The sequence below is a fragment of the Blastococcus sp. SYSU D00868 genome (genome assembly GCF_054050575.1).
The window spans coordinates 1-111662 of the sequence record NZ_JBJGZO010000004.1 but is presented as its reverse complement, the minus strand read 5'-3'; the positions used below and the strand labels follow the sequence as shown (position 1 = coordinate 111662).

112 protein-coding genes, 3 tRNA genes and 1 pseudogene are annotated in these 111662 nt (G+C 75.0%); 56 read left to right on the top strand and 60 right to left on the bottom strand.

What is annotated here, in order from left to right:
- The first annotated feature begins 76 nt into the window (after positions 1-76).
- Positions 77-991, top strand: a complete 915-nt coding sequence (locus ACI79F_RS05215; RefSeq protein WP_456543921.1) for a DUF559 domain-containing protein — start codon at positions 77-79, stop codon at positions 989-991.
- Positions 992-1110: 119 nt separating this feature from the next.
- On the opposite strand, the gene clpX is transcribed toward ACI79F_RS05215, so the two are convergent.
- The 6 genes from clpX to ACI79F_RS05185 form a co-directional block, all read right to left on the bottom strand.
- Positions 1111-2379, bottom strand: a complete 1269-nt coding sequence (gene clpX, locus ACI79F_RS05210; RefSeq protein ID WP_456543922.1) for an ATP-dependent Clp protease ATP-binding subunit ClpX — start codon at positions 2377-2379, stop codon at positions 1111-1113.
- Positions 2380-2688: 309 nt separating this feature from the next.
- Complete coding sequence (locus tag ACI79F_RS05205) at positions 2689-3321, bottom strand: ATP-dependent Clp protease proteolytic subunit (RefSeq protein ID WP_456543923.1); 633 nt, start codon at positions 3319-3321, stop codon at positions 2689-2691.
- A gap of 19 nt (positions 3322-3340) precedes the next feature.
- On the bottom strand, positions 3341-3976 hold the full coding sequence (locus ACI79F_RS05200) for an ATP-dependent Clp protease proteolytic subunit (RefSeq protein ID WP_456543924.1): 636 nt from the start codon (positions 3974-3976) through the stop codon (positions 3341-3343).
- Between the two features lie 287 nt (positions 3977-4263).
- Positions 4264-5754 carry a trigger factor gene (gene tig, locus ACI79F_RS05195; protein WP_456543925.1) on the bottom strand — a complete coding sequence of 497 codons (1491 nt, stop codon included), beginning with the start codon at positions 5752-5754 and terminating at the stop codon, positions 4264-4266.
- A 107-nt stretch (positions 5755-5861) separates the two neighbouring features.
- Positions 5862-5935: transfer RNA gene (locus ACI79F_RS05190), tRNA-Pro, on the bottom strand.
- A gap of 75 nt (positions 5936-6010) precedes the next feature.
- A complete protein-coding gene (locus ACI79F_RS05185; RefSeq protein WP_456543926.1) occupies positions 6011-6727 on the bottom strand; it encodes an aspartate/glutamate racemase family protein in 717 nt (238 codons plus the stop codon).
- A gap of 86 nt (positions 6728-6813) precedes the next feature.
- Here ACI79F_RS05185 and ACI79F_RS05180 point away from each other — a divergent pair.
- A tRNA-Gly gene (locus ACI79F_RS05180) sits at positions 6814-6887 on the top strand.
- 1782 nt (positions 6888-8669) lie between these two features.
- Here the strand turns inward: ACI79F_RS05180 and ACI79F_RS05175 are convergent.
- From ACI79F_RS05175 to ACI79F_RS05160, 4 genes are all read right to left on the bottom strand, one after another.
- Entirely contained in the window at positions 8670-9101 is a 432-nt protein-coding gene (locus ACI79F_RS05175; protein ID WP_456543927.1) for a hypothetical protein, read from the bottom strand.
- Positions 9102-10651: 1550 nt separating this feature from the next.
- Entirely contained in the window at positions 10652-11584 is a 933-nt protein-coding gene (locus ACI79F_RS05170; protein WP_456543928.1) for a TIR domain-containing protein, read from the bottom strand.
- Between the two features lie 226 nt (positions 11585-11810).
- Positions 11811-12731, bottom strand: a complete 921-nt coding sequence (locus ACI79F_RS05165) for a DUF4231 domain-containing protein (RefSeq protein ID WP_456543929.1) — start codon at positions 12729-12731, stop codon at positions 11811-11813.
- Positions 12724-13113 carry a TIR domain-containing protein gene (locus tag ACI79F_RS05160; protein ID WP_456543930.1) on the bottom strand — a complete coding sequence of 130 codons (390 nt, stop codon included), beginning with the start codon at positions 13111-13113 and terminating at the stop codon, positions 12724-12726. The genes ACI79F_RS05165 and ACI79F_RS05160 overlap by 8 nt, the downstream gene beginning before the upstream one ends.
- A 486-nt stretch (positions 13114-13599) precedes the next feature.
- Here ACI79F_RS05160 and ACI79F_RS05155 point away from each other — a divergent pair, with 486 nt between their 5' ends.
- Both ACI79F_RS05155 and ACI79F_RS05150 read left to right on the top strand, forming a co-directional pair.
- The gene (locus ACI79F_RS05155; RefSeq protein WP_456543931.1) at positions 13600-13767 is read left to right on the top strand and encodes an excisionase family DNA-binding protein; all 168 of its coding nucleotides are present in this window, start codon (positions 13600-13602) and stop codon (positions 13765-13767) included.
- A 39-nt stretch (positions 13768-13806) separates the two neighbouring features.
- Positions 13807-14934: a site-specific integrase gene (locus ACI79F_RS05150; protein ID WP_456543932.1), complete on the top strand. Its 1128-nt coding sequence runs from the start codon at positions 13807-13809 to the stop codon at positions 14932-14934.
- 343 nt (positions 14935-15277) lie between these two features.
- Here the strand turns inward: ACI79F_RS05150 and ACI79F_RS05145 are convergent, their stop codons facing one another.
- From ACI79F_RS05145 to ACI79F_RS05135, 3 genes are all read right to left on the bottom strand, one after another.
- Positions 15278-15913, bottom strand: coding sequence for a DUF732 domain-containing protein (locus ACI79F_RS05145; protein WP_456543933.1), 636 nt, complete (start codon positions 15911-15913; stop codon positions 15278-15280).
- Positions 15914-16242: 329 nt separating this feature from the next.
- Positions 16243-16812 carry a dihydrofolate reductase family protein gene (locus ACI79F_RS05140; RefSeq protein ID WP_456543934.1) on the bottom strand — a complete coding sequence of 190 codons (570 nt, stop codon included), beginning with the start codon at positions 16810-16812 and terminating at the stop codon, positions 16243-16245.
- A gap of 64 nt (positions 16813-16876) precedes the next feature.
- Positions 16877-17656 carry a hypothetical protein gene (locus ACI79F_RS05135; RefSeq protein ID WP_456543935.1) on the bottom strand — a complete coding sequence of 260 codons (780 nt, stop codon included), beginning with the start codon at positions 17654-17656 and terminating at the stop codon, positions 16877-16879.
- Between the two features lie 405 nt (positions 17657-18061).
- Between ACI79F_RS05135 and ACI79F_RS05130 the strand changes: the two are divergent.
- Positions 18062-19516 (top strand): annotated as a pseudogene (locus tag ACI79F_RS05130) (sensor histidine kinase); the annotation flags it as partial.
- Between the two features lie 42 nt (positions 19517-19558).
- On the opposite strand, the gene ACI79F_RS05125 reads toward ACI79F_RS05130, so the two are convergent.
- Entirely contained in the window at positions 19559-19930 is a 372-nt protein-coding gene (locus ACI79F_RS05125; protein WP_456578887.1) for a response regulator, read from the bottom strand.
- Between the two features lie 195 nt (positions 19931-20125).
- Between ACI79F_RS05125 and ACI79F_RS05120 the strand changes: the two genes are divergently transcribed.
- From ACI79F_RS05120 to ACI79F_RS05110, 3 genes are all read left to right on the top strand, one after another.
- Positions 20126-20803: a response regulator gene (locus tag ACI79F_RS05120; protein WP_456543936.1), complete on the top strand. Its 678-nt coding sequence runs from the start codon at positions 20126-20128 to the stop codon at positions 20801-20803.
- A gap of 131 nt (positions 20804-20934) precedes the next feature.
- Positions 20935-22572 (top strand): putative bifunctional diguanylate cyclase/phosphodiesterase, encoded by a 1638-nt coding sequence (locus ACI79F_RS05115; RefSeq protein WP_456543937.1) that lies wholly within the window; start codon positions 20935-20937, stop codon positions 22570-22572.
- A 96-nt stretch (positions 22573-22668) separates the two neighbouring features.
- Positions 22669-23550 (top strand): alpha/beta hydrolase, encoded by an 882-nt coding sequence (locus ACI79F_RS05110; RefSeq protein WP_456543938.1) that lies wholly within the window; start codon positions 22669-22671, stop codon positions 23548-23550.
- A 25-nt stretch (positions 23551-23575) separates the two neighbouring features.
- On the opposite strand, the gene ACI79F_RS05105 is transcribed toward ACI79F_RS05110, so the two are convergent.
- Both ACI79F_RS05105 and ACI79F_RS05100 read right to left on the bottom strand, forming a co-directional pair.
- Positions 23576-24874, bottom strand: a complete 1299-nt coding sequence (locus tag ACI79F_RS05105) for an ankyrin repeat domain-containing protein (protein WP_456543939.1) — start codon at positions 24872-24874, stop codon at positions 23576-23578.
- Positions 24871-25848, bottom strand: coding sequence for an SMP-30/gluconolactonase/LRE family protein (locus ACI79F_RS05100; protein WP_456543940.1), 978 nt, complete (start codon positions 25846-25848; stop codon positions 24871-24873). Before ACI79F_RS05100 ends, ACI79F_RS05105 begins: the two co-directional genes overlap by 4 nt.
- A gap of 136 nt (positions 25849-25984) precedes the next feature.
- On the opposite strand from ACI79F_RS05100, the gene ACI79F_RS05095 reads away from it, so the two are divergent.
- The 3 genes from ACI79F_RS05095 (at position 25985) to ACI79F_RS05085 (ending at position 28780) form a co-directional block, all read left to right on the top strand.
- Complete coding sequence (locus ACI79F_RS05095) at positions 25985-27208, top strand: sensor histidine kinase (RefSeq protein WP_456543941.1); 1224 nt, start codon at positions 25985-25987, stop codon at positions 27206-27208.
- A complete protein-coding gene (locus ACI79F_RS05090; RefSeq protein ID WP_456543942.1) occupies positions 27195-27836 on the top strand; it encodes a response regulator in 642 nt (213 codons plus the stop codon). The genes ACI79F_RS05095 and ACI79F_RS05090 overlap by 14 nt, the downstream gene beginning before the upstream one ends.
- Before the next feature lie 125 nt (positions 27837-27961).
- Positions 27962-28780: an alpha/beta fold hydrolase gene (locus ACI79F_RS05085; RefSeq protein WP_456543943.1), complete on the top strand. Its 819-nt coding sequence runs from the start codon at positions 27962-27964 to the stop codon at positions 28778-28780.
- Between the two features lie 67 nt (positions 28781-28847).
- Here ACI79F_RS05085 and ACI79F_RS05080 read toward each other — a convergent pair whose 3' ends face one another.
- The 8 genes from ACI79F_RS05080 to ACI79F_RS05045 all read right to left on the bottom strand — a co-directional run bounded on the left by ACI79F_RS05080 (position 28848) and on the right by ACI79F_RS05045 (position 34300).
- Positions 28848-29639, bottom strand: coding sequence for an ABC transporter ATP-binding protein (locus ACI79F_RS05080; RefSeq protein WP_456543944.1), 792 nt, complete (start codon positions 29637-29639; stop codon positions 28848-28850).
- Positions 29632-30270: a DUF1989 domain-containing protein gene (locus tag ACI79F_RS05075; protein WP_456543945.1), complete on the bottom strand. Its 639-nt coding sequence runs from the start codon at positions 30268-30270 to the stop codon at positions 29632-29634. The genes ACI79F_RS05080 and ACI79F_RS05075 overlap by 8 nt, the downstream gene beginning before the upstream one ends.
- Before the next feature lie 61 nt (positions 30271-30331).
- The gene (locus ACI79F_RS05070; RefSeq protein WP_456543946.1) at positions 30332-31087 is read right to left on the bottom strand and encodes an ABC transporter permease; all 756 of its coding nucleotides are present in this window, start codon (positions 31085-31087) and stop codon (positions 30332-30334) included.
- Position 31088: 1 nt separating this feature from the next.
- Entirely contained in the window at positions 31089-32069 is a 981-nt protein-coding gene (locus ACI79F_RS05065) for an ABC transporter substrate-binding protein (RefSeq protein ID WP_456543947.1), read from the bottom strand.
- A 240-nt stretch (positions 32070-32309) separates the two neighbouring features.
- Complete coding sequence (locus ACI79F_RS05060) at positions 32310-32720, bottom strand: VOC family protein (protein ID WP_456543948.1); 411 nt, start codon at positions 32718-32720, stop codon at positions 32310-32312.
- Complete coding sequence (locus tag ACI79F_RS05055; protein WP_456543949.1) at positions 32717-33295, bottom strand: dihydrofolate reductase family protein; 579 nt, start codon at positions 33293-33295, stop codon at positions 32717-32719. Before ACI79F_RS05055 ends, ACI79F_RS05060 begins: the two co-directional genes overlap by 4 nt.
- 52 nt (positions 33296-33347) lie before the next feature.
- Complete coding sequence (locus tag ACI79F_RS05050; protein ID WP_456543950.1) at positions 33348-33827, bottom strand: SRPBCC family protein; 480 nt, start codon at positions 33825-33827, stop codon at positions 33348-33350.
- Between the two features lie 53 nt (positions 33828-33880).
- Positions 33881-34300 (bottom strand): MmcQ/YjbR family DNA-binding protein, encoded by a 420-nt coding sequence (locus ACI79F_RS05045; RefSeq protein ID WP_456543951.1) that lies wholly within the window; start codon positions 34298-34300, stop codon positions 33881-33883.
- 134 nt (positions 34301-34434) lie between these two features.
- On the opposite strand from ACI79F_RS05045, the gene ACI79F_RS05040 reads away from it, so the two are divergent.
- The 3 genes from ACI79F_RS05040 (at position 34435) to ACI79F_RS05030 (ending at position 36811) form a co-directional block, all read left to right on the top strand.
- Positions 34435-34800, top strand: a complete 366-nt coding sequence (locus ACI79F_RS05040) for a YciI family protein (RefSeq protein ID WP_456543952.1) — start codon at positions 34435-34437, stop codon at positions 34798-34800.
- Positions 34797-36014, top strand: a complete 1218-nt coding sequence (locus ACI79F_RS05035) for an RNA polymerase sigma factor (RefSeq protein ID WP_456543953.1) — start codon at positions 34797-34799, stop codon at positions 36012-36014. The genes ACI79F_RS05040 and ACI79F_RS05035 overlap by 4 nt, the downstream gene beginning before the upstream one ends.
- 62 nt (positions 36015-36076) lie before the next feature.
- On the top strand, positions 36077-36811 hold the full coding sequence (locus tag ACI79F_RS05030) for an SDR family NAD(P)-dependent oxidoreductase (RefSeq protein ID WP_456543954.1): 735 nt from the start codon (positions 36077-36079) through the stop codon (positions 36809-36811).
- Positions 36812-36825: 14 nt separating this feature from the next.
- On the opposite strand, the gene ACI79F_RS05025 is transcribed toward ACI79F_RS05030, so the two are convergent.
- The 3 genes from ACI79F_RS05025 to ACI79F_RS05015 are packed head-to-tail and all read right to left on the bottom strand — an operon-like array spanning position 36826 to position 39664.
- Positions 36826-37479 carry a response regulator transcription factor gene (locus tag ACI79F_RS05025; RefSeq protein WP_456578883.1) on the bottom strand — a complete coding sequence of 218 codons (654 nt, stop codon included), beginning with the start codon at positions 37477-37479 and terminating at the stop codon, positions 36826-36828.
- Entirely contained in the window at positions 37476-39320 is a 1845-nt protein-coding gene (locus tag ACI79F_RS05020) for a histidine kinase (protein ID WP_456578882.1), read from the bottom strand. Before ACI79F_RS05020 ends, ACI79F_RS05025 begins: the two co-directional genes overlap by 4 nt.
- Positions 39317-39664, bottom strand: coding sequence for a response regulator (locus ACI79F_RS05015; RefSeq protein ID WP_456543955.1), 348 nt, complete (start codon positions 39662-39664; stop codon positions 39317-39319). Before ACI79F_RS05015 ends, ACI79F_RS05020 begins: the two co-directional genes overlap by 4 nt.
- A gap of 84 nt (positions 39665-39748) precedes the next feature.
- Here ACI79F_RS05015 and ACI79F_RS05010 point away from each other — a divergent pair, with 84 nt between their 5' ends.
- Complete coding sequence (locus ACI79F_RS05010) at positions 39749-40018, top strand: hypothetical protein (RefSeq protein WP_456543956.1); 270 nt, start codon at positions 39749-39751, stop codon at positions 40016-40018.
- A gap of 32 nt (positions 40019-40050) precedes the next feature.
- Positions 40051-40734, top strand: a complete 684-nt coding sequence (locus ACI79F_RS05005) for an NRDE family protein (protein WP_456543957.1) — start codon at positions 40051-40053, stop codon at positions 40732-40734.
- A 2-nt stretch (positions 40735-40736) separates the two neighbouring features.
- Here ACI79F_RS05005 and ACI79F_RS05000 read toward each other — a convergent pair whose 3' ends face one another.
- Positions 40737-41312 carry a dihydrofolate reductase family protein gene (locus ACI79F_RS05000; protein WP_456543958.1) on the bottom strand — a complete coding sequence of 192 codons (576 nt, stop codon included), beginning with the start codon at positions 41310-41312 and terminating at the stop codon, positions 40737-40739.
- A gap of 229 nt (positions 41313-41541) precedes the next feature.
- Here ACI79F_RS05000 and ACI79F_RS04995 point away from each other — a divergent pair, with 229 nt between their 5' ends.
- From ACI79F_RS04995 to ACI79F_RS04985, 3 genes are all read left to right on the top strand, one after another.
- Positions 41542-41841 carry a DUF4190 domain-containing protein gene (locus tag ACI79F_RS04995; protein ID WP_456543959.1) on the top strand — a complete coding sequence of 100 codons (300 nt, stop codon included), beginning with the start codon at positions 41542-41544 and terminating at the stop codon, positions 41839-41841.
- A 10-nt stretch (positions 41842-41851) separates the two neighbouring features.
- Positions 41852-42652: a CPBP family intramembrane glutamic endopeptidase gene (locus ACI79F_RS04990; protein ID WP_456543960.1), complete on the top strand. Its 801-nt coding sequence runs from the start codon at positions 41852-41854 to the stop codon at positions 42650-42652.
- 128 nt (positions 42653-42780) lie between these two features.
- On the top strand, positions 42781-43077 hold the full coding sequence (locus tag ACI79F_RS04985; protein ID WP_456543961.1) for a hypothetical protein: 297 nt from the start codon (positions 42781-42783) through the stop codon (positions 43075-43077).
- Between the two features lie 15 nt (positions 43078-43092).
- On the opposite strand, the gene ACI79F_RS04980 is transcribed toward ACI79F_RS04985, so the two are convergent.
- From ACI79F_RS04980 to ACI79F_RS04970, 3 genes are read right to left on the bottom strand one after another with little or no spacing between them, the layout of a single operon-like run.
- Positions 43093-43599, bottom strand: coding sequence for a nuclear transport factor 2 family protein (locus ACI79F_RS04980; protein ID WP_456543962.1), 507 nt, complete (start codon positions 43597-43599; stop codon positions 43093-43095).
- Complete coding sequence (locus ACI79F_RS04975; RefSeq protein WP_456543963.1) at positions 43596-44468, bottom strand: VOC family protein; 873 nt, start codon at positions 44466-44468, stop codon at positions 43596-43598. Before ACI79F_RS04975 ends, ACI79F_RS04980 begins: the two co-directional genes overlap by 4 nt.
- The gene (locus tag ACI79F_RS04970; protein WP_456543964.1) at positions 44465-44965 is read right to left on the bottom strand and encodes a nuclear transport factor 2 family protein; all 501 of its coding nucleotides are present in this window, start codon (positions 44963-44965) and stop codon (positions 44465-44467) included. The genes ACI79F_RS04975 and ACI79F_RS04970 overlap by 4 nt, the downstream gene beginning before the upstream one ends.
- A gap of 97 nt (positions 44966-45062) precedes the next feature.
- Here ACI79F_RS04970 and ACI79F_RS04965 point away from each other — a divergent pair, with 97 nt between their 5' ends.
- The 6 genes from ACI79F_RS04965 (at position 45063) to ACI79F_RS04940 (ending at position 52356) form a co-directional block, all read left to right on the top strand.
- On the top strand, positions 45063-46106 hold the full coding sequence (locus ACI79F_RS04965) for an ABC transporter substrate-binding protein (protein WP_456543965.1): 1044 nt from the start codon (positions 45063-45065) through the stop codon (positions 46104-46106).
- Complete coding sequence (locus ACI79F_RS04960) at positions 46103-46888, top strand: alpha/beta fold hydrolase (RefSeq protein WP_456543966.1); 786 nt, start codon at positions 46103-46105, stop codon at positions 46886-46888. The genes ACI79F_RS04965 and ACI79F_RS04960 overlap by 4 nt, the downstream gene beginning before the upstream one ends.
- A gap of 78 nt (positions 46889-46966) precedes the next feature.
- Positions 46967-48139 (top strand): sensor histidine kinase, encoded by a 1173-nt coding sequence (locus tag ACI79F_RS04955; protein WP_456543967.1) that lies wholly within the window; start codon positions 46967-46969, stop codon positions 48137-48139.
- Positions 48136-48789, top strand: a complete 654-nt coding sequence (locus tag ACI79F_RS04950; protein ID WP_456543968.1) for a response regulator — start codon at positions 48136-48138, stop codon at positions 48787-48789. The genes ACI79F_RS04955 and ACI79F_RS04950 overlap by 4 nt, the downstream gene beginning before the upstream one ends.
- Positions 48790-49048: 259 nt before the next feature.
- Positions 49049-51172: an MMPL family transporter gene (locus tag ACI79F_RS04945; RefSeq protein WP_456543969.1), complete on the top strand. Its 2124-nt coding sequence runs from the start codon at positions 49049-49051 to the stop codon at positions 51170-51172.
- A gap of 107 nt (positions 51173-51279) precedes the next feature.
- Entirely contained in the window at positions 51280-52356 is a 1077-nt protein-coding gene (locus ACI79F_RS04940; RefSeq protein ID WP_456543970.1) for a DUF2332 domain-containing protein, read from the top strand.
- On the opposite strand, the gene ACI79F_RS04935 is transcribed toward ACI79F_RS04940, so the two are convergent.
- Entirely contained in the window at positions 52353-52841 is a 489-nt protein-coding gene (locus tag ACI79F_RS04935) for a MarR family winged helix-turn-helix transcriptional regulator (protein ID WP_456543971.1), read from the bottom strand. The genes ACI79F_RS04940 and ACI79F_RS04935 overlap by 4 nt on opposite strands.
- 28 nt (positions 52842-52869) lie before the next feature.
- Between ACI79F_RS04935 and ACI79F_RS04930 the strand changes: the two genes are divergently transcribed.
- Positions 52870-53274, top strand: a complete 405-nt coding sequence (locus ACI79F_RS04930; protein WP_456543972.1) for a nuclear transport factor 2 family protein — start codon at positions 52870-52872, stop codon at positions 53272-53274.
- A gap of 36 nt (positions 53275-53310) precedes the next feature.
- On the opposite strand, the gene ACI79F_RS04925 is transcribed toward ACI79F_RS04930, so the two are convergent.
- A complete protein-coding gene (locus tag ACI79F_RS04925) occupies positions 53311-54309 on the bottom strand; it encodes a sigma-70 family RNA polymerase sigma factor (RefSeq protein ID WP_456543973.1) in 999 nt (332 codons plus the stop codon).
- Between the two features lie 86 nt (positions 54310-54395).
- Positions 54396-56030, bottom strand: coding sequence for a hypothetical protein (locus tag ACI79F_RS04920; RefSeq protein ID WP_456543974.1), 1635 nt, complete (start codon positions 56028-56030; stop codon positions 54396-54398).
- A 267-nt stretch (positions 56031-56297) separates the two neighbouring features.
- On the opposite strand from ACI79F_RS04920, the gene ACI79F_RS04915 reads away from it, so the two are divergent.
- Together ACI79F_RS04915 and ACI79F_RS04910 are read left to right on the top strand one after the other, a co-directional pair.
- Positions 56298-57692, top strand: a complete 1395-nt coding sequence (locus tag ACI79F_RS04915; RefSeq protein WP_456543975.1) for a sensor histidine kinase — start codon at positions 56298-56300, stop codon at positions 57690-57692.
- Positions 57692-58336 (top strand): response regulator, encoded by a 645-nt coding sequence (locus ACI79F_RS04910; RefSeq protein ID WP_456544060.1) that lies wholly within the window; start codon positions 57692-57694, stop codon positions 58334-58336. The genes ACI79F_RS04915 and ACI79F_RS04910 overlap by 1 nt, the downstream gene beginning before the upstream one ends.
- Here the strand turns inward: ACI79F_RS04910 and ACI79F_RS04905 are convergent.
- Positions 58321-58674, bottom strand: coding sequence for an MmcQ/YjbR family DNA-binding protein (locus tag ACI79F_RS04905; RefSeq protein ID WP_456543976.1), 354 nt, complete (start codon positions 58672-58674; stop codon positions 58321-58323). The genes ACI79F_RS04910 and ACI79F_RS04905 overlap by 16 nt on opposite strands.
- A 63-nt stretch (positions 58675-58737) precedes the next feature.
- On the opposite strand from ACI79F_RS04905, the gene ACI79F_RS04900 reads away from it, so the two are divergent.
- Complete coding sequence (locus ACI79F_RS04900) at positions 58738-59979, top strand: GNAT family N-acetyltransferase (protein ID WP_456543977.1); 1242 nt, start codon at positions 58738-58740, stop codon at positions 59977-59979.
- Here the strand turns inward: ACI79F_RS04900 and ACI79F_RS04895 are convergent.
- The 3 genes from ACI79F_RS04895 to ACI79F_RS04885 are packed head-to-tail and all read right to left on the bottom strand — an operon-like array spanning position 59976 to position 61410.
- On the bottom strand, positions 59976-60284 hold the full coding sequence (locus ACI79F_RS04895) for a hypothetical protein (protein ID WP_456543978.1): 309 nt from the start codon (positions 60282-60284) through the stop codon (positions 59976-59978). The genes ACI79F_RS04900 and ACI79F_RS04895 overlap by 4 nt on opposite strands.
- Before the next feature lie 26 nt (positions 60285-60310).
- Positions 60311-60901 carry a hypothetical protein gene (locus ACI79F_RS04890; RefSeq protein ID WP_456578881.1) on the bottom strand — a complete coding sequence of 197 codons (591 nt, stop codon included), beginning with the start codon at positions 60899-60901 and terminating at the stop codon, positions 60311-60313.
- Positions 60898-61410: a ribose-5-phosphate isomerase gene (locus tag ACI79F_RS04885; protein ID WP_456543980.1), complete on the bottom strand. Its 513-nt coding sequence runs from the start codon at positions 61408-61410 to the stop codon at positions 60898-60900. The genes ACI79F_RS04890 and ACI79F_RS04885 overlap by 4 nt, the downstream gene beginning before the upstream one ends.
- Positions 61411-61436: 26 nt before the next feature.
- On the opposite strand from ACI79F_RS04885, the gene ACI79F_RS04880 reads away from it, so the two are divergent.
- Both ACI79F_RS04880 and ACI79F_RS04875 read left to right on the top strand, forming a co-directional pair.
- Positions 61437-62006 (top strand): DUF429 domain-containing protein, encoded by a 570-nt coding sequence (locus ACI79F_RS04880; RefSeq protein WP_456543981.1) that lies wholly within the window; start codon positions 61437-61439, stop codon positions 62004-62006.
- Complete coding sequence (locus ACI79F_RS04875; protein WP_456543982.1) at positions 62003-62824, top strand: MBL fold metallo-hydrolase; 822 nt, start codon at positions 62003-62005, stop codon at positions 62822-62824. The genes ACI79F_RS04880 and ACI79F_RS04875 overlap by 4 nt, the downstream gene beginning before the upstream one ends.
- Here ACI79F_RS04875 and ACI79F_RS04870 read toward each other — a convergent pair.
- Both ACI79F_RS04870 and ACI79F_RS04865 read right to left on the bottom strand, forming a co-directional pair.
- The gene (locus ACI79F_RS04870) at positions 62817-63572 is read right to left on the bottom strand and encodes an SDR family oxidoreductase (RefSeq protein WP_456543983.1); all 756 of its coding nucleotides are present in this window, start codon (positions 63570-63572) and stop codon (positions 62817-62819) included. The genes ACI79F_RS04875 and ACI79F_RS04870 overlap by 8 nt on opposite strands.
- An 85-nt stretch (positions 63573-63657) precedes the next feature.
- The gene (locus tag ACI79F_RS04865) at positions 63658-64323 is read right to left on the bottom strand and encodes a mycothiol-dependent nitroreductase Rv2466c family protein (RefSeq protein ID WP_456543984.1); all 666 of its coding nucleotides are present in this window, start codon (positions 64321-64323) and stop codon (positions 63658-63660) included.
- Positions 64324-64471: 148 nt separating this feature from the next.
- Between ACI79F_RS04865 and pepN the strand changes: the two genes are divergently transcribed.
- Positions 64472-67024 (top strand): aminopeptidase N, encoded by a 2553-nt coding sequence (pepN, locus tag ACI79F_RS04860; RefSeq protein ID WP_456543985.1) that lies wholly within the window; start codon positions 64472-64474, stop codon positions 67022-67024.
- A 76-nt stretch (positions 67025-67100) separates the two neighbouring features.
- On the opposite strand, the gene ACI79F_RS04855 is transcribed toward pepN, so the two are convergent.
- From ACI79F_RS04855 to ACI79F_RS04845, 3 genes are all read right to left on the bottom strand, one after another.
- Positions 67101-67562: a DUF5130 family protein gene (locus ACI79F_RS04855; protein WP_456543986.1), complete on the bottom strand. Its 462-nt coding sequence runs from the start codon at positions 67560-67562 to the stop codon at positions 67101-67103.
- Positions 67563-67626: 64 nt separating this feature from the next.
- Positions 67627-67956 (bottom strand): aa3-type cytochrome oxidase subunit CtaJ, encoded by a 330-nt coding sequence (gene ctaJ / locus ACI79F_RS04850; protein WP_456543987.1) that lies wholly within the window; start codon positions 67954-67956, stop codon positions 67627-67629.
- Between the two features lie 27 nt (positions 67957-67983).
- Positions 67984-69420, bottom strand: coding sequence for an amidase (locus ACI79F_RS04845; RefSeq protein WP_456543988.1), 1437 nt, complete (start codon positions 69418-69420; stop codon positions 67984-67986).
- 25 nt (positions 69421-69445) lie between these two features.
- Here ACI79F_RS04845 and kynU point away from each other — a divergent pair, with 25 nt between their 5' ends.
- Positions 69446-70699 carry a kynureninase gene (gene kynU, locus ACI79F_RS04840; RefSeq protein ID WP_456543989.1) on the top strand — a complete coding sequence of 418 codons (1254 nt, stop codon included), beginning with the start codon at positions 69446-69448 and terminating at the stop codon, positions 70697-70699.
- A 9-nt stretch (positions 70700-70708) separates the two neighbouring features.
- Here the strand turns inward: kynU and ACI79F_RS04835 are convergent, their stop codons facing one another.
- The 3 genes from ACI79F_RS04835 to ACI79F_RS04825 form a co-directional block, all read right to left on the bottom strand.
- Positions 70709-71341 (bottom strand): class F sortase, encoded by a 633-nt coding sequence (locus tag ACI79F_RS04835; RefSeq protein ID WP_456543990.1) that lies wholly within the window; start codon positions 71339-71341, stop codon positions 70709-70711.
- Between the two features lie 55 nt (positions 71342-71396).
- Positions 71397-72260, bottom strand: coding sequence for an SCO6745 family protein (locus ACI79F_RS04830; protein ID WP_456543991.1), 864 nt, complete (start codon positions 72258-72260; stop codon positions 71397-71399).
- Positions 72261-72321: 61 nt separating this feature from the next.
- Positions 72322-72870, bottom strand: coding sequence for an HNH endonuclease (locus ACI79F_RS04825; protein ID WP_456543992.1), 549 nt, complete (start codon positions 72868-72870; stop codon positions 72322-72324).
- Between the two features lie 194 nt (positions 72871-73064).
- On the opposite strand from ACI79F_RS04825, the gene ACI79F_RS04820 reads away from it, so the two are divergent.
- The 6 genes from ACI79F_RS04820 to ACI79F_RS04795 all read left to right on the top strand — a co-directional run bounded on the left by ACI79F_RS04820 (position 73065) and on the right by ACI79F_RS04795 (position 81529).
- Positions 73065-75164, top strand: a complete 2100-nt coding sequence (locus ACI79F_RS04820) for a prolyl oligopeptidase family serine peptidase (RefSeq protein WP_456543993.1) — start codon at positions 73065-73067, stop codon at positions 75162-75164.
- Between the two features lie 32 nt (positions 75165-75196).
- The gene (locus tag ACI79F_RS04815) at positions 75197-76219 is read left to right on the top strand and encodes a mechanosensitive ion channel family protein (RefSeq protein ID WP_456543994.1); all 1023 of its coding nucleotides are present in this window, start codon (positions 75197-75199) and stop codon (positions 76217-76219) included.
- Positions 76216-77541, top strand: coding sequence for an MFS transporter (locus ACI79F_RS04810; RefSeq protein ID WP_456543995.1), 1326 nt, complete (start codon positions 76216-76218; stop codon positions 77539-77541). Before ACI79F_RS04815 ends, ACI79F_RS04810 begins: the two co-directional genes overlap by 4 nt.
- A gap of 158 nt (positions 77542-77699) precedes the next feature.
- Positions 77700-78134, top strand: coding sequence for a globin (locus tag ACI79F_RS04805; RefSeq protein ID WP_456543996.1), 435 nt, complete (start codon positions 77700-77702; stop codon positions 78132-78134).
- A 46-nt stretch (positions 78135-78180) separates the two neighbouring features.
- Complete coding sequence (locus ACI79F_RS04800) at positions 78181-79791, top strand: glycoside hydrolase family 13 protein (protein WP_456543997.1); 1611 nt, start codon at positions 78181-78183, stop codon at positions 79789-79791.
- Positions 79792-80023: 232 nt separating this feature from the next.
- On the top strand, positions 80024-81529 hold the full coding sequence (locus tag ACI79F_RS04795; protein ID WP_456543998.1) for an ATP-binding cassette domain-containing protein: 1506 nt from the start codon (positions 80024-80026) through the stop codon (positions 81527-81529).
- An 87-nt stretch (positions 81530-81616) separates the two neighbouring features.
- Here the strand turns inward: ACI79F_RS04795 and ACI79F_RS04790 are convergent, their stop codons facing one another.
- Positions 81617-81985, bottom strand: a complete 369-nt coding sequence (locus tag ACI79F_RS04790; RefSeq protein ID WP_456543999.1) for a hypothetical protein — start codon at positions 81983-81985, stop codon at positions 81617-81619.
- Between the two features lie 459 nt (positions 81986-82444).
- On the opposite strand from ACI79F_RS04790, the gene ACI79F_RS04785 reads away from it, so the two are divergent.
- The 4 genes from ACI79F_RS04785 to ACI79F_RS04770 all read left to right on the top strand — a co-directional run bounded on the left by ACI79F_RS04785 (position 82445) and on the right by ACI79F_RS04770 (position 84988).
- Positions 82445-83011: a biotin transporter BioY gene (locus tag ACI79F_RS04785; protein ID WP_456544000.1), complete on the top strand. Its 567-nt coding sequence runs from the start codon at positions 82445-82447 to the stop codon at positions 83009-83011.
- 3 nt (positions 83012-83014) lie between these two features.
- Positions 83015-83746 carry an energy-coupling factor ABC transporter ATP-binding protein gene (locus ACI79F_RS04780; protein ID WP_456544001.1) on the top strand — a complete coding sequence of 244 codons (732 nt, stop codon included), beginning with the start codon at positions 83015-83017 and terminating at the stop codon, positions 83744-83746.
- 73 nt (positions 83747-83819) lie between these two features.
- Positions 83820-84464 carry a CbiQ family ECF transporter T component gene (locus ACI79F_RS04775; protein ID WP_456544002.1) on the top strand — a complete coding sequence of 215 codons (645 nt, stop codon included), beginning with the start codon at positions 83820-83822 and terminating at the stop codon, positions 84462-84464.
- On the top strand, positions 84461-84988 hold the full coding sequence (locus ACI79F_RS04770; RefSeq protein WP_456544003.1) for an MOSC domain-containing protein: 528 nt from the start codon (positions 84461-84463) through the stop codon (positions 84986-84988). The genes ACI79F_RS04775 and ACI79F_RS04770 overlap by 4 nt, the downstream gene beginning before the upstream one ends.
- A gap of 1 nt (position 84989) precedes the next feature.
- Here ACI79F_RS04770 and ACI79F_RS04765 read toward each other — a convergent pair whose 3' ends face one another.
- The 3 genes from ACI79F_RS04765 to ACI79F_RS04755 are packed head-to-tail and all read right to left on the bottom strand — an operon-like array spanning position 84990 to position 88258.
- Positions 84990-86129, bottom strand: a complete 1140-nt coding sequence (locus ACI79F_RS04765) for a thiolase family protein (RefSeq protein ID WP_456544004.1) — start codon at positions 86127-86129, stop codon at positions 84990-84992.
- Positions 86126-87124 carry an AMP-binding protein gene (locus tag ACI79F_RS04760; RefSeq protein WP_456544005.1) on the bottom strand — a complete coding sequence of 333 codons (999 nt, stop codon included), beginning with the start codon at positions 87122-87124 and terminating at the stop codon, positions 86126-86128. The genes ACI79F_RS04765 and ACI79F_RS04760 overlap by 4 nt, the downstream gene beginning before the upstream one ends.
- A gap of 33 nt (positions 87125-87157) precedes the next feature.
- On the bottom strand, positions 87158-88258 hold the full coding sequence (locus ACI79F_RS04755) for a class I SAM-dependent methyltransferase (protein ID WP_456544006.1): 1101 nt from the start codon (positions 88256-88258) through the stop codon (positions 87158-87160).
- A 129-nt stretch (positions 88259-88387) separates the two neighbouring features.
- On the opposite strand from ACI79F_RS04755, the gene ACI79F_RS04750 reads away from it, so the two are divergent.
- Entirely contained in the window at positions 88388-91243 is a 2856-nt protein-coding gene (locus tag ACI79F_RS04750; RefSeq protein WP_456544007.1) for a BTAD domain-containing putative transcriptional regulator, read from the top strand.
- A 72-nt stretch (positions 91244-91315) separates the two neighbouring features.
- The gene (locus ACI79F_RS04745) at positions 91316-91756 is read left to right on the top strand and encodes a YccF domain-containing protein (RefSeq protein ID WP_456544008.1); all 441 of its coding nucleotides are present in this window, start codon (positions 91316-91318) and stop codon (positions 91754-91756) included.
- A 15-nt stretch (positions 91757-91771) separates the two neighbouring features.
- Here the strand turns inward: ACI79F_RS04745 and ACI79F_RS04740 are convergent, their stop codons facing one another.
- The 4 genes from ACI79F_RS04740 to ACI79F_RS04725 all read right to left on the bottom strand — a co-directional run bounded on the left by ACI79F_RS04740 (position 91772) and on the right by ACI79F_RS04725 (position 95164).
- Positions 91772-92185: an acyl-CoA thioesterase gene (locus tag ACI79F_RS04740; protein ID WP_456544009.1), complete on the bottom strand. Its 414-nt coding sequence runs from the start codon at positions 92183-92185 to the stop codon at positions 91772-91774.
- Positions 92186-92335: 150 nt separating this feature from the next.
- Positions 92336-94006 carry an energy-dependent translational throttle protein EttA gene (gene ettA, locus ACI79F_RS04735; RefSeq protein ID WP_456544010.1) on the bottom strand — a complete coding sequence of 557 codons (1671 nt, stop codon included), beginning with the start codon at positions 94004-94006 and terminating at the stop codon, positions 92336-92338.
- Between the two features lie 104 nt (positions 94007-94110).
- Positions 94111-94629, bottom strand: coding sequence for a single-stranded DNA-binding protein (locus ACI79F_RS04730; protein WP_456544011.1), 519 nt, complete (start codon positions 94627-94629; stop codon positions 94111-94113).
- Positions 94630-94768: 139 nt separating this feature from the next.
- On the bottom strand, positions 94769-95164 hold the full coding sequence (locus ACI79F_RS04725) for a DUF6221 family protein (protein ID WP_456544012.1): 396 nt from the start codon (positions 95162-95164) through the stop codon (positions 94769-94771).
- Between the two features lie 43 nt (positions 95165-95207).
- On the opposite strand from ACI79F_RS04725, the gene ACI79F_RS04720 reads away from it, so the two are divergent.
- The 3 genes from ACI79F_RS04720 to ACI79F_RS04710 all read left to right on the top strand — a co-directional run bounded on the left by ACI79F_RS04720 (position 95208) and on the right by ACI79F_RS04710 (position 95911).
- Positions 95208-95280, top strand: a tRNA-Arg gene (locus ACI79F_RS04720).
- A gap of 39 nt (positions 95281-95319) precedes the next feature.
- The gene (locus tag ACI79F_RS04715) at positions 95320-95523 is read left to right on the top strand and encodes a hypothetical protein (RefSeq protein WP_456544013.1); all 204 of its coding nucleotides are present in this window, start codon (positions 95320-95322) and stop codon (positions 95521-95523) included.
- Between the two features lie 94 nt (positions 95524-95617).
- Positions 95618-95911: a lipopolysaccharide assembly protein LapA domain-containing protein gene (locus ACI79F_RS04710; RefSeq protein ID WP_456544014.1), complete on the top strand. Its 294-nt coding sequence runs from the start codon at positions 95618-95620 to the stop codon at positions 95909-95911.
- A 9-nt stretch (positions 95912-95920) separates the two neighbouring features.
- Here the strand turns inward: ACI79F_RS04710 and ACI79F_RS04705 are convergent, their stop codons facing one another.
- The gene (locus ACI79F_RS04705; RefSeq protein ID WP_456544015.1) at positions 95921-96346 is read right to left on the bottom strand and encodes a DUF1622 domain-containing protein; all 426 of its coding nucleotides are present in this window, start codon (positions 96344-96346) and stop codon (positions 95921-95923) included.
- 291 nt (positions 96347-96637) lie between these two features.
- Here ACI79F_RS04705 and ACI79F_RS04700 point away from each other — a divergent pair, with 291 nt between their 5' ends.
- A complete protein-coding gene (locus ACI79F_RS04700) occupies positions 96638-96865 on the top strand; it encodes a hypothetical protein (RefSeq protein WP_456544016.1) in 228 nt (75 codons plus the stop codon).
- Between the two features lie 126 nt (positions 96866-96991).
- The gene (locus ACI79F_RS04695; RefSeq protein WP_456544017.1) at positions 96992-97621 is read left to right on the top strand and encodes a DUF4333 domain-containing protein; all 630 of its coding nucleotides are present in this window, start codon (positions 96992-96994) and stop codon (positions 97619-97621) included.
- Here ACI79F_RS04695 and ACI79F_RS04690 read toward each other — a convergent pair.
- A complete protein-coding gene (locus ACI79F_RS04690) occupies positions 97606-98655 on the bottom strand; it encodes an LLM class flavin-dependent oxidoreductase (RefSeq protein WP_456544018.1) in 1050 nt (349 codons plus the stop codon). The two genes, ACI79F_RS04695 and ACI79F_RS04690, sit on opposite strands and share 16 nt — an antisense overlap.
- Positions 98656-98821: 166 nt before the next feature.
- Here ACI79F_RS04690 and ACI79F_RS04685 point away from each other — a divergent pair, with 166 nt between their 5' ends.
- Both ACI79F_RS04685 and ACI79F_RS04680 read left to right on the top strand, forming a co-directional pair.
- Positions 98822-100981: a putative bifunctional diguanylate cyclase/phosphodiesterase gene (locus ACI79F_RS04685; RefSeq protein WP_456544019.1), complete on the top strand. Its 2160-nt coding sequence runs from the start codon at positions 98822-98824 to the stop codon at positions 100979-100981.
- Positions 100982-101181: 200 nt separating this feature from the next.
- Positions 101182-101967, top strand: a complete 786-nt coding sequence (locus ACI79F_RS04680) for a transglutaminase-like domain-containing protein (protein ID WP_456544020.1) — start codon at positions 101182-101184, stop codon at positions 101965-101967.
- Positions 101968-101983: 16 nt separating this feature from the next.
- On the opposite strand, the gene ACI79F_RS04675 is transcribed toward ACI79F_RS04680, so the two are convergent.
- A complete protein-coding gene (locus ACI79F_RS04675) occupies positions 101984-102904 on the bottom strand; it encodes an NAD(+)/NADH kinase (RefSeq protein ID WP_456544021.1) in 921 nt (306 codons plus the stop codon).
- A gap of 2 nt (positions 102905-102906) precedes the next feature.
- The gene (locus ACI79F_RS04670; RefSeq protein ID WP_456544022.1) at positions 102907-104325 is read right to left on the bottom strand and encodes a dihydrolipoyl dehydrogenase family protein; all 1419 of its coding nucleotides are present in this window, start codon (positions 104323-104325) and stop codon (positions 102907-102909) included.
- A 36-nt stretch (positions 104326-104361) separates the two neighbouring features.
- Here ACI79F_RS04670 and ACI79F_RS04665 point away from each other — a divergent pair, with 36 nt between their 5' ends.
- Both ACI79F_RS04665 and ACI79F_RS04660 read left to right on the top strand, forming a co-directional pair.
- Positions 104362-104859 (top strand): flavin reductase family protein, encoded by a 498-nt coding sequence (locus tag ACI79F_RS04665; RefSeq protein ID WP_456544023.1) that lies wholly within the window; start codon positions 104362-104364, stop codon positions 104857-104859.
- A 41-nt stretch (positions 104860-104900) separates the two neighbouring features.
- Positions 104901-107501, top strand: coding sequence for a bifunctional FO biosynthesis protein CofGH (locus ACI79F_RS04660; RefSeq protein ID WP_456544024.1), 2601 nt, complete (start codon positions 104901-104903; stop codon positions 107499-107501).
- A gap of 83 nt (positions 107502-107584) precedes the next feature.
- On the opposite strand, the gene ACI79F_RS04655 is transcribed toward ACI79F_RS04660, so the two are convergent.
- Complete coding sequence (locus tag ACI79F_RS04655) at positions 107585-107908, bottom strand: hypothetical protein (protein ID WP_456544025.1); 324 nt, start codon at positions 107906-107908, stop codon at positions 107585-107587.
- Between the two features lie 37 nt (positions 107909-107945).
- Positions 107946-109808 carry a putative bifunctional diguanylate cyclase/phosphodiesterase gene (locus tag ACI79F_RS04650; protein WP_456544026.1) on the bottom strand — a complete coding sequence of 621 codons (1863 nt, stop codon included), beginning with the start codon at positions 109806-109808 and terminating at the stop codon, positions 107946-107948.
- A gap of 128 nt (positions 109809-109936) precedes the next feature.
- Between ACI79F_RS04650 and ACI79F_RS04645 the strand changes: the two genes are divergently transcribed.
- Positions 109937-110578, top strand: a complete 642-nt coding sequence (locus ACI79F_RS04645; RefSeq protein ID WP_456544027.1) for an HAD family hydrolase — start codon at positions 109937-109939, stop codon at positions 110576-110578.
- Between the two features lie 35 nt (positions 110579-110613).
- Positions 110614-111627, top strand: a complete 1014-nt coding sequence (locus tag ACI79F_RS04640) for an NADPH:quinone reductase (RefSeq protein ID WP_456544028.1) — start codon at positions 110614-110616, stop codon at positions 111625-111627.
- The last annotated feature ends 35 nt before the right edge of the window (positions 111628-111662 follow it).

Here is a 111662-nt window from a genome sequence, read left to right as displayed (position 1 = left end):
ACAACGCCTTCGGCCCGCTGTCCACAGATCCCCGAGCCGGGCCCCGCACCTCGGCCGATCACCCCAGGCTCGCCGGGTGCACGACCTCCGCCGCCTGCTCGGTCCCACGGGGACGACGTCGACGTCCCGCCTCTCGGCCGCCACCAGCGCGCGCAGCGTCGGCCGCTGGCTGACCGCCGGGGACCTCGTCCGGCTGCACCCGGGGTGGGTGACCGTGCCGGACCTCGCCGACGACTGGTCGGTCCGGGCCCACGCCGCGACGGGCTATGCGGGCGGCCCGCTCAGCCACCTGAGTGCGCTGTCCGCGCTCGGCGTCGTCGACTTCGAGGCGACCCGGCTGCACGTCACCGTGCCGCCGGGCCGGCGCGTCCGGAGCTCGCGCGAGCTGCGGGTGCACCGCAGCCGCGTCCCGGTCGCGGCCGTCCGGGTCCGCGGGCTCCGCGTGACACCGCTGCCGCGGTCACTGGTGGACGCGTGGGGGGAGGCGCACCGCCGTGCCGCGGTGCGCGGGGCCGACGCCGTCGTCCGCGGGGTCCTGCTCCAGGCCGCACGGGAGGGCTGGGTCACCACCGCGGCCGTGACGGCGGAGCTGGCCGCCCGCCCCGAGCTCCCGGGCCGGGCGGCGCTGGTCCGGCTGCTCGAACTGGTCGACGACGGCTGCCAGAGCGAGCTGGAGGTGTTCGGTGTGCTGCACGTGCTCGACGTGCCCGGGCTCCCCCGCGCCACCCAGCAGCACCGGGTCGTCCTCCCGGGCGGAACGGTGGAGCTCGACGCCGCGTGGCCGGAGGTCCGGCTCGCGGTCGAGCTGGACGGCGCGGCGTTCCACGGGAGCCGGGAGCAGCGGGAGCGCGACCTCGTCCGGGACGCCGCCCTCGCCGCCACCGGCTGGCTGGTGCTGCGCTTCAGCTACCGCCGGCTGACCCGGGATCCCGAGGGGTGCCGCCGCCAGATCGCCGCCGTGTACCGGCAGCGGCTCGGCGTTGGCCCGTGAGCGGCCAGGACGAGGCCGGTCGTGGCCGGCGACGGGGCAACGCTCGCCACCGAGCCCCTCGACGCGGACGAGCCCGCCCCCGGTGTGGGGACGGGCTCGTCGAGGCGTGCGGAGGGCGGCTAGGCCGACTTCTCGCGGGGGGTGCGGGCCGGCTTGCGGGGCACGATCGTCGGGTTGACGTGCTCCAGCACGACCTCCTTGGAGATCACCACGGAGGCGACGTCGTCGCGGCTGGGCACCTCGTACATCACCGACTGCAGCACCTCCTCCATGATCGCGCGGAGCCCGCGGGCGCCGGTGCCGCGGAGGATGGCCTGGTCGGCGATCGCCTCGAGGGCGTCGTCGGTGAACTCCAGCTCCACCCCGTCGAGCTCGAACAGCCGCCGGTACTGGCGCACCAGGGCGTTCTTCGGCTCGGTGAGGATGTTGATCAGCGCCTCGCGGTCCAGCTTCTGCACGGCGGTGATCACCGGGAGCCGGCCGATGAACTCGGGGATCATCCCGAACTTCAGCAGGTCCTCCGGCATGACCTCGGAGAAGACGTTGGACTCGTCGACCTCGGACTTGCTGCGGATCTCGGCGCCGAAGCCGATCCCCTGCTTGCCGACCCGGGCCTCGATGACCTTCTCCAGCCCGGCGAAGGCGCCGCCCACGATGAACAGCACGTTCGTCGTGTCGATCTGGATGAACTCCTGGTGCGGGTGCTTGCGCCCGCCCTGCGGCGGCACCGAGGCGGTGGTGCCCTCGAGGATCTTCAGCAGCGCCTGCTGCACGCCCTCGCCGGAGACGTCGCGGGTGATCGACGGGTTCTCGCTCTTGCGGGCGATCTTGTCGACCTCGTCGATGTAGATGATCCCGGTCTCGGCCCGCTTGACGTCGTAGTCGGCGGCCTGGATCAGCTTGAGCAGGATGTTCTCGACGTCCTCACCGACGTAGCCGGCCTCGGTGAGCGCGGTGGCGTCGGCGATCGCGAAGGGCACGTTGAGCATCCGCGCGAGGGTCTGCGCCAGGTGGGTCTTGCCGCACCCGGTCGGACCCATCAGCAGGATGTTGGACTTGGCCAGCTCGACCGACTCGTCACGGGTGCCGCCGCCGGCCTGCACCCGCTTGTAGTGGTTGTAGACGGCGACGGCCAGCGCCCGCTTCGCCGTCTCCTGGCCGATGACGTACTGCCCGAGGAAGTCGTGGATCTCCTTGGGCTTGGGCAGCTCGTCGAACTTCAGGTCCGAGGACTCCGAGAGCTCTTCCTCGATGATCTCGTTGCAGAGGTCGATGCACTCGTCGCAGATGTAGACCCCGGGGCCAGCGATGAGCTTCTTGACCTGCTTCTGGCTCTTCCCGCAGAACGAGCACTTGAGCAGGTCGCCGCTCTCACCGATTCGTGCCACCTGCTGACCTCCACCTCGGGGAATCGGGTCCGACGGTCGGAGGACCCGCTGTGTTGCTGGACTGCCCGTGCTCGACCCCGCTGACGGTGCTCCGCGAGGTGCTCCTCCCGGCGCTGCCGGCCGGGGATCGGGCGCTGGTCGACCGTACCCGCCGGTCCCGACGCTCCGGGGGACCAACGCCCTCCGAGCGTCGGAGCCCGCGGGGGCGTGTCGTCGCACTCGGCACTGGCGACCCCCTGTGCACTCCGCCCCCCAGACGGTACGGGCCGAGGGCGCGACACGCGACGCCTCGGCCCGTGCCGGCTGGGATCAGGCAGAGGGAAGGGCGTTGAGCTTGCGGCTCTGGATCACCTGGTCGACGATCCCGTACTCCTTGGCCTCTTCCGCGGTGAGGATCTTGTCGCGGTCGATGTCCTGCCGGACCTGCTCGGCCGTCCGGCCGGTGTGCCGCGCCAGGATCTGCTCCATCTGGGTGCGGACCCGCTCGATCTCCGCCGCGTGGATCTCCAGGTCCGACACCTGGCCGCCGGCCTCGCCGGAGGGCTGGTGGATCAGCACGCGGGAGTAGGGCAGCGCCAGCCGCTTGCCGGGCGTGCCGGCTGCGAGCAGCACGGCCGCGGCCGAGGCGGCCTGGCCCATGCAGACGGTCTGGATGTCCGGACGGACGAACATCATCGTGTCGTAGATGGCCATCAGCGACGTGAACGAGCCACCGGGCGAGTTGATGTAGATCGTGATGTCGCGGTCGGGGTCGGCCGACTCGAGCGTGATCAGCTGGGCCATCACGTCGTTGGCCGACGCGTCGTCGATCTGCACCCCGAGGAAGATGATCCGCTCCTCGAAGAGCTTGTTGTACGGGTTGCTCTCCTTCATGCCGTAGCTCGTCCGCTCCACGAAGGAGGGGAGGATGTAGCGGCTGGAGGGCAGCTGGAAACCGCTCATGGTCGTCAGTCCTCGCTGCTCAGTTGTCGGTGACCGGGTTGGCGCGGTCGGTCATGGTCGCGCGGCTGACGACGTGGTCGACGAAGCCGTACTCCAGGGCCTCGGCCGCGGTGAACCAGCGGTCGCGGTCGGAGTCCTTCTCGATCTGCTCGATGCTCTGCCCGGTGTGCTGCGACTGCAGCTCGTTGAGCTCGCGCTTGGTGCGGCGGAACAGGTCCGCCTGGATGGCGATGTCGGCCGCGGTGCCGCCGACGCCCGCCGAGGGCTGGTGCATCATGATCCGCGCGTGGGGCAGCGCGTACCGCTTGCCCTTGGTGCCGGCGGTGAGCAGGAACTGGCCCATCGAGGCGGCCAGGCCCATCCCGTAGGTGGCGACGTCGCAGTCGATGAACTGCATCGTGTCGTAGATGGCCATGCCGGCGCTGACCGAGCCGCCGGGCGAGTTGATGTACAGGTGGATGTCCTGCTTCGGGTCCTCGGCGGACAGCAGCAGCATCTGGGCGCAGAGCTGGTTGGCGATCACGTCGTCGACCTGGGTGCCCAGGAAGATGATCCGCTCGCGCAGCAGGCGCTCGTAGACCGAGTCGTTGAGGTTCATCCCCCCGGCCGCGCCGCGCAGCTGCGGGGCGCTGACCTGGTTCGGGTGGGTGCTCACGGGTGTGGTGACCTCCGTAGACGGTCGTGCGTTCGGACTCGGAGTGGGTGGTTCGGGGGTGGTGCAGGGCCCGGGGGCGCGCCGCCCGGGGGGTTCTCCCCGGGGTGCGCCTGAGTCCTGTCGACCCTAACGCGCGGCCCCGGGGCAGGAGTCCCGGCCGGGCCGGGTGTTCGCCCTGGGCGCAGCGGCGGGGTGGGCGCGCGGGCCAGCCGCCCGGGTCCCGGAACGGACGACGCCGCCCCACCCCGGAGCGGGGCGGGACGGCGTCGGCAGCACGGCGTCTCGGCTCAGGCCTTGGCGTCGTCCTCGGCCGGGGCGTCGGTGGCCTCGGCGGCGTCGGTGGCCTCCTCGGCGGTGGGCTCCGCGGCGTCGGCGTCCTCGGCGTCGGCGGCGGCGTCCTCGGCGTCGGCGTCCTCGGCCTCACCGGCGTCCGCGTCCGCGTCCGCGGCGGCGACCGTCTTCGGGCGCAGCGCCTCGAGGTCGACGACGTTGCCCGACTCGTCGCGGATCGTGGTCTGCTCCAGCAGCTGGGCCAGGGCCTTGGTGCGGCGGACGTCGGCGACGAACTCGGCGATGTTGCCGCCCTGCTGCAGCTGCTGGGCGTACTGCTCGGGGCTCACCCGGGCGCGCTGGGCCTGGGCCATGATCTGCGCCGAGAGGTCGTCGTTGTCGACGGTGATCTCGCGGGCGTCGGCGATCGCGTCGAGCACGAACTGCGTCTTGACCGCCTCCTCGACGTTCTTGCGCAGGTCCGCGTCGTAGGCCTCGCGGTCCTCGACGCCGGCAGCCTTCAGGTAGTCGTCCCACGTCATCGAGGCACGGACGAGCTCCTCGTTCATGGCGTTGTTGCGCCACTCGACCTCGCGCTCGACGAGGTTCTCGGGGATCGGGACCTCGATGGTCTCGAGCAGGTGCTCGACCAGCTTGTCGCGGGCCTGCGCGCCCTGCTGCAGCACGCGGGTGCGGCCGAGCCGGGTGCGGACGTCGGCCCGCAGCTCCTCGAGGGTGTCGAACTCGCTGGCGGTGGACGCGAACTCGTCGTCCAGCTCCGGCAGCTCCTTCTCCTTCACCGAGCGGACGGTGACGGTGACCTCGGCGGTCTTGCCGGCGTCGGGGCCGTTGAGCAGCGGGGTCTCGAAGGTCTTCGACTCGTCGGCGGACAGCCCGCGGATGGCGTCGTCCAGGCCCTCCATGAGCTGGCCGGTACCGACCTCGTAGGACATGCCGCTGGTCGAGCCGTCCTCGAGGACCTCGCCGTCGAGCTTCGCCTCGAGGTCGATGGAGACGAAGTCGCCGTCCTGGGCGGCGCGCTCGACGCCGTTGAGCATGGCGAAGCGCTCGCGCATGACGGTGACCTGCTGGTCGACGTCCTCGTCGGAGACCTCGACGTCGTCGACGGTCACCTCGAGCGCGTCGAGGTCGGGCAGCTCCAGCTTGGGCGCGACGTCGACCTCGGCGGTGAACTCCAGGACCTGGTTGTCCTCGAGCTTGGTCACCTCGATCTCGGGCTGGCCGATCACGCGGACCTGGTTCTCGCGGACGACCTCGGAGTAGACCTCGGGCAGCGCGTGGTTGACGACCTGCTCCAGGACGACCGGGCGGCCGACCCGCTGGTCCAGGATGCGGTTGGGCACCTTGCCCGGGCGGAAGCCGGGGATGCGCACCTGGTTGCGCAGCTCCTTGTAGACCTCACCGAAGGCGTGGTCCAGGTCCCCCCAGGGCACCTCGATCGCCATCCGGACCCGCGTGGGGCCCAGTTCCTCGATGGTGCTCTTCACAGCGCAGTGCTCCTCGGGTGTCGCAGTCGGGGGCGGCGTCGGGCGGGACGGACGACGCGGATCGACCCACGAGTCTAGAGACGTCGCGGGCGGCGCCGGGGCGGCGGTCGGGGTGACAGGATTTGAACCTGCGGCCCCCTGCTCCCAAAGCAGGTGCGCTACCAAGCTGCGCCACACCCCGTGGCGGACCGAGTCTAGGTGCGCCCGGCCCGCCACGGCGCCGGCTCACCCCACCGGGCTGCGGCTGCCGGCTGCCCTAGTCGGCCAGGGCGGCGTCGACGGCGGCCTCGACGTGCAGCCGGGTGGTCGGGAAGACCGGGACCGGGCTGTCGGCCTGGCCGATGAGGAGCTCGATCTCGGTACAGCCGAGGATCACGCCCTGCGCCCCGGCGTCGACGAGCCGCTGGATGACGGCCTGGTAGCGCTCGCGCGACTCGTCCCGGACGACGCCGAGGCAGAGCTCCTCGTAGATGACGCGGTGGACCTCGGCGCGGTCGTCGGCGTCGGGGACGAGGACGGTCAGCCCGGCTGCGGCGAGGCGGTCGCGGTAGAAGTCCTGCTCCATGGTGAAGGCGGTGGCGAGCAGGCCGACGGTGCTGATCTCCGCGGCGCGGACGGCCGCCGCGGTGGTGTCGGCCAGGTGGAGCAGCGGGACGGCGACGGCGGCCTGCACCTGGTCGGCGACCTTGTGCATGGTGTTGGTGCAGAGCAGGAGCAGCTCGGCGCCGGCCTTCTCCAGCCGCTGCGCCTCCTCGGCGAGCACCTGCCCGGCGCGGTCCCACTCACCGGCGACCTGCATCGCCTCGATCTCGGCGAAGTCGACCGAGGCGAGGACGAGCCGGGCGGAGTGCAGCCCGCCGAGGCGGTCGCGGACCAGCTCGTTGGCCAGCCGGTAGTACTCCGCCGTCGACTCCCAGCTCATGCCGCCGAGCAGTCCGAGAACGCGCTGGCGGGGTGCATCAGTGCTGGTCACGGCGGCGCTCCTCGCGGGTCGGGGCCGCCCAGCATGCCGGATCGCAGCACCGGCCGGGGCGGCCGCTACGCTGGGCGGGCACCTCCGCGGGTGTAGCTCAATGGTAGAGCCCCAGCCTTCCAAGCTGGCCATGCCGGTTCGATCCCGGTCACCCGCTCCACGCATCACCGCAAGTTAGAGCGCCTGTTGGCGCAACCGGAGAAGGTCTGGAGGACCCTCCGGAAGGCCCGAAATGACGCCTGCTTGACCCCTGTTTTCCGGTCGATTGGTCATGTTCTGGTCACGCCGGGCGGCTCATACGGCGAGGTCGCAGCCTCGCGTCACCCGATCCAGGACCTTGTGACCACACACTGTGGTCACAAGGTCAGCTCGAGGCCGTGCCAAGCGGCGGTCCTTCGCGCAATGTCCTCCACTGGCACGGCCAGCCACTCAGCCGCTGCCCGGCTGTAGACAACGAGTGGCGAAGACGGCGTACTGCCGCAGCGGGGTCTCCCACCAGCCGCGGCGTGCACCAGGTCAGGCTGCTGGCCGCACCGCGCAAGCAGGCGGCCGCTTACGCGGCCGCTGTTGCGGTGCTCGACGCGGCCGCGAAACGACGATTCAGGTAGCTAGCGCTCCCCAAGTCCCTCGTACTCCAGCGGCTCGGCACCGACCGGACAGGCCAAGTCGAGCGCGGTAGCGACAAGTTCGAGCAGCGCATCGATCGGCGTGAACGAACCGAGGCTGCGGCTGGGCCCAGCGGCCGCTAGGAGGTCGTGGACGTCGTCATCCCGGGCCAGCCCGGGGCAACATGGCCTGTGCACCCGTCGGTGCGGGACCTCCACATCGACGCGAACCGCCAGCGAGGCTTAGGCCCACGCGCACCCGGATCGGCTTGCCTGCCGACGGCGAGGACGACGGCACCTGATCCTGGCCTAACCGAATCGGTCACCCGGCAGAGCTAGCCTCCGGCGTATGCGCCCTACGGTGTTAGAAGGCCGCGTCCTGCAAGCCGTTGATGCACTCCGAAAGAGCGTCACGCCCGAAGACGACCTCACCGAGTGCAAAGCGCGGTGGCCGGAGAAGAAGACTGCGCGACAGTTGGCCGGTCTCTGCAACAAGGCGTTCGGAGAGCCTGTCGTTTACACCATCGGGATTCACGACAAGACCGGCGACTTCATGGATCCGGGCCCAATCGATCCCGCAGATTGGTGGGCGGGAATGAAAGGACAGTTCGACCAAACGCCACCCGACATTCTCCTGCACTTGTCAATCGCCGTTGGGGACGGTGAGTATGTTCACGCCTGGGCATTCGACACCAGCAGAGCGCCCTTCGTCGTCAAGTCGGAGAACTCGAAGCTCGAAGTTCCATTTCGGGACGGGACCTCTACTCGCTCGGCGCATCGCCACGAGCTGCTACGAATGTTGCTCCCTCAGACTGCGTCCCCGCCGGCTGTCCTGTTGCACGGACGCCTAGCAGGTACCTGGCAAGGCGCTGCTGATGAGCAGACGACAGAGAGCGGTCGCACGATCGCCGCTACCCCGGAAAGTGCGGAGGTTGCTGGGAACGCAACGATCTTCGTTGAACACGTCGGGCCGAGTCCCATAATGCTGCCGTCGCACGGCATCAGTGGTTACATTGAATTCTACGCCCATCGGCTTGAAGTCGACGTGAGCGCAAGCTCCTACACCTTTGGCTTACAGAAGAAACCCCCAGCACCCACATACGGGATCGACGTCCGTGGTGACGGAGTCGTGGTCACTGGCGCAGGCTCGTTGGGGATTCACATTCGAGAGCGGTTACACAGGTCGGCGCACAGCCTCGGCGATCGCCTCGCTCGAGGTATTCGTACGGCAGGCGCCGTCTCCGCCCGGTAGGTCACCGGCACTACGTCGCGACGTGACAGAGCCTCGTCGTCGCCGCTCATGAGGTGACGACGCGGCTCTGCGCCTTCGCCGGAGCCTAGAAGGTCCACTCCCAGCCGTTGATGTTCGAAACCGAAGATGGTGCGTACACCAGGGTTCCCGCCGGCGCCGGCACATCGAGCACGATGGTGCCGACGTACGTCTGGTTGGGTCCGAGCGGCTCACTGGTGAACTGCTGACTGTTGGGCAGGCAGGCGTAGGCGGGCAGGGTGTAGAGCTCTCGCCGTGTGACGCCGTCAGGCCCGATGAACGCGAAATCCTGCCCGTCGAACGCGAAGTACTCGAGGCCGGTGAGGTTGGCGCCGGTCGTCACGCGCATCTGCACTCCCACGATGACGCCGTTCTCGGGCTCGTAGTCGTAGTACGGCTCCGTGCACTCCAGCGGGGCAACGACACCCTCCACCACGAACGTGAGGGCGGTTCCGCCGTTGGGGTCGAGGAAGCCCGACTCCTCTCCGAAGGCCTTCACCAGATTGCCTCGGGCGTTCGTCGGTGGCCCGGCGGGTGTCGGGGTAGGCCGAGGGGAGGCGTTAGTGGGTCGAGCGCTGGTTGTCGCAGCCGATGACTCGGAGGACCGTTCACTGCTTATCGCGGAGGCGAAGCTCCCGTCCCCATCGCCGCCGCAGGCGGCCAGCGCCATGGTCGCGCAGCCAGCCACTGCAGCTGCAAGTGCTCGTCTCATTGCATCCCCCGTCCGTTCGAAATCCGCGGAGAACCTACGCGGCTGGGGCTCGTAGCCATGGCCGCTGCCAGCTACGAGTCGGCATCGTCTCGTCACAGGCGTCCGCCGTGCCGCGTGCGGCGTCCCAGCCTCGGCTATACCAGGTCGGCGGCCACGCCGGTGCGTCTCCTCGAGTAGAGACGCAACGACCCGGCCCGCGACGTCCTGGTCCTGTGCGACGGGCTTCGGTGACTCGGCGAGCAGGCCGCTTGACGGCTGTGCGACGGCGGCTTCGGCTGGCGGTCCTCGGTAACCTGGCGCCGGCAACACGACCATGGCTCGCCCGACACATGGTGTCGGTGCTGCGGGAGCGGATCCGTCTCCTTAGCCGCCGAGGACGAGGGCCAAGACGGCGACGCCGCTGACGTGGACGGACGGCGCGGCAGCAGCGCGAGCAAGGGGCAGGCGGTCGGAGATCGCTGGACGGGGCGCATCTAGGCGGTCCAGCCCTTCGGTCGACACACCATCTCAACACCACAAAGCGCGTTCGACTGGCTCGGCCGTAGGTAACAGCTCCAGCGGCCGCCCTTCGATGCGAGGTACTTCAGGGAAACAAGATCGCGAGCCGTCACACCTCTTGCACCGCCAGACCTGCGCGTTTGCGGAGACCACGCGGGGGACGGGCCACTCGTAGGTGCACCGAGCGCTGAATCCGTTGTGACGGGTTCAGCGCTCGGGGGAGTCGTCCCGGCGCTGGGCCGCCTCAAGCCGGCCCCGATGTCCGTGACCCGCACGCCTGCACCCGCTGACCTCGGCTGCGGCAGCCTCGATCCGACAATGCATGAGGTGTGTCGCCTCGTCATCTTGCTGAACTCCAGTGCTGACCTCGGAGCGTCTGTGCGTCGACAACCGCCGAGTGGGTCCCGGGCCCAGCCTCGTCTTAGAGGCGCCCTGATCTTGTATCGGATGACCGCCTGCGGCTTCTGCCCCGCGGCCCATGACGAGTCATCCTGATGGCCGGCCGAGTTGGCGGTAGAAGCTGAGCAGACGCCTCAATCGATTGCCCCCTGCCCGCGCTGAGCGTGGGCAGCACTGTCAGTGCGGTCGTCGCATGGAGCGCTGGCGAATGCATTCAGGCGACGGTCGCCTTCTTGGTATCGATCGTGGTTAGAACTGCTGTGCCTTCTAGCGAGACAACGGAGGGCGCGACGGGCATTGGCGCCATAACGACAGCTCGTCCCAGCGCGGCCGCTCAAAGCGCGTGGCAGCCGACTCCCTAGGCTGCTCTAGAAGCACCCAGGACGGGCACGACCATGGCCGACCCGGGTGCGCGGCAGGCTGGCCGCACATGCGCCGCCCTAGTCGTCGCGAGTAGACTCTTCGAAGGGAATCACAACCATCCCCTTTGCGCTCAGGCCGGCGACATGCTTATAAACAGTCAAGGCCCTATTAGCCACCTCAGAGCCGATAACCTCGGCCAATGAGACGGCGGCCCTATTAGCCTTCAGAGACAAGGCCAAGAGAAATTCAAGCAGCTTTTTCCGTTTATCGCTGTCCAGCTCGAAGCGTCTGACTGTTCCAAGGTAGGCGGCCGCGAGTACCTCCCAAACGCGCAGCTCCACCTCGGGATGCAGGTCTCGACTTAGATTCTCGAGAAACTCCCGAACAGAGCCCATAGGGTCACCACCGGCGTCCTCGAGCACCTGTTTCAGAATGTGGACTCGCACTATAGAGTGGCCATCTATGGTCAGCGGTCGCGCGGGTGCCATTTTGAGGGAATCGAGGGCCATCAGCTCCGATTGTCCACTGGGAGCTCTCAGCTTGTTGAAAACGTCCAGCCGACCAGCAATATCCGGCCGGATAGCTTGGAGGATCTCAAATGCCACTTCCTCGAGAGACTTCCCGTCAGCTACTACGGCCTTCTTGTCGGCCAACGGCGGAGAAAAGCTCAGCACCTCATCGTGCGACACACCGAACCAGACTGGAAGAATCACCTTGCCACGCGCGGCAATCTCCCGACTAACGAGGCCGCGGAGTTCATACTCCGGCCAGGGCTTTTCAATAAACTTCTTACTGAGCACTACGAGTCCATACTTAGCCTTCGCAAGGCCGGCATCTATGGAGCGCGAAAGGCTATCGCCGACAGTGAGACTAAATTCGTCGTACCAGACATTCACGCCTTGATCCGCAAGATACTGAGCTAGGGGCCGCACCAGCGTCGACTTATCTTCACTTGCATGCGATACGAACAGGTCGATCTCGAGACTGCCTGCTGTCATGGTCCCCCCCATGCACTTCGATCCTGTACTGCAAGTTCGCCATAGTGCCGTTGGCCACGGTCACGTGACGGTGGACGCAACTTCGGTGGACAGTATCGCCGGGCAACGTCCCCAACGTTTAGGCACTAGGTGCGGAAGACCCCGGACCAGCGACGTCCTGGTGTAGCCGTGAGGGGTCCCACAGGCCCGGGATACCACCCCTACTCATTGGAACCGCTGGGGAGTCTGCGCTCGGAATTCAGGCCCCTCTAATTCGCGGCTGTCGAATCCGTATTCCTCGGGAAGCGCGCCATAGCGTGTGCTCCCTCGAGATTGCTTCCTCCGCCTCTCCCACGAACCGACCCCAAGTCTCCTCGCTAGAGACGGCCTCAGCCTCCGAGGCCACCGACGCTAATTCAAGCGCCGTGACCGCATATGCAGTAGCCAGCGTCTGATACTGCTTAGCCTGCACCCACGCAATGATAGTTGCCGCAATTCCCCCCAGTAGACCCAGCAAGTCCACGTCAAGGACGCCGAAAGCTCGGAGGGCGCCCCCGATCACGCCAGCGAACTCAAACACGATGCTCGCAACGAACCATTGCTGAGCACGTTTCTTGTTCCATTTCGCCTTACGTGAGTACCAGTTGTGCTGGTCGAGGATTCGACCGTGCAAATAGATTGCTCTTCGCGAATCGAAATCCAGCGCACGCAGGTGTCGCATCTTCTGCGTGATCTGCGAACCGCCCGCGACAGACAACTGCAAGGAGTCAAGATCCTGCAGGAGTTCGTTCAGTTCCGCGAGGAACTTTCTGTCCGCAGTACCGTCGGCCGCATCCTCAAAGGACTCACCTCGGACGGCATAGCGCCAAGTTAATGTCTTCGCGGACTCTGCGGCCGCTCTTCCCTCGTACCAAGTTCGATCCGGGCGCACAGTCGCGGTATAGAGCTCTGCCGCCAGGGCAATGAGGAAGGCTACGAGAGAGATGAGCCCACCCACCTGGATGCTACCAACTGACCAAGCGATCACTCCCCCCGCGGTCGCCGCAAGCAACCCCCCGAGTCGTACCCGCAGCGCCGCAAGGAAGTTCTGTTGAGCTTCGAGCGAAGTCGTGTCGGCGCTCCTATAGAGGGCAGGAAAGTCATCCGGGTCGAGCAAGGTCTGTGACTGCGGATCAGCCAATGGCCTTGACAATCGCGTCAATGTCCCAGCCGTAGACGGGGGCTCTAACTAGCGTCAGCGCCGAGGGGGTCGGGCAGGTCTTATCACGGTACAGCCGTACACCAAAGATCTTCTTGCCAAGCGCGCCGGCCTTCTCGATCTCCCACTTGACCCAGGAGCTTCGACTCGTCTGTGGGCCAATTAGGCAGATAGTCACAGACGCCGCTCTAATCTTTGCTGTGATCTTCGACTTGATGTATTCGGCGTTCTGGCTGTTATACGGCACCTTCACCGAATAGTCGTCGAAGTCTAGGTCGCTCTTCTTGTTCTTGGCCTGACCTCGGAAGAGTCGAACACGGTCCAAGTCTTCCTCGACAAAGGAGAGGAAAGCGTGCTTAGTCATAAACGATCCCATCTAATCGAAGAGTGAAAGGATGTCAGCTTAGCGTGACGGGAGTCACTGGCGCTGTCGGCGCCCCTCACGGGGCTCACGCCGTCTACAGAGGGAGGTAACGACGACGTGAGACGTTGCCGAGGCATCGATCGCGTCCTGCCGTTGGCCGTCTGAACTCGGCCCACGAGGGCAGTCGGCGCGGAGCAGTGGCAGCAGGTGTCGGCGTTCTTATGTGCCGAGGCATGCTGCTTGTCCAGCGAGCTTGGCAGCGTAGGAGTCGTTCGTGAACTGTCGAACACTCTGCGCGCCAGCCAAAGGCGTTGGTGCCTCATAGTGGGCCACTAAAGGACACGGGCTGTAGATGGCATGCCATGGCACTGTCGCCCTCGCCGGGGGCGAGCCGGTGCTGGAGGTTCGCGGAAGGTTGCTGGCAAACCTTTCGTCATGACGGCGCACTGGACGACCGAACCGCAGCACTCCCCGAGCAGCCGGCTCATGACCGTCGCGCAGGCCGGTGAGTTCCTCGGCACGGGCGAGCGCTTCATCCGCCGGCTCATCACGGAGCGCCGGATCAGCTACGTCAAAGTCGGCAAGTATGTGCGCCTCGAACGGACGACGCTAGACGCGTTTGTGGATGCCGGACGCGTCCCCAGTTTGCGCTGATTCCGACACGCGCTCGCTGAGGTCGCCCAAGGTCGCGGCATGCCCAAGCGGACGTTCGGGTCTGTTGACCGGTTACCGAGCGGCCGCTTCCGCGCCCGGTACCTGGGCCCCGACGGTCGCCGACACAGCAAGATCTTCGTGGCCAAGGCGGACGGCTGGGCCTGGCTGGCAAGCGAACAAACCGACCTCCTCCGGAAGAGCTGGCGTGCCCCCAACGCCAGCGGCCGATCCGTCGGCGAGTACGCCCAGGACTACCTCGCCCGCAGCGACCTCCGGGAGAGCACCCGCGTGCTCTATACCGGCCTGTGGCGCCACCACCTCGCCAAGGCGTGGGCCCACGTCCCCGTCGACGAGATCACCCCGGCCGCAGTCCGCTCCTGGCATGCCAAGGCCGGTGGCACTACGCGTCCAACAGCGCTGGCGCAGTCGTACCGACTGCTCCGCGCCATCCTGAACGTCGCCGTCGCCGACGAGGCGATCCCCTCCAACCCGTGCCGACTGCGCGGTGCAGGCACGCCGAAGGCTTCCCGCCCGTCCCGCGCGCTCACCGCGGCCGAAGCCCTTCAACTGGCCGAGCAACTGGGGGGAGACCGGAGAACCGAGCGCTACCGCGCACTCCTCCTCGTCCTGGCCTTCGGCGGGCTCCGGTTCGGGGAGGCCACCGCCCTCCGCCGGTCCGACGTCCTGTCCGGAGGCCGACTGCGCGTCGAGCGATCGGTCCGTCGTGTTAGCGGCCGTTGGGTGGTTGGCGAGCCCAAGACCGACGCCGGGCACCGAACCGTGACGCTCCCTGCTGCCATTGCAGCGGTACTGGAGGACCACCTGGAGAAGCACGTTGCCGCGGCTCCGGGCGCGCTTCTGTTCTCCACCAGTACGGGCGGCTACCTCGCGCGCAGCAACTGGAACTCGACCTTCCGCCGCGCCGCGACCGCCATCGGCCTGCCGGCGGTCCGGCCGCACGAGCTCCGCCACACCGGCGCCACCCTCGCCGCAGGCACCGGCGCCACGACCAAGGAACTGATGCGCCGGCTCGGCCACTCCTCCCCCGCCGCCGCCCTGGTCTACCAGCACGCGGCCGACGACCGGGACGCCGACATCGCCCGCGCGCTCGACGCCATGCTGGCCGCACTGGGCGACGACCAGGACGGCTCCGAACCGCCGGAGTAGCAGCTGCCGAGAACGCGATTGGTCACGTAGTGGTCACGCAGGCCCGACTTTGGCCCCCAGCAAGCCTCTCACCAGCGCATACGGCGCCGAGCGCCCTGCCTTCCAAGCTGGCCATGCCGGTTCGATCCCGGTCACCCGCTCCGCGGATGACCTCAGCTCGAGCAGCCTGACCACAGGAGGACTGGAGCACCGTCCGAAGGCCCGGGTGAACCCTTCAGGACCCTTCCGAGTCGCAGTACACGGGCGGCCCGCTGAGGCCCGCCGGAACGAGCCAGGCCGCTCGGGCCAACCGCCCCTCGCCGAAGCAGGGACGATGGCCGGAGCGGCCCGTGAGGGGCTGCGATCAGAACTGGTACTCGGGGCAGAAGTTCACGACCGCCGAGGCGACGATCGCCATGCTCTGGCTCTGGGTCAGGCCGGCCTCAATGCCCATGTCGACGGCGCTCTCCACCGCGGCCGGGCTGCCCGAGGTCGAGTCGAGGTACTCGCAGGTGGAGTGCCCGACGTCGATCAGTGTGGACTCCGAGGCGCCCGGGAAGGTGGCGTAACTCTCGGCGTCGGCGATGAACTCGCGCTCAGAGGCGGTCTGGCCCGAGGTCACCGGCGGCGTGTAGACCGCGACCTCGTCGTCCGTCTCGCGGACGTCCGGGCGCGAGTCCTGGTCGAGGCTCGAGGAGCCGTTGCCGGCCGAGACGCTCGAATCCGGCTCACTGGTCAGGAGCAGGGTCACGGCGACCGCACCCCCGACGAGGGCGAGCAGGAGCGCGACGATCAGCGCCGGGACGAGCCGGCTGCGCTTCGCCGTCTGCGGCGCCTCGACCGGGTGCAGTGAGCCGATGGGGGCGTCGTAGGACGTCGGGCGGACGGGGAACTCCGGGCTGTAGGCGACGTACTCGACGCGGGGCCGCGGGACGAGGTCGTGGAGCGGGCCGCCAGCGGTGGAGGTGCCGTGGCCGACCTGCAGGGTGGGTTCGCTCATCGCGGGTCCTTCTCTCTCGACGATCCGCGCAGCGGCTCGTGGTACTGACCAGGACCCTCGACACACGCCGCCTGGCCTGTCGGCTCCGGCGGTGACCGGTCGGTTCAGTCCCCGTGGTGCGCCTTTCAGCGCGAGAGCAGTTTCGGTACCCGCCATTACTCGGGCTAGAGGGAGGAACCCTTGCGAGTGAGGGCCGACAGGGGCGCTCGTCGGCATCGGGACATTGGGCGACGGCAAGCGCGCTGGCGGCCGATCGAGCAGCTCGCCCGCACGACCGTGCTGGCCATGCCGGTTCGATCCCGGTCACCCGCTCCGCGCGGAATCGCAGCTCAGGCCGCTCGCCTGGTCTCGTACCTGGTCAGGAGCACGCCGCCGGGGAAGGGCCGGGTCTCCACCAGGTCCAGGTCCACCCAGTTGTCGACGGCCGTGAAGAACGGCGTGCCGCCGCCCACCAGGACCGGGTGCGTGACGAGCACGTACTCGTCGATCAGCCCGGCCCGCATGGCCGCCGCGGCGAGGGTGGCGCCGCCGACGTCCATGGGACCACCGTCCTCGGCCTTGAGCCGGGTCATCTCGGTGACCGCGTCGCCGGAGACCAGCCGGGCGTTCCCGTCGACCGCGCCGATCGTCGAGGAGAACACCACCTTCGGCATGTCCCGCCAGCGATGGGCGAACTCTGCGTGCGCCGGTGTGACGCCGGGCTGCTGGTCGGCGGTCGGCCAGTGGGAGTTCATCCCCTCCCACAGCCGGCGCCCGTACAACGACAGGCCCGTCGCCCCCACCCGGTCCGACCAGTACTGGAAGAGCTCGTCGCTCGGCACGCTCCAGCCGAGGTCGTCGCCCGGCGCCGCGACGTAGCCGTCCAGGCTCACGTTCATCGCGAAGCTCAGTGTCCGCATGGCGTCATCTCCCGGGAGTCGGTGTCCGGGCACGGAGACCGCCACCGCGCGGAGAAGTCATCGGTCAGACGACACGACGGCCGGCTGCCTCGTCCACCTCGGGTGGCAGGGCCTCGTAGCCCGGGACCGTGCCGTCCCACAGCCAACGCGTCGTCAGCCTGCCGAGGGACGCCACGGCGTCCGTCACCTCGTGCGTGGCGGCCTGGATCTCCGACGCCGTCTCCGGGGTGACCGGGCGGCTCGCCCACGCGACGTCCGCCCGCGCACGCCAGCCCCGCAACGACTCGTACACGTCGGCGAACGGACCGTCGACGTAACGGACGTCGTCCGTGCGGAACGGCACGCGGAGCAGCCAGGTCATCGACGCGTCGAAGTGCGCGCGAGCCCCCTCGAAGCGGGCCCGGACGGCGGACTCGGCGGCGTCGTCGCGTCGGCCCGCCGCGTCGTACCCGGCGCGCGCGTGCAGGGCCCCGCTCATGATCGCCATGTCCTGGAGCAGGTCCGCGAGACGGTCCCCGACCCCGGCGACCATCTCCCGTCGCGCCTCGCGGCCCACCGCCGCCCCGTCCTCGGCATCCACCTGCGCCGTCCCGGCACCCGCCGTCCGCTGCCGGGAGAGGGAGGACGCGAGGACGCCGACGCCGGCGATCAGCAGCACCCACCCGACGCCGTGGACGACCACGTCCATCCAGAACTCGTCGTCGCCCCACGCCCGGCCGTTCGGCCCCCACCCCGCGTCGCCGTCGGGCAGCCGGACGACGGCGACGACGACCGCCAGGGCACCGATCAGCGTCAGCGCCGCGATCGCCAGCCACGCACGCTTCAGCGGTTCCCGCGGGAGCATCGTCGACCTCACCCTCTCCCCCGGTGTGCTCGCTGGCCCCATGACGCCCCCCGTCGCGCCGTCGCTGCTCGGCTCGGCCCCACCCAACACCACGCACGCCCCCCGGACGTCGAAGTCGCCGGTGCCGGCCGGCGACCTCCGGAGTCCGCGACGCCACGACTCCGGCGGAGACCGACCGGAAACGGCGTGTGGCACCGTGGACACCGCTCCCGTGCGGGCCACTCGCATCCGGGGATCCAGGCGCCGGCGTCAACGAGCGGAGGCGACGTGCCGCGCTCGACCACCTCGCTCCTCCGCCCGGCCAGCTGGCTGACGCTGGTCCTGGGCGCCGTCTACGCCGTCCTGCTCGTGCCCGGTGTGCGGCCCACGCGCGGCTACCTCGAGCCCGTCGACTGGTGGCTCAACATGACCGTCGACGGCCTCGTCATCGTGGTCGTCGGCCTGCGCGTGCTGGCCGATCCGCGAGGCCGGGCCGCCTGGTCGTGCATGACCCTCGGGCTGGTGGCCGCGTTCGCGGGGAGCACCGCCTACTTCGCCCACTACCGGCACCTCGACCCGGTCCCGCAGGTCTCATGGGCCGACGCGGGCTGGTTGCTCTTCTACCTGCTCCTCGCCGTGGGGCTGGTCCTGCGGCTGCGCGCCCGCGCCCGCAGGATGCCGGTCAGCCTCTCGCTCGACGGGCTGATCGCCGGGCTGACCGCCGCGGCCCTCGCCGAGAACTACGTCGACGACGCCGAGGTCGCGTTCGGCGACGACGGCGCCGCGACGCTGCTCACGGCCTACCCGCTCGCCGACCTGCTGCTCCTCGCCGTGGCGGTCGCCGCCCTCGCCATGCTCGGCCGCGGCGGTGGCCTGTCGTGGTGGCTGCTCGGGGCGTCGTTCGTGACGTTCTTCGTCACCGACGTCGTCTACGCGAACCTCGTGGAGCACGACGCCTACGTCGGCGGCCACCCGGTCGACCTCGGCTGGCTCGTGGCCCGCCTGCTGCTCGTCGGCGCCGCGCTCGCCTCCCTGCGCCGGACGGAGTCCCGGCCCGTGGACCTCGAGGGCCTCAGCGTGCTCGTCCTCCCCGGCGTCTGCGGCCTCGCCGTCCTCGGGATGCTCTTCCACGGCAGCCAGGCGGGAGCCGATCCCCTCGCCGCCGTCCTCGCCCTGTGCGCCGGCGTGCTCATGATCGGCCGCACGGCACTGACCTTCCGCGAGCTGCGCGCGCTGACCGAGGCGCGCCAGCGGGCGCTCAGCGAGCGCCTCGTCGAGGCCCAGGACGACGAACGCGCCCGGATCGCCGCCGACGTCCACGACGACTCGATCCAGGCGCTGGCGGCGGTCGACCTGCGCCTCAGCGCCCTCCGCAACCGGCTCCGGGGCACGGCGCCGGAGGAGGCCGCGGCCGTGGAGACAGCACTGGACACGGTCAACGCAGCCGCCGTCCGGCTGCGCCACCTGCTGTTCGAACTGGAGACACCGGTCCTGGACGCGACGCTGGCCGAGGGGCTGCGCGACGCGGCCGCGCAGGTCTTCGACGAGTCCGGGGTGACCTGGTCGGTCGAGGAGCGGGGCAGATCCCCGCTGCCCCAGCAGGTCCGGGTGTCGGCCTACCGGATCGCCCGGGAGGCCATGGTCAACGCCCGCAAGCACGCGCAGGCCGGACGCGTCGTCGTCACCGTCGACGCGACGGACGGCGGGGTGGAGGTGCACGTCGTGGACGACGGGCGCGGCACGGCCGGCCCGGCGTCCACCGGCGAGTCGGGTCGCCGCCACTCGGGAGTCGTCGGCATGCGCGACCGGGCCGCGGCGTCCGGGGGCTGGTGGCGGTCCGGGCCCGGCCCGCGCGGGGTCGGGACGGACGTGTCGTTCTCCCTCCCGGTGCCCGCCTCGGCGTTCCCGGCCGGGACCGCCGTGCTACCGGGCGAGCCCTCGTCGGAGGACGTCGGGCGCACCGGGGACCCCCACGACGAGGTGACCCAGCATGCAGCAGCGGAGCAGGACGGGGAGCTCGCCCGAGGCGGTCCCCTTGAGGAGGTAGGCCGAGGCCCCGGCCCTGAGCAACCCCGTCCAGCTCGAGGCGTCGGCCTGCGCTGAGAAGCCGGCGACGACCGGCCGGTGCGGCAGCGCGACCAGCCGCCGCACCAGGTCCGGTCCGCCGCCGGGCATGCGGACGTCGGTCAGGACCAGGGCGGGGCGGCGCTCGTCGGCGGCGGTGACGGCAGCGTCGCCGGTGAGGGCGAGCCCGACGACCCGGAAGTCCCCCTCCTGCTCCAGGAGCGTGGCCACGGCCTGCCCCACGTGGAAGTCGTCGTCCGCGACGAGGACCGTGATCTCGCCGCGGGCGGGAGTCGGCACGCGAGCACGGTCGCGCACGGCGCGGCATCTGTCGTGGTGCGCGCGCACCGGCGTCCTAGTGCCGATGCACCATGTAAGCCCTGGTGCGGGGCCGTCCGGGCGGCCGGCCCGTGACAGACTCGGGTCGTGAGCCGGCCGGAGCCGCCCGACGGGCCGACGCCCGTCCCGGTCCGGGTCCTCGTCGTCGACGACCACCAGATGTTCGCCACCAGCCTGGCGCAGGCGCTGCAGGCCGAGCCGGACCTGCTCGTGGTCGGACAGGCGACGTCGATCCGCGAGGCCCGTGACCTCGTCGCGTCGGCCACCCCGGACGTCGTGCTCCTCGACCACCGCCTGCCCGACGGCGATGGGGTGGGCGCCATCGCCGACCTGCACCGCGTCCGCCCCTCCGTCCAGATCGTGGTGCTCACCGCCACGGCGTCGGATCGCGTCCTCGTCGCCGCCATGGAGGCCGGCGCCGCCGGCTTCATCGCGAAGACCCAACGGCTGGACGACGTGATCGCCGGCGTGCGGGCAGCGGCCGACGGCGAGTCGATGGTCAGCGCGAAGCTGCTCGGCCGGCTGCTGCCACGCCTGCAGCGGCGGACCGGTACCCCGGGCGCCGAGCTGACCGAGCGTGAACGCGAGATCCTCGACCTGCTGGCGACGGGGCTCTCCAACGCCGACATCGCCCGACGGTTGACGATCAGCGTGCACACGGTCCGCAACCACATGGCGAACCTGTCGGCCAAGCTCGGCGCGCACTCCAAGCTCGAGGTGCTGTCGATCGCCGTCCGCGAGGGTCTGGTCGACGCAGGCACCTGACGGCGGGTAGTACATCCGCACCAGACGGATTGGCACGGTCGCACCTGGTGACTGGCCCCGGTCCCCCGGAGCCTGGGAGGCAGTGTGCGCAGTCGCGCGCCGGCCTCCCCTCGCCGTCCAGGAGCGATCCCGTGCTCAGGTCCCCGTACGCCGCCGACGACGACGGGCCGGGACCGCAGGGAACGGCGGGGCACGGCCGACCACCTGCTGCGGGCGCGGCCGGCGGGGCGCCGCGGCCCGAGCGCGCCGCGTTGGTCGACCGGCTGGCCGCCGCGCTGGCACGGGCCGAGCGGTCGACCGCCGTCCTGCTCGTCGACCTCGACCACTTCCGGGTGGTCAACGCCTCCCGCGGCCACACGGCCGGCGACGAGCTGCTGACCGCGGTCGCCGCCCGGTTGCGCACCGCCGTCTCCGGCGACGACGCCGTCGTCCGGTTCGGGGACGACGAGTTCGTCGTCGTCTGCGAGGACACCGGTGAGCACTCCGCGAACGCCCTCGCCTGCTTCCTCCGCAACCTCCTGACCGAGCCCTACTGCATCGACGGTGACACCGTCCGCGTCACGGCGTCGATCGGGGTCGCGGCCGCCGGTGCGGAGGCGGCGGTCCCGGCGGCGGAGCTGCTCCGACGCGCCGACACGGCTGCCCACGCCGCCAAGCGTGCCGGCGAGGGGCAGGTGCACGTCTTCCGCCAGGAGCCGGGCGGTCGCGGAGCGGACCGGTACGAGCTGGCCGCCGAGCTCCCGGCAGCCCTGGCAGCCGGAGACCTGCACCTCGAGTACCAGCCCGTCGTCGAGCTGGGCTCGGGGTCCGTCGTCGGAGTGGAGGCCCTGGCCCGCTGGGTGCACCCCGAGCACGGGCTCGTGCCGCCGGGCGACTTCGTCGGCGTCGCCGAGCTGACCGGCCTCGCCCCCCGACTCGACCGCTGGAGTCTCCGGCGGGCCCTCGACGACATGGCCCGGCTCCGCGCCGCCGGGGCGGTGCCCGCCGGGGCCCACGTGGCGGTGAACCTGTCGGCGACCACCCTGGCCGACACCGCCCTGTTCGACGAGCTGCCGGGCTGGACCGCCCGGGCCGGGTTGCCCGCCGACCACGTCGTCCTCGAGATCACCGAGACCGCGATCATGCAGAACGCGGAGCTCGCGGCCAGGCTGCTGCACCGCCTGCGCGACCAGGGCTTCCAGATCGCCATGGACGACTTCGGCACCGGGTACAGCTCCCTGGCGCATCTCCGGGACCTGCCCATCACGGCGCTGAAGCTCGACCGCAGTTTCGTGACCGACATCGTCGAGGACCGGGATGCGCGGGCGATCGTCGCGTGGATCGTCGACCTCGCCGAGGCCCTGGGCGTGGCCGCTGTGGCGGAGGGCGTCGAGACGGCCGAGCAGGCGGCGTTGCTCCGCGAACTCGGCTGCCCGACCGCCCAGGGCTGGCTGTGGGGGCCGGCCGTCCCCGTGGCGGCGCTGCTCGACGGACCGGGGTGGGCGGGCACGCTGCGCGAACGGGTGCCCACGACCCCCCACGCCGGGACACCCGGACCCGGGCGGGCCCACGCCGACGACACGCACGGCCTGTCGAGACTCCACGAGCTCTACCGGGAGGGGACCCCGATCGACGCGATCGCGACCGCGCTCGACGCCGAGGGCTTCCGCACGCCCGCCGGACGGCGCTGGCACCCCTCCGCCGTCGCGCGCTTCATCTCCCAGGGGATCCGCCGCCGCGCCGGACACGTTGGCCGGTGGCCGTCCGGTGGGCTGTCGCGTCCTCGCTGAGGTCTCCCGGCCGGGATCGTCCTCGCGGGAGGAGGCGCGACAGCGGATCCGGCCGACCATCTCCGGCAGGTCACACCCACCCGAGGGGAGCTCGTCATGGCATCCGTCTCTGCGCGGGAGAACCGGGAGATCGAGGCGGCCAACGCCTCCGGCAGGACCCCGGTGGTCCTCGTCCACGGCCTGTGGCTGCTGCCGAGCAGCTGGGCCAGGTGGGCCGAACTGCTCGAGCAGGCCGGCTACGCGCCGCTGACGCCGGACTGGCCGGATGACCCCGAGACGGTCGAGGAGGCCCGGGCGCACCCGGAGGTCCTCGCCGGGAAGACCCTCGCGCAGATCGCCGACCACACCACCGAGGTCATCGGGGCGCTGCAGCGCAAGCCGGTCGTCATGGGCCACTCGACCGGCGGCCTGGTGGCGCAGATGCTCGCGGGGCGGGGCCTGGCCGCGGCCACGGTGGCCATCGACCCGGGCGTCTTCCGCGGCGTCCTGCCGCTGCCGGTCTCCGTGCTCAAGGGCGTCGGCCCGTTCCTGCTGGATCCGCGCACCCGCCGCCGCGCGATCACGCTGACCTTCGACCAGTTCACCTACGGCTGGGCGAACGCCCTCGACGCGGCGGAGGCCAGGGAGCTCTACGACACCTTCCACGTCGCCGGCTCCGGGATCGCCCTCGTGCAGATGGGCAACGCCAACCTCAACCCGTGGACCGAGGCCAAGGTCGACACCACGAACCCCGACCGCGGGCCCCTGCTGATCCTCGACGGGGAGCGGGACCACACGATCCCGTGGGCCATCGCGCACGCCGCCTACCGGCGGCAGCGGCGCAACCCCGGCGTGACGGAGATCGTGCAGGTCCCGAACCGGGGCCACTCCCTCACGATCGACCACGGTTGGCGGGAGGTCGCCCAGACCGCGGTGGACTTCGTCGGCCGGTTCACCGCGCCGCAGCGCGACGACACCTCGCACCCCGCCGGACGGTGACGGAGCCACTGGGACACCGGCCGGCTCAGCCGCCGCGCAGCGCCTGCACGATCCCCGCGTGCCCCCGCGCCAAGGCGTGGTCGAGCGCGGTGCGCCCGTCGGCGTCCCGGATCAGGGGATCGGCGCCGGCGGCGAGCAGGATCCGGACGATCTCCTGGTAGCGCGGCGACCCGTCGCCGTAGACGACCGCCTCCAGCAGCGCCGTCCACCCCGGGTCGTTGACGTGGTTCACGTCGATGCCGGTCTGCACCACCCGGCGCACGTAGTCGACGTGCCCGCGCTCGGCCGCCGGGATGACCGACACCCCGCCGAACCGGTTGCGGATGGTCAGGTCCGGCCCGGCCGGCAGCAGCACCTCGAGCATCGCCACGCTGCCGGTCACCCCGGTCACCAGCCACGGGGTGTCGTGCCGGCCGTCGAGGGCGTCGGGGTCGGCGCCCAGCGCGACCAGCAGCCGGGCGACGTCCACGCGGTCGTTCGCGGCGGCCAGCAGCAGCGGCGTCCGGCCCTGGGCGTCCCGCGTCTCCAGGCCCGCGCCGGCGCGCAGCGCGAGGGCGACCCGGTCGGCGTCCCCGGCGGCCGCGGCCTCCAGGAGCTGTCCGGCGGGGTCCGCGGGCGGGCCGGCCTCGAGCGCCGCCTGCAGCGTCGCGGCCACGGCGTCCTGGCCGCGCGACCGGGCGTGCTGCAGCGGCGGGATGCCGTCGCGGACCGGGGCGAGCGCGACGTCGGTGCCGCGGGCGACGAGCAGCCGCACCGTGTCGACGTAGCGCTGGCCGCCGTCCCCGTAGATCACCGCCTCGTGCAGGGCGGTGAAGCCCGGCCGGTTGACGTGGTCCACGGCGATCCCGGCCTGCAGCAGCCGCCCGACGACGTCCGCGTGGCCCCGCTCCGCGGCCCGGATCAGCCCCGTCCCGTTGAAGCGGTCCAGCGCGGCGAGGTCGGCGCCCGCGGCGAGGGTCAGCTCCAGCAGCTCGCGGTGACCCTCGCTCGTGGCGATCAGGTAGGCGCTCTGCCGGGTGCCGTCCTGGGCGTTCACGTCGGCGCCGGCGGCGATCAGGTCCCGGGCCCGGGGGACGTCGTCGGCCCAGGCCGCCGCGATCAGCGCGGTGTCCAGAGCCTGCTGCTCCTCGGGGGTGCGCGGCGGGGGCGCGGCCGGGGCGGGCTCGGGGCTCGGCGCGGCGGACGACGACGGCGGTGGTGCCGGGGTGCCGGCCGGGGTGCTCGTCGACGTGCCGGCCGCCCGCTCCGGGGCCGGCGGGTCCTGCCCGCAGCCGGCGAGCGCCACCACGGCGAGGGCACCCGCCGCCCACCGTGCGGCCCTCATCGCGGCAGCGGCAGGGCGACCACCTGGTACGGCGGCTCCGCGACCGGCTGCTCGTCGAACTTGCTGTCGACCAGCAGCAGACGCCCGCGGGCCTCCTTGCCCGTGGTGAACACCCGGCTCGGGTCGGTGGGGGTCTCCTCCAGCAGCGCGGCCGAGCGCGCGTGCGGGTCCAGCCGCAGCGTGGTGATCACCCGGGCGAAGTTGCGGATGACGACCAGCTCCGATCCGCGCAGCACGAGCCCGTCGGCGTTGGTGAGGACGGCGCCGCCCGTGTCGATCTCCGCGACCTGGCGCGAGCGCAGGTCGAAGCGCCACAGCTGACCGGTGGTGCCCTGGGCGACGACCAGCGCCCGGCGGTCCGGGGAGACGACGATCCCGCCCAGGTTGAAGGAGTTCGGGCCGATCTGCACGGGGATCGTGCCGGTGGCGTCCGCCCAGCGGCTGACCCCCCACTGCCCGTGCTCGCGGGCGACGCGGAAGACCTGCGGGTCGTTGGAGTTCGTGAAGTACGCGGCACCGTCGGGGCCGATGGCCACGTCGTTGAGGAAGGCGTCCGGCTCGTCGACGCGCAGCGCCGCCAGCAGGGTGCCGTCGGCGTCGTAGACCCACAGGTCGGGCCGGTCGTTGCCCAGTCCGTTCGGCCCGCCCGCGATGTAGACGCGGCCCTGCCGGTCGGTGGTGATGCCGCGGGCGGTGGTGCGGTCGTCGGCGCCCTCGGGCAGCCACTCCTCGGTCCGGCCGGTGCGGACGTCCCCGCGGTGGATCTCCCCGCCGGTCACCTCGCTGACGTAGAAGGTGCGCTCGCGGCGGTCCACGCCGATGCCCTCGAACCGCGAGCCACCCGGCTCGTCGCCGTCCAGCACGTAGGTCGCCGGCCCGCGGGGGTCGCCGCCGTCCGCGGCGGCCGGGGACGCGCCGACGAGCACCGGCACGGCGAGGGCGAGGGCGGTGACGGGGACGAGCAGACGGCGCACGGCATCTCCCGGGGTCGAGGTGGGAGCTCCACGGTGCCGCCCCGGCGGCGCCGCGGGCATCGGGCGATCGGTCATCCGCGGGATGGCCGAACGGATGATGCCGCGGGCGCCCCGCAGGTCGTAGCGTCGACCGGTCATGGACGAGGTGCCCGAACGCCGCCGCGGCGTGCGCGGCATCCTGGCCGGCGACGCCCGGCTCGACCGGTGGCTGGACGTCGTCCTCGTCGTCCTCACCCTGGCCTCCGCCGCCCGCTACGTGGACGGGCACGGGCTCGGCGACCGCGCGCCGGCGGTGCTGGGGGCCGCGGCCCTGCTGGTCGCCTGCGCCCTCGCCCGTCCCCGGTCCGCCCGGCGCGGAGCCGGGCCGTCGGCGGCGGCCTGGTGCCTGGGGCTGGTGCTGATCTGGGCCGTGCTGCTCGCGCTGGCGCCGTCGTTCGCCTGGATCGCGGTGCCGCTGTCCTTCGTCGCCCTGCGCGCGCTCGCCTTCCCCGCGGCGTGCGCGCTGATCGCCGCGATGACCGTCGCCGTCGTGGTCACCTGGACCCGGATGAACGGGGAGGTGGACCTGACCGTCGTCACCGGCCCCGCCTGCGTCGCCGTCCTCACCGTGGTGGCCTACCGGGCGCTGGAGCGCGAGGCGCTGTCCCGGCAGCGGCTGGTGTCCGAGCTGGAGGAGGCCCAGGGCGACCTCGCCGAGGCCCAGCACAGCGCCGGCGTGCTGACCGAGCGGACCCGGCTCTCCCGGGACATCCACGACAGCGTCGCCCAGGCGCTCTCCAGCATCAACCTGCTGCTCCAGGCGGCCGAGCAGGCCTGGACCACCCGGCCCGACGCCGCGCGGGAGCACGTCGCGCAGGCCGCGGTCGCCGCGCGCGACGGCCTGGAGGAGGTGCGCCGCGTGGTGCGCGACCTCGCGCCGCCCGAGCTGGGCAGCGCCGGCAGCGGCCCGGCGCTCGTGGCCGCGCTGCGCCGCACCTGCGAGCGGGCGGTGCGCGGCAGCGGCGTACGGGTCGACGTGCACGTCGACGGGGTCCCGGTCGACGTCCCCGCCGACGTGGCCACCGCCCTGCTGCGCACCGCCCGCGGCGCCCTGGCCAACGTGGTGGAGCACGCCGACGCGACGACGGCGACGGTCTCGCTGAGCTACCAGGCCGACGCCGTCTCCCTCGACGTGCGGGACGACGGCGCGGGCTTCGACCCGCGTCGCGTCGGCGCCTCCGGTGCGCGGGGCCGCGGGCTGTCCGGCATCCAGGACCGCGCGGCGCAGTTCGGCGGCACCCTCGCCGTCGAGGCCGCCCCCGGCGAGGGCACCGCCCTGGCCTTCTCCATCCCGCTCGGGGGCGCCGGTGCCCGACGCTGAGCCGGGGCTGCGGATCGTGCTCGTCGACGACCACCCCGTGGTGCGCGCCGGCCTGCGCGCGCTCCTCGAGGGCCAGGCCGACCTGGCGGTCGTCGGGGAGGCCCGCGACGCGGAGAGCGCCGAGGAGGTGGTGCGGCGCGCCCGCCCCGACGTCGTCCTCATGGACCTCAACCTGGGCGCCGGTGCCGGCGGCGCGGCCGCCACCGCCGCCCTGCGGGCGCTGCCCGACCCGCCGCGGGTGCTGGTGCTGACCACCTACGTCAGCGAGGCCGACATCCTCGCCGCCCTGGACGCCGGCGCGGCCGGCTACCTGCTCAAGGACGCCCCGCCCGAGGAGCTGTTCCGCGGGGTCCGCGCCGTGGCCCGCGGGACGACGGTGCTCGCCGCCGAGGTGGCCGGCGTGCTGGTGCGCCGCGCCCGCTCCCCCGAGCCGGCCCTCACCGAGCGGGAGGTGCAGATCCTCGGGCTGCTCGCCGACGGCCTGGCCAACAAGGAGATGGCCCGCCGGCTGCTGGTCAGCGAGGCGACCGTCAAGTCCCACCTCTCGCACATCTACGCCAAGCTCGGCGTCGACAGCCGCGCCGGCGCGGTCGCGAAGGCCATCGAGCAGCGGATCATCCGCAACTGACGACCGGAGTCGCACATCCGAGAACTCCCGTGACTCCCGCGGGGCCCGCCCCTAGCGTTCCTCCCGGCAGGAGCCCGGCGGCACCCGCCGGCGCTCGTCCGCGACCCTCGCGAAGGGATCGAGCGATGCCGTTCTTCATCGGCTCCCGGGGACGCATCCACCACTCCGCCTGGCTGCCCGAGGGCGACGTCCGCGCCGTCGTGGTGTTCTGCCACGGCGGGTTCGGCGAGCACCTGGGGCTCTACGAGCCGCTCGCCCGGCGGCTCACCGCCGACGGCGTCGCCGTCCACGCGCTGGACGCCATCGGCCACGGGCGCAGCGACGGGGAACGCGACCTCATGGCGTCGTGGGACGAGTACGTCGACGACGCGCGCATCCTGGCCAACCTCGCCCGCGCCCAGCACCCGGACCGGCCGCTGGTGCTGATGGGCCACTCCGGCGGCGGCCTGGCCGCGCTCCTGCTCGCCCAGCGCTCCCCGCAGCTGGCGCAGGCGCTCGTGGTCTCCGCGCCGCCGGCCCGGCCGCTGCCCTGGGTGGAGGCCGAGTTCGGGGCCGGCAGCGAGGAGGTCGAGTCACCCGACCCGAGCCGGATGTTCAGCACCCACCCCGAGTACCTGGACGCGCTGCTGCACGACCCGCTGGTCCACCGCGGCCCCGTGCCGCGGCAGACCATGGTGGCGGTGATGCAGACCTGGCCGGAGGTGGCGGCCGCGCTGGCCGAGGGGCGCCCGTCCATCCCGGTGCTGGTCCTGCACGGCGAGGACGACCCGATGGTCCCGGTCGACGACTCCCGCGCCCTCGTCGCCCAGCTCCCCCGGGCGACGCTGCGGACCTTCCCCGGCGACCTGCACGACGTCCTCAACGAGCACGACCGCGACGCCGTGCACGACGTGGTCGCCGCGTTCGTCCGGGAGCACGCCGGGCGGTCCGCCGTCCAGGCCTGAGCCGCGTGTCCGCCGGAAGCGGCACGCGCGGTCGCCGACGAGGCCCTCTGCTGGTGAGGAGCACGCGTCAGGTGATCGAGCCGATGCCCAGCAGTTCGCGGATGCGCAGGGCGTTGGTCTCGAACCGCGGGTCCTTGCGCGTGGTGAGGGTGCGCGGGTGCGGGAGCCCGACCTCGAGGACCTCGTTGACCCGCCCCGGCCGCGCCGACATCACGACGACGCGGTCGGACATGTAGACGGCCTCGTCGATGTCGTGCGTGACGAGCAGGACGGTCTTCTCCCCGCCGGCGCAGATCCGCAGCATCTCGTCGTTCAACTGCTCCCTGGTGATGTGGTCCAGGGCCCCGAACGGCTCGTCGAGGATGAGGATCGCCGGGTCGAACAGCAGCGCCCGGCACAGCGCCGCGCGCTGCTGCATGCCTCCGGACAGCTCCCGGGGGTAGGACCCCGCGAAGGCGGTCAGACCGACCATGGCCAGCAACTCGTCGACGCGCGCCCGGTGGTCGCGCCGCCGAGCGCCGCCGAGCAGGTCCACCGGGAGCAGGACGTTGTCGCGCACGGTGCGCCACGGCACCAGGGCCGGCGTCTGGAGCATCATCCCGACGTCGCGACGGGCCGCACCGACCGGCTGCCCGCTGACCGAGACGGTCCCGGCGGTGGGCTCCTCCAAGCCCAGCACCATCTTGAGGAGGGTGCTCTTCCCGCAGCCGCTCGGGCCGAGCAGGCTGACGAAGGAGCCCTCCTCGATCGCCAGGGACACGCTCGACACCGCGTCGACGACGCCCTTGCGCGTGCGGAAGGTCTTGGACACCTGGGAGATCTCGATCGCGAGATCCCGCCGGGTGAGCTGCTCAGTCACGATCGCCCGGGTGGTAGACGACGCACTCCAGCCGGGTGGGGTTCCAGCCGTTGACCGGGTTGCGCTCCTGCGGGCAGGCGCTGATCGCCACGAGCACGTCCATCTCGGCGCGCAGATCGATGTAGTCGCCGGCCTTCGAGGGCGGCTCCGCGATCTCGGCCCGCCCGTCGGGATGGTGGATCACGTTCATGAAGGGAGTGAAGGCACCGGGGATCTCCTTCATCCCGATGCCGTACGGCCGCAGAGCCGCGGTCAGGTTGTCCCGGCAGTTCAGCGTGCCCGGCACGCCGTAGCGGATCAGGTTCATCTCCTGGGTGCACATGAGGGCACCCGGGTAGTTCCGGCCCACCCGGTCGTCGATGATCGTGAACATCGGGTTGCAGTCGTCGGTGTAGACGACGTGCCCCTGCCGCGGGTTGTACGTGCCGTTGAGCAGCATCGTGGACTCGCCGTTGAGGCGTTCCTGGTGGTCGTGCAGGTTGAACGCCACCAGGTCCGCGACCTGCTGCCCCTCCGAGTCCACGATCCGCAGCACGTTCGACGCCCGCATGGTGAAGGCGCCGTAGCCGCGGGCGGGGATGTCGATGCGCTGTAGCACCGCTCCGGGCACGGTGGGGATACCGGCTGACATGGCTTCCGCCCTCGCTCACTGGTCGCGTCCGGGGTTGGGTCCCCCGGAACCGGCGCCGTCCTCACGCGCGGTTCCACGGGGTGATCACGTACTCGACCACTCGGACCAGGTTGAACAGCGCGAGGCCGATGACGGCGAGGCCGAGGACGCCGGCCCACATCATCTCGGGCTGCAGCTGTGCGCTGCCCCGCAGGATCACGAACCCCAGCCCGGCGTCGGAGGCGACGAACTCCGCCACGACCGCGCCGATGACGGCGAGCGCGATCGACACCCGGGCGCCCGCCAGGAAGTGCGGGATCGCCGACGGCAGGGAGATGTACCGGACGGTGCGCCAGCGTGCGGCGCCGATCCCGCGGGCGAGCTCGGACACCTCGCGCTGCACGCTGCCGATCCCCGCCAGCGTGTTGACCAGGATCGGGAAGAAGGACACGAGGATGACGATGGCGACCTTCGGCGCGTCCCCGAACCCGAGCCAGATGACCAGCAGCGGGGCCACTGCCACGACCGGCGTCACCTGGGTGACGACCAGCAGCGGGAGGAACATGTCCCGCAGGAGCGGGACGAGGGTGAACACGACCGCCAGGGCCACCGCGGCCAGCATCGCGATGAGGAAGCCCATCCCGACCACGCGGAGGGTGGCCGCGGCGCCCTCGAGCAGCACGTCCGGGTTCTCGACCGCGTAGTCGACGATGTCGGTCGGCGGCGGCAGCGCGATGGAGTCCGGGTGCACCACGCCCGCCCAGTACTGCCAGAGGGCCGCGACCAGCGCCAGGCCGACGAGGGCCTTCAGCCCCGCCAGCACCCTCCGCGGGACCATCTCAGCCGAGGTACTCGTTGGTGAAGAGGTCCTCGATCGGCACCTCGGTGGTCTGGCCGCCGTAGGTCACCATGAGCTCCTGCGTGGCTCGCCACCGGTCCTCGGACATCTGCAGGCCGACGCCCTGGTCGTCGGAGAAGAACGGGTCGAGCGCCTCGATCTCGGCGGCGAAGTACGCCTCGTCCCCGCGGTCGTCGGCGGCCGTGAGCCGTGCCGCCTCCTGCGGGTCCGCGAGGGTGTCGTCGAGCCCCTGCTGGACGGCGGCCAGCACGTCCCGGGCGACGTCGGCGTTGTCGGCCAGCCAGTCGGTGTTGGCGACGATGACCGTGCCGTAGGAGTCGATGCCGTGCTCGAACCACGGGATCATGGTGATGTCCTCGAGGTTCACGAACTCCTGGGCGAAGCCGCCGATCGCGTCGACCTGGCCGCTCTGCAGGGACGGGACGCGCGTCTCGAAGGACATTCCCACGAAGTCGACCGCGTCCCGTGACACGCCGTTGGCCTCGAGGAACGCCGGGAGCAGCGCCGTCGTGGCTGCCTGCTGCGCGTCCCCGTAGGACCTGCCGGCCAGGTCCTGAGGGGTCGCGATCCCCGAGTCCGCCAGCGCCACGGTGACGGTGGGAGTCCGCTTGAGGATCACGCCCACCGCGGTCATCTCGGCCCCGGAGCCGATCCCGACGGAGACCGCACCAGCATCGGCCAGGCCCATGTCGGCACGGCCGGCCGACACCAGTTGGACGGTGGCCGCGCCGCCCTGGCCCGGCTCGATCTGCACCGCCAGGTCCCGGTCGCCGAAGTACCCCTCCTCCTGGGCGACGTAGAGGGGGGCGTGCAGGCCGTCGACGGCGAAGTCGAGCAGGAAGGTGACCTCGGACTGGCCCCCCGAGCCCGAGCCCGAGTCGCCGTCGTCATCGCCCCCGCCACAGCCGGCGACCGCGAGCACCAGGGCAACGGATGTGAGGATGCTGAGCCGTCTCCGCATGGGATGCTCCGCTTCAGAGGACTGGGGCGGAAGTCTCTTGCGACCAAGATGACCCGTCAAGGCCTCTCGGCACGCCCATCTCCGTGCCGGTGGGAGCACCGGATCCGCCACGGCCGAGCGCCCACGGGGGGAGGCTGCGGTGACGGGAGCTCCGAGCGCCCGGGCGGTCGTCGCGGAGATGCTCCGGCCCAGCAGATGGGTGACGACACGCACCTCGACGAGCTGATCGCGGCTGACCCGTCACGCGAAGTCGGCCGCGGTCATCCCGTCCGGGTGGCCGGGCGGCCACTGCACCAGCTCGATCCGGTTGCCGTCGGGGTCGGTGATCCAGCCGGTGAGGAAGTCCGCGGACCCGTCGGGCGAGGACGGGTCGGCGACCTCGATCCCCCGCGCCCGCAGCTCGCCCACCGTGGCCGCCATCGACTCCACCTGGACGACGAGGTGGCTCAGCCCGGAACCCGGCTCGCCGACCGCGTCGGGGTCGTGGACCAGCTCGAGCGACACGACGTCGTCGTCCGGCAGCTTCAGCATCGTCAGCTGCCCGGCCGGGCTGTCCGGCACCCGGCCGACCACCTCGTAGCCGACGGCGGTGTAGAACGCCAGGGCCCGATCGGGGTCCGCGACCCGCAGGCCGACGTGCAGCGTCCTCACCGCTCCTCGCCCCCGGTCCGCCGGACGCGGTAGCGCAGGTGCAGGACGCGGTGCTCGGGGTCGGTGTCGGAGGCCTCCAGCGTGCGGGTGAGCTCCAGCTCGGTCGGCCCCGCCGGGAGGTGGTCGAACAGCCGCCGTCCCGCGCCGAGGAGCACGGGCACCACGTGCAGTTCCATCTCGTCGAGCTCCCCGGCCCGCAGCAGCGCCTGCGCGGCCCCGGCGCCCAGCACCGCCACGTCGGCGTCGCCGGCGGCAGCGCGGGCCTGCGCGGCGCAGTCGCGGACGTCGGTGGCGTAGCGGACGCTGCCCGGCGGCGGCTCCGGCGGCACGGAGTGCGTCAGCACGAACACCGGGACGCCGTCGTGGTGGTCGCCCTGCCACCGACCGGCGTGCTCGTACGTGCGGCGGCCGGCGATCACCGCACGCGTCGCCATCGACTCCGCGAACACCTGGCCGCTCGGCCCGGGTCCGAGGCGGTGGTCGAGCCAGTTGAACAGCCGGAAACCCCCGGCGCCCATCGGCGCGTCCACGCCGTCGTCCGGGCCGACGACGAAGCCGTCGAGCGACAGGGTCATGTCCAGCCGGATCACGCAGTGCAGACCCGCCGCGGGCCCGGAACTGGTCGGGTCAGGCGCCGCCCGCCGGCGCCTCGACCGCCGCCCGGAGTCGGCCGAGGCCCCTCTCGAAGTCCGGGCCCACCATGGCGTCCATCGACCTGACCATGCCCATCAGCCGGACGGCGAGCGTCCGGCGACCGAGCATCGTCCAGGTGACCCGCGAGCCGCCGGAGTCGGGGGCGATGGCGAAGATGATCTCGTCGTGGGCCTTGAACGGCTTCTCGAAGACCAGGTCGATGCGCACCCGGGAGGGCTCGGCGGCCTCGACGACGGTCATCCGGCCCGCGCCGGCCTTGCGGTTGCCCGACCAGGCGTAGGCGGCGCCGACGCCGGACCCGGCGCCGGAGTACTCACGGCGCATGGCCGGGTCGATGTCCTCCCACGGCGACCACGCCGGCCAGCGGTGGAAGTCGACGATCTCCTCGTACACGCGCTGGGGTGGAGCGGCGATCGTCGCCGACCTCTCGACGGTGTACGTGTCGGTCGCCATGGCGGCGGAGCGTAAGCGTCCGTCGGGACGTGGGCCACGGCTCCGTGCGGCGGTCACCCGGGGGCGTGCGCCGCCAGCCAGGCGGCCCGCCGGCGGGGCGAGGCCTGGGCCAGCCAGGCGTCCTGCACCACCTCGGCCAGCTCCTGCCGGGTGATCTCCCCCAGCCGGCTCGCCCGCACCAGCACCGACGGGTGGCCGTCGAAGTGCGGGGTGGTGAAGAACGGCGTCGACTCGTCCTGGACCAGGGCCAGCTTGTCGGCCTCGGACTCCACCCAGAACACGATCACGTCGGGCAGCTTCTCCCCCGTCGCCGGGTCCACGGCGTCCGGCCGCGGCGTCCGGAAGAAGACGAAGGACTTGCTCCCGACCTGGTAGACGGCGTTGCCCTTGCCGCCGTGGACGACGGTCACGTGCGGCATCGCCTGCGCGAGCTCGTGCACGTCCTCGACGCGCGCCGGCCGGTCAGCGGTCACGGCGGGCAGCGTAGGAGCGGACGCGGCGACGGCACAGCACAGAAATCCCCGCCGGAGCTGTCGTATCCGCGGGGCCGGTGACGACCACCGGGCGCGTCACCCACCACGGGTGGCGATCCGACGAGGAGGACGACGTGAGGTACGTGATCCTGATGCAGGTCGACCCGGCCGTGCTGGAGCAGCTCACCCAGGAGCAGCAGCAGGCGATCGGCGAGGGCCACGGCGCGTTCATGGCCGCCACCAAGGAGAGCGGCGAGTTCATCGCCACCCAGGCGCTGGGCGACCCGAGCCGGTCCAAGGTCGTCCGCGGCGGCGACCGCCCCGAGGTCACCGACGGCCCCTTCGTCGAGGCGAAGGAGTTCATGGGCGGCTTCTACCTGGTCGACGTCGAGGACGAGGCGCGCGCCGTCGAGCTCGCCCTGCAGATCCCCGACGCGCGGATCCCCGGCCTGGCCCTGGAGATCCGCCCGGTGGTGTTCGCCGACCTCGGCGACGGATGACCACCCCCGACGAGGGTCTGTGGCGCGAGCTGGCACCACAGACCCTCGCCCGGCTGCTGCGCACCTACGGCCGCGACCAGTTCGACCTCTGCGAGGACGCCGTCCAGGAGGCCCTCCTCGACGCGCACCGGCAGTGGGCCGCCGAGCCGCCCGGCGACCCGCGGGCCTGGCTGGTCGCGACCGCGCGCCGCCGGTACGTCGACCGGGTCCGCAGCGACGTCCGCCGGCGGGACCGCGAGGAGCGCGAGGCCCGGCTCGCCGCGCCGCTGCAGACCGCGGCGCAGCAGAGCGACGACGCCCTCCTGCTGCTCCGGCTCTGCTGCTCCCCCGACCTGCCGCGGCCGCAGCAGGTGGCCCTGACCCTGCGCGCCGTCGCGGGCCTCAGCACCGCGCAGATCGCCAACGCCTACCAGCTCCCCGAGGCGACCATCGCCCAGCGGATCACCCGCGCCAAGCGCCGGCTCGCCGAGGGCGGCGCGCTGCACCGGCCGGCAGCGCCGGGTGACCGGCTCGGGCCGGTGCTCGACGTCCTGTACGTCATGTCCACCGAGGCCCACCACACGACCACCGGCGCCCCGGCCCGCGACGCCGACCTCGCGGCGGAGGCCATCCACCTCGCCCGGCTGCTCCGGCGGGCGGTCCCCGGCTCCACCGAGGTCGCCGGGCTGCTCGCGCTCATGCTGCTCACCGAGGCCCGGCACCCCGCCCGGGTCGGCCCGGGCGGGCGGCTCGTCCCGCTCGACGAGCAGGACCGCACGCGGTGGGACGGCGCCCTGGTGGCCGAGGGCCTGGCGCTGCTCGACGCCGTGACCCCCGGCGCCGTCCCCGGCCCCTACCTGCTGCAGGCCTGCATCGCCGGGCTGCACGCCGCGGCGCCGGACACCGCCTCGACCGACTGGGCCGAGATCCACCTGCTCTACATGCTGCTCGAGCGGCTCACCGAGGGCCGCAACCCGACGGTCGCGCTCAACCGGGTCGTCGCCCAGGCGATGGTGGCGGGCCCGGCCGAGGCCTTGACCGCCCTCGACGCCCTGGTCGCGGAGCACCCCCGCCTGGCCCGCGTCGACGCCGTCCGGGCCCACCTGCTCGAACGGCTGGGCCGCACCGGGGAGGCCGCCGGCGCCTACCGCCGGGCGGTCGCGGCCACCGTCAACGTCGCCGAGCAGCGCCACCTCCGTGACCGGCTGCGCCGGCTGGAGGCGACCCGAGACTGACCGCCGGGCCCCCGGCCGTGCTGCGATGGCCGTGTCCGCCCGTTCCCGAGGAGGCGCGCACCGTGGAGCGGTCCTTCGTCGTCACCGGCGCCGCCCAGGGTGTCGGCCGGGCCATCGCGGAGGCGCTGGCCGCCGAGGGCGCGGTGGTCGTGCTCGACACCACCGAGCCCGCGTGGCAGCACGAGCAGGTCGAGTTCCTCGCCGGCGACGCCGCCGACCCCGCCGTCACCGTCCGCGCGGCCGAGCGCGCGGAGGCCGCCGCCCCGCTGACCGGCTGGGTGAACAACGCCGCCGTCTTCCGCGACGCCGACCTGCGCTCCGCGACCGCCGGCGAGGTGCTCGGGCTGATCACCGCGAACCTCGCGCTCGCCGTCACCGGCTGCTCCACCGCGGTGCACCACTTCCTCGCCCACGGCCGCGGCGGCGCGATCGTCAACGTCAGCTCACACCAGGCCCAGCGCCCGGTCCGCGGCGCGCTGCCCTACGCCACCGCCAAGGCCGCGGTCGAGGGCCTGACCCGGGCGGTGGCCGTCGACCACGGGCCCGACGGCATCCGCACCAACGCCGTGGCGCTCGGCTCGATCAGCACCGCCCGCTCCGAGCGGTACCGCGCCGAGCACCCGGAGGTCGACGCGCAGATGGCCGACCTGCACCCGGTCGGCCGCGCCGGGACGCCCGCGGAGGTCGCCGCCGCCGTCGTCTTCCTGCTCTCCCCCGCCGCCGGCTTCGTCAACGGCGCGGTGCTGCCGGTCGACGGCGGCCGCGCGGTCAACGGACCCGACCCCGAGGCGCGCTGACGGCCGGGTGCGGATCAGGTCGGGCGGCCCAGCCAGCGCAGCACGGCCAGCACGCGCCGGTGGTCGTCGTCGGACTCGTCGATGCCCAGCTTGAGCATGATGTGCGCGATGTGGGTCTCCACCGTCTTGAGCCCCACGAACAGCGCGGTGGCGATCCCGCGGTTGGACCGGCCCTCGGCCATCAGCCGCACGACGTCGCGCTCCCGCTCGGTGAGGGTGTCCAGCGCCCGCAGGGTGTCGCGCTGGGCCGACAGGACGGCGACCAGCTCGGGGTCGACCACCGACCCGCCGGCGGCGACGGTGCCGACCGCGTCGGCCAGCGCCCGCTCGTCGGCGACGCGCTCCTTGAGCAGGTAGCCGGTGCCGCGCCCGGCCGCGAGCACGCGCAGCGCCGAGGGCACCGACACGTACATCGACAGCAGCAGCACGCCCACCGGAGACCCCCGCGCGCGCAGGGTCTCCAGCGCCCGGACCCCCTCGTCGGTGTGCGTCGGCGGCATCCGGATGTCGACCACCGCGGCGTCCAGGGAGTCGGCTGCGGCCACGGCGAGCAGGTCCTCGGCCGTGCCCACCGCCGCGACGACGTCCAGCCCGCAGCTGTCCAGCACCTGGCTGACGCCCCGGCGGACCAGCACGGAGTCGTCGGCGACCGCGACGCGCAGGCTCACGGCTCCGCCCGGGGCAGGCCGGCCGGCTCCGCGGCCGGCGCCGGCCGCGGCGCGGGGACGGCGGCCGCGAGCGGGAGGACGACGGTGAGCCGGGTGCCGCGCGCCGGTGGGCTGTCCACGCGGAGGGAGCCGCCGACGGCCTCGACCCGGTCGGCGAGCCCGCGCAGCCCGGAGCCGTCCGGGTCGGCCCCGCCGGTGCCCCCGTCGACCACCGTCACCTCCAGCCGGTCACCGTCGGCGCGGGCCCGGACCGAGCAGGAGGCGGCCAGGGAGTGCTTGGCCGCGTTGGTCAGCGCCTCGGCGGCGGTGAAGTACGCCGTCGCGGCGACCACCTCGGGCAGCGCGGCGGGCACGTCGACGTCCACCTCCACCGGCAGGGGGCTGCGCGCGGCGAGCTCCCGCAGCGCCGGCTCCAGCCCGCCCTCGGTGAGGACGCTGGGGTGGATGCCGCGCGCCAGCTCGCGCAGCGACCCCAGCGCCTGCGCCAGCTGGTCCGCGGCGTCGGCCAGCTGCCCGGTCAGCGCGTCGTCCCCGCGGGCGCGGGCCTGGGCGTGCGCGATCCGCAGGCTCACGGCCAGCGCCACCAGCAGCTGCTGGGAGCCGTCGTGCAGGTCCCGCTCGATGCGCCGGCGGGCGGCGTCCCCGGCCTCCACGATGCGCGCTCGGGACTGCTGCACCTCGCGCAGCGACGCCTGCAGGTCGCGGGTGAGCCGCTCGTTGTCGGCCGCCAGCCGCAGCGCCGCGGCCAGCGACTCCAGCAGGGGGCGGCTCTCCGCGAGCGCCGGGTCGTGGAGCACCAGCGCCACCGGCCGCTCCGCCGTCCCCACCAGCAGCCGGGCCAGGTCGGGGTCGAGCCGGTCGGGGTCGACCCGCCGCCCGGCGCTGTCGCGGTGCACCCGGTCCCCGTCGTCCCACCACAGCAGCCGCATCCGCGGGTCGCCGACCGCCGCGCCGAGCGCCTCCTCCCACGCCGCCCGGTCCGGCCCGCCGCCGGCGGCCGCCACCAGGTCGACGACCCGGCCGCGCATCGCCCGCAGGTGCACCAGGCCGGCGACGTAGGCCAGCGGGATGGCGCAGATGATCGGTTGCTCCAGGTACTGCGAGTTGACGCCCCAGACCTCGATGCCGAAGAACGCCTGCAGGTCGAAGCCGAGGCTGAGCGCGGTCCAGGCGGCGAAGGCCAGCGGCATGAGGAAGGCCACCGAGCGCAGCGGCGCGCTGCTGCGCGCCCAGCGGACCAGGACCAGGACCAGCGCCGCGGCGTAGAGCACGGCGTGCATCCACTGCCCGGTGACCTCGTGCAGCGTCGCCATGAGCTCGGGGTCGGCGGGCAGCGCCAGGGGGTTGGGGACGCAGTCGCACCAGCCCCAGGTGCCGGCGTCGATGAAGAAGGCGCGGAGCAGCGACCGTCCGGTGTAGAGCAGCAGCAGCCCGGCGACCACGGCCCGGGCCCACACGTCGCCCAGCCGGCCGCGGGGGTAGGCCAGCGCGATCCAGGGCGCGAGCGCGTCGACCCACCCCTGCAACGCGAACAGCAGCGACCAGGACGCGTGCTCGGACATGAGGGACAGGCCCAACGTGCCGACGAAGCGGGAGTAGGCGACGGCGAGCATGAGGACGGCGGGCGTGCGGCGCGGCGACAGCCGCCACACCAGCGCCGCGCAGACGGCGTAGACGATCCCGACGGCGGCGTCGAACACCTGGTAGCCCAGCTGGGGCCGGAACGCGCTGGTGGCGAACGGGATCTGCCCCAGGACGTTGCCGACGACGGCGACGACGACCCCGCCGGCGAACAGGGCGTCGACCGGCCGCGGCCGGTGACCGGTCCGGACGAGCGTCATCCCAGCACCTCCCGCACCGCGGCCGGCGAGAGGTCCGCCTTGCTCAGGAACCCCTCGGCGCCGGACGCCTCCACCCGCCCGCCGTAGTCCCGGCGGTCCCGGCTGGAGATCAGCACCACGGCCGCCCCCGAGCGTTGCAGCACCGGCACCAGGTCGAAGCCCTCGCCGTCGGTCAGCATCACGTCGAGCAGCACCAGGTCGGGCCGCAGGTCGGCGGTGATCGCCACGCCCTCCGCGCTGCCGGCGGCGTCGCCGACCACGTCGAAGGCGTCCAGCGCGAGGAGCTCCCGGAGCCGGGCCCGGAAGCCGTCGTGGTCGTCGACGATGACGACACGGATCGCCACCGGGCCATCCTGGCCGCATCCGGCGACGCGCGGGTCAGGGACAGCCCTGATGTGGTCGCCCCGGCGCGGCGACAGCGTTGCGCCATGACCACTCCACGAGTCCTCCCCCGCCCCAGCACCCCGCTCCGCCGGTTCGGCACCACCGCGCTGGTCACCGCCGCCCTCCTGGGCGCCGGCGGCGCGGTCGCGGCGGCCGAACCGGCGCCGGCCGAACCGTCGTGCGCACAGGTCCTGGCCCGCGCCGCGCAGTGGCCGGGCAGCATCCGCGTCGACGGGCGGACCGTCCGCCTGTACTCCGACGCCTACAACAGCCGACTGGCCGCCTCGGCGGCCTGCACCCGCCCCGGCGTCTGACCGGCGACCGGGCCTGCTGACACGATGGCCGCGTGTGCACCGTCGTCGTCCGCAGGTCGCTGGGTCGGCCGGTGCAGGTCCTGGCGCTCCGCGACGAGTCCACCGCCCGGGAGTTCGACGACCCGGGCGCGTGGTGGCCGGAGCACCCGGACCTGGTCGGCGGCCGGGACCGCACCGCGGGCGGCACCTGGTGCGCCACGCACGTCGGCACCGGGACGACGGCGCTGCTGGTGAACCGGCCGGCCAAGCGGGAGGCCGACCCGGGCGCGCCCAGCCGCGGCGTGCTCCCCCTGCTGGCCGCCGAGCACGGCTTCGACTGGACCGAGCACCTCGACCTGCGCGGGATGGCCAGCTTCGCGCTGCTCCTCGTGACCCCCGACCGGGCCGTCACCTGGGACTTCGACGGCTCCGACGTCCGCACCACCGAGCACCCGCCCGGCACCCACATGCTGACCTCCGGCGGCCCCGAGGACCGCAAGGCCGACCGCTACCTGGCCGACTTCGCGGCCGCCGACCGTCCGGGGGACTGGCGGGCCCGGCTCGAGCCCCCGCAGGACGACCCCGGCGCCCTCGTCGTCCGGCACGAGGAGGACGGCCGGGTGTGGGCGACCGTCTTCGCCGAGCTGATCGAGGCGGCCCCCGGCGTGCTGCGCATCGAGCACAGCCGGCGGCCGTGGACCGGCGAGCCCTGGCAGGTCCTCGAGCTCGGCGGCTGACCTCAGGCGCCCGGCGGGCCCTCGAGCACCCGCGGCGCGTACTCGAGCAGCTGCAGCCGCCCGTCGAACAGGCGGTGCTCGACGAGGTCGAGCGCGACGTCGGGATAGCCGTCGAAGACGCGGTCGTTCCCGGTGGCGCCGGTGATGACCGGGAAGACCACCACCCGGTAGCGGTCGACGAGGCCGGCGGAGAGCAGCGACCGGCAGAGGCTGACGCTGCCCAGCGTGCGCAGCGGCCGCGACCCGTCGCGCTTCATCGCCCGGACGGCCTCGACCGCGTCGCCGCGGACCAGCTCGGTGTTGGCCCACGACAGCGGCTCCTCGAGCGTGGAGGAGAACACCACCTTGGGCATCGCCGTCAGCGCCGCCATGACCGCGTCCTCGGCCGGGGCCTCGGCGGCGAACCCGGACATCAGCCGGTAGGTCGTCGCGCCCATGAGGGTGGTGACCGGCTGGGCACCGTCGTCGTCGAGCCAGGCGAGGTACTCCGGGCCCTCCATCCCCCAGAAGCCGGGCCAGCCGTCCGCGCCCCCGTAGCCGTCCAGCGAGATGATGAAGTCGACCATCAGGTCCGGCATGGCGGTCCCCTCTCCGGCGTCGTCCGCTCCCCCGTTCCGACCGCGCGCGGGACGGGGACTCATCGCTCCGCCCGGCCCCTCCGCCGGACCGTGGGCCGACACCTCGTGCGCAGCCGGTGACCGCCGGCCCGGCAGGGTCGCCCGATCGGGTGAGCGCGGTTCCCCGACCGGCTCGCCCCGGGTAGTGGCGGCCGCGACATCGGCAGCCCGAGCAGACGGAGACCCCGCCATGAGCCAGGACACCTCGTACACCAGCCAGACCCCGGCCCCCGGCCGCACGCAGGGCAACGGGCTCGCCGTCGCCGGCTTCGTCTGCGGTCTCGTCGGCCTGCTGTTCTTCTCCGTCATCCTCGGCCCGCTGGCGATCGTCTTCGGCGGCATCGGCCTCAACCGCGCCAAGCGCGGCGCCCCGCACAAGGGCCTGGCCATCGCGGCCGTGGTCCTCGGCGTCGTCGACCTGCTGCTGTTCGTCCTCCTGGTGGTCGTCGCCGCCAACAACGGCGGGTCCTTCACCTTCAACGTCGGCTGACCCGACCGCGGTGACCGCCCTCCGCCCGGAGCTGTCGGAGGGGCAGGCCCGGCGCCTGCTCGTCGAGCGCACGGTGCTCGACGAGCAGGTGCGGGCCGCCCGCGACCGGGACCCGGGCTCCTGGGGCCTGCGGACCTGGCTCGGCCCGCTGGCCGCCCTGGCCGGCGTCCTCGTCCTGAGCCACGCCGCGGCGCTGTACGACGGGCCGGGCGGCACGGTCCTCGCGGTCGCCGTCCTCATCGGCGGCGAGCTCCTGCTGCTCGGCGCGCTCCTCGCCTCCGGCCGCCCGGTCGCGGCCCGTGCCGGCGGCTGGCGGGCGGCCTTCGGCCTCGACCGGGTCCGGAAGCGCGACTGGCTGCCCTGGCTGGTCGGCTTCCTCGTCATCTACGCCTGCCGGACGGCGGTCGTGTCCGTCGCCGCGGTGCTCAGCGACGGCCGCGCCCTGGAGGAGTCGTCGAACCTGCCGACCGGCGACCCCACGGTGCTCGGGGTCGTCGTGCTGGTCCTCGCGGCCGTCGTCCTCGCACCGGTCACCGAGGAGCTGATGTTCCGCGGCCTGCTGCTGCGCAGCTTCATGCGCCGGATGCGCTTCTGGCCGGCCGCGCTGCTGTCGTCGCTGCTGTTCGCGCTCTTCCACGTGCACCAGGTCGAGACGCTGCTCGGCGCGGTCACGCTCGCGCTGTCGGTCGGCGCGCTCGGGCTGGGCAACTGCTTCGTCGTCCGGATCACCGGGCGGCTCGCGCCGGCGATCATGGTGCACGCCACCTACAACGCCCTGGCGATCGGCATCGGCCTGGCACTGTCCGGCTGACGGCGGACCAGCCGGGCCGCGCCACCCGCAGACCGTCACCCGGCAGCGCTCCTGTCGCCGCCGGGCCCGACGGCAGCGCTGCGGGGTGAGGGCGAGCACCGGCCGCGCGGCTGGGTAGGGACGGCGGCATGGCGATGCGCAACGCGGCGGTCGCGGCCGCCGGCACCTGGGTCGACCCCGACGACGGGATCCGCTACCCCGCGGGCGAGGTGCACGCCTGGGAGCGCGGCCGCAACGAGACCGTCTGCGGCCTGGCGCTGAGCAAGTCGGGTCTGAGCCGCTTCCCGCACGTCAGCTGGGCCGACGTGCAGCCGGAGTCCGGCCGGCACGCGGAGGAGGTGGCCGAGGTCTGCCGCCGCTGCCGCGCCGGCATGGGCGCCCGCCGCGACGAGCGCGGCTGGACCCGCACCAACCCGCGCCCCTAGCCGGCGACCACCCGCTCAGCCACGGCCGGCCTCCGCGCTGCCGCGGAACAGCTCCCGGGCCTCCTCGGCGCCGTCCAGCGGCCGGTTGACCCGGCTGGTGACCCGCCACCCGTCCGGTCCGCGGCGGAAGTCCCACTCGTTGGCCGACAGCCGGAAGACGACGAAGTGCCCCTCCTCCGGCCGCCACTGCACGTTCAGGGCGTGGTTCCAGCCGCGCGCCTCGTCGCCGTCCAGCTCGACGTGCAGCGGGGTCAGCACGTGCCCGGCGCCGCGGCGGATCAGGTCCTGGTGCCCGCCGGCGACCATGCCGGCGATCTCCTCCCGGCCGGTCCACACCGCGTACGGCGGCGCGGCGTAGACGCCGTCCTCCGTCCAGAGCGCGGCCGCCCGCTCCGGGTCGCCGACGTCGACCGCCGGCCCGTACCGGGCGGCCAGCCGGGCGATCTCCTCGCGGTCCTCCAGCGCGCGCACCCGGGCGGCCAGCACCGCCACCTCGGCCCGCAGGTCGTCGGGGGAGGTCATCGGGCGGCCACGAACTCGTGCCGGGCGCCCTGGAAGTCCGCGGGGTCGATCGCGAAGCCGCCGGAGACGCAGCCCTCCTCGGTCACCCGCAGGCCCTTCTCCGCGAAGAACGCCCGTGCCCGGCCGAGGTCCTCGACCGCCCACACCAGCGCGTACACGCCCGAGGTGGGTGGCCGGACGAACGCCCCCAGCACGCCGTCGTCCGCGTCGGGCTGGATCAGCGCCACGTGCGCGTCGCCGAGCCGCAGCAGCACCCGCCGGGCCGGCTGGGGCGCGGTGAGCCGGCCCTCGTCGAGCACCTCGCCGTCGACGTAGGTGGTGAACAGGTGCCGGGCCCGCTCCAGGTCGCCGACGACGCAGGCGATGTGGTCCAGCCGCAGCAGCGACGACGGCGTCCCCTCCGCCCAGTCCGGCCGCCAGTTGCGCCGGTCGTGGGGGTCGTTGGGCAGCGCGACGTCGCAGGCCTCGAGCAGGATCCCGCCGGTCGACTCGGGCCGGACGTAGAAGAACATCCCGTAGTTGGAGGCCAGCGTGTAACCGTCGGCCTCGAGCCGCGCGGCGACGTCCGGGCAGTCCTCGATCCGCAGCTCGAACGAGTGCCAGCCCTCCCCGTACCGGGCGAGGTAGCGCGCGTAGGGCTTGGACAGGTCGTCGGCGTGCCGCGGCGCCATCGGCTCGATCATGTGGTCGGTGACGTACAGCAGCGCCATGTCCCGGTCCTCGGGCTCGAAGTAGCCCTCGGCGAAGACAAGCCCGCCCAGCAGGTCCTGGTACCGCATGCGGCAGGCGTCGATGTCCCGGACGGCGTGGATGGTGTGCACCACCCGCTTGACCCGGGCGGGCGCCCGCGTGGCCGACGCGGCGGTCACCGCGCCAGGCCGGGCAGCGCCGCGGTGGCCTCCTTGGCCACCTCCAGCGGCGAGATCACCGTCTGGATGCCCGAGGCCAGGCCGGCCACGACGTCGGTCCGCAGCCGGGAGAGGAACTGCGTGGAGATCTGCCAGGCGCCGTCGGTCAGCCGGTAGGTCTCGTGGTAGTAGCCGTAGCCCTGGATCGGGGTGTCGGGGAAGCCGACGTAGTCGAACATCGGCCACAACCCGGAGGCGGTGGTCGGCGACAGCAGCTCCAGCACCGGGGCGTGGAACTGGTGCACGGTCGGCACGGTGCCGATCTGGGACTCCACCATCGCCACGAACTCCTTGCGGCCCTCGATCGCCATGCCGCCCTCGGTCGCCCAGCGGAAGTCCTCGGTGAACAGCTCCGCCCAGGCCTCCCACTGCTTGGTGTCCAGCAGGTACGAGTAGCGCGCCTTGACCTGGCGCAGGGCCTCGAGGGTGGCGAGCTCGTCGGGCGTGTAGGAGGTCATGGCCGCCGATCCTGACCGCGCCCCGGTCCTGTGGCAAGGGTCACGGTAGGCCGCTCGGCACCCCCATACTGGCCGCCCGTCCCCGAGGGAGGTCTGCGTGGCCGAGCCGTACCGCGTCGGTGTCCTGAACGACATGGCGGCCGGCCCCGGCGGCCCGGCCGGCGACCCCGGCGACCTGCTGCGCGTGGCCGTCGACGAGCTGCTGGAGGCCGGCCGGCTGGACCGCGACGTCGAGTTCGTCCCCGCCTGGGGGCTCGGCCTCCCGGAGGGGACGGCGGCGGCCGTGGAGCGGGCCTACGCCCGGCTGGCCGACGACGACGTGCTGCTCGTCGTGGGCCCGGCGATCGGGGACAACTCCCTGGTCGTGACCCCGCTGGCGCAGCGGTACCGGCTGCCGACGATCAACTGGGCGGGCACCGAGCGCGGCCGCGGCGAGTACATGTTCCAGCTCCAGGTCGGCTCGCACGAGGACGAGTCGCTGGTCATCGCCCGCCACCTGCACGAGGTCGGCGCGCGGCGGGTCGGCGTCGTGTACGACCGCTCCCCCATCGGCCGCCGGCACCTGACCTTCCTGCAGGACGAGGCCGACGTGCTGGGCGTGCGGCTGTCCGGCACCGCGGGCGTCGCCGTCTCGGCCGCGGACGCCGCCGACGAGGTGGGCGCGGTCCTGGCCGGCGCGGACGCCGTCGTCTACCTGGGCCTGGGCCTGGCCGCGCCGGCCGTCGCCCGGGCGGTCACGGCCGCGGGGTTCGCCGGGCCGAAGGTGATGAACACCTGCGGCCTGCGCGGCTACGCGCCCGACGTCGCGCGGGTGATCGACGGCTGGGTGTACGTGGACATGCACTCCGACCGGAACACCACGCTGACCGCCCTGCGCCGGCGGCTGGGACCGGCCGACCGGCCGGGCTTCGGCGTCGCCTACCAGTACGACATGGGCCGGCTGGTCGCCGAGGGGCTCGCCCGCGCGCCGGAGCGCACCCGGGAGGGCGTGCGCGAGGGGCTCGAGGCGGTCAAGTGGCTGCCCGCCGCGCAGGGCCACGAGGGCACGCTGCTCGGCTTCGGTCACCACGACCGCGGCGCACTGCACGGCCGCTACCTGGTGCTGCGGCAGTGGCGGGACGGCGCCACGGTCGAGCTGTGACCGTCGAGGTGCCGGCCGGGGGGACGACGTTCTCCTGCGCCGGGCACGGGGCCGGGCGCCTGGTGCTCGTGCTGCACGGCGGGGGCGTCGACCACCGGGAGGCCGAGGCCTGCTTCGAGCCGGCGCTGGCCGGCGTCCCCGGGCTGCGCCGGGTCTACCCCGACCTGCCCGGCATGGGCCGCACCCCGGCCCCGGAGACGCTGCGCGGCGCCGACGACGTGGTCGGCGCCCTGCTCGACCTCGCCGACCGGCTCTCCGGCGGGACGCCGTACCTGCTGGCCGGCCACTCGGCCGGCGGCTACCTCGCGCTGGGGATGGCCGACCGGCGGCCGGAGCAGGTCGCCGGCCTGGCGCTGGTCTGCCCGCTGCTGGCCGGCGTGCACGACGTGCCCGGGCACCGCGTCGTCGCCGGGGCGGGCGATCTGGGCGACGAGGACTTCCGGAGCTACTTCGTGGTGCAGACGCCGGAGATGCTCGAGCGGTACCAGCGGTTCGTCGCCCCGTCCCTCGCCCTGGTCGACGAGGCGGCGATGGAACGGATCGGCGCGCGGTGGGGGCTCACCCCCGCGCCCGGCGGCCCCTACCCCGGGCCGACGGCGGTCGTGGCCGGCCGGCTGGACTCGACGGTCGGGTACGCGGCGGCCGCCGAGCTCGCCGGCCGGCTCCCGGACGCGTCGCTGGCCGTGGTCGACGACGCCGGCCACGCCCTGCCGCACGAGCGGCCGGACGTGCTGCGCGCCCTGCTGGGCGAGTGGCTCGCCCGCGCCGGGCACGCGGGCTGAGCCGTCCGGCGCCGCCGGTCCGCGAGATCCCCCGCGCGAGGGAGTCGGGTGGCCAGGGGCGCTTGGGAGGATCGCCGGGTGACCGGCCTCCCCCGTGACTGGCGGCGCCAGTGGGCCGACCACCCGCGGGTGGTCGACGCGCTGCTGGCGGTGGTCGTGCTGGTGGTCTCGCTGCAGCCGCTGCTGCGCCCGGCCTCCTGCGGCTGCCCGCCGACGCCGTGGTGGGGGTACGCGGTGGTGGCCGGCCAGTGCCTGCCGCTGGTGTGGCGCCGCCGGTTCCCGTTCACCGTCAGCCTGGTCTGCGGCGCGCTCACCGCCGTCCAGGGGCTCAGCGACCTGCCCGACCCGGCGGTCTACTTCGCCGGGCTGGTCGCCATGTACAGCGTCGCGGCGCACGCCACCCGGCGGCTGGCCCTGCTCGCCGCCGGCATCGCGACGGTGAGCATCGCCGCCGCCCTGCTGTCCGATCCGTCGGCCACCGACCTCGAGGACGTCACGATCCTCTACCTGACCTTCGCCGCCGCCTGGCTGCTGGGGGACGCCGCCCGCAGCCGGTGGCTCGCCGAGGCCCGCGCCGAGGAGCGCGCCGCGTCGCTGGAGCGGACCCGGGCGGCGGAGGCGCGGCAGGCCGTGGTCGAGGAGCGCAACCGCATCGCCCGGGAGATGCACGACGTGCTCGCCCACTCGGTCAGCATGATGGTCGTGCAGGCCGAGGCCGGGCCGGTCGTCGTCGAGCGGGACCCGCAGCGCGCCGTCCAGGCGTTCGACGCGATCAGCGCGACCGGGAAGGCGGCGCTGACCGAGCTGCGCCGGATGCTCGGCGTGCTGCGCGAGGACGAGGCCGGCCCGCTGGCGCCCCAGCCGGGCCTGGCCCGGCTGCCCGAGCTGGTCGCGTCGGTGCGCGCTGCCGGGGTGGACGTCGACCTGCGCGTGCCCGACCCGCTCCCGCAGGCCCCGCCGGCGCTGGACCTGGCCGGCTACCGGATCGTGCAGGAGGCGCTCACCAACGTGGTCAAGCACGCCGGCCCGGCCCGCGTCGTCGTCACCGTCGAGGCCTCGGCCGACCGGCTGCGCCTCGACGTCACCGACGACGGGCTCGGCGGCGCCGCGCCGCCCGGCGCCGGCCGGGGGCTGGTCGGCATGCGGGAGCGGGCCGCCGCCGTCGGCGGCTCGGTGACCGCCGGCCCCGGACCGGACGGCGGCTGGCGGGTCACCGCCGACCTGCCGCTGGCCGCGGTGCCGCAGCGGTGACCCGCGTCCTGCTGGCCGACGACCAGGGACTGGTCCGGGCCGGGTTCCGCATGATCCTCGAGGCCCAGGACGACCTGGTCGTCGTCGGGGAGGCCGGCGACGGCGAGGAGGCGGTCGCCCTGGCCCGACGGGAGCGGCCCGACGTCGTCCTCATGGACATCCGCATGCCGCGGCTGGACGGCATCGCCGCGACCCGCGCCGTCGTCGCCGACTCCCCCGCCACCCGGGTGCTCGTGCTCACCACCTTCGACCTCGACGAGTACGTGTACGCGGCGCTGGAGGCCGGGGCCAGCGGCTTCCTGCTCAAGGACGTCGGCCGTGACGACCTCGTCGCCGCCGTGCGCGTGGTGGCCGCCGGGGACGCGCTGCTGGCGCCCTCGGTCACCCGGCGGCTGCTGGCCGACTTCGTCCGCGCCCGCCCCGCCCCGGCGGCCCCCGTCCCGGCCGGCCCGCTGACCGCCCGCGAGCAGGAGACCCTCGAGCTGCTGGCCCGCGGGCTGTCCAACGCCGAGATCGCCACCCGGCTGGTGGTCAGCGAGCACACGGTGAAGACGCACGTCGGCAACGTGCTGATGAAGCTCGGGCTGCGCGACCGGATCCACGCGGTCATCCACGCCTACGAGCACGGGATCGTCCGCCCCGGCACCTGACGCCGCCCCTCCCCGGCCACGATCAGCTCACCTGATCGTGCGGCGTCCTCCCTCACGGTGCGCGGTGAGGGAGGACGCGCTGCGGTGAGGGAGGACGCGCTGCGGTGAGGGAGGACGGCGGCCGGTTCCTCCTCGGGCGGGAGGGCGCCGCCGGTCCTCCCCCGCGCGGGGGAGGCGGGGAACCGCCGGTGCGACGGAGGCGGGCGAGGGGGTGCGGGCGGCAGCGTCGGACTCCCCGATCCGACCCGAGGAGACCGCCATGTGGATCCCCCGCCTCGCTGCCTGGTCCGCCCGCCGCAGCCGGCTCGTCCTGCTGCTGTGGGCGGTCGTCCTGGCCGGCGGCGTGCTGTGCGCCCCGGCGCTGTTCGAGCGCCTCGAGGGGGACGTCGGGTCGATCGACGGCAGCGAGTCCGCCCGGGCGAACGAGCTGCTGCGCTCCGCCGCCCCGCGTGGGGACACCGTCGCCGCCGTCCTCGACGGCCGCCCGGCCGAGGACCTGCGCCCCGAGGTCGACCGCCTGACCGCCGAGCTCGCCGCGCTGCCGGGCGTGGCCGCGGTCGCCACCCCGTGGTCCGGCGGCGACTCGGGCCTGGTCGCGACCGACGGCCGCGCGGTCGCCGTCGCCGTCACCTTCGAGCCCGGCCCGGCCGGCGAGGCCGCCGTGGACGACGCCGCCGCGCTGCTCCGCGCCGCCGACGCGCCGCGCACCGTCGTCGGCGGCGGTCCGCTGCAGGACGACGAGATGGACGACCAGGCCGCCAGCGACCTGGCCCGCGCCGAGGTCGTCTCCATGCCGATCGCGCTGGTGCTGATGGTCGTCCTGTTCGGCGGCGTGGTGGCCGCGGGCCTGCCGGTGCTGGTGGCGCTGGCCGGCGTCGGGGCGACGTTGGGCGCGCTGCTGCTGGCCACCGCCGTCGCCGACGTCTCGGTGTACGCGGTCAACGTCGTCACGATGCTCGGCCTCGGCCTCGCGGTCGACTACGGGCTGCTGCTGGTCTCCCGGTTCCGCGAGGAGAAGGCCCGCGCGGACGACGACACGGTCCTGCCGCGCACCTTCGCCACCGCCGGCCGCACCGTGACCTTCTCCGGGCTGACCGTGGCCGCGGCGCTCAGCGGGCTGCTGGTCTTCCCCGACGACTTCCTCCGCTCGATGGGACTGGCCGGCCTCGCGGTCGTGCTGCTCGACCTCGTCGCGGCGCTCACCCTGGTGCCGGCGCTGCTGGCCCGGTGCGGACGGCGGATCGGCCCGGCCCGCGCCCGCACCGCCGGGTGCGCCGGCTTCGCCCGCATCGCCCGGCGGGTGCGGCGCCGCCCGCTGCTCGTGGTGGTCGGGGTCTCCGGGCTGCTGCTGCTCGCGGCGACGCCGTTCCTGGGCGTGCGGTTCGCCGACCCTGACGCCCGCTCGCTGCCCGAGGCGTCGGCGTCGCGGCAGCTGGCCGAGCTCGCCGACGCGCGCTTCGACCGCCCGGACGTGGACCCGGTCACCGTCGTCGTCCCGGGGGCGCTGCCGGCGGCGGACGACTACGCCGCCCGGCTCGGCGCGCTCGACGGGGTGCGCGAGGTGTCGGTGCGCGCCGACGCGCCGGGGCTGACCGTGCTCGACGTCGTCCCGTCCGGGGACTCGCAGGGCCCGGTGGCGATGCGGCTGGTCGACGAGATCCGCGCGCTGGACGGGCCCGCCGGGGTGCTGGTCACCGGGGACGCCGCCGAGCTCGCCGACTACCAGGACGCGCTGACCTCGCGGCTGCCCTGGATGCTGCTGGTGATCGGCGGGGCCACGACGGTGCTGCTGTTCCTGTTCACCGGGTCGCTGGTGGTGCCGCTCAAGGCGCTGCTGCTGGGCGCGCTCAGCCTGGGCGCCAGCTTCGGCGCGCTGGTGTGGGTGTTCCAGGACGGGCACCTGGGCGCGCTGGTCGGCACCGAGGCGCTGGGCAGCCTGAGCATCACCACCCCGGTCATCGTGCTGGCGATCGCGTTCGGCCTGTCGATGGACTACGAGGTGTTCCTGCTCGGCCGGATCGCCGAGGAGCACCGGCGCACCGGCGACAGTGACCTGGCCGTCGAGCGGGGGCTGCAGCGGACCGGGCGGGTGGTGACCGCCGCCGCGCTGCTGGTCGTCGTCGTGTTCGCCGGCTTCGTGGCCGGCGGGTTCTCGCCGATCAAGCAGATCGGGCTCGGGCTGGCGCTGGCCGTGGTGGTGGACGCGACGCTGGTGCGGCTGCTCCTGCTCCCCGCGGTGATGACGCTGATGGGCCGCCGCAACTGGTGGGCGCCGGCCCCGCTGCGCCGGCTGCACGACCGGCTCGGGCTGCGCGACGAGGCGCCGTCCGTCGCCGTCGCCTCCGCGGCCGCCCGCCGCGAGCCGGAGCCCGCCCCGGTCTGACCCCACTCGAGGCATGGGAAGCTCTACCCACGCCCCGGCGCCCCGGACGTGGGTAGAGCTTCCTGTGCCTCTCGGGTCGCGGGCGCGGGCGCGGCTAGGGTCGCCGGGTGCGTCGCGAGCCGCCCCGCACCCTCGCGGAGGTGTACCGGCGGTTCGGCGAGGCGGACGCCGCGGGGACGTCGCCGCTGTCCGCGGCGACGGCCGTCGCGCTGAGCCGGTCCGACCAGGCGCTGGCCGCGATCGAGCGGGCGCCGGCGCGCCGGCGGCAGCCCGCGCTGGTCCTCGCCGCGCTGCACGACCTCGCCCTCGCCGGGCGGGCTCCGGACCTGGCCGCGGCCTTCGCGTCCGGGGACGCCGACGCCGCGGCCGCCGCGGCGGTCGACACCCTGCTGCGGGACGCCGACGCGGTCGCCGCGCTGGCCGCGCGCCGCCGGCAGCCCGCGACCTGGGACACCGCCCGCTGCGCCGTGCTGGCCCCGGCCGTCGCCGAGGCCGCCCGCCGGGTCGGCGCGACCGCGGTCGGGCTGGTCGGGGTGGGCGGCACGGCCGGCCTGGACCTGCACGTCGACCGGGTGGCCGTCGCGTACGACGACGGGCGCGTGCTGGGTGACCCGTCGTCCCCGGTGCGCGTGGCGTGCGCGGTGGTGGGCGACCGGCCCGTGCCGGCCCGGCCGGTGCCCGCGGTGGCCGCCCGGATCGGCGTCGGCCCCGACCCGCTCGACGTCACTGACCCGGACGACGTCCGGTGGCTGCGCGCCGGCGTGGCACCGGACCGGCCGGAGCGGCGGGCGCTGCTGGACGCGGGGATCGCGCTGGCGGCGGCGTCCCCGCCGCTCCTGGTGCGCGGGGACGTCGTCGACGCGCTGCCCGACGCCGTCGGCCGGGTGCCCGCCGGCGCCCTGCCGGTCGTCACGACGGCGTGGTCGCTGTCGTCCCTCCCCGCCGCCCGGCGCCCGCAGTTCCTGCACCGCCTCGAGGACGCCGCGGCCGTCCGGCCGGTGGCGTGGGTGTCGGTGGAGGGGGTCGGCGTCGCGCCGGGGGTCCCGACGCTCGGCGACCGCCCCGCCTCGGGCCACAGCATCGTCGGCCTGACGCTGCTCGGCGGGCCGGGCCGGCCCGCCGAGGCCCTCGGCCGCTGCTGGTCGCGCGGCCGCCTGCTGTCCTGGCTCGCCGCACGCGACTAGACCGGCGGGCCGGCCTCGGGCGGCAGCGGGACCCGCCGCTGCCGGACGGCGTCCGCGATGCCGAGCACGCCCATCGCGGCCCGCAGCACCCCGAGCGCGGTCCCGACGGCCACCTCCCCGCCGGCGGCCGCGGTGATCTCGGCCGCCAGGCGGGCGCGGCTGTCCCGGGCCGCCGCGAGGACCGCGCGGCCGCGGTCGGTGAGCGCCAGGGGCCGGCGGCGGGCGTCGCCGGGCTCGGCCACCCGCTCGACCAGGCCCAGCCGCGTCATCTCCCCGGTCAGCTTGGCGACCGCCTGCTGGCTGACCCCGAGGTCGGCGGCCATCTGGGTGGCCGTCTGCGGCCCGGCCACCAGCCGCTGCACGACGTAGCCGTGCGCCGGACGCACCTCGGGGAAGCCCGCGGCGCGGAGGTCGGCCAGCACGTGCCGGTCGGCGGCCGCTCCGACGAGCGACAGCGCGGAGACGAGGTCGATGTCACTGGACACACAACCATGGTTGTGCAACTCTGCGGCCGTGTCCACTCCGGTCGAGGACGTCGTCCGCCGCTACTACCGGGTCGTCGGGGACCTGTCGGCCCCCGAGGCCGACCTGGACGCCCTGCTCGCGCCCGCGGCGCGCGTCGTGGAGCACCCCAACGCCGTGACCCCGCGCGGCGCCGTGCGCGGCCGGGACGAGGTGCTGGCCGCGTTCCGGGCCGGCCGGGGGCTGCTCAGCGCGCAGGAGTTCGTCGTCGACGAGGTGCTCGTCCACGGCGGGCGCGCGGCCGTGCGGGCGCGCTGGAGCGCGACCGTCGGCACCGGCCGCGGGCCGTTCGCCGCCGGCGACCGGCTGGAGGCCGCCGTCGCCGCGTTCCTCACGGTCGCCGACGGGCGCATCGTCGAGCACGAGACGTTCGACTGCTACCCGCCGTTCGGCTGAGCCGGGCCGGGCCACGCCGCGCGGCGCGGTCGGCCGTCACGAGGCGGGCTCGGGCCCCAGCCGCGCGGGCAGGCCCAGCTTCACGAACAGGCCGGTCTCCAGGTCGAGGAAGCTCGAGATGTGGGCGATCCGCCCGTCCTCGACCTCCAGCACGTGCAGCGCCCACGGCACGTGGCCGCCGCCCTCGGTCGGCCGGTACTGGGCGAAGGCGGGCGACCCGTTGGCGCTGAGCTCGATCAGCCGCGAGTCCCGGCACGCCGAGCCGGGACCGAGCATCCACGTGCCGATGTCCTCGCGGCCGCGCAGCCACATCTCGAACGGCGGCATGTGCTGCGTCGCGTCCTCCTTCAGCAGCGCGACGAACGACTCGATGTCATAGCGCTCGAAGGCCGCCACGTAGCGGTCGAGCAGGTCGCGGTGGTCGGCGTCCAGCGGCCGGCTGTCGAGCTCGCCGCCGACGGCCGCCAGCGTCGCCCGCGCCCGCTGCAGCGCGCTGTTGACCGAGGCGACCGTGGTCTCCAGCAGCGTGGCGACCTCCTCGGCCCGCCAGCGCAGGACCTCGCGCAGCAGCAGCACCGCGCGCTGCCGCGGCGGCAGGTGCTGCAGCGCCGCGACGAAGGCCAGCCGGATCGACTCCCGCTGGACCGCCTGCTCGGCCGGGTCCGCGTCCTCGGCGATGACCTGGCGGTCGAGCACCGGCTCCACCCACGCCTCGGCCGGCTTGGTGGCCGCCAGCGAGGCCTCGACCGGCTGCCACGACGTGCCCGACAGGTCCATCGGCAGCGCGCGCCGCTGCCGGCCGTTGAGCTGGTCGAGGCAGACGTTCGTGGCGATCCGGTACAGCCACGACCGCAGCGCGGACCGGCCCTCGAAGTCGGCCAGCCCCCGCCAGGCCCGCACCATCGTCTCCTGCACCGCGTCCTCGGCGTCGAACGACGAGCCGAGCATGCGGTAGCAGTAGCCGGTCAGCTCCCGGCGGTGCTCCAGCAGCCGCGGGTCGAGTTCGCCGGTCTGGCCGGGCAGGACAGTCGTCACGGCTCCTCCTGGTCGTCGCGGACCCCAGTGGTCGCTGGCGGGTGGTCAGCTCACCACACGGGACCGACGGAACGGGAGCCCCCGCGCTACTGGTAGCTGACCAGGTCGGGAACGGGGCTGACCTGCGTCACCGTCTGCTGCGGGGTGAGCATCGGCGCGTCCTCGTCGATGAAGTTCTTCCAGCCCCACCACACCGGCGGCGCGCCGGCCCGCAGCGCCTGCCAGGTGGCCTGCTTCGACCCCTGCGGCCCCTGCCCGTCGGCGTGCACCAGCACGGCCAGCTCGTCGCGGGAGAGGTCCAGCCGCTCCCGGCCGGGGATCATGTCCAGCCGGAACTGGTGCAGCACCAGCAGCTTCTGCGGCAGCGCGTTCTCCCGCGTCAGGTCGGCCAGCCAGGTGACGACGCGGTTGACCTCCTCGACGTCCACCGAGCCGATCTGGGTCAGGTGCACCTGGTTCGGCGCCAACCGCCACTCCGGGTCCAGCGCCAGCCCGACGTGCGGCAGCTCGAGCAGCGGGCGGTACAGCTCGGCCTGGGTGACGAAGTCCGTCCGGCCCGGCTGCAGGTCCAGGACGACGTAGATGCCGGCCTCGCCGGCCGCCTCGACCCAGGGCCGCAGCACCTCGATGTCGGCCTCGGTCGAGTAGTTGCCGTCGGGGCCGGGGAACTCCGACGCCACCGTCGCGATGATCTCGAACGAGGGGACGACGGTCGCCTCGACCAGCGGCTCGTACTCGGCGGCGTACTGCCGGGCCCGGTCGACCGCCCCGGTCACGTCCTGCTCGCCGAGCAGCCCGAGGGCGCCGGTGCCGGGGTGGCCGTAGAGCGCGATCAGCATCCGGCCGGGGAACAGCAGCTGGCCGCCGCCGGGCAGCTGCTCGCCGCTGCCGGCCGCCGCGAGCTTCCAGTCCAGGCCCGGCTCGGCGGCGAGGTCGGCGCCGAGCGCGACGACCGCCTCGGGCGCGGACTCCGCGAGCAGCTCGGTCAGGTCGGCCGAGGCCCGCGGGTCGGCGTCGTCGAGGACCTCCACCCGGGCCCCCGCCGCGCGGGCGGTGGCCACGGCGGCCAGCGACTCCGGCGCGCCCGTGGTCAGCACCAGGGTGCCGGTCAGCGGCTCGGCGCGGTCCACCTCCGGCAGCCGGCCGTCCCCGCCCCCGCCGCCGGGGTCGCCGTCCTCGGGCACCAGCGCCGCCGGCGCGTCGGGGTCGAGGGCGGCCACGGCGGCGACCGCGCCGTCCTCGGCCACCTCCTCGGCGTCCCCGAGGTCCAGCCCGGTCGCGCCCTCGACGGCGCCCGGGTCGGCGGCGACGGCCACCACCTCGACGTCGGCGCCCTCGGCGGTGGCCTCGCCCACGGCCAGCACGGTGGTCGCGCCCAGCCGGTCCAGCTCCTCGGCGACGACGGTCCCGCCGCCGTCGGGCTCCAGCAGCAGCGGGACGCCGAGCCCGGCCGCGGCCGAGGCGCCCAGCAGCTCGCCGGCGCGGTCGCCGTCCCGGGCCACCACGGCGACGCCGGCCTCGGTGAACAGCGCCCGGCTGGCCGAGGCGGCGGCCGCGACCGGGTCGGCGTCGCCGACGAGGGTCAGCGGCTCCCCCGGGGTCGCCGTGGCCACCGACGCCGCGTCCTGCTCACCCTCGCCGTCGCCCTCCTCGGCCTGGCCGGCGGTGCACCCGCCGACGAGGACGAGCGCGAGCCCCAGACCCGCCGTCCTGCTGCGCACGACCGCATCCCTCCCCCGGCCCCGCGCGGCCGCGGGCTCCGCTGCCCAGGCCGGCCCCGGGGCCGGCCCGACCCTAACGAGGCAGCCGCCCGGCGACACCCCGGCCCGGATCTGGACACCGCCCCCGCCCGCCGGGAGCATCGCCGCCGAGATGCACATCGAGCCGACCGCGGGGCCCCGCACCGCCCGATCGTCGGGCCAGCCCGACACCGGACCGGCCGGGTGGCGGGATCGGCCGGGGCCCTCCGCGCGACCAGGCTCGACGCCATGGCCACCGACACCCGCGACACCGACGTCCTCACCCCCGGCGCCCCCGCTCCCGGCGCCCTCGTCCCCGGCGGCACGGCGGACGCCGTGACCACCACCGACACCCTCCGGGTCCCCGCCGTCCCCTCGCCCGCCGGCCGGCGGCGCGGCCCGGTCCGCCAGCTCGGCGTCGACACCGGCTACGCGCTGGCCTCCTTCCCCGTGGCGATCGCCGCGTTCGTCGTCGTCGTCACCGGCCTGTCGGTCGGCGCCGGCCTGCTCGTCGTCTGGGTCGGCGTCGCGGTACTCGCCCTGACGCTGGTCGCGGCTCGCGGCCTCGCGACCGCCGAACGCGCGTGGCTGCCCGCGGTGCTGCGCCGCGACCTGCCCCGCCCGGCCTACCGGCGCGCCGAGGGGACCCCGCTGCGTCGGCTGCTGACGCCGCTGCGCGACGCGCAGTGCTGGCTGGACGCGCTGCACGCGGTCGTCCGGTTCCCGTTCGCGATCCTGTCGTTCGTCGTCGCGGTGACGTTCTGGGCGGTCGCGCTCGGCGGGCTGACCTACGGCGCCTGGGACTGGGCGCTGCCCGACCCGAGCACCGACCCCGACAACGAGGACCTGCTGGAGCTGCTCGGCCAGGAGAGCACCGCGGGGCGGCGGATCCTCTTCTACGCCCTGATCGGGCTGGTCTTCGCGCTCCTGCTGCCCTTCGCCGTCCGCGGGGTGGCGCTGCTGCAGGCGCAGGTGGGCCGGGCGCTGCTCACCTCCCGCGCCGCCGCCCAGGAGCAGATCGAGCGGGCCACCCAGGGCCGCGACGCCGCCGTCGCCGCCGAGGCCGTGGCGCTGCGCCGGCTCGAGCGCGACATCCACGACGGGCCGCAGCAGCACCTGGTCCGACTCGGCATGGACCTCGCCCGCGCGCAGCGGCAGCTCGACCGCGACCCGGCCGCCGCCCGCACCACGCTCGGCGAGGCCGCCGGCCTGGCCCGCGAGGCGCTGGAGGAGCTGCGCGCCCTCTCCCGCGGCATCGCCCCGCCGGTGCTGGCCGACCGCGGCCTGGCCGCCGCCCTCGCCGCGCTGGCCGCCCGCTCCCCGGTGCCGGTGGAGCTGGCCGTCGAGCTGCCCGAGGAGCGGCTGGCCCCGGCGGTCGAGAACACCGCGTACTTCGTGGTGAGCGAGGCGCTGGCCAACGTGGCCAAGCACAGCGGCGCGTCGGTGTGCCGGGTGGCGGTCTCCCGCGCGGACGGGCTGCTGCGGGTCGTCGTCGAGGACGACGGCACCGGCGGCGCGGTGGCCGCCCCCGGGCACGGCCTGGCCGGCCTGGCCGACCGGGTGCGCGCGGCCGACGGCACGCTGACCGTGGACAGCCCGCGCGGCGGGCCGACCCGGCTGACCGCGGAGGTGCCCGGAGCGTGATGCGCGTCGTGCTGGCCGAGGACTCGGTGCTGCTCCGGGAGGGCCTGGTGCGCCTGCTGGAGGAGGCCGGGACCGAGGTCGTGGCGGCGGTCGGCGACGGCCCGTCCCTGGTGCGGGCCGTCGCCGCGCTGCACCCGGACGTCGCCGTCGTCGACGTCCGGATGCCGCCGACGCACACCGACGAGGGCCTGCGCGCGGCGGTCGAGGCACGCGGCGCGGTCCCGGGGACGGCGGTGCTGGTGCTCTCCCAGTACGTGGAGGTGGCCTACGCCGACGAGCTGCTCGCCGACGGCCGCGGCGGGGTCGGCTACCTGCTCAAGGACCGGGTGTCCGACCTCGACCAGCTGATGACGGCGCTGTCCGACGTCGTCGCCGGCGGCACGGTGCTCGACCCCCAGGTGGTGGCGCAGCTGTTCGCCCGGCGGCGGGCCGACGACCCGGTGCGCCGGCTGACCCCGCGCGAGCGGGAGGTGCTCGGGCTGATCGCCGAGGGGCACTCCAACGCCGCGATCGCCCGGCTGCTCGTCGTCACCCCGGGCGCGGTGGAGAAGCACACCCAGCGGATCTTCGCCAAGCTCGGGCTGGCCCCCGACGAGGACCGCAACAGCCGGGTGATGGCGACGCTGGCCTACCTGCGCTCCTGATCCTCGTCGAACGCCGCGCGCAGCCGGGCCGGCGCGCGCAGCCGCCACGCCTCGGTGAGCAGCTCCGCCAGCTCCGCCCGGTCGACCGCCGCCAGGTCGGCGACCACCATCGTCGAGTTCCGGTAGTGGTGCGGGACGCTGAACACCTGCGGCCGCTCGGCGGCCAGCGCCCGGTTCTCCCCCTCGGCCAGCCGGATGGCCACCCAGGTCTCCTCCGGCGGCATCGACGCGAAGATCCTGTCCCGCACGCGCAGGCAGGCCATGTCCCAGGCCGGGCGCTCGGTGGCCTCGGGCAGGGCGAGCGCGATCGCGCGGACGTCCTCGGGGGTGGCGGGCACGGGCGCATGGTGCCCCGGGGAACCGGGTCGCGCCCCGTCGTCCCCGCCCGGTAGACAGCAGGCGTGGACGATCTGACCGCCCGCCTGCGCCCCGCCACCGTCGAGGAGTGGCCGGCCTTCGGCCGGGCGATGGTGACCGCGTTCGGCGACGACCCGACCGACGAGTGGCTGGCCGCGCCGCGCGGGGTCGCCGAGATGGACCGGTCGCTGGGCCTGTGGGAGGGCGACCGGGTCGTCGCCACGGCGGGGATCTACAGCCGGGAGCTGACCGTGCCCGGCGCCGTCGTGCCGTGCGCCGGCGTCACCTGGGTGACCGTGGCCCCGACCCACCGGCGCCGGGGCGTGCTCACCGCGATCATGCGGCGGCAGCTGACCGAGCTGCAGGAGCAGGAGCGCGAGCCGGTGGCCGCGCTGTGGGCCTCCGAGGGGCCGATCTACGGGCGGTACGGCTACGCGCCGGCGGCCTGGCGCGGCGGCTTCACCGGCCGCACGACCGAGCTCGCCCTGCGCCCCGACGCCGACCCGGGGACGGGCACGGTGGCGCCGGTGGACGCCGAGGGCTACCGGGCCGCCGCGGTGCCGCTGCACGACCGGCTGCGCCGCGGGCTGCCCGGCGCCCTGGCCCGCCCCGCCGCCTGGTGGGACCGGCTGCTGGAGGACCCCCGCGACCGGCGGCACGGCGCCTCGGCCCGGCGGTACCTGCTGCACACCGGGCCGGACGGCGCGGTGACCGGCTGCGCGACGTTCCGGGTGAGCCCGAGGTGGGACGACGCGGGGCGGGCCGACGGCACGCTGACCGTCGAGGAGGTCTGGGCGGCCGACCCCGCGGCCCGGGTGGCGCTGTGGCGGTACCTGCTCTCGATCGACCTGGTGCGCACGGTGAAGGCGCCGACGGCGTCGGTCGACGACCCGCTGCGGCACCTGGTCGCCGATCCGCGCGCCCTGCAGGCCCGGCCGGTCGACACGCTGTGGGTGCGGCTGGTGGACGTCGGCCGCGCGCTGGCCGCCCGCCGCTACCCCACCCCGATCAACCTGGTGTTCGAGGTCCGCGACGTGTTCTGCCCGTGGAACGACGGGCGCTGGGCGCTCACCGCCCACCCGGCCGGGGGCTTCTGCGCGCGCACCGACAGCGACCCCGACCTGGTCCTCGGCGTGGAGGACCTGGCCGCGGCCTACCTGGGCGGGGTCTCGCTGGCGGCGCTGCAGGCGGCCGGCCGGGTCACCGAGGTGAGCCCGGGCGCGGTGACGCTGGCGGCCACCGCCTTCTCCTGGCCGGTGGCGCCGTGGTGCCCCGACGACTTCTAGTCCGAGATCTGCCGGGCGAGGACGAAGCCGGAGCGGGTGCGGTCCATCGCCGGGGTGAACGGCCGCGGCTTGGTCCCCAGGTCGGCCATGAACGCCTCGACGTCGTCGGTCTCGATCTCGTAGGCGGCGACGTAGGGCCAGTCCATCCGGTTGCCGGTGACCACCTGGTAGCGGCGGGCGCTGCGCACCCCGTCGATCGACAGCAGGTCGGGCAGGTGCACCTCGTCGTACCAGGTGTTGAAGGCCTCCTCGTCCCCCTCGCCGTCGGTGGGCCCGTTCAGCGCTAGAAGCAGGTATCTCGCCATGGCAGAACCCTAGATCCCACCGGCGGTCACAGGGGGCGCGCGCCGTCCCACTCCTCCAGCGGCGAGCAGTGCCAGCGCCACGAGGCCACCGGCTCCAGCCCGGGCAGCTCGCCGCGGCCGGTCGCCCAGCGCAGCGCCGCGACCGGGTCGGCGTCGGCCGGCGCCCAGGGGAACAGCCGCACCAGGACGGCGTCGGCGAGGTCGGCCGGCGGCTGCCAGTCCCGGCCGAGCGCACCGGCGACGTCGGCGGTGTGCAGCAGCAGCTCGGCGGCGCCCATCGCGGCGAACCCGGAGGCGTCGGGGCGGCCCCAGTCGTGCCAGCCGCGGTCGCCCGGGGCCGCCCCCTCGACGGTGCGGGCGAGCACCTCGGCGGCGGCGGCCTGCTGGCGGACGAGCTCGGGCAGCGCGGCCTCCGGACGGCGGCCCAGGGTGAACCCGTCGGCCCGCTCGGCGCCGGCGGCGAGGTCCTGGGCGTACCAGATCAGGCAACCGGTGACGTGCGCGGTCACGCCGGCGACGTCGTCGTCCATCGCCGGCACCCGGGCCGCGCCGTCGGGCACCGTCGCGAGCAGCTCGCGGGCCGCCGCGGCGACCCGGCGCAGCTCCCCGGGGGTCATCCCGCTGGGGTCTCCCGGGCAGGGGCCTCCGAGCGGGTGGGCAGCCCGCCGGCCGGCCGGTGCCGGTCGCGCTCGTAGTCGGCGATCAGCCCGATCCGGCGCACGTGCCGCTCGTCCTGGCTGAAGGGGGTCGCCAGGAAGTGCAGCACCAGCTCGGTGGCCTCCTGGACGCTGTGCTGGCGGGCGCCGACGGCGACGACGTTCGCGTCGTTGTGCTGCCGGGCGAGCTCGGCGGTCGACGTGTTCCACACCAGCGCGGCGCGGACGCCGGGCACCTTGTTCGCCGCGATCTGCTCGCCGTTGCCCGAGCCGCCGATGACGACCCCCAGGCTGCCCGGCTCGGTGACGACCCGCTCGCCGACCGCGAAGCAGAACGGCGGGTAGTCGTCCTGGGCGTCGTACTCGAACGCCCCGCAGTCGACCGGCTCGTGCCCGGCCGCGGCCAGCGCCTGCTTGAGGTGGTCCTTGAACTCCAGGCCCGCGTGGTCGGTGCCGACGAAGACGCGCATGGGCCCGAGTCTGTCAGGCTCCCCCGGTGGCGGTGCTGGGAGTCGACGGGTGGCGCGGGCGCTGGGCCGGCGCGCTGCTGGAGGGCCGGTCGGTGCAGCTGTTGGCGCTCGACGACGCCCCCGCCGTCCTCGCCGTCCCGGGGGCGTCGGTGGTCGGGATCGACGTGCCGATCGGCCTGTCCGACGACGGCGTCCGGGCCTGCGACATGTCGGTGGCGGCCACCGGCGGGCGGTCGCTGTCGGCGCAGTCGTTCCAGCTGGTGGCCGCGATCCGCTCGCTGGACGACGCGCTCGGCGACCGGCCCGACCCGCGGGTGCACGAGGTCTTCCCCGAGCTGTCCTTCCGGGCGCTGGACGACCGGGTCCGGGCGCCCAGGGCGAGCGCGCAGGGGCTAGCCCAGCGGATCCGCGCCCTCGAGCCCGTGATGGACGTGCTCGACGCCCTCGCCGACGCCCCGTCCGGGCTGCCGGCGGTCGACGCGCTGGACGCCTGCGCCGCCGCCTGGTCGGCCCGCCGGATCGCCGACGGGACGGCGGACTGCGTGGGCTCCGACGAGCGGGACGCCCGCGGCCGGCCGATGCGGGTGAGCTGGTGACCTTCGTCGAGGTGGCCGACGGGGTGTTCGTCCGGCGGCACGCGGCGCTGGACCTCAACTGCGGGCTGGTGGTCGGCGACGGCGCGTGCCTGGTGGTCGACACCCGCTCCGACCTCGGCGAGGCCGCGGACCTGATGGCCGCGGTCCGCCGCGTCACCCCGCACCCGTGGGCCGTGGTGAACACCCACGCCCACTACGACCACTGCTTCGGCAACGCGGCGTTCCGGCCGGCCACCGTGTGGGGCCTGCGCGGCTGCGCGGCCGCGCTGGTCGCCACCGGGGAGGCGCAGCGGGCGGCGCGGGTGACGGAGCTGCGGGCGGCCGGGGACGCCGCGGGCGCCGACCGGGTGGCGGCCGCGCCGGTCGACCCGCCGGACGCGCTGGTCGACGACCTCGCCGTGCTCGACGTGGGCGGCCGGGAGGTGACCCTGCGGTTCCTCGGCCGCGGGCACACCGACGCCGACCTCGTCGTGGAGGTGGAGACCGCCCGCGACGGCACGGTGCTGTTCGCCGGCGACCTCGTCGAGGAGGGCGCCCCGCCGGCGTTCGAGGACGCCTTCCCCGCCGACTGGCCCGCGACGCTCGGGCGGGTGCACGCCCTGGCCCGCGGCCCGGTGGTGCCGGGGCACGGCGCGGTGGTCGACGCGGCGTTCGTCGGCGCGCAGCGGGAGGAGCTGCTGGCGGTGCTGGCCGCGGTCCGCGCCGGGCGGCTGGACCGCGGCCCCTACGACCCGGCGACGATGGCGCTCGCGGCGTCCCGGCTGAGCGGAGTCGCTCGGGAACGGTCTCCGCGCTCGAGCGACTCCGCTGCTACGTGAGCCGCCGCACCACCGGCAGCGGCAGCACGCGGAGCAGGCCGGCGACCGGGCGCCACGGCCACCCGGGCACGTAGGCGCGCACCGGCTCCCGCTCGATCGCGGCGACCAGCGCGTCCACGCCGGTGTCCAGGCCGACGGTGAACGGCCCGCGGCGGCCGACGTTGAGGTCGGTCTCGATGTAGCCGGGCAGCACGGTCGTCACCTCGATGCCGGTGCCGAGCAGGTCGGAGCGGATGCCCTCGGCCAGCGCGTTGAGCGCGGCCTTGCTGGCCCCGTACGCCGTCCGGGTGCCGCGCATGCCGCGGATCGAGGCGACCGAGGAGATCAGCACGAGGTGGCCGTGCCCCTGCGCGCGGAACAGCTCGACGGCGGCCTCGCACTGCGCGTGCGTGCCGAGCACGTTGGTGAACAGCGTCGCGCGGTTGGCCCAGCCCTTGCCGGTGCCGACCGAGGCGCCCTTGCCGATGCCGGCGTTGGCCACGAACCGGTCGAGGCCGCCCAGCTCACCGGCCAGCTCCGGCACGACCTCGGCGACGGCGGCGGCGTCGTCCACGTCGAGCCCGGCGGTGACGACGCGGATGCCCGGGTGCGCGGCGAGCAGCTCCTCGCGCAGGGCGTCGAGCAGCTCGGTGCGGCGGGCAACGAGGGCGAGGTCGCGGCCGCGGGCGGCGAAGCGGCGGGCCATGCCGGCGCCGAGGCCGGAGCTCGCGCCGGTGATCAGGATGCGCTGGCGGGTGGGACTCGGCACGCGAAGAGCATGACGAGTCCCACCCGGCCCCGCTGCAGGGGCCCGCCGCGAGCTCGCGAGTGGCGGGGGGCAGCGGGGTCCTTCATCAGGCGGAGCGGCGGAGCTCCAGGGCGTCGGCCGGGACCGAGTCCATGTCCGGACCGTTGAGCCGGGTCCGCTTGAGCTCCCAGAAGTCCGGCAGGTTGGCCAGCAGGACGGCGCCGTCGAAGGCCTTGCCGGCGTCCTCGCCCGTGGGGACCTTGCTGATGACCGGGCCGAAGAACGCGACGCCGTCGATGTGCATGACCGGGGTGCCGACGTCGTCGCCGACCGGGTCCATGCCCTCGTGGTGGCTCTTCTCCAGGGCGTCGTCGTACTCGGTCGAGGTGGCGGCCTCGGCCAGCGAGGTGGGCAGCCCGACCCGATCCAACGCCGGGACGATCAGCTCGTCGAGCTCGACGCCCTCGTGGTGGCGCAGCGTGCCCATGGCGGTGTAGAGGTCGCCGAGGACCTCCTCGCCGTGCTGCTGGGCCGCGGCGATCGCCACCCGCACCGGGCCGATCGCCTTGGTCATCATCTCGCGGTACTGCTCGGGCAGGTCACGCCCGCGGTTGAGCACCGCGAGCGACATCACGTGCCAGTGCAGGTCGATGTCGCGGACCTTCGCGGCCTCCAGGACCCAGCGGCTGGTCAGCCAGGCCCACGGGCACAGGGGGTCGAACCAGAAGTCGACGCGGGCCTTCACCGGCGCGCTCTGCACTGCCTCGGTCATGCGTGGTGCTCCTCGGGGTGACTCGCGGCCGGCGCGGAGCGCACCGGCCCTCTGGGGGCTGCCAAGTCCGGCGCCGGGCGGGTTGTTCCCGCGGTGCGCCGGGATCCGACCCGGCGGCGGATCCGGCCCGCGTGGGAAGCTGCCGGGCGTGGCTGTACCCAACCTGACCCGCGACGACGCGGCCGTCCGCGCCCGGCTGCTGGCCGTGCAGGACTACGACCTGCACCTCGACGTGACCGACGGCGCCGGGCACCCCGGCACCTCGACGTTCCGGTCGACGACGACGGTGCGGTTCACCTGCCGCGAGCCCGGCGCGAGCACGTTCATCGACCTCGTCGCCGAGACGGTGCACTCGGCCACCCTGAACGGGACGGCGCTCGACGTCGGCACCTACACCGAGGACGGCGGCCTGCCGCTGCCCGGCCTGGCCGCGGAGAACACCCTCGAGGTCGTCGCCGACTGCCGGTACTCCAACTCCGGCGAGGGCCTGCACCGCTTCGAGGACCCGGAGGACGGGCAGGTCTACCTCTACACGCAGTTCGAGCCGGCCGACGCCAAGCGGATGTTCGCCTGCTTCGACCAGCCCGACCTCAAGGGCACCTACGCGCTGCACGTGGTGGCGCCGTTCGACTGGCAGGTCGTCTCCAACACCGGGGGGCGCACCATCGAGGCCGGCCCCGGCGGGTCGCAGCTCGTGCACTTCGAGCCGACCAAGCGGCTGTCGACCTACCTGGTCGCGCTCGTCGCCGGCCCGTACGCCCGGGTGACCGACGAGCACGACGGCATCCCGCTGGGCCTGTACTGCCGCGCCTCGCTGGCCAAGTACCTGGACCCGGACGAGCTGTTCGCCGTCACCAAGCAGGGCTTCGACTTCTACCACCGGGTGTTCGACTACCCGTACCCGTTCGACAAGTACGACCAGCTGTTCGTGCCGGAGTTCAACGCCGGGGCGATGGAGAACGCCGGCGCGGTCACCTTCCTGGAGGACTACGTCTTCCGGTCCAAGACCAGCCGCGCCCGCTACGAGCGCCGGGCCGAGACGATCCTGCACGAGCTGGCGCACATGTGGTTCGGCGACCTGGTGACCATGCGCTGGTGGGACGACCTGTGGCTGAACGAGTCGTTCGCCACCTACATCAGCACCCTGTGCCAGGCCGAGGCGACCGAGTACACGACCGCGTGGACGACGTTCGCCAACACCGAGAAGGCCTGGGCCTACGCGCAGGACCAGCTGCCCTCCACCCACCCGATCGCGGCCGACATGGTCGACGTCGCCGCGGTCGAGGTGAACTTCGACGGCATCACCTACGCCAAGGGCGCCTCGGTGCTCAAGCAGCTGGTGGCCTACGTCGGCCGGGACGAGTTCCTCGCCGGCATTCGCCGCTACTTCCGCGCCCACGAGTACGGCAACACCACGCTGGCCGACCTGCTCGACCCGCTGTCGGAGGCCACCGGCCGCGACCTGTCCGCGTGGGTGGAGCAGTGGCTGCAGACCAGCCAGGTGAACACGCTGCGGCCGGTCTTCGAGCTGACCGACGACGGCCGCTACGCCTCGTTCGCGATCGAGCAGACCGCCGTCCCCGAGCACCCGCACCTGCGCCGGCACCGGCTGGCCGTCGGGCTCTACGACACCGGGCCGGACGGGCTGACCCGCACCACCCGCGTCGAGCTGGACATCGAGGGCGAGCGCACCGACGTCCCCGAGCTGGTCGGCCACCCGGCGGCCGCGCTCGTGCTGGTCAACGACGACGACCTGACCTACGCCAAGCTGCGGTTGGACGAGGGCTCGCTGGCGACGCTGCGCACCGCGATCGGCACGCTGGCCGACCCGCTGGCCCGGGCGCTGTGCTGGTCGGCGGCGTGGGACATGACCCGCGACGCCGAACTGCCCGCGCGCGAGTGGGTGCAGCTGGTGCTGGCCGGCATCGACGCCGAGACCGAGATCAGCGTCGTCCAGTCGCTGCTGGCCCGGGTGCAGACGGCGCTGACCTCCTACGCCGACCCGCGCTGGGCCGAGGTGGGCTGGCGGGCGTTGGCCGACAAGGCGCTGTCGGCGCTCGGGGCCGCCGCGCCGGGCAGCGACGAGCAGCTGCAGTGGTCGCGCACGCTGGCCGCGGCCGCCCGCACCGAGGAGCACGCCGCCGTGCTGCGCGGCCTGCTCGACGGCAGCCGGGTGGTCGAGGGGCTGGCGGTGGACGCCGACGCGCGGTGGGCCTTCCTCAACGGGCTGGTCGCCATCGGCGCGGCCGGGGACGCCGAGATCGACGCCGAGGCCGAGCGGGACGCCACCGCGACCGGGGTGCGCCGCGCGGCCACCGCCCGGGCGCTGCGGCCCACCGCGGAGTCCAAGGAGGAGACCTGGCGGCGGGCGTTCACCGACGCCAGCGTGCCCAACGCCGTGCACGAGGCGATGCTGGCCGGCTTCTGGCACCCGGCGCAGCGGGAGCTGACCGCCGGGTACGTCGAGCGCTACTTCGCCGACATCCGCCCGCTGTGGGAGAACCGCCCCGGCGAGATCGCCAAGAACGCGGTGCAGTACCTGTTCCCGCCGGTGGTGGAGCTGCGCACGGTGCAGGCCGCCGACGCGTGGCTGGCCGGGGACGAGCACCCCGCGTCGCTGCGCCGGCTGGTGGCCGAGGGCCGCGACGGCATCGCCCGGGCGCTGCGGGCCCGGGAGCGGGACGCCGCCGAGAGCGCCTGACCGCCGGACGACGAGAGGCCCAGGACCCGCCGGGTCCTGGGCCTCTCGCGTGCGCGCGGTGCGGCGGGTGAGCGCCTCAGTGCGTCTGCAGACCCCGCGGGTGCCCGGCCTGGTCCGACATCTGGCGCAGTCCGTTGACGATGCCGCCGACCAGGTCGCCGCCGGCGAAGGAGTTCGTCATGGACAGGACGGCGAGGGCGCAGGCGCGGTCGGGCAGCCGGCGCGCGGCCGCGTGCCCGGTGACGACCTCGACGACCCGCTGCCCCGGGGAGACGGCGACGAGCACCGAGTCGGCCGGGTCGCCGCCGGAGGTGGCGTGCAGCTCCTCGGCGCGGGAGCGGGTGCGCTGACCGAGGTCGCCGACGTACAGCGTGAAGCGCAGGCCGGTCTCGCGGGAGGACATGGTGAGCGCCTCGTCCAGCCGGGAGAGCTCCGGCAGCGAGAACGGCGTCGCGACGCCCTCGGCCTCGTCGGTGCGCGCGGGGTCGGTCGCGTGGGTGGCCGTGTCGTGCGACGTGGCCTCGATCGTGCGGGTCATCGCCGGCCTCCGGGGACGGTCTGGGTCGGGTGGGTCATGGGAGCGCGGTCCGGCGGTGCTGCGGTCACCAGGTGCCGCGGGCGCCGCCGAGCGGGCCGCTGCGGACCGGGACGGGGCGGGCCGCGGCGGCCGCCGAGGAGCCGGCGCCGGACTCGATGCCGTGCGGCTCCTGGTAGACCGAGGACCCGATCGCCTTCGGGCCGCTGTCGTGCGAGCCCGCCGCCGGGCCGTGCAGCGGGTGCGGCTCCCACCAGACCGGCGGGTACTCCCACGCCTGGCCCGGCTTGTAGCGGGCCTTCTTCGTCCGTCCCGGGACGAGCGTCAGGAGGGCGAAGAGGGCGACGACCGCCAGCGGGATCACCGCGAAGATGAGGATGGTCTCGACGACGCTCACGCCCGACAACCTACCGGCAGGCGCCCGTCAACCCGCGGTCGTGTCCCATCCGGGCGGGTGTCGCCGCGCCCACGGGCGGGCCTGCTCCAGCTGCGCGGAGAGCGCGAGGAGCGTGGCCTCGTCGGCCGGGCGCCCGACCAGCATCGTCCCGACGGGCAGCCCGCCCCCGGTCCAGTACAGCGGGACGCTGACCGCCGGCTGCCCGGTGACGTTGTAGACGGCGGCGTAGGCGGCGTAGCGCTTCTGCCGCTCGAAGTCCGGCCCGCCCTCGCCGTCCTCGGTGAACCAGCCCAGCGGCCGCGGCGTCGCCGAGCAGACCGGCGCGAGCAGCACGTCGTAGCCGGCCGTCGCCTGCACCCAGCGGCGGGCGAACAGCCGCAGCACGGTGAGCGCCTCCATCGCCTGCTGCGCGGACAGCGCCAGGCCCCGCTCGCGCAGCTCGCGGGTGAGCGGCCGCAGCTCCCCCACCCGCCGGGGCGGCACCACGAGCGTGGTGGCCGACAGCACCCAGGCCCGCTCGAACGCGGCGACGACGGCCGGGGTGAGCGGCGGGCCGGGCAGGTCCTCGACCTGGTGCCCGAGGTCGGCCAGCAGGCTCGAGGCGTCCTCGAAGGCGGCGACGACGTCGGCGTCCGGCTCCGCACCGGGCATGCCCGGGTCCAGGTAGCGGCCCACCCGCAGCCGGCCCACCGGCCGGTCGGCGGCGCCCAGGAAGGTCTCCCCCGGCGGCAGGGGCGGCGCCCAGGACGGGTCGCCGGGGACCGGCCCGGCCATCGCGTCGAGCATCGCCGCGGCGTCGCGGACGCTGCGGGCGATCGGGCCGTTGGTGCCGAACCCGGTGATGTCGGCGCCGAGCGGGGCGTTGCTGACCCGGCCGCGGGTGGGCTTGAGCCCGAAGAGCCCGTTGACGCCGGCCGGGATGCGGATCGAGCCGCCGCCGTCGCTGCCCTGCGCGAACGGCACGAGCCCGGCGGCCACCGCGACCGCGGCCCCGCCGCTGGAGCCGCCGGCCGACCGCGCCGGGTCCCAGGGGCAGCGCGCGGGCCCGGCCACCGCGTTGTCGGTGTAGCAGGGGAAGCCGAACTCGGGGGTGTTGGTCTTGCCCAGGCTGATCGTGCCGGCGGCGGCCAGCCGGGTGACGACGGCGTCGTCCACCCCGGGCACGAAGTCGGCGTGCAGCGCGGAGCCGAACGTCGTCCGGACGCCGGCGGTGTTGTTCAGGTCCTTGATCGCGGTCGGGACGCCGAGCAGCGGCGGCAGGTCGCCGCCGCGGCGCAGCCGGTCCTCGGCGGCGGTGGCCGCGTCGAGCGCCGCGACCGGGGTGACGGTGACGAACGCGCCGAGCCCGGCGTCGAGGGCGTCGACGCGGGCCAGGCAGTGCTCCACCAGCTCGGTGGGGCTGACCTCCCCCGCGCGGACGGCGGCGGCCTGCTCGAGCGCGGTGAGGTCGTGCAGCTGGGTCACGCCGCCGAACGGTAGACAGTGCGGCGTGGACCTGACCCGCGCGGCCGCCGAGGCGCAGGACGCCGCCGACCCGCTCGCCCCGTTCCGCGACCGCTTCGTCGTCGCCGACACCGACCGGCTGTACCTGGACGGGAACTCGCTCGGCCGGCTGCCGCGGGAGACGCCGGCGGCGCTGGCCCGCGTCGCCGAGGAGCAGTGGGGCCGCGGGCTGGTCGGGTCGTGGTCGTCGTGGATCGGCCGCGCCACCGAGGTCGGGGACCTGCTGGCCACCGGGGTTCTCGGCGCCCGGCCGGGCGAGGTGCTGGTCAGCGACTCGACGTCGGTCGACCTCTACAAGCTGGTCGTCGCCGCCGCCGACGCCCGGCCGGGCCGCGACGTCCTGGTGTGCTGCGCCGACGACTTCCCCACCGACCGGTACCTGGTCGCGGGGGTGGCGGCCGCCCGCGGGATGGCGGTGCGCGAGGTGCCCGCGCACATCGACGAGGGGCTCGACCTCGCCGTGCTCGCCGCGGCACTGGACGAGCGGGTGGCCGTCGTCGTCCTGTCCGCGGTGGCCTACCGCTCGGGCGCGCTGCCCGACCTGGCCGCCGTGACGCGGCTGGTGCACGACGCGGGCGCGCTGGTGCTGTGGGACCTCTCGCACGCCGCCGGAGCGGTGCCGGTGGAGCTCGACGCGATCGGCGCGGACCTGGCGGTCGGCTGCACCTACAAGTACCTCAACGGCGGCCCGGGCGCGCCGGCCTTCCTCTACGTCCGGCGCGACCTGCAGGACCGGCTGCGCCAGCCGATCTGGGGCTGGTTCGGCCAGCGGGACCAGTTCGCGATGGGCCCGGTCTACGACCCGGCGCCGGGCATCGAGCGCTTCGGCGTGGGGACGCCGCCGGTGCTGGCGATGGCCGCGGTCGAGGTCGGCGCGCGGCTGGTGGCCGAGGCCGGCGTCGACCGGCTCGCGGCCAAGGGCCGGGCGCTGACCGACCTGGTGGTGGCGCTGGCCGACGCGTGGCTGGCGCCGCACGGCGTCGTCCTCGCCTCGCCGCGGGACGCCGCCCGCCGCGGGTCGCACGTCAGCCTGGCGCACCCGCAGGCGTGGCAGCTGACCCAGGCGCTGGTCGACCGCGGCGTCACCCCGGACTTCCGGACGCCGGACCGCGTGCGGCTCGGCCCCGCGCCGCTGTACACCCGCTTCGTCGACGTGTGGGACGCGATGGACCGCTTCCGCGCCGTCCTCGCCGAGGGCGCGCACGAGGCGTACCCGACCGAGCGCTCCCGGGTCACCTGACCTCAGGAGTCAGCGGGACGCGGCGGCGAAGACGACCAGGTTCTCCGTCGCAGCGCGGCCGTCGCCCGGCTCGACGCAGGTGATCAGCACCAGCCGGCCCGGCACGGCGGCCCACACGTCGGCGGCGCCGGGCAGCTCGTCGCGGTCGTAGCGGGCGCTGCGCTCGACGGTGTACTCGACCGTCCCCGCGGGGCCGTCCACCCGGACGACGTCGCCCGGGTCCAGCGCGCTGCCGTCGGCGTCGCCGGCCAGGAGCGGGTCGAACCCGTACCTGCCGGCGTCGGTCGAGTGCGCGGCGAGGTAGACGGTGTCGGCCGCGTCGCCGCCCGGCCGGCCGTAGGGCTCGATCCAGTAGGCGGCGGTCAGCGTCGGCGGGTCGATCACCCCGCCGTGCGGGGTCAGCGGCAGCACCGGCAGGTCCAGCCCCACCGCCGGGACGGTCAGGTGCACCGCGGACGACGGCGGCGGCTCCCCGTCGGCCGGCGGCCGCGGCCGGACCGGCTCGTCGGCGACCGGCATCGGCGGTGCGGTCCCGGTCGGGGTCCCGGGCCCGGCCGTCAGCCCGACGGCGAGCAGCGCGGCGCCCGCGACGCCCAGCCCGCCGACCGCCGCGACGGCGGCTCGGTGACGGAGCGGGGACACGTCCGGGACCGTAACGAGACGGCGCGGTCTCCCCGGGACGACGCGCGGCCCGGGTTCAGTCGGGCTCGGGCGCCCCGATCGGGTTGCCGGCCGGCCAGTGCCCCGCGGCGACGACGGCGCGGCGCACCGGCGCGAGCAGCGCGGCCAGCCGGTCGCAGCCGGGGTCGCCCAGCGCCTGCCACGGCCGCAGCGCCAGCCGGTCGGTGTCGGCCTCGATCGCGGTGACCGTCGCCAGGCCCTCGGCGGTGAGCGCGTCGCCGTCCAGCCAGCCGCGGCCGGCCAGGTCGGCGGCGGCGGCGTCCCACTCCTCCGCCGTCCAGCCGCGGGCGCGCAGCAGCCAGTCCCGCTCGGTGCGGCCGGCCGCGACGGCCAGCACGTGCCCGCCCAGCCCGGAGATCCCGCGCTGCACCAGCGCCACGACGTGCCCGTCCCCGCGGTGCTCGCGCAGCGTGGTGAGCGCCTGCCACAGCGCCAGGTGCGGGCGGTCGGGCTCCGGCAGGCCCGCGTTGGCCGCCGCCAGCGGCCGGCCGGGGACGTCCACCGCCGCGGCGGCGGCGCCCGCGAGCGCCGCGGCCTCCGCGGCCTCGGCCGAGTCCGGCCACGACTCCCCCAGCACCCGCCGGGCCGCGGCGTCCACGCCGGCCAGGCGGGCGGCGAGCGCGTCGGCCGGCGGAAGCGCCGACCACACGTCGGGCACCCAGCGGCGGACGAACCCGGGGGCGAACCCGGCGAACGTCGCCGTCACCACCTCGGGCCCGACCGGGCCCAGCGGCGCGGCGCGCATCGCGAAGTAGCCGGCCCAGAAACCGCGCAGCCCTCCGTCCTCGGTGGCGGCGCGGCACTCCGGCGCGAAGTAGGTCAGCGCGTGGAACGGCTCGCCGAGCGCCCAGAGCCGCCGCGCGGTCCCCGGTGACGTCATCCCCGGCCCGCTCGCAGGGGCCCGCCGCGAGCCTGTGAGCGGTGGGGGGCGAGGGGGTCCTTCATGCGCTGACGGTCTCGGGCACGCCCAGCCACTCGCGCCAGCGCGGGTCCACGGTGCGGTGACCGAGCAGCCGCCAGGCCGCGCCGCTGGGCGTTCGCGGCGGGTGCGGCAGCTTCCAGCCCAGCTCGGCCAGCGACCGGTCGGCCTTGGTGTGGTTGCAGCGCCGGCAGGCGGCCACGACGTTGTCCCAGGTGTGGGTGCCGCCGCGGCTGCGCGGCACGACGTGGTCGATGCTGGTCGCCGAGCCGCCGCAGTACACGCAGGTCTGCCCGTCGCGGGTGAACACCGCCCGCCGCGACAGCGGCACCTGCGCCGGGTAGGGCACCCGGACGTAGCGGGTGAGCCGGACGACGACCGGCACGGGCAGCGACACCGACTCGGCGTGGACGACGTCGGCCGCGGAGTCCACCGACACGGCCTTCTCCGCCAGGACGAGCACGATCGCCCGGCGGCTGGAGACCACGCACAGCGGCTCGTAGGTGGCGTTGAGCAAGAGGGTGGCCGCGGTGGTGCCGCGGCCCGGTGCAGGGGGGAGCGGTAAGGGCACGGGGTCGCGGCGCGGGCCCGGCTGGCCTGCGGGCGACCCGTTGACGACACGCGGCACGGGGCACCTCCGAGCGCCGCGGGACGTGCCGCTGGGTGCTGCGCGACCCACGGGCGATCCCATCATGGCCCCGAACGGCGGTTCTGCGCTCGCGGGATGCGCGGCCGGGTGTCGTCCCGGTCACCTACGTTGAGGTCGTGCGCTATCCCGAGGCCCCGCGGCTCGACCTCGTCGAGGACCTGCACGGCACCCCCGTCGCCGACCCCTACCGCTGGCTCGAGGACGTCGCGGACCCGCGCACCCGCGCGTGGACCGACGCCCAGGACGCCCTGACCGCCGAGGCGCTGGCCGCGCTGCCGATGCGCGCCGCCTTCGCCGCCCGGCTCGAGCAGCTCGTGCACGCCGGCGCCGTCGGCGTGCCGGTGCACCGGGCCGGCCGGGCCTTCTCCACCCGCCGCGACCCCGGCCAGGAGCACGCCGTCCTCCGGGTCCGCGAGCCCGACGGCACCGTCCGGGTGCTCGTCGACCCCATGGCGATCGACCCGGACGGCACCACCACCCTCGACGCCTGGTCGCCGTCCTGGGAGGGCGACCGGCTGGCCTACCAGCTCTCCACCGGCGGCGACGAGGAGTCGCGGCTGTACGTGCTCGACGTCGCCACCGGCGAGCAGCTCGACGGGCCGGTCGACCGCTGCCGCTACTCCCCCGTCGCCTGGCTGCCCGGCGGCGAGGAGCTGTTCTACGTCCGCCGGCTCGCGCCGGAGCAGGTCCCGGCCGGCGAGGAGCAGTTCCACCGCCGCGTGTGGCGCCACCGGGTGGGCGCCGACCCCGGCACCGACGTGCTCGTGCACGGCGAGGGCCTCGACCCCACGAACTACTACGGGGTGCGCACCAGCCGCGACGGGCGCTGGCTGACCGTCTCCGCCTCGGCCGGCACCGCCCCGCGCGACGACGTCTGGCTGGCCGACCTCGCCTCCGGCGGCGGGCTGCGCGAGCTGCAGGTCGGCGTCGACGCGCAGACCGCCGCGTGGGTCGCCCGCGACGGCCGGCTGTGGCTGCTCAGCGACCGCGACGCCCCGCGCTGGCGGCTGGCCGTCGCCGACCCCGAGGACCCGGCCACCTGGGCGGTCGGCGCCTGGCGGGAGGTGATCGGCCAGTCCGACGACGGCGTCCTGTCCGACGTCGCGCTGGTCGACGGGCCGGACGGCGGGCTGCAGGTGCTCGCCGTCCACTCGGTCGACGCCACCGACCGGCTCAGCGTCTGGGCGGCCGACGGCTCCGGCAGGCTCGCCGAGGTGACCGCGCTGCCCCCGGGCAGCGTCTCCGGCGTCAGCTCCCCGCCCGAGGGCGGCAGCACCGCCTGGGTCGGCTACACCGACCACGCCACCCCGCCGTCAGTGCTGCGCTGGGACGCCGCCGACCCGACCGCGCTCGCCGAGGACGAGCGGGCCCCGGTCGCCGGCGACGTCCCCGCGATGACCGTCGTGGAGACGCACGCGACCAGCCGCGACGGCACCCCGGTGCACTTGTTCGTGCTCAGCGGCACCGGCCGGCCGGACACCCCGCGGCCGACCGTCCTCTACGGCTACGGCGGCTTCAACGTCGCGCTCACCCCCGCCTACTCGGCGCAGGCCCTGTCCTGGGTCGCGGCCGGCGGCGTGTGGGTCGTGGCCAACCTGCGCGGCGGCTCCGAGCACGGCGAGGAGTGGCACCGCGCCGGCATGCGCGAGCGCAAGCAGAACGTGTTCGACGACTTCGCCGCCGCCGGGGAGCACCTGGTCGCGCAGGGGTGGACGACGCACGACCGGCTGGCCGTGATGGGCGGCTCGAACGGCGGGCTGCTGGTCGGCGCGACGCTCACCCAGCGCCCCGACCTCGCCGCCGCGGTCGTCTGCAGCGCCCCGCTGCTCGACATGGTCCGCTACGAGCGCTTCGGCCTGGGCCGGACGTGGAACGACGAGTACGGCACCGCCGAGGACCCGGTGGAGCTCGGCTGGCTGCTGGGCTACTCGCCGTACCACAACGTGCGCGAGGGGACGGCCTACCCGGCGGTGCTGTTCACGACCTTCGAGAGCGACACCCGGGTCGACCCGCTGCACGCCCGCAAGCTGGCCGCCGCGCTGCAGCACGCCACGACGGCGGAGGCGCCGGTGCTGCTGCGCCGGGAGACCTCCGTGGGCCACGGCGCGCGCGCCGTGAGCCGGACCGTGGGGCTCGCGGCCGACCAGCTGGCGTTCCTCGCCGCGCACACCGGACTGCGCCCCGGCCCCGGCGAGGAATCGCGCACACCTGGCTGACGCGGGCGCCGACGCCTGCGAGAATTTCCGTGATGAGCGCTTCACTGTCCGTGGTCGCAGCGGCCGACGGCGGCACCGCGGAGATCCCCGACTGCGTCACCGAGGTGGGCTCCCTGTGCGCCCGCGTCTACGACCTCTTCGGCATCGACTGGCTGGCGGCCAACGCCGACGCGCTGATCGCCCGGCCGGCGCGGATCCTGCTCGTCGTCGTCCTCGCGGTCGTCGTGCGCGCGCTGCTGCACCGGGGCATCCGGCGGCTGGTCACCCGCACCGCGACGGGCGCCGTGCCGACGATCCTGCGGCCGTGGCGCAACCGGGCCCGCGCCGCCGACCCCGACGGCGTGGAGAGCATCGCCGCCCGCCGCACCCAGCGGGCCGAGGCGATCGGGTCGGTGCTGCGCAGCATCGCCTCGTTCGTGGTGCTGGGCATCGCCGTCGTCCTGGTGCTCGGCGAACTCGGCGTCAACCTCGCGCCGATCATCGCCAGCGCCGGCGTCCTCGGCGTGGCCCTGGGCTTCGGCGCGCAGAACCTGGTCAAGGACTTCATCTCCGGGATCGGGATCATCCTCGAGGACCAGTACGGCGTCGGCGACGTCGTCGACCTCGGCGAGGCCACCGGCACCGTCGAGGCGGTGGGACTGCGGATCACCCGGGTACGGGACGCCCACGGGGTGGTCTGGTACGTCCGCAACGGCGAGGTGCTGCGCGTGGGCAACAAGAGCCAGGGCTTCGCCCAGGTCGTCATCGACATGCCGGTCGCCCACGACACCGACCTCGACGCCTGCCGGCTGGTCATGCAGGAGGTCGCCGACGAGATGTACGCCGAGCCGGAGTGGGCGGCGGTCCTGCTGGCCGAGCCGGAGTCGCTCGGCGTCGAGCAGATCACCGCCCAGGGGGTGGTCATGCGGGTGCAGGTGCGCAGCACGAACACCGACCAGTGGCGGGTGGGCCGCGAGCTGCGGCTGCGGCTGTCCGAGCGGTTCGCCGCCGAGGGCATCCGGACACCGAACCCCGTGCTGGGGGCGGCGCCGGCCGCGCAGGGGGCCACCCGGTGAGCGGGCGGCCGGCCGCCGACGGCCGCCCGGACCCCTCCGCCCGCGAGGTCCCCGAGCAGGCCACCTTCACCGAGGTGCTCGCCGTCGCCGAGTTCCGGCCGCTGTTCGGCAGCTTCCTGCTCTCCACGATCGGCGACCAGCTGGCCCGCGTCGCCCTGACGGTGCTGGTCTACCAGCGCACCGACTCGCCGCTGCTGTCGGCGATCACCTTCGCGATCAGCTACCTGCCGTGGCTGGTCGGCGGGCCGGTGCTGTCGACGCTGGCCGACCGGCTGCCCCGGCACCGGGTGCTCATCGCCAGCGACGTGGCGCGGTGCGTGCTCGTGGCCGGCATGGCGGTGCCCGGCGTGCCGCTGCCGGTCCTGCTGGTGCTGCTGCTGCTCGTGTCGCTGTTCGCGCCGCCGTTCGAGTCGGCCCGCTCGGCGCTGATGGCCGATGTGCTGACCGGCGACCGGTACGCCGTCGCCACCTCGCTGACCAACGTCAGCTCCCAGGTCTCGCAGGTCGTCGGCTTCGCCCTGGGCGGCTCGCTGCTCGCGGCGCTCAGCCCGTCGTGGGTGCTGCTGCTGGACGCCGCCACCTTCGCCGTCTCCGCCGTCTGGCTGCGCCTCGGGCTGCGGCCCCGGCCGGCCACCGCCGCCCCCGACGGCGCGCACGCCTCGGTCTGGCGCGACGCCGGCGACGGGCTGCGGCTGATCACCCGGACGCCGCGGCTGCTCACCCTCGTCGTCCTGGTGTGGGTGGGTGTGATGTTCGCCAACGCGGCGGAGGGCATCGCCGCCCCGCTGGTCGACGAGATCGGCGGCGGCGCCACCGCGGTCGGCCTGCTGCTGACGGCCAACCCGCTGGGCGTGACCATCGGCGGGCTGCTGCTCGCCCGGCTCGTCGCCCCGGCCCGGCGGGACCGGCTGGTCGGGCCGCTCGTGCTGCTGTCGCTGGTGCCGGTGCTGCTGGCCGGGCTGGTCGCGGCGTGGGCCCCGGCCGGGAGGGGGACCTTCGCCGTCGTCCTGGCCTGCATGTTCGTGGCCGGCCTCGGCGCCTGCTGGACCATCCCGCTGAACGTGACCTTCGTGCAGGAGGTGCCGCCGGCCTACCGCGGCCGCGCCATCGGGGTCGCGGTCAGCGGCCTCTACGGCGTGCAGGGCCTGGGCGCGCTGGGCGCCGGCCTGGCCGCCGAGGGGCTGGCGCCCAGCGCGGTCGTGGCCCTGATCGGCGGTCTGGGCGTGCTCGCCGTCCTCCCGCCGCTGCTGGCCTGGACCCGGCTGCAGGCCGCCGGCCGGGCGGGCGACGTGGCGAGCACCGCCGTGGCTGCGGGACGATAGGTCCGTGACCGAGCTTGCGAGGTCACGCATCAGCACAGCACCGTCGGTCACGATGCCGACGAGCGCCAGCGAGGAGACGTCGTGACCGAGCTTGCGAGGTCACGCATCAGCACAGCACCGTCGGTCACGATGCCGACGAGCGCCAGCGAGGAGACGTCGTGACCGAGCCGAGCCGCACGCTGCCCTCGGCGCGGACCTTCTACGACGAGGTGGGCGGGGCGCCGACGTTCGAGCGCCTGGTGTCCCGCTTCTACGCCGGCGTCCGCGCCGACCCGGTCCTCGCGCCGCTGTACCCCCAGGACGACTGGGAGGGCGCCGAGACCCGGCTGCGGATGTTCCTGGAGCAGTACTGGGGCGGCCCCACCACCTACTCGCAGCAGCGGGGCCACCCGCGGCTGCGGATGCGGCACGCCCCGTTCGCCATCGGCCCGGCCGAGCGCGACGCGTGGCTGCGCACCATGCGCGACGCCGTCGACACCCTCGACCTGACCCCCGAGCAGGACGCCACGCTGTGGGGGTACCTGGAGATGGCCGCCCGCAGCATGCAGAACCGCTGGCCCGACGACGCGCACGGCGACCTCTCCCCGCACTGATCGGCGGCGCGACCGCGCGCCGCACCCCGAGCACCTGAGGAGCCCGGTGACCCCGAGCCCGTCGTCCCCGCACGCCCTGCCGATCCGCCCCTTCCGGACCGAGGGCCCGGACTGGTGGCGCGACGCCGTCTTCTACCAGGTCTACATCCGCAGCTTCGCCGATGGGAACGGCGACGGCGTCGGCGACCTGGCCGGCATCCGGGCGCGCCTGCCGCACCTGGTCGACCTGGGCGTCGACGCCCTGTGGATCACGCCCTTCTACCCCTCGCCGATGGCCGACCACGGCTACGACGTCGCCGACCCGCGCGACGTCGAGCCGGCCTTCGGCGACCTGGCCGAGTTCGACGCGCTGCTGGCCGAGGCGCACGCCGCCGGCATCCGGGTGACCGTCGACCTGGTGCCCAACCACAGCTCGCACGCCCACGAGTGGTTCGAGGCGGCGCTGGCCGCCGGGCCCGGCTCCCCGGAGCGGGCGCGCTACCTGTTCCGCGACGGCCGCGGCCCGGACGGCGCCGAGCCGCCCAACAACTGGCCGTCGGTCTTCGGCGGGCCGGCGTGGTCGCGGGTGCCCGACGGGCAGTGGTACCTGCACATCTTCGCCCCCGAGCAGCCCGACCTGGACTTCACCAACCCCGAGGTGCTGGCCGACCTCGAGGAGACCATGCGGTTCTGGCTGGCCCGCGGGGTCGACGGGTTCCGCATCGACGTCGCCCACGGCATGGCCAAGCCCGAGGGGCTGCCGGACATGGTGCCGATGGAGGACACCGGCCTGCTGGCCGACCACGGCCCGGGCGACCACCGGTTCGACCAGGACGGCGTCCACGAGGTGCACCGGCGGATCCGGCGGGTGCTCGACGCCCACCCCGGCTCGATGGCCGTCGGCGAGGTGTGGGTGTCCGACGACGACCGGCTGGCGCAGTACCTGCGCCCCGACGAGCTGCAGCTGGCGTTCAACTTCAAGCTGCTGACCGCCGACTGGGACGCCGAGGCGCTGCGGACGGCGGTGGTCCACTCGCTGGCCACCGTCGTGGGGACGCCGGCGCCGGCCTGCTGGGTGCTGTCCAACCACGACCGCCCGCGGCACGTCACCCGCTACGGCGACGGCACCGTGGGCACCCGCCGGGCGCGGGCGGCGGCGCTGCTGCAGCTGGCCCTGCCGGGCGCGGCGTACCTGTACAACGGCGACGAGCTGGGCATGCCCGACGTCGACCTGCCCGACGAGGCGCTGCAGGACCCGATCTGGGAGCGCTCGGGCCACACCGAGCGCGGCCGCGACGCCTGCCGCATCCCGGTGCCGTGGTCGGGCACCGAGCCCTCCTACGGGTTCTCCACCCGGCCGGACACCTGGCTGCCGATGCCCGCCGGCTGGGGCCCGCTCACCGCCGAGGCGCAGGCGGCCGACGCCGGTTCGATGCTGTCGCTGTACCGTCGTGCGCTCGCGCTGCGGGCGACCTCGCCGGCGGTCCGCGGCGAGGGCCTGGAGTGGCTGCCGGCGCCCGCGGGGTGCCTGGCGTTCCGCCGTCCCGGCGGCCTGGTCTGCCTGGTCAACCTCGGCCCGGCCGGGGTCCCGCTGCCGGAGGGCGAGGTGCTGCTGGCCAGCGACGACGTGTCCGGCGGCACGGTCGGCGTCGACACGGCGGTCTGGCTCACCGCCTGATGGAGGGCCTCCCTGCCCCCCACCGCTCGGAGCTCGCGGTGGGCCCCTGCAGGGAGGCCCCGGCGCGTCCCCGCGCGGCGCGCCGGAGGGTGTCCGCCGTCCCCCTGCGTCGAGGGGCGCGGATCGCGGACGCGGATAGAATCGACGGCGTAACGACGCGTCACGGGGGACGCTCAACACCACGGTCGACCGGCCCCTGGCCGGGGCCCTGCCCTGGGGAGGCCGCCCGCAGATGACGCTGCTGCAGGTCGAGGGACTGCGCAGGTCCTTCGGAGGACGGCGGGTCCTGCGGGACGTCAGCTTCAGCATCGACGAGGGCGAGGTCGTCGGCCTCGTCGGCGCCAACGGCGCGGGCAAGTCGACGCTCGGCGACATCGTCGCCGGGATCACCGCCCCCGACGGCGGCCTGATGACGCTGCAGGGCGCGGCGTACGCGCCGCTGTCGGCCGAGGACGCCCGCCACCTCGGCGTCGGCGTGGTCGAGCAGCTGATCCGGATCGACCCGGAGCTCACCGTCGCCCAGGCGGTGTTCCGCGGGACGCCGAAGGCCGGGCGACCGCAGGCCGAGCTCCGCCGGCAGGCGCAGGTGCTGCTGTCCGAGGTCACCCTCGACATCAGCCCCGACACCCTCGTCGGCGAGCTGCCCCACTTCGTCTACGGCCTGGTCGAGATCGCCCGCATGCTCGCCGAGGACACCCGGCTGGTGGTGCTCGACGAGGTCTCCGCGGCGCTGCTGCCGGCCGAGGTCACCGGCCTGCACGCGGTGGCCGACCGGCTGCGCCGGCAGGGCCGCGGCGTCCTCTACATCAGCCACCGGCTGCCCGAGATGCTCGAGGTGGTCGACCGCGTGCTGGTGCTGCGCGAGGGCCGGATCGCGCTCGACGCGCCCAGCTCGACGCTGGACCCGGTGCGGCTGGCCGCGGCCACCATCGAGGGCATGGCGCCGGTGCCCCCGCCCCGCGTCGAGGAGCCGCAGGCCGAGGACGCCGTCCCGGTGGAGCGGCCCCGCCGGCCGGCGCCCGCCGACGACGAGGTCGTCCTGCAGGTGCGCAACCTGCGGGTGCCCGACCGGGTGGAAGGCGTGGACCTGCTGCTGCGGCGCGGCGAGGTCATCGGGCTGACCGGCCACCGCTCCTCCGGCGTCCGGGAGATCGCGGGCGCCCTCAGCGGCGAGCTGCCGGCGGTCAGCGGCGAGGCCCTGCTGCACGGCGAGCCGGCCGACGTCGAGGCGCTGCGGCTGCCCGCCTACACCCCCGACGACGACGCCTACGGGGTCGACCCGGGCGAGACGATCGCGCGGACGCTGGTGCGGGAGCCGTACGGCGCGCTGACCGACCTGCGCACCGAGATCGCCCAGCTGCGCGGGGTGATCCGCACGGTGCACAGCCTGGACGTGAAGACGCTGAGCATCCGCACGATGTTCGGGGCGCTGTCCGGCGGCGACCAGCACAAGCTGGCGCTGGCCCGTTGGATGGCCACGGCCCCGGACGTCGTCGTCGTCCACGAGCCCACCCGCGGGCTGGACGTGCGGGCCCGCGCCCAGGTGCGGCAGCTGCTGGACGAGGCCACCGCGCACGGCACCTCGGTCGTCGTGGTCTCCGTCGACCCGGACGAGCTGGCCGAGTGCTGCGACCGGGTCGGCATCGTGGCCGGCGGCCGGGTGACCCGCTGGATCGACACCCACGGGCTGGCGACCGCCGCCGTCCGCGAGCACATCGAGGCCGCCACCGCCGCCTGAGCGGCCGCCCGTCCCCCGTCCGGACGGCCGCCCCAGCGGTCCTGCGCGGTGCCGCCCGCCCCCCGGCCGGACGGCACCGCCCCTGCGTCAGACGGCGACGGTGCCGGCGATGGCGCGCAGCTTGTGCCGGGCCAGGGCGAGGTTCGCGGTCACGCGGTTGAGCACGAGGTAGATGAACAGGCCGGCGTTGCCCTGCCCCTTGAGCACGTTGATCAGGTGGTACTGGCCGGCGAGCGTGATCAGGATGTCCTCGACCTCGTCCTTCAGCTCGAGGTCGGAGATGGTCCGCAGCTTCGCGCGGACCACGTTGGAGTTGCCGGCGGCGGCGACGTTGAGGTCGAAGCCGGGCGTGCCGCCGGCCGCCAGGGCCATGCCGCTGTCGATGTCGACGATCGCGGCGCCGCTGGCGCCCTCGATCCCGAGCAGGTCGGCGATCACGTTGTCGAGCTGTGCCACGGGTGGTGCTCCGTTCGTCTCTCGTGGGGGACGCAGCGCGGGGCTGCGCGCCGGGCCGGGGGGCGACCCGGGTCGAGCGGGCGGGCCGGACGGGCGGAGGGGCCGGGAGTCCCCCGGTGGTGGGGCCGGGACGTCGGGCGCCTGCTGCTGCGCCCGCCGCTCCGGTGCCGCGTGCTGCGGTGCGGGGCGTCCTCGCCCCCACAGCGACGCCCACCACCCGGTTGCCATGCCCTGTTCCGCCTTCGCCGAGAGGCTCGCCGTCCCCAGGGAACACGAGGTCGTGAGGGGCGGGCAAACCGAACGACGTATCTGCTGGTGAGCGCGTGGCCACCCACGGCCACCGTCGCGGGGCCCCGCCGGACCGCACCGCGGACGGCCGCCGGCCGGCCCTCGGGTACCTTCCGGCGGGGGCCGGGCGCCTGCCGCCCGCCCGCATCGGAACCGCCGGAGGAGACGCTCGTGAAGACCCGGGACCTGGCCTACGTCGCCCTCTTCGCCGCCGTGATCGCGGTACTGGGACTGCTGCCGGCGGTGTACCCGCTGGGCTCGGCCGTGCCGATCACCGCGCAGACCCTCGGGGTCATGCTGGCCGGCTCCGTGCTCGGTGCCCGCCGGGGCGCCCTGGCGGTGCTCGTCTTCCTCGCCGTCGTCGCCGCCGGCCTGCCGGTGCTCTCGGGCGGCCGCGGGGGGCTCGTGTGGTTCGCCAGCGCGTCGGCCGGCTACCTGTACAGCTGGCCGATCGCCGCCTTCGTCATCGGCGCACTGACCCAGCTGACCTGGCGCCGGTTCAACCTCGCCTGGGCCATGGCGGCCAACCTGATCGGCGGCGTCGCGGTGATCTACGCGATCGGCATCCCGTTCGTCAGCGTCTACACCGACGCCTCGCTGACCGCGGCCGCGTCCTCCGCCGTCGCCTTCATCCCTGGCGACCTGGTCAAGGCCGGGATCGCCTCGGTCGTCGCCGTCGCCGTGCACAAGGCGTACCCGGTCATCGAGCTGCCCCGCCGGCGGCCGGCGGCGGGCTGAGCCGTGCGGTGGGGACGGCGGGCGGCCGACGTCGCCGCGGCCGCGGTCCTCCCCCGGACGGCGATCGAGCTGCGGGACGTCGCCCATGCGTACGGCGAGCGGCCGGTCCTGCGCGACGTCACGCTGAGCCTCGCGGAGTCCCGGGTCGGCGTGGTCGGCGCCAACGGCTCCGGCAAGAGCACCTTCGCCCGGCTGCTCAACGGGCTGGTCGTCCCCACCTCGGGGACCGTGCTCGTCGACGGCCTGGACACCCGCACGCAGCTGCGGGAGGTGCGCCGGCGGGTGGGCTTCGTGTTCCAGGACCCGGACGCGCAGATCGTGCACCCCACCGTCGCCGAGGACGCCGAGTTCGGCCTCACCAACCTGGGCGTCGAGCCGGCCGAGCGGGCGCGGCGGGTGGCGGAGGTCCTGGACCGCTACGGGCTGGCCGGGCACCGCGACCACCCGGCGCACCTGCTCAGCGGCGGGCAGAAGCAGCTGCTGGCCATCGCCGGGGTGCTGGTGATGGAGCCACAGCGGGTGGTGTTCGACGAGCCGACCACCCTGCTGGACCTGGCCAACACCCGCCGGGTCGCGCGGGTCATCGAGGAGCTGGAGCAGGACGTCGTCGTCGTCACCCACCACCTCGACCTGCTCGCCGGCTTCGACCGGGTGCTGGTGTTCGAGGACGGCCGGGTCGCCGCGGACGGCGCGCCAGCCGAGGCGGTCCGCTGGTACGTGGACCGGATGACGTGACCGAGCTCGCGAGGTCACGCAGGGACACAGCACGCTGCGTCGTGACGCCGACGAGCGCCGGCGAGGAGGCAGCGTGACGCTGTCGTTGTACGTGCCGGTCGCCAGCCCGGTGCACCGCGCGCCGGCCGGGCTGAAGCTCGGGCTGCTGGCGGCGCTGGCGGTGGCGCTGTTCCTGGTGGACCGGATCGCCGTGGTCGGCGGGGCGCTGGCCGTCGTGCTGCTGACCGGGCTGTTCGCCGCCCGGCTGCCGTGGCGGGCGGTGCTGGCCCAGGTCGGGCCGGTGTGGCCGTGGCTGGTGGCGCTGCTCGCCTTCCACCTGCTCGTCACCGGCTGGCGCACCGGCACGCTGGTGGTGCTGCGGCTGCTGGCCCTGGTGGTGGCCGCCGCGGTGGTGACCGCCACGACGCGGGTCACCGAGCTGGTCGCCGTCGTGGAGTGGCTGGTGCGGCCGCTGGCGCTGGTCGGCGTCCGGCCGGCGCGGGTCGGGCTGGTGATCGCGATGACGCTGCGCTTCATCCCGCTGGTCGCCGAGCGGGCCCAGCGCGTCCGCGAGGCGCAGGCCGCCCGCGGCGCGCAGCGCGTCCGTGTCCAGGCGCTGGTGCCGCTGCTCATCCAGGTGCTGCGGCTGGCCACGACGCTCGGCGAGGCGCTGGACGCCCGCGGCGCCGACGCCCCCGCCACCCCGCCGCGCCGCCGTGCGGCAGCATCGGCGCCGTGACCGGCACGCTGCTCCAGATCTGGTCCGCCCCGGCCGCGGCGCGGCCGATGCGCCGGCTGGCCGGCGCGCGGCTGGTGGCCGGCCAGGGGCTCGAGGGCGACCGCTACGCGCTCGGCGGCGGCACCTGGGCGCAGTACCCGGACCTGGAGAAGCAGCTGACGCTGATCGACGCCGACGACGTCGCCGCGGTCGCCGCCGAGGTGGGCGCCCCGCTCGCGCCCGGGGACACCCGCCGCAACCTGGTCACCGGCGGCGTCGCGCTGCCCGAGCTGGTCGGCGGCTGGTTCGCCGTCGGGCACGCGCTGCTGTTCGGCATGAAGCGCTGCCCGCCGTGCACCCACCTGGAGCGGTTGACCGGCACGAGGCTGGTCAAGGCCATGGCGTACCGCGGCGGGATCAACGCGGCGGTGTTCGGCGGGGCGGTGGTCGCCGAGGGCGCCGTCGTCCGCCCGGTGTCGGAGGAGGAGGCGGCCCGGCGGGGCGCGCCCACCGGCGCGGACCGGCCGGTGCCGCGGCAGGTCTGACTCAGCAGGCCCGCACGACCATCGCGACCCCCTGGCCGCCGCCGACCGCGATCGCGGCCAGCCCGGTGCCGCCCCGGCCGGAGCGGACGAGCTGGCTGAACAGCCGGACGGCGAGCACCGCACCCGAGGCCCCCCACGGGTGGCCGAGGGCCAGCGCGCCGCCCTCGGGGCAGACCCGCTCGGGGTCGAGCCCCAGCTCCGCGCAGCAGGCCAGGACCTGCCCGGCGAACGCCTCGTTGAACTCGACCACGTCGACGTCGTCGAGGCCGAGCCCGGCGCGGTCGAGGGCCTGCCGCGCGGCGGGCACGATGCCCAGCCCCGGCCGGTTGGGGTCGACGCCGGCGGTCGCGGTGGCCAGCACGCGCAGGCCCGGCACCCCGAGCCGCCGGTGGGTGCCGGCGTCGACGAGGGCGACCGCGGCCGCGCCGTCGTTCACCCCGCACGCGTTGCCCACGGTCACGGCGCCGCCGGGGACGAACGCCGGGCGCAGCCGGCCCAGCCGCTCCACGGTCAGCCCGGTGCGCGGCCGCTCGTCCCGCGTCACGCCGGCCACCGGCACCAGCTCCGCGGCGAACCCGCCGGCCTGCGCGGTGGCGACCGCGCGGGCGTGCGACCGGGCGGCGTAGGCGTCCTGCGCGGCGCGGGAGACGCCGTGCTCGCGGGCGACCAGCTCGGCGGCGGGGCCCATGTCGGGGTCGCCGACGGCGGCCGGGGCGAACGGCGCCCGGGTGTAGCGGACCGGCGGCTCCTCGCCCCGCGGCGGCCACATCCGCCAGGGCGCGGTGGACGCCGACTCGACGCCGCCGGCGAGGACGGCGCCGCTCTCCGCCCGCAGCTGCGCCGCGGCCAGCACGATCGCGGCCAGGCCGCTGCCGCACTGCCGGTCGACGGTCAGCCCGGGCACGGTCACCGGCAGGCCGGCCTGCAGCGCGGCGACCCGGGCGACGTCGCCGCCGGGGCCGGTGCAGTTGCCGAGGACGACCTCGCGCAGGTCGACGCTCGCGGGCAGCCCGGCGGCGAGGTCGGCGAGCACCGCGGCGGCCAGGTCGGCGGCGGTGCAGGAGGCCAGCGCGTGGCCCGCCGTCCCGATCGGGGTGCGGCGCGCGGCCACGATCACGGGGTCGCTCAGCGGCTCGCTCACCGGGGGCCCGCCGGGTCCAGCCGGCCGGCCGCGGCGAGCTCGGCGACCGCGGCCCGGTCCACCTTGCCGGCGCCGGTGAGCGGCAGCGCCGGCAGCGCGTACCAGCGGCGGGGCCGCTGGGCCGGGGCCAGCCGGGCCCGCGCGGCGGCCCGCGCCCGGGGCAGCGCGGCGGGGTCGGTCAGGACCGCGGTCACCACGGCGCCCAGCCGCGGGTGGGGCACGCCGACGACCAGCACGTCGCTGCCGGTGGCGCGGCGGAGGGTCTGCTCGACCTCCGGGACGAGCACGGTGACCCCGCCGGTGAGCACCGCGTCGGCGCCCCGCCCGGTCACGGTGAGCACCCCGCCGGTCAGCCGGCCGCGGTCGCCCACGGTGGCGAAGCCGTCCGCGGCGAGGCTGAACGGGCCGTCGCCGTCCAGGTAGCCGGCCGACAGGTACGGCGAGCGGGCCCAGATCCGGCCGTCGCGGACCTCGACGGCCACGCCGGGGAACGGCCGCAGGTCCTCCTCGGAGGTGCCCCACGCGACGAAGGAGAGCTCGGCGGCGCCGTAGTAGTGGGCGACCCGCGCCCCGGCCGCCCGGGCCCGCTCCGCCAGGTGGACGTCCAGCCGGTCGCCGGCGACGACGACGGTGCGCCCCCGCAGGCCGGCGCCCGCCCGCAGGGCGGCCGCCAGCGTGGCCGGGGTGAGGTGGACGTGCGTGGCCTCCTCCGGCGTGGCCACCAGCGCGGCGCCCAGGTGCCGGGCGTGGACGGCCGCGAAGAGGTTCATCGTCGCCGCCAGCGGGCCCGGCACGCACACGCGCGCCGAGCGGTCCATGCCGGCCAGCGCCGACACGTGCGCGAAGGAGTCGACCCAGGAGGCGGTGGTGCGGACGACGACCCGCGGGCGGTCGGTCGTGCCGGAGGTGCGCAGCGCGATCGAGCCGCCCCGCGCGTGCGCGTCGAGGACGGCGGCGACGGGGTCGGCGGCCGCGGCGACGTCCGTCGGGAGCACGGGTCGGAGGGTACGGCCCGTGCTCCCGCCCGGTCAGGCGAGGACGAGTCGGTAGAAGCGGAAGAAGTCGTCGGCGACGTCGAGCACCTCGGCGTCGGCGAACCCGGCCTGCCGGGCGTAGCCGCGCAGGGTGGCCGGCCGCATGACCGTGCCGGTGCCGACGGACGGGCGGGTGGACATCCCGTCGGCCAGGCAGCAGACCAGGCTGTAGCCGTACATCAGCCGCTCGACCTCGTCACCGGGGGCGGTGAAGGTCTCGGCGACCCGCTCGTCCATGACCAGGACGGTCCCGGACTCCCCCGCCAGCCGCCGCATCGCGGCCAGGACCGACACCGGGTCGGGCAGGTCGTGGATGCACTCGAACGCGGTGACGACGTCGTACCGCCCGTCGACCGTGGCGGCGTCGGCGACGGTGAACCGGACGCGGTCGGACACGCCGGCCTCCTCGGCGTTGCGGCGGGCCGCGCGGACCGACGGCTCGTCGACGTCGAACCCGTCGACCGTCGCCTCCGGGTAGGCCAGCGCGATGCCGATGGCCGACCAGCCGAACCCGCAGCCGACGTCGGCGACCCGGCCCCCGGCGCGCAGCGCGGCGTGCACGTCGGGGATCGAGGGCAGGTACTCGCGGCCCAGAGCGCCGAGGAAGAGCGGCCGGTTGGCCGCGGCCTGGGCCTCGCGGACGTCGGTGCCCAGCTGCTCCCACGAGACGCCGCCGCCGGACCGATAGGCCTCGGCCAAGGCGTCGACCTGCTTCCCGGCACCCACGACGAAGCGGATCAGCGGGACGACGTGCGCAGGGCTCAGCCCGTCGGTGAGCGGCTCGGCCGCGTGCTCGGGGAGGGTGAACCGGCGCGCCGCGGCGTCCCCGGGCCGGGCGGGGTCGTCCTCGGCGGTGAGGATGCCGGTCACCGCCTGCTGCTCCAGCCACTCCCGCGCGTACCGCTCGACGGTGCCGGTGCGGGCGGCGAGCTCGGCGGACGTGGTCGGCCCGGCGCCGGCCAGCGCGCGGTACCAGCCGAGCCGGTCGCCGAGGTAGACCGCCTGCGCGTCGAGCACCGCGAGCACGGTGTCGAACAGGCGGCCGGCCAGGGCCTCGGTGGCGGCGGTGTCCGGGCGGGTGTCGGTGGCGGTCACGGGGTGCTCCTCTCGGCCGGGGTCGGCTCCGTCGATCGTGCGGAGGGCCGCTGTCATCCGGCTCTCGCGGCGCTGTCGGGTGCCGGTCGCCCCTTCCACCGCCGCCGGGACCCGGCGACGATGGCCGCCGTGCCTGCCGTCGCCGTGCTCGGCCCGGTGCTGCTCGAGGGCCTCCCGATGCGCTCCGGGCGGCAGCGGCGGCTGCTGGCGGCGCTGGTGGCCCGGCTCCCGCACGGGGCGACCGCGGACGCCCTCGTGGCCGCGGTCTGGCCCGGCGAGCCGCCCGCCGACCCGGCCGGCGGGCTGCAGACGCTGGTCGCCCGGCTGCGCCGGGCGCTGCCGCCTGCCGTGCGGGTCGAGACGCTGCCCACCGGCTACCGGCTCGTCGCCCCGCGCGACGAGGTCGACGTGACGGCGTTCGCCGATGCCGTCGCCGGCGACGGCACGGGCCCGGACCGGCTGGCCCGGCTGGACGGCGCCCTGGCGCTGTGGCGTGGCCGCCCCTACGCCGACCTGGACGGCCCCGACGTCCAGCCGGCCGTCGCCGCGCTGGAGGCCCTGCGCGCTGACGCCGCCGAGCAGCGGGTCCAGCTGCTGCTCGACCTGGGGCGCACGGCCGACGCGGTCGCGGCCGCCGAGGCCCTGGTGGCCGAGCACCCGCTGCGCGAGGGCGCGGTGGCCCTGCTGGCGCGCGCCCTGGTGGCGTGCGGCCGGCAGGCCGATGCGCTCGCCGCGCTGGCCGCCCTGCGCCGGCGGCTGGCCGACGAGCTCGGCCTGGACCCGTCCCCGGAGCTGCGCCGGCTGGAGGCGCGGGTGTTGCGGCAGGAGTTGCCGCCGCCGGCGGCCGCGGGGGCAGTCCCGGCGCCGCCGCTGCCGGTCAGCTCGTTCGTCGGCCGGGACGGCGACCTGCGGGCCGTGGGCGCTCTGCTCACGCGCTGCCGGGTGGTGACGCTGTGCGGTCCGGGCGGGGTCGGCAAGACGCGGCTGGCCCGCCACGTCGCCGCGGCCGCGGCCGGCCGCTACCCCGACGGCGTGGTGCTCGTGGAGTTCGGCCGGGGCAGCGGGGACGACGTGCAGCCCGCCGTCGCCGCCGCGCTGCGGGTCGCCGGCGCGGGCTCGGAGCCGGTGGTGGACCGGGTGCTCAGCGTGCTGGCGGTGCGCCGCCAGCTGCTCGTGCTGGACAACTGCGAGCACGTCGCGGACGAGGTCGCGGCGCTGGTGGAGGCGGTGGTGATGGCGGCCCCCGGCGTCGACGTGCTGACCACCAGCCGGGAGGCGCTGCGGGTGGACGGCGAGCACGTGCACCCGGTGCGGCCGCTGGAGGAGGCCGAGGCGGTGCGGCTGCTGCTGGACCGGGTCGCCGCGCAGCACCCCGACGCCGTCCTGGACGGCGAGCCGGTGGAGCGGCTGTGCCGGCGCCTGGACGGGCTGCCGCTGGCCCTGGAGCTGGCCGCGGCCCGCGTCGGCGTCGTCGGCGTGACCGGGCTGCTGGAGGCCCTGGAGTCCTCCGAGGGCGACGTCCTCACCGGTGGCCGGCGGACGGCGGCCCCGCGGCACCGCTCGCTGCGCGAGGTGGTGGCGTGGTCGCACCGGCTGCTCGATCCACGCCAGCAGCGGCTCTTCGAGCGGCTGTCGGTGTTCGCCGGGCCGGTGGAGCCCGCGGCGGTGGCCGCCGTCTGCGGGGACGCCGGGGCGCTGCCGGAACTGGTGGACCGGTCGCTGGTGGTGCGGGTGCCCGGCATGCCGGCGCGGTTCGGGCTGCTGGAGACGCTGCGGGCGTTCGGTCGCGCGCGGCTCGCGGCCGACCCCGGCCTGGTCGAGCTGCGGACCCGACACGCGGGCTGGGCGGTGGGCCTGGCCGAGGAGGTGCGCAGGCAGCGGCGCGGCGCCGGGGAGCCGGCGGCGGTGGCCCGTTTCGACGCCCACCTGCCGGACCTGCGCCGGGCGCACGCGTGGCTGTGCGAGCGCGGGCCGGTGGAGGACCTGCTGCGGCTCTCCCAGGTGGTCGGCGAGCTGGCCTGGCTGCGCGGTCGGGCGGATCTGGTGCTGCTGGTCGAGCGCGCACTCGTGGTGGCCGGCGTGCTCGACCCGGCGACCCGGCAGGCGCGCCCGCCCGGCCACCCGCTCGCCGTCCGGCTGCTGGGCCTGCTGGCGACGTCGGGGTGGCAGCGCGGGGAGCTGGCCGAGGCCGGGCAGTGGGCCCGCGCCGCGATCGCCGGCGCCGGCGACGCTCCGGACGCCGCCGGCTGGGCGCACGAGGCGCTGGCGAACGTGTACACGTTCGACGGCGAGATGGCGGCCGGGCGCCGGGCGGCGGCCACCGCCGCCGCCTGCGCCGCCACCACGGGGGACCTGGAGCTGCAGCTCACCGCGGTGGTCGACGAGCTGCTCGCCGACGCCTACGCCGGGGACGACGCGGCCGCCGGCGCCGATGAGGCGCTGCTGCTGGACCTCGCCGCCCGGCTGGGCTCCCCCACCGGGCACGCGTGGGCCGCGTACGCCCGCGGCGAGCGGCGTGCCGAGGGGGCGCCCGCGGAGGCCGGGCCGTTCCTGCGCGCGGCGATCGCGCACGCCGAGTCGGTGGACTCCACGTTCGTGGCCGGCATCGCGCGGCACACGCTGCTGACCTCCGGCCTGCGGCAGGACGCCGCCGGGCGCCGCGGCCTCGCCGAGCTGTGGTCGCTGATCGACACCTGGCACCGGCTGGGCGCGTGGACGCAGCTGTGGGTGGCGATGCGGGCGCTGGTGGAGGTGCTGGCGCGGACCGGCCGGTCGGCGGAGGGCGCCGTCCTGCTGGGTGCGCTGCGGGCGAGCGGGCGGGCGCCGCGCGTCTTCGGCCCGGACTCGGACCGGGAGGCGGCCGCCGAGCGGCGGCTGCGGGAGGGGCTCGGGCCGGCCGTCGACGGGCTGCTGGCGCAGGGCGCCGGCCTGGGCGACGCCGAGGCCATCGCGCTGGCGCTGCGGGTCGCCCACCCCGCCGGCTGACCCCGTTCCGTCCGGAGCGGCCACGCCGGCGGACGAGCGGAACCACTCCGCGCGCCCGCACGTGACCTCTGCATGGATGCGCTCCGCCTGGTGCTCAACGTGATCTGGCTGGTGCTGCAGGGGTGGGTGCTGGCCCTCGCGTACCTGCTGGCCGGGGTGCTGGCCTGCCTGCTGGTCGTGACCATCCCGTTCGGGATCGCCTCGTTCCGGCTGGCCGGCTTCGTCGTGTGGCCGTTCGGCCGGACCACGGTGCGCGCGCCCGGGGCGGGCGTGGCCTCGGCGATCGGCAACCTGCTGTGGTTCCTGATCGCGGGCTGGTGGCTCGCGGTGATCCACGTGGTCAGCGGGATCGCCTTCTGCGTGACGATCATCGGCATCCCGTTCGGGATCGCGTCGTTCAAGCTCGCGGCCGTCGGGCTGTTCCCGCTGGGCAAGCGGGTCGTGCCGACCGATCCCCCGCGCGACTGGATGCACGCCGGCGGCGGCGTGGTGCAGGCCGGCTACGCGCGCTGACGGCCCGCGGCCCCGTCAGCCGGCCGGCTCGTCGGACCAGCGGGCGAGGAACTCCTTCTCGTCGGCCGTGAGCCGGCGCGGCCGCGCGATGTCGAAGTCGTAGGGCACGAGCAGGGTGCTGCCGGTGACCGCGAGCCGGTCGCCGTCGACGACCTCGTAGTGGCAGGTGAACGCGGCGGCCCGGATGCCGGACACCCAGATCTGCACGTCCAGCGGGCGGGCGCTGTAGACGACGGGCAGCTTGTAGGCGATCTCGTGCGAGGCCACGACGGTGCCCCGGCGCAGGCCGGTGCGCTCCTCGAGCGAGGCCCGCTCGAAGAACAGGTCGACGCGGGCCATCTCGAAGTACTGCAGGAAGACGACGTTGTTGACGTGCCCGTAGGCGTCCATGTCCGACCAGCGCATCGGGACCTGCACGGTGTGCCTCACGCGGCCACCCTGCCGCACCCACCGGGTGCGCCGACACCGGGCCCGGGGACGACGACGGCCGGCCGGAGCGATCGCTCCGGCCGGCCGGCGGCGGCCCCCTCCCGGGACCGCGCCGCGCGGAGCGTGGCGTGGGGAGGAGGGGGTCGTTGTTCAGTCGCGGGCGAGCTTGCGGTACGTGGCCCGGTGCGGGCGCGCCGCCTCGGGGCCGAGCCGCTCGACCTTGTTCTTCTCGTAGTCGGCGAAGTTGCCCTCGAACCAGAACCACTTGGACTCGCCCTCGTAGGCGAGGATGTGCGTGGCCACCCGGTCGAGGAACCACCGGTCGTGGCTGACCACCACGGCGCAGCCGGGGAACTCCAGGAGCGCGCCCTCCAGGCTGGTCAGCGTCTCGACGTCGAGGTCGTTGGTCGGCTCGTCGAGCAGCAGCAGGTTGCCGCCCTGCTTGAGGGTCAGCGCCAGGTTCAGCCGGTTGCGCTCGCCGCCGGAGAGGACGCCGGCCGGCTTCTGCTGGTCCGGGCCCTTGAAGCCGAAGGCCGCGACGTAGGCCCGCGAGGGCATCTCGACGTTGCCGACCTTGATGTGGTCCAGCCCGTCGGAGACGACCTCCCACAGGGTCTTCTTGGGGTCGATCCCGCCGCGGCTCTGCTCGACGTAGGAGACCTTGACCGTGTCGCCGACCTTGATCTCGCCGTCGTCCGGCTTCTCCTCGCCGACCAGCATCTTGAACAGCGTGGTCTTGCCGGCGCCGTTGGGGCCGACGACGCCGACGATGCCGTTGCGGGGCAGCGTGAACGACAGGTCGTCGATGAGGATGCGGTCGCCGAAGCCCTTGGTCAGGTGCCCGGTCTCGACGACGACGCTGCCCAGCCGCGGGCCCGGCGGGATCTGGATCTCCTCGAAGTCCAGCTTGCGGAACTTGTCGGCCTCCGCGGCCATCTCCTCGTAGCGGGCGAGGCGGGCCTTGCTCTTGGCCTGGCGGGCCTTGGCGTTGGAGCGCACCCACTCGAGCTCCTCGGCCAGCCGCTTCTGCCGCTTGGCGTCCTTGGCGCCCTCGACCTTCAGGCGGGCGGCCTTGGTCTCCAGATAGGTGGAGTAGTTGCCCTCGTAGGGGTAGGCCCGGCCGCGGTCGAGCTCGAGGATCCACTGGGCGACGTTGTCGAGGAAGTACCGGTCGTGGGTGACGGCGACGACGGTGCCGGCGTACTTCTCGAGGTGCTGCTCGAGCCAGGCCACGCTCTCGGCGTCGAGGTGGTTGGTGGGCTCGTCGAGGAGCAGCAGGTCCGGCGCCTCGAGCAGCAGCTTGCACAGCGCGACGCGGCGGCGCTCACCACCGGACAGGACGGTGACGTCGGCGTCGCCCGGCGGGCAGCGCAGCGCGTCCATGGCCTGCTCGATGCGGGCGTCGAGCTCCCAGCCGTCGTTCTGCTCGATGACCTCCATGAGCTCGCCCTGCTCGGCGAGGAGCGCGTCGAAGTCGGCGTCGGGCTCCCCCATCGCCGCGCTGACCTCCTCGAAGCGGGTCAGCGCGTCGCGGAGCGGCTTGACCGCCTCCTCGACGTTGCCGCGCACGTCGAGCTCCTCGTTCAGCGGCGGCTCCTGCAGCAGGATGCCGACGCTGGCCTCGGGGGCGAGGACCGCGTCGCCGTTGGACGGCTGGTCGAGCCCCGCCATGATCTTGAGGACCGTCGACTTGCCGGCGCCGTTGGGGCCGACGACGCCGATCTTGGCGCCGGGCAGGAACGACAGGGTGACGTTGTCGAGGATCACCTTGTCGCCGTGCGCCTTGCGCGCGCGGACCATCGTGTAGATGTACTGAGCCACTGGGCCGAAGAGCCTTCCGTCGGGTTCGCGAGTGGGCGGCGGAGCCGGCTCGGGCCGGCCCCGCCCCCTGCGTTCTCTCCCCCGATCCTCCCAGTTCCGGGCCGTCAGCTGAATGCCGGTTCCCGGACCTCCTGGCCGGGGTCCACCGAGGACAACGTCGCCGGGTCCCGGATGTAGTCCTCGCTGGTCAGCGGCTCGGTGAGCGGCGCACCGCCCTCCTCGCCGTCCTCCGGCCCCTCCGGGGACGCCTCCCGCCGGGGCGCGCGGGCCGCGCGCGAGTACTCCGCCCAGCCGTACCGCAGGTCGGGGCCGACGGCGTCGGCGCGGATCTGCGAGGTGCTGCCGCGGCCGTTGGCGGACTCGTAGTCGCGGGTCCACAGCCGGCCGACGACCACGACCGCGTCGCCCTTGCTCAGGCTGCGGATGACGTTGCCGCCCAGGTCGTCCCAGCACTCGACGTCGGACCAGAAGGTCTCGCCGTCGACCCACTCCTGGGTGGCCCGGTCGAAGCGCCGGGCGGTCGACGCGATGCGGAAGTTGGTGACGGTGCTGCCGCTCTCCAGCCGGGCGCGGCGCGGCGCGCTGGCGACGCGGCCCACCACGGTGATCTCGGTGTCGGGCACTTGCTCTCCTCGGGTCGGTGCCGCCGGTGCGGCGCGACCGGCGCGGTGCCGGCCTGCCCGCGACCCTCCGCCGCCGGGAGCCCTGCGGACCCGGCCCGCGGTCATCTGTGGACGGCGGCCGGCCCTGTGGAGGAGCCCGTCAACCCCGCCACTCCTCGCGGAAGTCCGGGTGGTCGGCGTGGGGCGCGGCGAGGCTGCGCAGGAGCTCCTCGTCCCCCGCGCAGGCGGCCAGCACCCGGCGCTTGGCCGCGCACTCGGCGAGGACGCGGGTGGGGTGCCAGGCGGCGATGTGCTCGGCGTCGCGCCCGCGGACGCGCAGCATCGAGTTCTGGTTGCTGCCCAGGACCACGGTCGGCGCCTCGAACGACTGCCCCTCCACCCAGTGCGTGGCCCGGGCGCCGGTCGACTCCAGGAAGGCCGGCAGGCCGGCCCGGCCCGGGTACCACCGCCACGGGCCCGCAGTCGCACCCCGCGCGGTGTTCTCGTCGTCGGCGATGCGGGCGAGCACGAAGTCGGCCAGGTCCACGGCGGTCATGCTGCCGCCCCGCGCAAGCGGCGGGTGCGATGATCGGGCGCGAGCGCCCGTAGCTCAGCGGATAGAGCAGGTGCCTTCTAAGCACTTGGTCGCAGGTTCGAGTCCTGCCGGGCGCGCTCCCGGACCGGGGCGGCTCCCGGCGCTACCGTCCCGGCGTGCGGTACTGGGTGTACGAGGACCGCCGCGGTGACCGGGCGACCATCCACCTCGCGCACTGCGGCCACTGCAACCACGGCCAGGGCAAGGTGGGGACGCGTCCCCAGAACGGCAGGTGGCACGGCCCGTTCACGTCGCGCGACAACGCGCACGTCGCGGCGACCGCCACGCACCGCGCCGTGCACCGCTGCACCCGCTGCTGACCCCCCGCGCCCCGTCGGGGTCGGGTCGTCCGCCCCGGGTGATCCCCGTCCTCGCCGGCCGCTCCTACGGTCGCCTCGGCAGGAGGAGGCGATCATGGTCCAGCAGGCACCAGGCCCCGCGGGCACCACCGGACCGGGCGGTCCCTCGCCGGGGATCCGCCTCAGCGGCGGTCTCGTCGCCACCGTCGTCGGCGCCGCGCTGCTGCTCGACTTCATGCTGCAGAACCGCGAGGACGTCACGGTGGACTTCCTCTGGTGGGACGTCAGCTGGCCGCTGTGGCTGTTCACGATAGTGACGGCGGTCCTCGGGGCGATCGTCTGGATCGGCCTCGGCGTGCTGCGCCGTCACCGGCGCCGGGTGGCCAGGCGCGCCGAACGGGGCGACTGAGCGCGGTCGTCAGCCGCCGGTCCGCGCGGACCCGTCGTCCGCGCCGTCCCCTGCGGTGCGCACGGCGCGGGCCACGTGGGTGGCCCCGCTGGTCGCCGCCCGCCGCCAGGGCGCCACGCCCTCGATCTCGATCTCCAGCGAGAAGCTGAGCACCGTGCGGATGAGCACGATGAGCCCGAGGATCGCGACGTTGGTCAGCGTGGGCTCCACGGCGACGGTGCGGACCAGATCAGCGGCGACGAGGACCTCCAGCCCGAGCAGGATCACCCCGCCGAACGAGCGCCGGAGCACCGTGTAGGCCCGCTGCCCGTCCCGCGTGCGACGCAGGACGCCGACCGCGAGGCCCACGGAGAGGAACAGGCCGGCGAGCAGGACGGCGGCCCCGATCGCCTCGAAGACCTGCGCCACCCGCTCCATCGCCTCGGCGAACGTCATGGGGCACCCTCGCCGCCCGGGGCCCGGCGGGCCTCACCCCGGCCAGACGACGCGGCCGGCGGGGCCGGGATTCCGGAACGCGCCCGGCTCCCAGCGGTCACGTCCGTCCACGTTCCGTGACGACCTGCCGGGGGTCGCCCGCCTCGCACGCTCGGGCGGGGCCGGGCTGGCCGGAACGCGCGCGGTCGACCGGCGGATCCGTCGTCCCGGCGACCTACCCTCCCCACCTGGCGCCCCCCAGAGGTGCCAGGCGACGAGAGGGGGAACGCAGTGACGACGCCAGTGGAGTGTGTGATCCTCGACATCCCCGAGGGCCTGCGGTTGGACCTGCTGGGCCTGGTCGTCGAGATCGGTCGGGTGCGGATCGTGGCCGACCGGGCCGGCCTGCTGGGCAACCTCCTCGCCTCCCTCACCTGCGGCGGCGCGCAGGCGGCGGACACGCTGGAGGCGATGGCCCAGATGGTGCGGCAGATGGAGGGCGGCGGGCGCAGCGCCCCACAGCCGGCGGCCACCGGCTGATCCCCCGCGCCCAGGTCGGTCCGCGTCGGCGCCACGGCGCGGCGCGGACCGGCTCCAAGCGCCGCGCAAGTCCCGCCGAAGGGGACGGCGGCACGGTTCCTCCCGACCGACCCGACAGGAGGAACCATGACCCAGCTCCAGGACCCGCGCCTCGCCGGTCCCTCCGCCCCGCAGTTCGCCGCCCCGCAGCAGTACGCGCCCTTCCCCGGCTCCCCGCTGCCGGCCCCGCGCCGCCGGCGGACCGGTGTGGTCGTCGGCTCGGTCGCCGGCGCGGTCGTGGCGCTCGGCGGGCTGGGCGTCGGCGCCCTCCACCTCGTCGGGTCCGAGACCCTCGACACCGCCGCCGTCGAGGAGCGCATCGCGGAGCTCACCCAGGAGCTGACCGGTGTCGCTGCGACCGGCGTCGAGTGCCCGGCGGACGTCGAGGCCGAGGCCGGGGGCACGTTCTCCTGCACCGCCGTCCTCGACGGGCAGGAGACGTCGTTCACCGTCCAGCAGACCGACGACCAGGGCAACGTCGAGATCACCGGCGACCAGCGGTACGTGACCGTCGCCGAGGTCGAGGCCTACCTCCTCGCGGACGTGGTCGTCGGCGAGAGCATCGAGGTCTCCTGCGACGGCGAGGGACGGACGGTCGTCGTCGGTGCGCTGCCCGAGCCGATGGTGTGCAGCGTGACCGACCTGGAGAGCGGCGACTCCCTCGACGTCCTCGTCACCGTGGCCGACGACGGGACCATCGGCTACGAGGCGGCCTGACCCCGCGGCGCCCAGCCGATCGCCGGCGCGACGTGGCGGACGATCGTCTCCAGCAGGGCGGCGTTGAAGTCGACGCCGAGCATGTTCGGCACGGTGAGCAGCAGGGTGTCGGCCTCGCGGACGGCGGCGTCCTTGGCCAGCTCCTCGGCGAGGACGTCGGGCTCGCCGGTGTAGCTCTTGCCGAACCACGCGCGCACGCCCTCCAGCAGGCCGACCTGGTCGGTGGAGTCCCGGTCCCCGCCGAAGTACTGCCGGTCGAGGTCGGTGACGATCGGCAGCACGCTGCGGCTCACCGAGACCCGCGGCTCGCGCTCCCAGCCGGCGGCGGCCCACGCGCTGCGGAACCGCGCGATCTGCTCGGCCTGCAGCTGGTCGAACGGGACGCCGGTCTCCTCCGACAGCAGGGTGGAGCTCTGCAGGTTCATGCCCTGCGCGGCGGTCCACTCCGCGGTGGCGAAGGTGCCCGAGCCCCACCAGATCCGGTCGGCCAGCCCGGGCGACTGCGGCTGGATGGCCAGCCGGCCCCGCGCGCCGCCGGTCATCCGCGGGTCGGCGTCGACGACGGCCGCGCCGCCGATCGCGGCCCGGAACAGCGCGGTCTTCTCGCGCGCCAGGTCGGCGTCCGTGGTGCCCTCCGGCGGCACGTAGCCGAAGGCCTCCGCGCCGCGCAGCGCGGTCTCCGGTGACCCCCGGCTGACCCCGAGCTGCAGCCGGCCGCCGGCCAGCAGGTCGGCCGCGGCGGCCTCCTCGGCCATGTAGAGCGGGTTCTCGTACCGCATGTCGATGACGCCGGTGCCGATCTCGATCCGCGAGGTCCGCATCGCCATCGCGGTCAGCAGCGGGAACGGCGAGGCAAGCTGGCGGGCGAAGTGGTGCACCCGCACGTAGGCACCGTCCAGGCCGAGCTCCTCGGCGGCGACGGCGAGCTCCACGCTCTGCACCAGCGCGTCGCGCGCCGTGCGGACCTGGGAGCCGGGGATCGGCTGCCAGTGCCCGAAGGAGAGGAAACCGATCCGCTTCGGCAGTGCGCTCATGGGCGGTGCAGCGGCGCGGCGGCCGCCGCGATTCCCGTGTCGCGGGGGTCACAGGGCTCACTCGGGGCACCCCCACCCCGCGATCTCACACTGTGTGATCGGTCGACCACGACATACCGAGGACGGGTTCCGTCACTCCGCAGCGGCGGTGCAGCACCCTGTCCGGGTGACTCTGCACGCCCACGACGTCCCGAGCCCCCGGTCCGGCCGGCGCGGCGACGACGCCGCCGGCCGGCTGCGGGCCATCGACACGCTCCTGGCCGACCGTGGCCAGCTCTTCCGGGCCCTGTTCCTCACCGCGCCGGTGCCCAAGGCGCTGGTGGACCCCGACGGTCACTTCCTGGTCGTCAACGAGGCGCTGTGCGCGATGACCGGCCGCGGGACCGAGGACCTGATCGGCCGGCACGTGGACCTGCTCGCCCACCCGGACGAGGCCCCCGTGCCCGACCTGCCCGCCGACGGCCCGGCGCCGCTGGACCCGTGGCTGCGGCTGGACGGCGAGCGCCGGCTGCGCCGCGCCGACGGCAGCGAGCTGTTCGTGCAGCAGTCCCACGAGGTCGTGCACCGCAGCGACGGCCGCCCGCACTTCGTCGTCCTCTCGCTGGTGGACGTCACCGACCGGCGCCGCGCCGAGGAGGACCTGGTCCGGCGCGCGTTCACCGACCCGCTCACCGGGCTGCCCAACCGGCGCGCCCTGGGCGACCGGCTCAACCACGCGCTGGCGCTGTCCCGGCGCCGGGGCCTGCAGGTCGGGCTGGTCCACCTGGACCTGGACCGGTTCCAGGCCGTGAACGACGCCCTCGGGCACGAGGCCGCCGACCAGGTGCTCACCCAGGTCGCCGACCGGCTCCGCTGGAGCACCCGGGTCGAGGACACCGCGGTGCGGCTGTCCGGCGACGAGTTCCTGATCCTCGCCGAGGACGTCGAGGACCTCGACGGGCTGCGCGCGCTGGCCGACCGGCTGCTGTCGGTGCTCGACGACCCGTTCCCGGTCGGCGACCGGGAGATCGTGCTGTCGGCCAGCGTGGGGCTCACCCTCGGCTCCGACGTCGCCCCCGACGACCTGCTCCGGCAGGCCCACGGCGCGCTGGCCCGGGCCAAGTCCGACGGCAGCCGGGCGCGCATCGAGGTCTACGACGGCGTGCTGTCCGACGACGAGATCGACCAGTTGCAGCTCGAGGCCGACCTGCGGCGCGCCCTCGACGGCGACGAGCTGCGGCTGTTCTACCAGCCGATCGTGTCGCTGTCGGACGAGACGCTGCTCGGGTACGAGGCGCTGATCCGCTGGCAGCACCCCACCCGCGGGCTGCTGCCGCCCGGCGCCTTCCTGGCCGCCGCCGAGGACAACCGGCTCACCTCCAAGCTCGGCGCCTGGGTGCTGCGCCAGGCCTGCCACGACGCGGCCGGGTGGCCGGCCGGGCTGCGGGTGCACGTGAACATCTCCGCCCGGCACCTGGCCGAGCCGGGCTTCGCCGACCTGGTCGCCCAGGCCCTGGCCGAGTCCGGCCTGCCGCCGGAGCGGCTGGAGCTGGAGATCACCGAGTCGACGGCGCTGTTCGCCGCCGACGCGACGCTGCAGGCGGTCAGCGAGGTCACCGACCACGGCGTCACGCTGGCGCTGGACGACTTCGGCACCGGCTACTCCGCGATCACCGCGCTGCACCGGCTGCCGATCCACACCGTCAAGATCGACCGCTCCTTCGTCGCCGACGTGGTGACCGAGCCCTCCACCGCGGCGCTGGTGCAGGGGCTGGTGCAGCTCGGCCTCGGCATGGGGCTGCAGGTCATCGCCGAGGGCATCGAGGACCTCGACCAGGCCGAGTGGCTGCGCCAGCACGGCTGCGCGATGGCGCAGGGCTACGCCTTCGGCCGGCCCGCGCCGCTGCCGCCGACGACGACCAGCGAGGACGCCGTCGTGGCGCAGCTCGTGCCGGCCGAGGTCCGGGGCGACGAGCCGCTGACGGCCGAGGAGGTCGTCGTCGCGGCCGACGCCCCGATGCCCGCGCTCGACGAGCCCGCGGTCGAGGAGCCGGCGGGCGAGGCCGAGGAGCCCGCGGTCGAGGAGCCGGCCGAGACCCCGGTCGCGGAGGGGCCGGCCGCGCAGGTGCTCGCCTTCCCCACCCCGGTCCCGGCGCCCGCCCCGGTGCCGCCGGCGGTGCTGCCCGGGCCGCCCACCGCCGCGTTCGACCCGCGCGCGGCCTGGGACGACGACGAGGAGGTGCAGCCGGCGGCCCCCGTGCCGGCGCCCCGCGACGGCCTGCCCGACGTGCCGCACCTGTACGCCGTCCTCGACGACACCGGCGAGACCCCGCCCGTCCGGGACTGACCCGCGGCGTCCTCCGTCTCTGCCCACCCCCGGTGGGCAGAGACGGAGCGCGTCGTCGTGCTGTGAGTCCGCCGCGGACTCAGAGCACGACGACGTCGGGAGAGGCCCGCGGACCGGCCGGTGTGACGGGCGCGTGACGCCCGGGGGACGGCGGTGTTCCCGACAGGTCACCCGGCCGGCGGCGGGTCAGGATGCCGCGCATGCGCACCGACGTCGCCGCGACCATGACCCTCTCCGCGACCGGCCCGGCCACGGCGTTGCTGCAGGTCGCCGTCGCCGCCCCGCTCACCGAGGAGCTCACCGTGCTGTGCGACGGGGAGCCGCTGGCCACCGCGGAGACCGCCGTCGGCGAGGCCCGGGTGCACCGGGTCGAGCTGCGCGAGGGGACGACGACGGTGGCCTACACCGCCTCCGTCGACCGCGCCGGCCCGCCGCGACCGGTCACCGCCGCGGTCTGGGCCGAGGCGCTGCGCCCCAGCCGGTACTGCCCGTCGGACCTGCTGGAGGGCTACGCCGCCGCCGAGTTCGACCGGACGCTGCCCCGCGCCGAGCTGGTCGCCACCGTGGCCGGGTGGGTGCACGACCGGCTGAGCTACGTCTCCGGCGCCAGCCGGCCGGTCGACACCGCCGTCGACACGCTGCTGCTCGGCCAGGGCGTCTGCCGCGACTACGCCCACCTGACCACCGCGCTGCTGCGTGCCCTGGAGGTGCCGGCCCGGCTGGTCGCCGTCTACGCCCCCGGCCTGGACCCGATGGACTTCCACGCCGTGGTGGAGGCCGACGTCGACGGCACGTGGTGCGTCGTCGACGCCACCCGGCTGGCCCCGGTCGGCTCGCTGGTGCGGATCTGCTCCGGCCGGGACGCCGCGGACACGGCCTTCCTCACCCTGCTCGGCGGGACCGCCCGCTTCGAGTCGATGACCGTCACCGCGACGGTGGACGGCGACCTGCCCGGCCCGGCGACCGACCCGTTCCCGCTGCCGTGAGACCCGCTGCCCCGGGTCAGGGCTCGCGCGGGTCGGGCGCCTCGCCCAGCCGGTCCCGCACCTCGCGGGGCAGCAGCTCGAGCAGCTCGCCGGGCAGGTAGGGCAGGTCGATCAGCGACAGCTTCACCCGGCTCCGTGCGGCCGACCGGGACCCCTCGATGCGCACGAGCCGGCCGGCGCCCGCCCGGTAGGCCACCTCGACCTCGTCGCCGGGGCCGAGCCGGCCGCCGAGCACGCCGTCGAGCTCCATGGCGGGGCTGCCGCCCTCGATGGCCAGCCGCAGCGGCTCGGTGGGCGCGAGCAGCACCGTGCGGGAGATCCCCGACATCGGTGCCGCCGGGGTGACCAGCACGCCCTCGATGCCGGGGCTGACGACCGGGCCGCCGGCGGCGTAGTTGTAGGCGGTCGACCCCATCGCCGTCGCCAGGATGACCGCGTCGCAGCGCAGGTGCCCGTACGGCTGGCCGCCGACCGAGAGGGTGGCGCTGACCATCCCCTCCCCCGGCACCCGGGCGAGGACGGCGTCGTTGAACGCCAGCCACTCCCAGTCCCGGTGCCGCACCACCAGGCAGCCGCGGGCCTCGGTGGTCACCCGGCCCTCGGCCATCGCGGTGAGCGCCTCGTGCAGCTCCCGGCCCTCGACCTCGGCGAGGAACCCCAGGTGCCCGAGGTTGACCCCGAGCACCGGCACGGGCCGGCCGCTGACCAGCCGCATCGCGCCCAGGATCGTGCCGTCGCCGCCCATGGCGATGATCCCCTCGCAGGTGCCGGCCAGCTCCTCCACCGGCACCCCGGTGACGCCCTCGACGCCGACCCGCCGGGCGTCGGCGCCGGCTGCGACCAGCTCGGTGCCGCTGCCGCGCGCCCAGTCGGCGACCTGGCCGACGGCGGCCGTGCAGTCCCGGGTGGGGTGCAGGACCAGCCCGATCCGCGGCACGGTCAGCCGCGCCAGGTCTCGAGCAGCCGCAGCCAGACCTCGCTGATCGTCGGGTAGGCCGGGACCGCGTGCCACAGGCGGGCCAGCGGCACCTCGCCGGCCACCGCGATCACCGCGGAGTGCAGCAGCTCGGCGACGTCCGGGCCGATGAAGGTGACCCCGAGCAGCACCTCGCGCTCGGTGTCGACGACCGCGATCGCCGTCCCCTCGTAGCCGTCCCGGTGCACCGACGCCCCGGCGACGCTGCCGATCGGGTACTCGACCACCCGGTGCGGCCGGCCCGACTCCTCCGCCTGGGCGCTGGTCAGGCCGACGCTGGCGACCTGCGGGTCGGTGAACACCACCGACGGGGTGGCCGCGTGATCGGCGGTGGCGACGAACGGGGACCAGTCGGAGGTGTCGACCTCCTCGCCCCGCGCGCGGGCGACGATCGCCGCGCCGGCCTGCCGGGCCTGGTACTTGCCCATGTGGGTCAGCTGCCGGCGGCCGTTGACGTCGCCCACGCCGTACAGCCACGGGACGCCGCGGACCTGCAGCGTGTCGTCGACGTCCAGGTACTCCCCGCCCGCGAGGCCGACGGTCTCCAGCCCGAGGTCGTGGGTGCGGGCCCGGCGGCCGGTGGCGACCAGCACCTCGTCCCCGCGCACCTCGCCGTCGCCGGTGACCACGACGACGTCGGTGCCGTCCCGGCGGGCCGACCGGATCTCGGTGTCCAGCCGGACGTCGACCCCGGCCGCGCGGAGGGCGGCGGCGACGGCGTCCCCGGCCGCCGGTTCGGCGCCGGACAGCAGCCGCTCCCCGCGCTCGAGCAGGGTCACCGTGGAACCGAGCGCGCTCCACGCCGTCGCCATCTCGCAGCCGACGTAGCCGCCGCCGATCACGAGGAGCCGGCCGGGCACCTCCTTGGCGCTGGTCGCCTCGCGCGGGGTCCACGGGTCGACGTCGTGCAGCCCGTCGACCGGCGGGACGGCGGCCTCCGAGCCGGTGCACACGGCGACCGCGTGCCGGGCGGTCAGCCGGGTCTCGGCCCCGTCGGCGTCGGTGACCACCACGGCCCGCTCGCCGTCGAGCCGGGCGCTGCCCCGGACCAGGTCGATGCCGGCGCCCTGCACCCACCGCGCCTGGCCCTCGTCGGACCAGTTGGAGGCGAACGAGTCGCGGCGTTCCAGCGTCGCCCGCACGTCCTGCTCGCCGGTCACCGCGGCCGCCGCCCCGGACACCGCCCGGGCCGCGGCGAGCGTCTCGGTGCCGCGCAGCAGCGCCTTGCTGGGCATGCACGCCCAGTAGGAGCACTCGCCGCCGACGAGCTCGGCCTCCACCAGCACGGCGCTCAGCCCCCCGCGGACGACGACGTCGGCCACGTTCTCGCCGGTCGAGCCGGCCCCCACCACGACGACGTCGTACGTCCGCTCCGGAGTCACACGACCCATCCTGGCCGGTGTGGTCGACTGGCGGCCATGCCGGTCGACCCGACGGAGTACACCGCCGCCCTGCGGCAGTACGCGGCCGGGGTCGCGCTGCTCACGGTGCGCGACGGCATCGACGACGTCGGGACCACCGTCTCCTCGGTCATGAGCGTGTCCGCCGACCCGCCGCTGGTCGCCGTCGGGCTGACCGCGGGCGGCTACCCGCGGGAGGTCCTCGAGGACGTCGGCCGGTGCGCGCTCACCGTCCTGGCCGCCGGGCAGGCCATCCTGGCCAGCCGGTTCTCCTCGGCGGGGAGGCCCAGCGCGCGGCACCTGCTCGAGTCGGTGCCGTGGTCGCGGGCGCCGCACAGCGACGCGATCGTGCTGGACGCCGGCCTGGTCGCGCTCGACTGCCGGCTCGACCGGGTCGTGGAGGCCGGCGACCACGTGCTGGCGCTGCTGGAGGTGGCCGGCGTCCCGGTGCCGCCCGGCCCCGGCGACCCGCTGCTGCGGTTCCGCAGCCGCTACCTGGGCCTGCCGCCGTCCTGAGCGACGGTCCCGGCACGTCGCGGGGATAGCGTGCAGGGGCCATGACTGAGCAGCCCGCCCCGTCCCATGCCCTCCGCCGCGCGCTGGCCCGCGCCGAGCGGGGGGTGCCGCTCGACGCCGCCGAGGCCGAGGCGCTGCTTTCGGCCCGCGGCCTGGCCGAGGGTGAGCCCCTGGACCGGCTGCTGACCGCGGCCGGCCGGGTCCGCGACGCCGGCCTGGCCTCGGCCGGGCGGCCCGGGCTCGTCACCTACAGCCGCAAGGTGTTCATCCCCCTCACCCACCTGTGCCGGGACCGCTGCCACTACTGCACGTTCGTCACCACCCCGGGCGCGCTGCGCAGGGAGGGCAGGGCGCCCTTCCTGTCGCCGGACGAGGTGCTCGACATCGCCCGGGCCGGCGCCGCCCTGGGCTGCAAGGAGGCGCTGTTCACCCTCGGCGACCGGCCCGAGGCCCGGTGGCCGGTGGCCGCCGAGTGGCTGGAGGCGCACGGCTTCGACTCCACCCTGGGCTACCTGCGGGCGATGGCGATCCGGGTGCTGGAGGAGACCGGGCTGCTGCCGCACCTCAACCCCGGCGTCCTGTCGTGGGAGGAGGTGCAGCGGCTCAAGCCCGTCTCCGCGTCGATGGGGATGATGCTCGAGACGACGGCGACCCGGCTGTGGTCGGAGCCCGGTGGCCCGCACTTCGGCTCCCCGGACAAGGAGCCCGCCGTCCGGCTGCGGGTGCTCGAGGACGCCGGCCGCTCCGCCGTACCGTTCACCACCGGCGTGCTGCTGGGCATCGGCGAGACGCCGGCCGAGCGGGTGGACGCCGTCCTGCAGATCCGGGCCGCGCACGGGCGGCACGGGCACGTGCAGGAGGTGATCGTGCAGAACTTCCGCGCCAAGCCGCGCACGGCGATGGCCGCCGCCGACGACCTGGAGCTGCAGGAGTACGTCGCCGCGGTCGCCGTCGCCCGGCTGCTGCTGGGCCCCAAGGCGCGGGTGCAGGCGCCGCCGAACCTCTCCGACGCCGCGGAGCTGGGGCTGCTGCTGCGCGCCGGCGTGGACGACTGGGGCGGGGTGTCCCCGCTGACGCCGGACCACGTGAACCCCGAGCGACCCTGGCCGAACATCGAGAAGCTGGCCGCGCTCACCGCCGACGCCGGGTTCACCCTGCGCGAGCGGCTGGCCGCCCAGCCGCCGTACGTCGCCTTCCCCGAGCCGTGGCTGGACCCGCGGGTGCGCCCGCACGTCGCCGCGCTCGCCGGCCCCGACGGGCTGGCGGTGGAGGGCCGCATCCCGGCCGGGCTGCCGTGGCAGGAGCCGGACGAGGCGTGGACGTCGACCGGCCGGGTCGACCTGCACGTCGAGGTCGACACCACCGGCCGCACGACCGACCGGCGCAGCGACTTCGACGCCGTCTACGGCGACTGGGCCGAGCTGCGCGACCGGACGGTGAGCGCGCGCGACGGGCACTCCACCGCCCTGGCGGCGGGGGACCCGGAGGTGCGGGCGGCGCTGGCGCACGCCGAGCGCGACCCGGCCGGGCTCTCCGACGCGGAGTACCTGGCGCTGCTGGGCGCCGACGGGCCGGACCTGGAGGCACTCGTGGCGCTGGCGGACTCGGTCCGCCGCGACGTCAACGGCGACGACGTCACCTACGTCGTCAACCGGAACATCAACTTCACCAACGTCTGCTACACCGGCTGCCGGTTCTGCGCGTTCGCCCAGCGGCGCACCGACGCCGACGCCTACACGCTGTCGCTGGCCGAGGTCGGCGAGCGGGTCGACCGCGCGTGGGCGGCCGGCGCCACCGAGATCTGCATGCAGGGCGGCATCCACCCCGACCTGCCCGGCACCGCCTACCTGGACCTGGCGCGGGAGGTGAAGCGCCGGCAGCCCGGCATCCACCTGCACGCCTTCTCGCCCATGGAGATCGTCAACGGGTCGGCGCGCACCGGGCTGTCGTTCGCGGAGTTCCTCACCGCGGCCAAGGAGGCCGGCCTGGACTCGGTGCCGGGGACGGCGGCGGAGATCCTCGACGACGACGTCCGCTGGGTGCTCACCAAGGGCAAGCTGCCCGCCGCCACCTGGGTGGAGATCATCTCGACAGCGCACCGGGTGGGCATCCCGACGACGTCGACGATGATGTACGGCCACGTCGACACCCCGGCGCACTGGGTGGGCCACCTGCGCACGCTGGCCGCGATCCAGGACGACACCGGCGGGTTCACCGAGTTCGTGCTGCTGCCGTTCGTGCACCACAACGCGCCGATCTACCTGGCCGGCGTCGCCCGACCCGGGCCGACGGTGCGGGAGAACCGGGCGCTGCACGCGGTGGCCCGGCTGCTGCTGCACGGGCGGATCCCGAACATCCAGACCTCGTGGGTGAAGCTCGGCGACGCCGGCACCCAGGCGGTGCTCCGCGGCGGCGCCAACGACCTGGGCGGCACGCTGATGGAGGAGACGATCAGCCGGATGGCCGGCAGCGAGAACGGCTCGCTGAAGACCATCGCCGAGCTGGAGGCTATGGCCGCAGCGATCGGCCGGCCGGCGCGGCAGCGCACCACCGAGTACGGCACGCCGTCGGCCGAGCGGCTGGCCACCGCCCGCTCCGACGAGGGCCGGCGCAACCTGACCCTGTCGATCACCCCGGTCTGAGACGCGACGAGATCTGCACTCTCGTCACCATCAGCGGCTGATGGCGACGAGTGTGCAGATCTCGTCGGGCGGGACGTGCGACGTCAGCAGGAGTACCAGCCGCAGTCGGAGTCGTCGTAGTCGTAGCCGCCGTAGTAGTCGCTGTAGCCGCCCTCGAAGAGCCGGCTGACCGCGTCGTCGGACGACTCGCTGCCCGACGTGCCGACGACGATCGCGATCACCGTGGCGACCAGGGCGACCAGGCCGGCGACGGCGATGGTCCAGACCTGGGCCCGGTCCAGGCGCGGCGTGCGCGGCGCGGTGCCGGGCTGACCGGCGACGGCGGCCGGAGCGGGCACGGGCGCCCAGCCGGGCGCGGGGGCGTAGGCACCCTGCGGGTGGGTCGGCAGGGGCGAGGTGGCGGTCACGGGGGGGTCCTTCCTGACGGTGCGGGTCGTACGGGGGTCAGCGGGTCAGCAGCGGGGCGGGGTCGGGCGGAGGGGCGAGCGCCGGCTCGGCGGCGAGGGAGTGCTCGGCGGCCGGCTGGGGGCGGCCGAACAGGAAGCCCTGGGCGTGCGAGCAGGCGAGGTCGCCGAGCACGGCGCGCTGCTCCGGGGTCTCGACGCCCTCGGCGACGACCTCCAGACGGAGGCTGCGCGCGAGCTCGATGATCGAGGCGACCAGCGTCGTCGAGCGGCCGCCGGCGTCGAGGTCCTGCACGAAGCTGCGGTCGATCTTGATGATGTCGGCGGGCAGCCGGCGCAGGTAGGACAGGCTGGAGTAGCCGGTGCCGAAGTCGTCGATCGCGATCCGCAGGCCCAGCGCGCGCAGCGCCTGCAGCTGGCCGACGACCAGGTCGATGTCGCGGACGAGCACGCCCTCGGTGACCTCCAGGGTCAGCTGGCGGGGCGGCAGCCCGGTCCGCTCGAGCACCCGGCGCACGGTGGCGACGACGTCGTCGTCGGCCAGCTGCATCGGCGACAGGTTGACGGCCATGCCGATCGGGCGACCGGCCTCGGCCGACCAGACGACGGCCTGGAAGGCGGCCTCCTCCAGCACCCAGCGGCCGATCTCGACGATCAGGCCGCCCTCCTCGGCGAGGGGGATGAACTCCGTGGGCGAGACGACCCCGCGCTCGGGGTGCTCCCAGCGCAGCAGCGCCTCGTAACCGGTGGTGCGGCCGTCGGCCAGGACGATGGTGGGCTGGTAGTGCACCCGCAGCTGCCCGCAGGTGACGGCGCCGGCCAGGTCCTCCAGCAGCCGCGCCTTCTCCTCGGCCGCCTGGGCCATGCCGTCGGCGTAGTGGACCAGCCGGTTCTTGCCCAGCGCCTTGGCCATGTACATGGCCAGGTCGGCGTTGCGCAGCAGGACGCCGGCGTCCCGCTCGGGCGCGGTGGCGGTGCCCGCGGCGCCGATGCTGACGTGCGGCACCAGCGGGCGGCCGTCGATCAGCATCGGGTCGGCGAGCGCGGCGAGCATCCGCTGTCCCACCGCGGTGGCGACGTCCGAGCCCCCGGCGACGACGACGGCGAACTCGTCGCCGCCGATGCGTGCGACCTGGTCGCCGGGCCGCACGCAGCCGCTCAGCCGCCGGGCGATCCCGGTGAGCAGCTCGTCGCCGGCGGCGTGGCCGCGGGAGTCGTTGACGTCCTTGAAGTCGTCGAGGTCGAGGAACAGGATGCTGACCTCGCCGGAGGTGCGGGCCAGCAGCCGGTCGGTCGTCTCCACCAGCAGCGTGCGGTTGGCCAGCCCGGTCAGCGGGTCGCGCAGGCCCTGCTGCTCGTTGAGCCGCCACGCGGCCAGGTGCGCCAGGCTCGCGGCCAGCACGAAGCCGGCGTGGATGCCGGCCCAGGTCCACGGGTGGGCGTGGGCGTCCGCGTGCCCGAAGACCGAGTGCGGCAGCAGCGTCCCGAGCACGCCGTGGTGCGCGGTGACCACGAGCAGCGCGATGCCGAAGGGCACCCAGCTCTGGTACAGCGAAACGAGGCCGATGACGACGAAGAAGTGGAAGTGGGCCTCGGTCTGGCCGTTCATCAGGTAGACGAGCAGCACCGACGCGGCCAGCAGGCTCAGCGTGGCGGCCGCGGCGCGCACCGTGCGCCCGGCGCCGGGCAGCAGCGCGAAGGCCAGCGGGTAGGCCACCGCCGCCGTCTCCAGGACAGCGGCCAGCGGCCCCTCGCCCAGGGCGAGGGCGAGCACGCCGAGCGCTCCCGCCTGGGCCCCGGCGACCGCGAGGACGATCCGGTGCCGGCGGCGCCAGACGTCGTCGGGCAGCGCGCGACCCTCGGGCAGGAGGGCGGCGAGGCGTCCGGGCAGGGTCAGGCTCACGTCGTGCCCATCGGCCTCGCGGGGGCGGTGCTCCAACGCCGGGACCTCGGTCCTCACCCCCCGGGGTGAACCGGCGGAGTGCGCGAGCGGAGGTTTCCTGCCCCCTCGCACTCCGGTACTCCCCCGCCGTGGCTGCGACCGTGGTGGTGGACCTGGACCGGGTGCTGCTCTCCGGGGACGCGGCGACGCTGTTCCTGCGCGGCGCGCTGGCGGGCTCGCCCGGCCGGGCCGGGCCGCTGCTGCCGGCCGCGCCGCTGCTGCTCGCCGGCAGCGCGCTGCCCTGGACCCGGCCGCTCGCGGCCCGCGCGCTGACCCGGCTGGCCCTCGGCCGGAGGCCGCGGGTGGGGGACGTCGCCGCGGCCTACCGCCGGGCCGTGGTCGCGCGGCCGGAGTCGGTGGTCGCCGAGGCGGTCGCCTGCGTGCGGCGGCACCAGGCGGCGGGGGACGTCGTGGTCGTGGCCACCGGCTGCGAGCAGCGGCTCGCCGAGGGCTTCCTGGCCGCGGCCGGCCTGGGCGACCTCGAGGTGGTCGGCTCGGCCACCGCCGGCCGGCCGCCGTTCGTCCGCCGCGCGATGGGGCCGGAGAAGGTGGCGATGCTGCGCGAGCGCGGTCACCCGCCGCCGTGGCGGGCGGTGTACAGCGACAGCGACTCGGACCTGCCGCTGTTCCGCGGCGCCGAGCGACCGGTGCTCGTCAACGCCTCGCCCCGCGCCGCCGCGCGGGTGCGCGCCGCGCTCGGCCGGCCGGTCGACGTCCTGACCTGGCGGTGAGGCGTCGGCGACCGCCGACGGGGTAGGGCGCTGCGGTGCGCGCGATCGCCTACACCGAGAACGGCGGCCCCGAGGTGCTGCGGCTGACCGACGTCCCCGCCCCCGAGCCCGGGCCCGGCGAGGTCCTGGTCCGGCTCGCCGTCGCCGGGGTCAACCCCACCGACTGGAAGGCCCGCCGCGGCACCCCGCCGGCCGGCGGCACCCAGGTGCCCGGCCAGGACGGCGCGGGCACCGTCGAGGCGGTCGGCCGGGGCGTGGACCCGGCGGTGGTCGGCCAGCGGGTGTGGGTGTGGGAGGCGGCCTGGCAGCGCCCGCACGGGACGGCGGCCGAGTACACCGTCGTCCCCGCGCGGCAGACCGTGCTGCTCGGCGCCGACGCCTCCGTCGAGCTCGGCGCGGCGCTGGGCATCCCGTTCCTCACCGCGCACCGCTGCCTGACCCTGGGCGAGTCGGTCCCCGACCGGCTCGGTCCCGGCTCGCTGACCGGGCGCACGGTGCTGGTGCAGGGCGGCGCCGGCGCGGTCGGCAACGCGGCGATCCAGCTGGCGCGCTGGGCCGACGCCACGGTGATCGCCACGGTCAGCAGCCCGCGCAAGGCGCAGCTGGCCGCGGCGGCCGGCGCCTCGCACGTCGTCGACTACCGGCAGCAGGACGTGGTCGCCCTCGTCCGCGAGGTGGCGCCGCACGGCGTCGACACGATCGTGGAGGTGTCCGCCGCGCGGAACGCCGCCGTCGACGCGCAGGTGATCGGCATGCACGGCGCGGTGGCGATGTACGCCGACGACGGCGGCGCGGAGGTGACGATCCCGGTCCGGGCGCAGATGGGCCCCAACGCCCGGTGGAACTTCGTGTTCGTCTACACCGTGCCCGCGCGGGCCAAGGTGCTGGCCGTGGAGGACGTGAACGCGGCCGTGCTGGACGGCGCCGTCCGCGTCGGGGAGGACGCCGGGCTGCCGCTGCACGTGTACCCGCTGGCCGAGACGGCGCAGGCGCACCGCGCGGTCGAGGAGGGCGCGGTCGGCAAGGTGCTGATCGACGTCACGGCGTGAGCGGAGTCGCTCGAGCGCGGTTTCCGCGCTCGAGC

Coding starts and splice junctions, on each gene's coding strand:
- ACI79F_RS05205 (WP_456543923.1), bottom strand. CDS start 3,321: ATGAGCGGTTTCCAGCTGCCCTCCAGCCGCTACATCCTCCCCTCCTTC.
- ACI79F_RS05170 (WP_456543928.1), bottom strand. CDS start 11,584: ATGGGGGGGACCATGACAGCAGGCAGTCTCGAGATCGACCTGTTCGTA.
- ACI79F_RS05160 (WP_456543930.1), bottom strand. CDS start 13,113: ATGACTAAGCACGCTTTCCTCTCCTTTGTCGAGGAAGACTTGGACCGT.
- ACI79F_RS05155 (WP_456543931.1), top strand. CDS start 13,600: ATGACCGTCGCGCAGGCCGGTGAGTTCCTCGGCACGGGCGAGCGCTTC.
- ACI79F_RS05150 (WP_456543932.1), top strand. CDS start 13,807: ATGCCCAAGCGGACGTTCGGGTCTGTTGACCGGTTACCGAGCGGCCGC.
- ACI79F_RS05145 (WP_456543933.1), bottom strand. CDS start 15,913: ATGAGCGAACCCACCCTGCAGGTCGGCCACGGCACCTCCACCGCTGGC.
- ACI79F_RS05140 (WP_456543934.1), bottom strand. CDS start 16,812: ATGCGGACACTGAGCTTCGCGATGAACGTGAGCCTGGACGGCTACGTC.
- ACI79F_RS05135 (WP_456543935.1), bottom strand. CDS start 17,656: ATGCTCCCGCGGGAACCGCTGAAGCGTGCGTGGCTGGCGATCGCGGCG.
- ACI79F_RS05110 (WP_456543938.1), top strand. CDS start 22,669: ATGGCATCCGTCTCTGCGCGGGAGAACCGGGAGATCGAGGCGGCCAAC.
- ACI79F_RS05105 (WP_456543939.1), bottom strand. CDS start 24,874: ATGAGGGCCGCACGGTGGGCGGCGGGTGCCCTCGCCGTGGTGGCGCTC.
- ACI79F_RS05095 (WP_456543941.1), top strand. CDS start 25,985: ATGGACGAGGTGCCCGAACGCCGCCGCGGCGTGCGCGGCATCCTGGCC.
- ACI79F_RS05085 (WP_456543943.1), top strand. CDS start 27,962: ATGCCGTTCTTCATCGGCTCCCGGGGACGCATCCACCACTCCGCCTGG.
- ACI79F_RS05075 (WP_456543945.1), bottom strand. CDS start 30,270: ATGTCAGCCGGTATCCCCACCGTGCCCGGAGCGGTGCTACAGCGCATC.
- ACI79F_RS05070 (WP_456543946.1), bottom strand. CDS start 31,087: ATGGTCCCGCGGAGGGTGCTGGCGGGGCTGAAGGCCCTCGTCGGCCTG.
- ACI79F_RS05065 (WP_456543947.1), bottom strand. CDS start 32,069: ATGCGGAGACGGCTCAGCATCCTCACATCCGTTGCCCTGGTGCTCGCG.
- ACI79F_RS05055 (WP_456543949.1), bottom strand. CDS start 33,295: ATGACCCTGTCGCTCGACGGCTTCGTCGTCGGCCCGGACGACGGCGTG.
- ACI79F_RS05050 (WP_456543950.1), bottom strand. CDS start 33,827: ATGGCGACCGACACGTACACCGTCGAGAGGTCGGCGACGATCGCCGCT.
- ACI79F_RS05035 (WP_456543953.1), top strand. CDS start 34,797: ATGACCACCCCCGACGAGGGTCTGTGGCGCGAGCTGGCACCACAGACC.
- ACI79F_RS05020 (WP_456578882.1), bottom strand. CDS start 39,320: ATGACGCTCGTCCGGACCGGTCACCGGCCGCGGCCGGTCGACGCCCTG.
- ACI79F_RS05010 (WP_456543956.1), top strand. CDS start 39,749: ATGACCACTCCACGAGTCCTCCCCCGCCCCAGCACCCCGCTCCGCCGG.
- ACI79F_RS05000 (WP_456543958.1), bottom strand. CDS start 41,312: ATGCCGGACCTGATGGTCGACTTCATCATCTCGCTGGACGGCTACGGG.
- ACI79F_RS04995 (WP_456543959.1), top strand. CDS start 41,542: ATGAGCCAGGACACCTCGTACACCAGCCAGACCCCGGCCCCCGGCCGC.
- ACI79F_RS04985 (WP_456543961.1), top strand. CDS start 42,781: ATGGCGATGCGCAACGCGGCGGTCGCGGCCGCCGGCACCTGGGTCGAC.
- ACI79F_RS04980 (WP_456543962.1), bottom strand. CDS start 43,599: ATGACCTCCCCCGACGACCTGCGGGCCGAGGTGGCGGTGCTGGCCGCC.
- ACI79F_RS04970 (WP_456543964.1), bottom strand. CDS start 44,965: ATGACCTCCTACACGCCCGACGAGCTCGCCACCCTCGAGGCCCTGCGC.
- ACI79F_RS04945 (WP_456543969.1), top strand. CDS start 49,049: ATGTGGATCCCCCGCCTCGCTGCCTGGTCCGCCCGCCGCAGCCGGCTC.
- ACI79F_RS04915 (WP_456543975.1), top strand. CDS start 56,298: ATGGCCACCGACACCCGCGACACCGACGTCCTCACCCCCGGCGCCCCC.
- ACI79F_RS04910 (WP_456544060.1), top strand. CDS start 57,692: ATGCGCGTCGTGCTGGCCGAGGACTCGGTGCTGCTCCGGGAGGGCCTG.
- ACI79F_RS04895 (WP_456543978.1), bottom strand. CDS start 60,284: ATGGCGAGATACCTGCTTCTAGCGCTGAACGGGCCCACCGACGGCGAG.
- ACI79F_RS04890 (WP_456578881.1), bottom strand. CDS start 60,901: ATGACCCCCGGGGAGCTGCGCCGGGTCGCCGCGGCGGCCCGCGAGCTG.
- ACI79F_RS04885 (WP_456543980.1), bottom strand. CDS start 61,410: ATGCGCGTCTTCGTCGGCACCGACCACGCGGGCCTGGAGTTCAAGGAC.
- ACI79F_RS04865 (WP_456543984.1), bottom strand. CDS start 64,323: ATGACCGAGGCAGTGCAGAGCGCGCCGGTGAAGGCCCGCGTCGACTTC.
- ACI79F_RS04855 (WP_456543986.1), bottom strand. CDS start 67,562: ATGACCCGCACGATCGAGGCCACGTCGCACGACACGGCCACCCACGCG.
- ACI79F_RS04830 (WP_456543991.1), bottom strand. CDS start 72,260: ATGACGTCACCGGGGACCGCGCGGCGGCTCTGGGCGCTCGGCGAGCCG.
- ACI79F_RS04815 (WP_456543994.1), top strand. CDS start 75,197: ATGAGCGCTTCACTGTCCGTGGTCGCAGCGGCCGACGGCGGCACCGCG.
- ACI79F_RS04795 (WP_456543998.1), top strand. CDS start 80,024: ATGACGCTGCTGCAGGTCGAGGGACTGCGCAGGTCCTTCGGAGGACGG.
- ACI79F_RS04745 (WP_456544008.1), top strand. CDS start 91,316: ATGGATGCGCTCCGCCTGGTGCTCAACGTGATCTGGCTGGTGCTGCAG.
- ACI79F_RS04725 (WP_456544012.1), bottom strand. CDS start 95,164: ATGACCGCCGTGGACCTGGCCGACTTCGTGCTCGCCCGCATCGCCGAC.
- ACI79F_RS04710 (WP_456544014.1), top strand. CDS start 95,618: ATGGTCCAGCAGGCACCAGGCCCCGCGGGCACCACCGGACCGGGCGGT.
- ACI79F_RS04705 (WP_456544015.1), bottom strand. CDS start 96,346: ATGACGTTCGCCGAGGCGATGGAGCGGGTGGCGCAGGTCTTCGAGGCG.
- ACI79F_RS04695 (WP_456544017.1), top strand. CDS start 96,992: ATGACCCAGCTCCAGGACCCGCGCCTCGCCGGTCCCTCCGCCCCGCAG.
- ACI79F_RS04690 (WP_456544018.1), bottom strand. CDS start 98,655: ATGAGCGCACTGCCGAAGCGGATCGGTTTCCTCTCCTTCGGGCACTGG.
- ACI79F_RS04680 (WP_456544020.1), top strand. CDS start 101,182: ATGCGCACCGACGTCGCCGCGACCATGACCCTCTCCGCGACCGGCCCG.
- ACI79F_RS04665 (WP_456544023.1), top strand. CDS start 104,362: ATGCCGGTCGACCCGACGGAGTACACCGCCGCCCTGCGGCAGTACGCG.
- ACI79F_RS04660 (WP_456544024.1), top strand. CDS start 104,901: ATGACTGAGCAGCCCGCCCCGTCCCATGCCCTCCGCCGCGCGCTGGCC.